The 115343-nt window shown below is 27.4% G+C and carries 107 protein-coding genes and 1 tRNA gene (1 of these 108 running past the window's edge); 49 read left to right on the top strand and 59 right to left on the bottom strand.

Annotation, left to right across the window (positions count from 1 at the left end):
• From nadE to trpS, 3 genes are all read left to right on the top strand, one after another.
• Window positions 1–1466, top strand: partial view of an NAD(+) synthase gene (gene nadE, locus R4I97_RS05885; protein ID WP_335784158.1) — the 3' portion only. Its footprint begins 415 nt before the window's first position; the window shows 1466 of its 1881 coding nt (coding positions 416–1881); its start codon lies beyond the left edge, outside the window; its stop codon occupies window positions 1464–1466.
• An 80-nt stretch (window positions 1467–1546) separates the two neighbouring features.
• Complete coding sequence (locus R4I97_RS05880) at window positions 1547–2500, top strand: regulatory iron-sulfur-containing complex subunit RicT (protein ID WP_335784157.1); 954 nt, start codon at window positions 1547–1549, stop codon at window positions 2498–2500.
• A gap of 33 nt (window positions 2501–2533) precedes the next feature.
• Window positions 2534–3538 (top strand): tryptophan--tRNA ligase, encoded by a 1005-nt coding sequence (gene trpS / locus R4I97_RS05875; protein WP_335768028.1) that lies wholly within the window; start codon window positions 2534–2536, stop codon window positions 3536–3538.
• Window positions 3539–3813: 275 nt separating this feature from the next.
• On the opposite strand, the gene R4I97_RS05870 is transcribed toward trpS, so the two are convergent.
• Window positions 3814–4443: a MotA/TolQ/ExbB proton channel family protein gene (locus R4I97_RS05870; protein WP_335784156.1), complete on the bottom strand. Its 630-nt coding sequence runs from the start codon at window positions 4441–4443 to the stop codon at window positions 3814–3816.
• A 57-nt stretch (window positions 4444–4500) separates the two neighbouring features.
• Complete coding sequence (locus R4I97_RS05865) at window positions 4501–5127, bottom strand: hypothetical protein (protein ID WP_335784155.1); 627 nt, start codon at window positions 5125–5127, stop codon at window positions 4501–4503.
• 140 nt (window positions 5128–5267) lie between these two features.
• Here R4I97_RS05865 and R4I97_RS05860 point away from each other — a divergent pair, with 140 nt between their 5' ends.
• The 9 genes from R4I97_RS05860 to R4I97_RS05820 all read left to right on the top strand — a co-directional run bounded on the left by R4I97_RS05860 (window position 5268) and on the right by R4I97_RS05820 (window position 10859).
• Complete coding sequence (locus R4I97_RS05860) at window positions 5268–5927, top strand: hypothetical protein (RefSeq protein ID WP_420535691.1); 660 nt, start codon at window positions 5268–5270, stop codon at window positions 5925–5927.
• Between the two features lie 28 nt (window positions 5928–5955).
• A complete protein-coding gene (truB, locus tag R4I97_RS05855; protein ID WP_335784153.1) occupies window positions 5956–6816 on the top strand; it encodes a tRNA pseudouridine(55) synthase TruB in 861 nt (286 codons plus the stop codon).
• Between the two features lie 29 nt (window positions 6817–6845).
• Window positions 6846–7526 (top strand): cytidylyltransferase domain-containing protein, encoded by a 681-nt coding sequence (locus R4I97_RS05850; RefSeq protein ID WP_335784152.1) that lies wholly within the window; start codon window positions 6846–6848, stop codon window positions 7524–7526.
• The gene (locus R4I97_RS05845) at window positions 7516–7869 is read left to right on the top strand and encodes a GIY-YIG nuclease family protein (protein WP_335784151.1); all 354 of its coding nucleotides are present in this window, start codon (window positions 7516–7518) and stop codon (window positions 7867–7869) included. The genes R4I97_RS05850 and R4I97_RS05845 overlap by 11 nt, the downstream gene beginning before the upstream one ends.
• Before the next feature lie 176 nt (window positions 7870–8045).
• On the top strand, window positions 8046–8672 hold the full coding sequence (locus tag R4I97_RS05840) for a hypothetical protein (RefSeq protein WP_335784150.1): 627 nt from the start codon (window positions 8046–8048) through the stop codon (window positions 8670–8672).
• 70 nt (window positions 8673–8742) lie between these two features.
• Window positions 8743–9060: a hypothetical protein gene (locus R4I97_RS05835; protein ID WP_335784149.1), complete on the top strand. Its 318-nt coding sequence runs from the start codon at window positions 8743–8745 to the stop codon at window positions 9058–9060.
• Window positions 9061–9064: 4 nt separating this feature from the next.
• Window positions 9065–9496 carry a flavodoxin domain-containing protein gene (locus R4I97_RS05830; RefSeq protein ID WP_335784148.1) on the top strand — a complete coding sequence of 144 codons (432 nt, stop codon included), beginning with the start codon at window positions 9065–9067 and terminating at the stop codon, window positions 9494–9496.
• 21 nt (window positions 9497–9517) lie between these two features.
• The gene (locus R4I97_RS05825; RefSeq protein WP_335784147.1) at window positions 9518–10132 is read left to right on the top strand and encodes a cytidylate kinase-like family protein; all 615 of its coding nucleotides are present in this window, start codon (window positions 9518–9520) and stop codon (window positions 10130–10132) included.
• 13 nt (window positions 10133–10145) lie between these two features.
• Window positions 10146–10859, top strand: a complete 714-nt coding sequence (locus R4I97_RS05820; RefSeq protein ID WP_335784146.1) for a phosphatase — start codon at window positions 10146–10148, stop codon at window positions 10857–10859.
• 16 nt (window positions 10860–10875) lie between these two features.
• On the opposite strand, the gene rlmN is transcribed toward R4I97_RS05820, so the two are convergent.
• From rlmN to R4I97_RS05795, 5 genes are all read right to left on the bottom strand, one after another.
• Window positions 10876–11904 (bottom strand): 23S rRNA (adenine(2503)-C(2))-methyltransferase RlmN, encoded by a 1029-nt coding sequence (gene rlmN, locus R4I97_RS05815; RefSeq protein WP_335784145.1) that lies wholly within the window; start codon window positions 11902–11904, stop codon window positions 10876–10878.
• A gap of 64 nt (window positions 11905–11968) precedes the next feature.
• Window positions 11969–12208 (bottom strand): zinc ribbon domain-containing protein, encoded by a 240-nt coding sequence (locus tag R4I97_RS05810; RefSeq protein ID WP_335784144.1) that lies wholly within the window; start codon window positions 12206–12208, stop codon window positions 11969–11971.
• Between the two features lie 69 nt (window positions 12209–12277).
• Window positions 12278–14278: a S9 family peptidase gene (locus R4I97_RS05805; RefSeq protein ID WP_335784143.1), complete on the bottom strand. Its 2001-nt coding sequence runs from the start codon at window positions 14276–14278 to the stop codon at window positions 12278–12280.
• Between the two features lie 26 nt (window positions 14279–14304).
• Window positions 14305–15231 (bottom strand): pseudouridine-5'-phosphate glycosidase, encoded by a 927-nt coding sequence (locus R4I97_RS05800; RefSeq protein WP_335784142.1) that lies wholly within the window; start codon window positions 15229–15231, stop codon window positions 14305–14307.
• An 11-nt stretch (window positions 15232–15242) separates the two neighbouring features.
• On the bottom strand, window positions 15243–15932 hold the full coding sequence (locus R4I97_RS05795; RefSeq protein WP_335784141.1) for a hypothetical protein: 690 nt from the start codon (window positions 15930–15932) through the stop codon (window positions 15243–15245).
• 1295 nt (window positions 15933–17227) lie between these two features.
• Here R4I97_RS05795 and R4I97_RS05790 point away from each other — a divergent pair.
• The 3 genes from R4I97_RS05790 (at window position 17228) to R4I97_RS05780 (ending at window position 20299) form a co-directional block, all read left to right on the top strand.
• The gene (locus R4I97_RS05790) at window positions 17228–17911 is read left to right on the top strand and encodes a metallophosphoesterase (RefSeq protein ID WP_335784537.1); all 684 of its coding nucleotides are present in this window, start codon (window positions 17228–17230) and stop codon (window positions 17909–17911) included.
• A 70-nt stretch (window positions 17912–17981) separates the two neighbouring features.
• Window positions 17982–19415 (top strand): fibronectin type III domain-containing protein, encoded by a 1434-nt coding sequence (locus tag R4I97_RS05785; protein ID WP_335784140.1) that lies wholly within the window; start codon window positions 17982–17984, stop codon window positions 19413–19415.
• A gap of 23 nt (window positions 19416–19438) precedes the next feature.
• Entirely contained in the window at window positions 19439–20299 is an 861-nt protein-coding gene (locus R4I97_RS05780) for a hypothetical protein (RefSeq protein ID WP_335784139.1), read from the top strand.
• Window positions 20300–20358: 59 nt separating this feature from the next.
• Here the strand turns inward: R4I97_RS05780 and R4I97_RS05775 are convergent, their stop codons facing one another.
• The 7 genes from R4I97_RS05775 to R4I97_RS05745 all read right to left on the bottom strand — a co-directional run bounded on the left by R4I97_RS05775 (window position 20359) and on the right by R4I97_RS05745 (window position 25679).
• Window positions 20359–21309 (bottom strand): DUF2156 domain-containing protein, encoded by a 951-nt coding sequence (locus tag R4I97_RS05775; protein ID WP_335784138.1) that lies wholly within the window; start codon window positions 21307–21309, stop codon window positions 20359–20361.
• 101 nt (window positions 21310–21410) lie between these two features.
• Complete coding sequence (locus tag R4I97_RS05770) at window positions 21411–22040, bottom strand: Crp/Fnr family transcriptional regulator (RefSeq protein ID WP_297286585.1); 630 nt, start codon at window positions 22038–22040, stop codon at window positions 21411–21413.
• Between the two features lie 9 nt (window positions 22041–22049).
• Window positions 22050–23054 (bottom strand): tetratricopeptide repeat protein, encoded by a 1005-nt coding sequence (locus R4I97_RS05765; protein ID WP_335784137.1) that lies wholly within the window; start codon window positions 23052–23054, stop codon window positions 22050–22052.
• Window positions 23055–23292: 238 nt separating this feature from the next.
• On the bottom strand, window positions 23293–23784 hold the full coding sequence (rnhA, locus tag R4I97_RS05760; RefSeq protein ID WP_335784136.1) for a ribonuclease HI: 492 nt from the start codon (window positions 23782–23784) through the stop codon (window positions 23293–23295).
• A gap of 7 nt (window positions 23785–23791) precedes the next feature.
• Window positions 23792–24808, bottom strand: a complete 1017-nt coding sequence (locus tag R4I97_RS05755) for a bifunctional oligoribonuclease/PAP phosphatase NrnA (protein WP_335784135.1) — start codon at window positions 24806–24808, stop codon at window positions 23792–23794.
• A 17-nt stretch (window positions 24809–24825) separates the two neighbouring features.
• Window positions 24826–25194, bottom strand: coding sequence for a 30S ribosome-binding factor RbfA (gene rbfA, locus R4I97_RS05750; protein ID WP_297286581.1), 369 nt, complete (start codon window positions 25192–25194; stop codon window positions 24826–24828).
• Between the two features lie 5 nt (window positions 25195–25199).
• On the bottom strand, window positions 25200–25679 hold the full coding sequence (locus R4I97_RS05745) for a chemotaxis protein CheW (protein ID WP_335784134.1): 480 nt from the start codon (window positions 25677–25679) through the stop codon (window positions 25200–25202).
• A 270-nt stretch (window positions 25680–25949) separates the two neighbouring features.
• On the opposite strand from R4I97_RS05745, the gene R4I97_RS05740 reads away from it, so the two are divergent.
• The 3 genes from R4I97_RS05740 to dnaJ all read left to right on the top strand — a co-directional run bounded on the left by R4I97_RS05740 (window position 25950) and on the right by dnaJ (window position 28178).
• Window positions 25950–26642, top strand: a complete 693-nt coding sequence (locus R4I97_RS05740) for a YoaK family protein (protein ID WP_335784133.1) — start codon at window positions 25950–25952, stop codon at window positions 26640–26642.
• A gap of 58 nt (window positions 26643–26700) precedes the next feature.
• Entirely contained in the window at window positions 26701–26982 is a 282-nt protein-coding gene (locus tag R4I97_RS05735; RefSeq protein ID WP_335784132.1) for a DnaJ domain-containing protein, read from the top strand.
• A 65-nt stretch (window positions 26983–27047) separates the two neighbouring features.
• Window positions 27048–28178 carry a molecular chaperone DnaJ gene (gene dnaJ / locus R4I97_RS05730; protein ID WP_335784131.1) on the top strand — a complete coding sequence of 377 codons (1131 nt, stop codon included), beginning with the start codon at window positions 27048–27050 and terminating at the stop codon, window positions 28176–28178.
• On the opposite strand, the gene R4I97_RS05725 is transcribed toward dnaJ, so the two are convergent.
• A complete protein-coding gene (locus R4I97_RS05725) occupies window positions 28173–29219 on the bottom strand; it encodes a glycosyltransferase (RefSeq protein ID WP_335784130.1) in 1047 nt (348 codons plus the stop codon). The genes dnaJ and R4I97_RS05725 overlap by 6 nt on opposite strands.
• A 79-nt stretch (window positions 29220–29298) precedes the next feature.
• On the opposite strand from R4I97_RS05725, the gene R4I97_RS05720 reads away from it, so the two are divergent.
• Window positions 29299–32049: a tetratricopeptide repeat protein gene (locus R4I97_RS05720; RefSeq protein ID WP_335784129.1), complete on the top strand. Its 2751-nt coding sequence runs from the start codon at window positions 29299–29301 to the stop codon at window positions 32047–32049.
• On the opposite strand, the gene R4I97_RS05715 is transcribed toward R4I97_RS05720, so the two are convergent.
• The 7 genes from R4I97_RS05715 to R4I97_RS05685 form a co-directional block, all read right to left on the bottom strand.
• Window positions 32041–32865, bottom strand: coding sequence for a pyridoxamine kinase (locus tag R4I97_RS05715; RefSeq protein WP_335784128.1), 825 nt, complete (start codon window positions 32863–32865; stop codon window positions 32041–32043). The two genes, R4I97_RS05720 and R4I97_RS05715, sit on opposite strands and share 9 nt — an antisense overlap.
• 36 nt (window positions 32866–32901) lie before the next feature.
• On the bottom strand, window positions 32902–33129 hold the full coding sequence (locus R4I97_RS05710) for a hypothetical protein (protein ID WP_335784127.1): 228 nt from the start codon (window positions 33127–33129) through the stop codon (window positions 32902–32904).
• Window positions 33130–33252: 123 nt separating this feature from the next.
• The gene (gene glmM / locus R4I97_RS05705; protein WP_335784126.1) at window positions 33253–34620 is read right to left on the bottom strand and encodes a phosphoglucosamine mutase; all 1368 of its coding nucleotides are present in this window, start codon (window positions 34618–34620) and stop codon (window positions 33253–33255) included.
• Between the two features lie 219 nt (window positions 34621–34839).
• Complete coding sequence (locus R4I97_RS05700; protein WP_335784536.1) at window positions 34840–35406, bottom strand: hypothetical protein; 567 nt, start codon at window positions 35404–35406, stop codon at window positions 34840–34842.
• A 137-nt stretch (window positions 35407–35543) separates the two neighbouring features.
• Window positions 35544–37487: a heavy metal translocating P-type ATPase gene (locus R4I97_RS05695; RefSeq protein ID WP_335784125.1), complete on the bottom strand. Its 1944-nt coding sequence runs from the start codon at window positions 37485–37487 to the stop codon at window positions 35544–35546.
• Complete coding sequence (locus R4I97_RS05690; protein ID WP_335784124.1) at window positions 37474–37866, bottom strand: metalloregulator ArsR/SmtB family transcription factor; 393 nt, start codon at window positions 37864–37866, stop codon at window positions 37474–37476. Before R4I97_RS05690 ends, R4I97_RS05695 begins: the two co-directional genes overlap by 14 nt.
• A gap of 82 nt (window positions 37867–37948) precedes the next feature.
• Window positions 37949–38110, bottom strand: a complete 162-nt coding sequence (locus R4I97_RS05685; protein WP_335784123.1) for a hypothetical protein — start codon at window positions 38108–38110, stop codon at window positions 37949–37951.
• 401 nt (window positions 38111–38511) lie between these two features.
• Here R4I97_RS05685 and pyrB point away from each other — a divergent pair, with 401 nt between their 5' ends.
• The 8 genes from pyrB (at window position 38512) to R4I97_RS05645 (ending at window position 48081) form a co-directional block, all read left to right on the top strand.
• Complete coding sequence (gene pyrB, locus R4I97_RS05680; RefSeq protein ID WP_335784122.1) at window positions 38512–39591, top strand: aspartate carbamoyltransferase; 1080 nt, start codon at window positions 38512–38514, stop codon at window positions 39589–39591.
• A complete protein-coding gene (locus tag R4I97_RS05675) occupies window positions 39588–40799 on the top strand; it encodes a dihydroorotase family protein (RefSeq protein ID WP_335784121.1) in 1212 nt (403 codons plus the stop codon). The genes pyrB and R4I97_RS05675 overlap by 4 nt, the downstream gene beginning before the upstream one ends.
• A 73-nt stretch (window positions 40800–40872) precedes the next feature.
• Window positions 40873–41454 carry a nicotinate (nicotinamide) nucleotide adenylyltransferase gene (gene nadD, locus R4I97_RS05670; protein ID WP_335784120.1) on the top strand — a complete coding sequence of 194 codons (582 nt, stop codon included), beginning with the start codon at window positions 40873–40875 and terminating at the stop codon, window positions 41452–41454.
• A 7-nt stretch (window positions 41455–41461) separates the two neighbouring features.
• Window positions 41462–42346 carry an ABC transporter substrate-binding protein gene (locus tag R4I97_RS05665; protein WP_335784119.1) on the top strand — a complete coding sequence of 295 codons (885 nt, stop codon included), beginning with the start codon at window positions 41462–41464 and terminating at the stop codon, window positions 42344–42346.
• 162 nt (window positions 42347–42508) lie between these two features.
• Complete coding sequence (locus tag R4I97_RS05660) at window positions 42509–43033, top strand: hypothetical protein (RefSeq protein WP_335784118.1); 525 nt, start codon at window positions 42509–42511, stop codon at window positions 43031–43033.
• A gap of 19 nt (window positions 43034–43052) precedes the next feature.
• Window positions 43053–44714 (top strand): carbon starvation protein A, encoded by a 1662-nt coding sequence (locus tag R4I97_RS05655; protein WP_335784117.1) that lies wholly within the window; start codon window positions 43053–43055, stop codon window positions 44712–44714.
• A 138-nt stretch (window positions 44715–44852) separates the two neighbouring features.
• Window positions 44853–45272, top strand: a complete 420-nt coding sequence (locus R4I97_RS05650; protein ID WP_335784116.1) for a hypothetical protein — start codon at window positions 44853–44855, stop codon at window positions 45270–45272.
• A gap of 52 nt (window positions 45273–45324) precedes the next feature.
• Window positions 45325–48081, top strand: a complete 2757-nt coding sequence (locus R4I97_RS05645) for a tetratricopeptide repeat protein (protein WP_335784115.1) — start codon at window positions 45325–45327, stop codon at window positions 48079–48081.
• Window positions 48082–48251: 170 nt separating this feature from the next.
• Here R4I97_RS05645 and R4I97_RS05640 read toward each other — a convergent pair whose 3' ends face one another.
• The 4 genes from R4I97_RS05640 to R4I97_RS05625 all read right to left on the bottom strand — a co-directional run bounded on the left by R4I97_RS05640 (window position 48252) and on the right by R4I97_RS05625 (window position 51597).
• Window positions 48252–49280: a glycosyltransferase family 9 protein gene (locus R4I97_RS05640; RefSeq protein ID WP_335784114.1), complete on the bottom strand. Its 1029-nt coding sequence runs from the start codon at window positions 49278–49280 to the stop codon at window positions 48252–48254.
• Between the two features lie 18 nt (window positions 49281–49298).
• Entirely contained in the window at window positions 49299–49922 is a 624-nt protein-coding gene (locus R4I97_RS05635) for an SIS domain-containing protein (RefSeq protein WP_335784113.1), read from the bottom strand.
• A 35-nt stretch (window positions 49923–49957) separates the two neighbouring features.
• A complete protein-coding gene (locus R4I97_RS05630; RefSeq protein ID WP_335784112.1) occupies window positions 49958–50887 on the bottom strand; it encodes an alpha/beta fold hydrolase in 930 nt (309 codons plus the stop codon).
• Window positions 50888–50973: 86 nt separating this feature from the next.
• On the bottom strand, window positions 50974–51597 hold the full coding sequence (locus R4I97_RS05625; protein WP_335784111.1) for a flavodoxin family protein: 624 nt from the start codon (window positions 51595–51597) through the stop codon (window positions 50974–50976).
• A gap of 186 nt (window positions 51598–51783) precedes the next feature.
• On the opposite strand from R4I97_RS05625, the gene R4I97_RS05620 reads away from it, so the two are divergent.
• Both R4I97_RS05620 and R4I97_RS05615 read left to right on the top strand, forming a co-directional pair.
• Window positions 51784–53292 (top strand): DUF4836 domain-containing protein, encoded by a 1509-nt coding sequence (locus R4I97_RS05620; protein WP_335784110.1) that lies wholly within the window; start codon window positions 51784–51786, stop codon window positions 53290–53292.
• An 8-nt stretch (window positions 53293–53300) separates the two neighbouring features.
• Window positions 53301–54023, top strand: coding sequence for a TlyA family RNA methyltransferase (locus R4I97_RS05615; protein ID WP_335784109.1), 723 nt, complete (start codon window positions 53301–53303; stop codon window positions 54021–54023).
• A 1-nt stretch (window position 54024) separates the two neighbouring features.
• On the opposite strand, the gene R4I97_RS05610 is transcribed toward R4I97_RS05615, so the two are convergent.
• The 11 genes from R4I97_RS05610 to R4I97_RS05560 form a co-directional block, all read right to left on the bottom strand.
• Window positions 54025–55224, bottom strand: a complete 1200-nt coding sequence (locus tag R4I97_RS05610; RefSeq protein ID WP_335784108.1) for a Crp/Fnr family transcriptional regulator — start codon at window positions 55222–55224, stop codon at window positions 54025–54027.
• A gap of 444 nt (window positions 55225–55668) precedes the next feature.
• Window positions 55669–56946, bottom strand: a complete 1278-nt coding sequence (locus R4I97_RS05605) for an oligosaccharide flippase family protein (RefSeq protein WP_335784107.1) — start codon at window positions 56944–56946, stop codon at window positions 55669–55671.
• Between the two features lie 26 nt (window positions 56947–56972).
• Entirely contained in the window at window positions 56973–58601 is a 1629-nt protein-coding gene (locus R4I97_RS05600; protein WP_335784106.1) for a GldG family protein, read from the bottom strand.
• Between the two features lie 97 nt (window positions 58602–58698).
• Window positions 58699–59803, bottom strand: a protein-coding gene (gene prfB / locus R4I97_RS05595; RefSeq protein WP_335784105.1) for a peptide chain release factor 2 whose coding sequence is annotated in 2 segments (ribosomal slippage) — window positions 58699–59730 and window positions 59732–59803 — 1104 coding nt in all. Because the reading frame shifts where the segments join, the coding sequence is not laid out codon by codon here.
• Between the two features lie 25 nt (window positions 59804–59828).
• The gene (locus R4I97_RS05590) at window positions 59829–61007 is read right to left on the bottom strand and encodes a galactokinase (RefSeq protein ID WP_335784104.1); all 1179 of its coding nucleotides are present in this window, start codon (window positions 61005–61007) and stop codon (window positions 59829–59831) included.
• Between the two features lie 178 nt (window positions 61008–61185).
• Entirely contained in the window at window positions 61186–63834 is a 2649-nt protein-coding gene (locus R4I97_RS05585; protein WP_335784103.1) for a calcium-translocating P-type ATPase, PMCA-type, read from the bottom strand.
• Window positions 63835–64109: 275 nt separating this feature from the next.
• A complete protein-coding gene (locus R4I97_RS05580) occupies window positions 64110–64544 on the bottom strand; it encodes an RbsD/FucU family protein (protein WP_335784102.1) in 435 nt (144 codons plus the stop codon).
• A gap of 90 nt (window positions 64545–64634) precedes the next feature.
• Window positions 64635–66416, bottom strand: coding sequence for an L-fucose isomerase (locus tag R4I97_RS05575; RefSeq protein ID WP_335784101.1), 1782 nt, complete (start codon window positions 66414–66416; stop codon window positions 64635–64637).
• Window positions 66417–66449: 33 nt separating this feature from the next.
• Window positions 66450–67472, bottom strand: coding sequence for an ABC transporter substrate-binding protein (locus tag R4I97_RS05570; protein WP_335784100.1), 1023 nt, complete (start codon window positions 67470–67472; stop codon window positions 66450–66452).
• A gap of 47 nt (window positions 67473–67519) precedes the next feature.
• A complete protein-coding gene (locus tag R4I97_RS05565; protein WP_335784099.1) occupies window positions 67520–68737 on the bottom strand; it encodes an ABC transporter permease in 1218 nt (405 codons plus the stop codon).
• 43 nt (window positions 68738–68780) lie between these two features.
• Window positions 68781–70277 carry a sugar ABC transporter ATP-binding protein gene (locus R4I97_RS05560; protein WP_335784098.1) on the bottom strand — a complete coding sequence of 499 codons (1497 nt, stop codon included), beginning with the start codon at window positions 70275–70277 and terminating at the stop codon, window positions 68781–68783.
• 245 nt (window positions 70278–70522) lie between these two features.
• Here R4I97_RS05560 and R4I97_RS05555 point away from each other — a divergent pair, with 245 nt between their 5' ends.
• From R4I97_RS05555 to fucO, 3 genes are read left to right on the top strand one after another with little or no spacing between them, the layout of a single operon-like run.
• The gene (locus tag R4I97_RS05555; protein ID WP_335784097.1) at window positions 70523–71932 is read left to right on the top strand and encodes a rhamnulokinase family protein; all 1410 of its coding nucleotides are present in this window, start codon (window positions 70523–70525) and stop codon (window positions 71930–71932) included.
• A gap of 35 nt (window positions 71933–71967) precedes the next feature.
• Window positions 71968–72669 carry an L-fuculose-phosphate aldolase gene (locus R4I97_RS05550; RefSeq protein ID WP_335784096.1) on the top strand — a complete coding sequence of 234 codons (702 nt, stop codon included), beginning with the start codon at window positions 71968–71970 and terminating at the stop codon, window positions 72667–72669.
• A 27-nt stretch (window positions 72670–72696) separates the two neighbouring features.
• Entirely contained in the window at window positions 72697–73845 is a 1149-nt protein-coding gene (gene fucO, locus R4I97_RS05545; protein ID WP_335784095.1) for a lactaldehyde reductase, read from the top strand.
• A 64-nt stretch (window positions 73846–73909) separates the two neighbouring features.
• Here fucO and R4I97_RS05540 read toward each other — a convergent pair whose 3' ends face one another.
• Entirely contained in the window at window positions 73910–74887 is a 978-nt protein-coding gene (locus tag R4I97_RS05540) for a LacI family DNA-binding transcriptional regulator (RefSeq protein ID WP_335784094.1), read from the bottom strand.
• Window positions 74888–75132: 245 nt separating this feature from the next.
• Between R4I97_RS05540 and R4I97_RS05535 the strand changes: the two genes are divergently transcribed.
• Window positions 75133–75672, top strand: coding sequence for a GNAT family N-acetyltransferase (locus R4I97_RS05535; RefSeq protein ID WP_335784093.1), 540 nt, complete (start codon window positions 75133–75135; stop codon window positions 75670–75672).
• 67 nt (window positions 75673–75739) lie between these two features.
• Here the strand turns inward: R4I97_RS05535 and R4I97_RS05530 are convergent, their stop codons facing one another.
• From R4I97_RS05530 to R4I97_RS05515, 4 genes are all read right to left on the bottom strand, one after another.
• Window positions 75740–76474, bottom strand: coding sequence for a Bax inhibitor-1/YccA family protein (locus R4I97_RS05530; RefSeq protein ID WP_335784092.1), 735 nt, complete (start codon window positions 76472–76474; stop codon window positions 75740–75742).
• Window positions 76475–77017: 543 nt separating this feature from the next.
• The gene (locus R4I97_RS05525; RefSeq protein WP_335784091.1) at window positions 77018–77620 is read right to left on the bottom strand and encodes a DUF1318 domain-containing protein; all 603 of its coding nucleotides are present in this window, start codon (window positions 77618–77620) and stop codon (window positions 77018–77020) included.
• A gap of 9 nt (window positions 77621–77629) precedes the next feature.
• Window positions 77630–80881, bottom strand: a complete 3252-nt coding sequence (locus R4I97_RS05520; protein ID WP_335784090.1) for an outer membrane assembly protein AsmA — start codon at window positions 80879–80881, stop codon at window positions 77630–77632.
• 2 nt (window positions 80882–80883) lie between these two features.
• Window positions 80884–82389, bottom strand: coding sequence for a peptidase (locus R4I97_RS05515; protein WP_335784089.1), 1506 nt, complete (start codon window positions 82387–82389; stop codon window positions 80884–80886).
• Between the two features lie 244 nt (window positions 82390–82633).
• Between R4I97_RS05515 and R4I97_RS05510 the strand changes: the two genes are divergently transcribed.
• The 7 genes from R4I97_RS05510 to dut all read left to right on the top strand — a co-directional run bounded on the left by R4I97_RS05510 (window position 82634) and on the right by dut (window position 88862).
• Entirely contained in the window at window positions 82634–83398 is a 765-nt protein-coding gene (locus tag R4I97_RS05510; RefSeq protein WP_335784088.1) for a hypothetical protein, read from the top strand.
• Window positions 83399–83412: 14 nt separating this feature from the next.
• Complete coding sequence (locus tag R4I97_RS05505; RefSeq protein ID WP_335784087.1) at window positions 83413–84183, top strand: hypothetical protein; 771 nt, start codon at window positions 83413–83415, stop codon at window positions 84181–84183.
• 27 nt (window positions 84184–84210) lie between these two features.
• The gene (locus R4I97_RS05500; protein WP_335784086.1) at window positions 84211–85014 is read left to right on the top strand and encodes a hypothetical protein; all 804 of its coding nucleotides are present in this window, start codon (window positions 84211–84213) and stop codon (window positions 85012–85014) included.
• A 134-nt stretch (window positions 85015–85148) separates the two neighbouring features.
• Window positions 85149–86267: a hypothetical protein gene (locus R4I97_RS05495; protein WP_335784085.1), complete on the top strand. Its 1119-nt coding sequence runs from the start codon at window positions 85149–85151 to the stop codon at window positions 86265–86267.
• A gap of 404 nt (window positions 86268–86671) precedes the next feature.
• Complete coding sequence (locus tag R4I97_RS05490) at window positions 86672–86983, top strand: HPr family phosphocarrier protein (protein WP_297285360.1); 312 nt, start codon at window positions 86672–86674, stop codon at window positions 86981–86983.
• 38 nt (window positions 86984–87021) lie between these two features.
• On the top strand, window positions 87022–88407 hold the full coding sequence (locus R4I97_RS05485; RefSeq protein WP_335784084.1) for a GntP family permease: 1386 nt from the start codon (window positions 87022–87024) through the stop codon (window positions 88405–88407).
• A gap of 20 nt (window positions 88408–88427) precedes the next feature.
• Window positions 88428–88862, top strand: coding sequence for a dUTP diphosphatase (gene dut / locus R4I97_RS05480; protein ID WP_335784083.1), 435 nt, complete (start codon window positions 88428–88430; stop codon window positions 88860–88862).
• Window positions 88863–88947: 85 nt separating this feature from the next.
• Here dut and R4I97_RS05475 read toward each other — a convergent pair whose 3' ends face one another.
• Entirely contained in the window at window positions 88948–90138 is a 1191-nt protein-coding gene (locus R4I97_RS05475; protein WP_335784082.1) for an acetate kinase, read from the bottom strand.
• A gap of 521 nt (window positions 90139–90659) precedes the next feature.
• Between R4I97_RS05475 and R4I97_RS05470 the strand changes: the two genes are divergently transcribed.
• From R4I97_RS05470 to R4I97_RS05460, 3 genes are all read left to right on the top strand, one after another.
• Window positions 90660–90731, top strand: a tRNA-Cys gene (locus R4I97_RS05470).
• Between the two features lie 73 nt (window positions 90732–90804).
• Complete coding sequence (locus R4I97_RS05465) at window positions 90805–92652, top strand: penicillin-binding protein (protein WP_420535690.1); 1848 nt, start codon at window positions 90805–90807, stop codon at window positions 92650–92652.
• A gap of 20 nt (window positions 92653–92672) precedes the next feature.
• Window positions 92673–93575 (top strand): carbohydrate kinase family protein, encoded by a 903-nt coding sequence (locus R4I97_RS05460; protein ID WP_335784080.1) that lies wholly within the window; start codon window positions 92673–92675, stop codon window positions 93573–93575.
• Here R4I97_RS05460 and R4I97_RS05455 read toward each other — a convergent pair.
• The 5 genes from R4I97_RS05455 to R4I97_RS05435 all read right to left on the bottom strand — a co-directional run bounded on the left by R4I97_RS05455 (window position 93572) and on the right by R4I97_RS05435 (window position 96971).
• Complete coding sequence (locus R4I97_RS05455; protein WP_335784079.1) at window positions 93572–94072, bottom strand: hypothetical protein; 501 nt, start codon at window positions 94070–94072, stop codon at window positions 93572–93574. The two genes, R4I97_RS05460 and R4I97_RS05455, sit on opposite strands and share 4 nt — an antisense overlap.
• Window positions 94073–94077: 5 nt before the next feature.
• Window positions 94078–95241: a hypothetical protein gene (locus R4I97_RS05450; protein WP_335784078.1), complete on the bottom strand. Its 1164-nt coding sequence runs from the start codon at window positions 95239–95241 to the stop codon at window positions 94078–94080.
• Between the two features lie 36 nt (window positions 95242–95277).
• A complete protein-coding gene (locus R4I97_RS05445) occupies window positions 95278–95877 on the bottom strand; it encodes a bifunctional nuclease family protein (RefSeq protein WP_335784077.1) in 600 nt (199 codons plus the stop codon).
• Window positions 95878–95945: 68 nt separating this feature from the next.
• Window positions 95946–96179, bottom strand: a complete 234-nt coding sequence (locus R4I97_RS05440; RefSeq protein WP_335784076.1) for a hypothetical protein — start codon at window positions 96177–96179, stop codon at window positions 95946–95948.
• A 24-nt stretch (window positions 96180–96203) separates the two neighbouring features.
• Entirely contained in the window at window positions 96204–96971 is a 768-nt protein-coding gene (locus tag R4I97_RS05435; protein WP_335784075.1) for a biotin--[acetyl-CoA-carboxylase] ligase, read from the bottom strand.
• A gap of 350 nt (window positions 96972–97321) precedes the next feature.
• On the opposite strand from R4I97_RS05435, the gene treR reads away from it, so the two are divergent.
• Window positions 97322–98032 (top strand): trehalose operon repressor, encoded by a 711-nt coding sequence (gene treR, locus R4I97_RS05430; RefSeq protein ID WP_335784074.1) that lies wholly within the window; start codon window positions 97322–97324, stop codon window positions 98030–98032.
• A gap of 14 nt (window positions 98033–98046) precedes the next feature.
• Here the strand turns inward: treR and R4I97_RS05425 are convergent, their stop codons facing one another.
• Window positions 98047–98766 (bottom strand): NERD domain-containing protein, encoded by a 720-nt coding sequence (locus R4I97_RS05425; RefSeq protein ID WP_335784073.1) that lies wholly within the window; start codon window positions 98764–98766, stop codon window positions 98047–98049.
• 175 nt (window positions 98767–98941) lie between these two features.
• On the opposite strand from R4I97_RS05425, the gene treP reads away from it, so the two are divergent.
• Together treP and treC are read left to right on the top strand one after the other, a co-directional pair.
• Entirely contained in the window at window positions 98942–100855 is a 1914-nt protein-coding gene (gene treP / locus R4I97_RS05420; RefSeq protein ID WP_335784072.1) for a PTS system trehalose-specific EIIBC component, read from the top strand.
• Window positions 100856–101219: 364 nt separating this feature from the next.
• Window positions 101220–102887 (top strand): alpha,alpha-phosphotrehalase, encoded by a 1668-nt coding sequence (treC, locus tag R4I97_RS05415; protein ID WP_335784071.1) that lies wholly within the window; start codon window positions 101220–101222, stop codon window positions 102885–102887.
• Between the two features lie 97 nt (window positions 102888–102984).
• On the opposite strand, the gene R4I97_RS05410 is transcribed toward treC, so the two are convergent.
• A complete protein-coding gene (locus tag R4I97_RS05410; protein WP_335784070.1) occupies window positions 102985–103329 on the bottom strand; it encodes an META domain-containing protein in 345 nt (114 codons plus the stop codon).
• A gap of 50 nt (window positions 103330–103379) precedes the next feature.
• On the bottom strand, window positions 103380–103871 hold the full coding sequence (locus R4I97_RS05405; RefSeq protein ID WP_013243038.1) for a hypothetical protein: 492 nt from the start codon (window positions 103869–103871) through the stop codon (window positions 103380–103382).
• A gap of 131 nt (window positions 103872–104002) precedes the next feature.
• Between R4I97_RS05405 and R4I97_RS05400 the strand changes: the two genes are divergently transcribed.
• Together R4I97_RS05400 and R4I97_RS05395 are read left to right on the top strand one after the other, a co-directional pair.
• Entirely contained in the window at window positions 104003–104683 is a 681-nt protein-coding gene (locus R4I97_RS05400) for a hypothetical protein (RefSeq protein ID WP_335784069.1), read from the top strand.
• A 28-nt stretch (window positions 104684–104711) separates the two neighbouring features.
• Complete coding sequence (locus tag R4I97_RS05395) at window positions 104712–105371, top strand: TenA family protein (RefSeq protein ID WP_335784068.1); 660 nt, start codon at window positions 104712–104714, stop codon at window positions 105369–105371.
• A gap of 115 nt (window positions 105372–105486) precedes the next feature.
• On the opposite strand, the gene R4I97_RS05390 is transcribed toward R4I97_RS05395, so the two are convergent.
• The 8 genes from R4I97_RS05390 to trpB form a co-directional block, all read right to left on the bottom strand.
• Window positions 105487–106062 (bottom strand): ankyrin repeat domain-containing protein, encoded by a 576-nt coding sequence (locus R4I97_RS05390; RefSeq protein ID WP_335784067.1) that lies wholly within the window; start codon window positions 106060–106062, stop codon window positions 105487–105489.
• 15 nt (window positions 106063–106077) lie between these two features.
• Window positions 106078–106785, bottom strand: a complete 708-nt coding sequence (locus R4I97_RS05385) for an ABC transporter permease (RefSeq protein WP_147731293.1) — start codon at window positions 106783–106785, stop codon at window positions 106078–106080.
• A 29-nt stretch (window positions 106786–106814) separates the two neighbouring features.
• A complete protein-coding gene (locus R4I97_RS05380) occupies window positions 106815–107816 on the bottom strand; it encodes an ABC transporter ATP-binding protein (RefSeq protein ID WP_335784066.1) in 1002 nt (333 codons plus the stop codon).
• Window positions 107817–107925: 109 nt separating this feature from the next.
• Entirely contained in the window at window positions 107926–109074 is a 1149-nt protein-coding gene (locus R4I97_RS05375) for a hypothetical protein (protein ID WP_335784065.1), read from the bottom strand.
• Window positions 109075–109167: 93 nt separating this feature from the next.
• Window positions 109168–109434 (bottom strand): co-chaperone GroES, encoded by a 267-nt coding sequence (locus R4I97_RS05370; protein WP_295297086.1) that lies wholly within the window; start codon window positions 109432–109434, stop codon window positions 109168–109170.
• 249 nt (window positions 109435–109683) lie between these two features.
• A complete protein-coding gene (locus R4I97_RS05365; protein ID WP_335784064.1) occupies window positions 109684–110730 on the bottom strand; it encodes an NAD(P)-dependent alcohol dehydrogenase in 1047 nt (348 codons plus the stop codon).
• Between the two features lie 143 nt (window positions 110731–110873).
• Window positions 110874–111989, bottom strand: a complete 1116-nt coding sequence (locus tag R4I97_RS05360) for an ROK family transcriptional regulator (RefSeq protein WP_335784063.1) — start codon at window positions 111987–111989, stop codon at window positions 110874–110876.
• 107 nt (window positions 111990–112096) lie between these two features.
• Entirely contained in the window at window positions 112097–113353 is a 1257-nt protein-coding gene (gene trpB, locus R4I97_RS05355; protein WP_335784062.1) for a tryptophan synthase subunit beta, read from the bottom strand.
• Between the two features lie 163 nt (window positions 113354–113516).
• On the opposite strand from trpB, the gene R4I97_RS05350 reads away from it, so the two are divergent.
• The gene (locus R4I97_RS05350) at window positions 113517–114893 is read left to right on the top strand and encodes an MATE family efflux transporter (RefSeq protein WP_335784061.1); all 1377 of its coding nucleotides are present in this window, start codon (window positions 113517–113519) and stop codon (window positions 114891–114893) included.
• Window positions 114894–115343 lie beyond the last annotated feature (450 nt).

Below are 115343 nucleotides of genomic sequence, written 5' to 3'. Positions count from 1 at the left end.
ATAGCTTAAAAGATTTAGCTTTAGAAAATGATGTTAGCATAAAAAAATATTTAAAACCATTAGAGATAGAAATTAATAAACAAAAAATAAAATTAGGCTTAACTATATGCGAAGATATGTGGGATAAAAATTATAATGTAAACCCTATGGAAATAATGAAAGATGATGTTGATATGTTTATTAATATATCTAGTTCTTTTTATGTTTTAGAAAATGAAACAAAAAAGAATAATATGTTTTCTGATATAGCAAAAAAATATAATAAGCCATTAATATATGCTAATAATGTAGGCATTCAAAACAATGGTAAGAACGTTTTTACTTTTGACGGAAGCAGCAGAGTATATGATGAAAAAGGTAAACTACTTTTGAAGGGTGATAGATATAAAGAAGAAGTATACTATATAGAGTTTGATGATAATAAAAAAGCAAAAGAAGAGATAACAGTAAAAGAAGAAAATGAATACAAGCTAATATACGATACAGTTATTTACGGCATAAGAAAGTTTATGAAATCTATTGGAATGAATAGAGTAGTTATAGGGGTGTCTGGAGGAATAGATTCTGCATTATCATCTGCAATGTATGTTAGTGCTTTAGGTGCTGATAATGTTTTACTTGTGAATATGCCTAGCAAGTTTAATTCTAATACAACAAAAAACCTTGCAAAGAGTTTATCTGATAATTTAGGCTGTGCTTATATGGTAATGCCTATACAAGAGTCTGTTGATTATACTATAAAACAACTTGAAACTTCTCCTATGATTAGAGATGGAAAAGAAAGTTTCTTGAAAGTATCATCATTTGTTACAGAAAACATACAGGCAAGAGACCGCTCTTCAAGAATACTCGCTGCCATAGCTGCAAGTTTTGGAGGAGTGTTTACCTGTAATGCAAACAAAACAGAAACTATTATTGGTTATTCTACTATGTATGGAGATAGTGCTGGTTTTTTTGCTTGTTTAGGTGATTTATGGAAGTATCAAATATATGGACTTGCAAGATATGTTAATGATAAAGTTTATAAAAGAGAAGTTATTCCAGAGGGTACAATAAATATCGTTCCAAGTGCTGAGCTTTCAACTGCACAGGCTGTAGATGAAGGCAAGGGGGACCCTGTAAAATATGATTATCATGATTATTTATTTAAAACTATGTTTGAATCATGGAATAGAGTCATACCTGAAGATGTTTTAGGGTGGTATATTGATGGTGTTTTGGAAGAGAAGATTGGGTGTAAAAAAGGATTATTAAAAAAATATTTTAAAACTGATATTGAGTTTATAGAGGATTTAGAGAAATGGTGGAAGCAATATACTGGAATGGGTGTTTCAAAAAGAATACAGGCTCCTCCTATACTTTCAATTAGTAAGAGGGCTTTTGGAAATGGAAGTAAAGAGGCTCAAAATGGTGTTTATTATACTGCAAGATATTTACAACTAAAGAATGAAATATTAAATAAATAATACTTGCAATTATATTAACTTAAAAATAAAATATTTAATAATTTATTTTTGACTTACAACATAAAAATAGAGGTTTATAGATGATAAAAAATGTAGCTCATGTAAAGTTTAGAGATTCCAATTTTGGCAAGTTTGAACATGCACATATAGAAAACATAAATATAAAAGATGCTTGTATTGTAGAGACTGATGAGGGGATTGAGTTGGGATATATTGTTAATTTTGAAGATATAGATATGGAAGCATTTAATAGTAACAATGTAGAAGATAGCAGTCAAGAAAATATGTCTGAAGACACTACAACTGACGAAGAGATATCTGAAGAGATGAAAGATATGGTGGATGATGAAGCTCATATAGTAAAACCTAAAAAAAATAAAATATTTAATATAGTAAGAAAAGCAACAGAAGATGATTTAAAACAGCATAGTAAAAATAAAGAAGATGCTGTTGAGGCTTTTAAAATCTGCAAAGAAAAAGTTAATAATCATAATTTAGATTTGAAACTTATTAGCTCTTATTATTTTCTTGATAGGGCAAAATTATTATTTGAGTTTATAGCAGAGGAAAGAATTGACTTTAGGGAGCTTGTAAAAGATTTGGCAGCACATTTTAAGACACGCATAGAATTAAGGCAGATTGGAGTTAGAGATGAGGCTAGGGCTATAGGAGGATGCGGAATATGCGGCAGAGAATTATGCTGCAGGGTAAAAAACGGCAAGTTTGAAACTATCACTATAAAAATGGCAAAAGAGCAAAGCATGCTTTTAAATACAATGAAAATATCAGGACAATGCGGAAGACTTATGTGCTGTTTGGCTCATGAATATAAAGCTTATTGTGCTCTTAAAAAGGATTTGCCTAAAGTAGGAACTAAATTAATATTTAATAATACTCCTGCTTCTATAAAAGATTTGAATCCTTTAAATAAAACTTTATTAGTTGAAACAGAAGATAAGAGATTATTTTATATAAATGCTAATGAGTTAGAAAATCAAAATGGTGTTTTGGTTGCTAATATAAAGGCAGAATAATAATATTAATGATTAATATTTGGAGTTATAGTTATGAATAATAATAAAAAAATAATGTTAAGCGGAATACAGCCTACAGGTTCGCTTCATATAGGTAACTATCTTGGAGCTTTGAAAAATTGGGCTGATATACTTGATGAGTATTATGGCTTTTTTTGTATAGTTGATTATCATGCTATTACTATAGAATATGATGTAAAAGAGATGCAAAAAAGAATAATTAATGCTGCTGTAGAATATTTAGCTTCAGGACTTGATCCTAAAAAATGTTCTATATTTGTGCAGTCTGATGTGAGGGCTCATACTGAACTTGCTTGGATATTTAATTCTATTATACCTGTAGCAGAATTAGAAAGAATGACACAGTACAAAGATAAATCAAGAAAGAATGTTGAAAATATTAATGCAGCTTTACTTACATATCCGTCATTAATGGCTGCTGATATTTTACTTTATCACCCTGATATAGTGCCTGTTGGTGAAGACCAAGAACAGCATGTTGAGCTTACAAGAATGATAGTAAGAAAGTTTAATAATAGATTTGGAGAATATTTTAAAGAGCCAGACACTTATCATGGTAAGGTGTTAAGAATATTAGGTCTTGACGGCGTAAACAAAATGAGTAAGTCATTAAATAATCACATAGCATTATCGCTTACAGCAGAAGAAACAGAAAAACTAATAATGCAAAAAGCTATGACAGACACTAATAGAAAATTAAAAACGGATAAAGGTAATCCTGATATTTGTAATGTTTATTCTTATCATAAAATTTTCTCAAGCGAAGAGGAACAAAAAGAAGTTTGCGAAGGCTGTAAAAATGCTTCTATTGGATGCGTACAATGTAAGAGAATGCTCGCAGCAAATATTAATAAAGAATTAGCTCCCATAAGAGAAAATATAAATAAATATTCTAATGATTTAGATTATGTTTATGATGTTCTTAAAGAGGGGGCAAAGAATGCTTCAGAAGTAGCTGAAAAGACACTTTATGAAGTACGCGATTTGATGGGGCTTAATGACCGCAAGAGAAAATAATCTTCAATAGTTTTGTTCAAGTATACAAGAATTTTTAAGTTTGTTAAAAATTCTTGTATGTTTTTTATTTATTGGGCAAAGCCACACTTCTTCTATATTAATAAAAGAAGCAAAAGAACTTCATTTTTAACAAAAATATAAGCATTATCTTATATTTTATATATATTTATAACGTACAAAATTAAATCATTTTGCATTTTTTGCAACTTTTTGCGGCGGGAAAAAGTTGAAGAAAAAAACTATGAGAAAATATAGTTGTTTATGTATATATAAAATTATTTATCTTTCTTGCTTAAATAGTCTGAAATCTCATTAGAAACATTTTCCATAAAACTTATTCTTGAGTTTAGAGCATTTACGAAATAGTTATAAAAAACAACTGTAGGTATTGCTATAACAAGACCAGCTGCTGTTGTAAGAAGTGCATTTGCTATACCGCTTGCAAGAGCTATAGGATTACCGCTTCCAACAGATGCCATCACTCCGAAAGATTCTATCATACCAAGTATTGTGCCGAGAAGTCCTAATAGCGGTGCTACTGTTGATATTGTAGATAGCGTAGAAATAAATCTCTCTAATTTTGGAAGCTCTTTATTTGACTGCATTATCATTGATTCTTTTATTATTTCTATATTTTTTAAACCTTCTAATACTATGTTTGATAATGGAGAATTGCTTGTTTCACATAATGCTATTGCTGTTTTTATATCATTATCTTTTATTAGAGCATGGAGTTTTGGTGCTAATGCATCATCTTGTGCTTTTACTTTATTAAAATAAATAAACCTATCAACTATTGCTGTTAGTGCTATTAGAGAACATAATAATAAAGCTATCCAACATATTATCATAGCAACATTAAGCAAAGAAGTAGCTCCAAAAATTCCATTTATAACATTATTCATTTTATATTCTCCGTTTCTAATAATTATAATTGTATATACATAAAAAATCAATCATTACTAATTTATTTCTGTTTCTATCACAACATTATATTCATTTTCGCTATAGCTCTCTTCTGATATATAAGCATTGTTAGTTAATTCTACAACTTTATTAACATCTATTCCTTCTTTTAATAACATATAATATAAAGATTCGTAAGCTCTTTTTAATGCATTTTGTGTAAGCATTTGCCTTGTATAAGGACTTAGTTTTGCATTTTCTGTTAATTGTATAGAGGCAGTTGCTCTAAAAATATTGCCTTCTATTTTTCCTTCTCTTACTATTTTATTTAAAGCCTGCAGAGAGTTTGTGTATATAGAAGAGTCTTCCACTTTTATATCTGTATAATAATTATCATTTTTTTTGTAATTTTTTATTTTTGTTATTTCTTTATTATTAAAGTCTATTATATTAGAATCTTTTAAAAATACGCCTACAACATTATAGTCGTTTCTATTAATGCTTGGAGCAGTTTTTTCAGCTATATAATAGTACATATTTTCTATTGCTTTTTCTCTGCTTGCTTCATAACTTAAATCGCTATAGCCAGTAGAATATAGTATTCCTTTTTCTATGTTATTCTTTTTGCATGAAACAATTGTTAATAATAATATTATTAAAAAATATATCTTGTTTTTTTCCATAATTTATATTACATTATTTTAATATATTAATCAATAAATAAAAAAAGAATGGGAATATTTAATTGAGAAATAGAGTATATTTAATTGTTTTAGTATTATTAATCTCTTGCGGTAAAAAAGAAAATACTTTACTTGAAGATATGGCATTGCTTGACAAATCTTATATAAGAACATTGCTTTATACTGCGAATATTAATAATCAAAATAGAAAAGAGAGTATAGAGAGATTTATAATAGATTGGAATGCTTTCAAAAAAAAATATTATAATGCTAATAGTGAAGACCCTCAATGGAAAACAGATTTTGATAGTTTGCAAGATATTTTAATACGTTCGCATTATTATATAGCAAGCGGAGAAGATGAGAGTGCGGGCTATTCTATACTTCATGATATTAAATATGTATTATCAGATATGAGAAAAAGAAATAATATTAATTGGTTTGTAGATAATATTAACGCTATATATAAAACAGCAAATAGAATGAATGAGCTTTCAAAGATATATGGACTTAATACCACAGTTCTCACAGAAACAGAAGAAAATAGACTTATAGTAGTTTATCAGCTTTTAGATTCTGCTGTAAAAAATGCATTAACAGAATTCGATAGAAGTAATATTCAATTATTAGATTTATCTGCACAGCAAATAGAAGCCTTAAGACATAATATGAATACCATTTCGGATTTGGTGCTTTCTATAGGAAATAATATATCAAACAAAAGATATAGCGATATTCCAAACATATCTGCTAATATTATTAATATATATTTTAATTCTCTTCAGATAATAGTTACTTAAATTTGTTTGTTGCTGAGTGTAAATGTTTATGAAAGGCTTTCTGATAGTAAATAAACCCAAAGGCATTACTTCTTTTGATGTTATAAGAAAATTAAAACCTATATTAAAAGAAAAAAGAATAGGGCATGTCGGTACGCTTGACCCTTTTGCTTCTGGGGTTTTAATAATAGCTTTGGGAAGATACACTAAATTATTTTTTTTATTTGATGATTTATATAAAGAATATATTGCAAGAGGCGTTTTTGGAGAGAGTAGGGATACTGATGATGTTGATGGTAAAACTTTAGAAATAATACAAAATCAAAATATACTAAGTTTTAATGAATTAGAAACATTGATAAAGGATAATTTTTTAGGCAGTATCTTTCAAAAACCTCCAATATATAGTGCTAAAAAAATTGACGGCAAAAGGGCTTATGATTTAGCAAGAGAAAATAAAGAGTTTCAATTAAATAGCGTGAATGTTTTTATAAATAATATAGAGTTATTAGAATACGATTATCCTTATTTTACGATTAAAACTTCTGTGAGTAAGGGTACTTATATTAGGGCAATAGTAAGAGATATTGGAAAGCTTACTAATAATCTTGCTTACACAAAAGATTTAATAAGAACTTCTATTGGCGATTATAATATTGATAACGCTATTAATTTAGAAAATATAAATACTAATAATATCATTTCTTTTTTTGATATGTTTAAAAACTTTGATAAACTTTTAATAGAAGATGAAAAAGATATAAAGCAAATACTCTCTGGAAACACAAAATTAATAGAAAATATAAATATAAAAAATAAATATTTAGCTTTAGTTGATAGAGATAATAATTTATTAGCTATTATAAGTAATATTAATGATTCTAATAGATACTCTTTTATAGATGTGTGATTATTTAATTTATAATGAGGAATTAAAAAATGAAAAAGATAATTATTATACTTGCTTCGAGGGTTGGCTCTACAAGGCTTCCAAGAAAGGCATTAAAACCTATGGCAGGTTGCAGCACTATGCTTGAGCTTATTATAAAAAGGCTAAGAAGTTCTAAAATGGCTAATGATGTTATAGTTGCTACAGAAGAGAAATCTTATAATGAGTTTAGTAAAATATTTGAAAATCTCAAATGCAATTATTTTGTAGGAAGCGAAGAAGATGTTTTAGATAGATATGTGAAAGCTGCAGAAAAGTTTAATGGAGATATTATAGTGCGTGCTACTGGAGATAATCCATTAGTGAGTATAAAGGCATTGGATTCTATAATAGAACATCATATAAAAACAAATGCAGATTTAAGTCATTATGATTTGCTTCCTTATGGCAGCGGTGTGGAAGTTATTAATTATGAGGCTTTAAAATATGCTAATGATAATTCTAATGATTCTTTTGAGCATGAACATATTACTCAGTATCATTATAGAAATCCTAATAAATTTAAAATAGAAAATCCAGAAGCTGAAGAGAGTTTTAGAATGCCAGAATTGAGAACTACTGTAGATACAATAGAAGATTATAATAATGTATGCAGTATTTTTAAAAAATATAATAATGATATATATGTTGATGTTGATGATATTATAAGAGACATAAAAAATGGAAAATGAGTTTTATTATGTTTATATACTTCTCTGTGAAGATGGGAGTTATTATACTGGAGTGACAAACAATTTAAAAGAGAGGTTTATAAAACATAGTAAAGGCAAAGGGGCAAAATATACTAAGGCACATAAACCTATTAAATTTTTATCAGCTTGGAGAGTTGAAAACATTAATATTGCTTTAAAAATAGAGAACTACATAAAAAAACAAGATAAAAAAATAAAAACTATGTTTATAGAAAATAAAAGATTGTTAAAAAAATATTTTGTAAAAGAATATAATGCATTAAAAACAATTACTATAATAACGGTAAGAAATATAGATGATTATAGCAATATTCAAATATGATGCATTAAAACAGTATTATGTAATTTTGTATAAAATATTTTATTAGTTTCTTAGAAATCAATTTTAACACAAATTTAATTATATAATGGTTGCTTTTTTCTAAAATATTTACATACTTTTAAAGTAGATGCATTATAATTTACTTATAATAAGTATGTAAAGTTATGGAGGGAGCTATGATACGTGTTGCCTTTATTTTATTTATTTTTATGATGTCTATTTCATCGTGTCAACAACAGCGTCCTAATATACTTGCTCCAGAGAATATTATAACTGATCCGGAAACTAATTATATTTATATTACAAATTTTGTTACTAATAATGGAATAATTACTATAACCAGAAATCATATTAATAGCCAAATACCTGCTTTATCTTTTGAGGTTCCACATACACCAAAGGAAGTAAAAGAAGTATTTACTGATTTTATATATAAATCAATTCCTGATCCTTTGCCGGCTGTACCTTTATCTATGTCATTAAAATCAAAATGGAGAACAAGACCAACTTCTCCAATATCCACTAATGATGTTTATACTGCTTTTAAGGTGAAATTTGATGTATTTTTAGCTAATATAGGATGCAGTTTAAAAAACGACCCAGTATTATATCTGTTAGATGCCACTAAAGAAAACAATGTAAAAAATATTGAAGATGGAATTTGGTTCGCAATAGATTTTTACTTGCAAGGAAAAGAAGGTTTTCAATTTGAATCAGAAGAATTAGGTAAATTAATGACTAATGATAAAATAACTATAATGTTTATAGGGGCTTGTCAGACTGGACAGGTTTGGATAGATTAAAAAGTTATATTATCTTGACAAATAGTATATTATTAATATAATTATAATATCTTAGATAAGGACTTTTTATATGAAACGAATATTTTTTGTATTATCCATTATGTCTTTAATCTTTTTTGTTTCTTGTGAGAAAGATAAAAAAAATATAGAAAAACAAGTTGATAAATTACTTGAAAATGTTGATGAAAAAATAGATGAAGGATTAAATACTGCTAATGATGCTATAGACAATAGTTTAGATATGGCAGAGGAAGCTATAGACAATAGCTTGGATAAGGCAGGCGAAACTATAGAAGATGTAAAGAAAAATGCTGAAGATACTTTAAGTAAATCTTTAGAAGAGGCGTCAAAATCTATAGAAGAAGCAAAAGAAAATTTAAAAAAATAAATTTATGAATAAAAAAATAGCTATAGTTTTCTGGAGTAAAACAGGTAATACTAAGCTTATGGCAAATGCTCTTAAAGAATCTATAGAGCTTCAAAAGTATCAAGCAGACATGTTTAAAGCTTATAATTTTGATAAAAATAAAGCTGGGGAGTATTCTATAATAGCTTTAGGCTGTCCTGCTATGGGGGCTGAAACTTTAGAAGAGAGCGAGTTTTTGCCTATGTATAATAATATAAAACCGGTTCTTAAAAATAAAAGAGTATTTTTGTTTGGCTCTTATAGCTGGGGAGATGGAAAATGGATGAGAGATTGGGTTTGTGATGCAAAAAACAATGGTATTATTTTATTTAGAGAACCTATCATAGCAAAAGATAAACCTACTGATGATATATTATTAAAAATAAAAAAAGTAGGAATTGATTTGCTAAGCGATTAAAAATTATTGGAGGAAATCTTTATGGATAAAAAAATCGTTATTACTATTAGCAGAGAGTTTGGAAGCGGAGGAAGATATATAGGAGAAAATGTTGCTAAAAAATTAGGTATAGCTTTTTATGATAAGGCTATTATTGAAATGGCTTCTGATAAAACAGGATTTTCAGAAGATTATATTAAAGAAAATGAACAAAAATTAACCTCGCCTTCTCTTTTTAACTTTGCTATATCTGGTTCTTATGCTGGTAATATGGTATTTGGTAATGGAGAATCTTTACAAGATACTATGTTTTTTGCTCAGAGCAACGTTATTAAGGAGATTGCTAGTAAACATTCTTGCGTAATAGTTGGAAGATGCGCTGATTATGTTTTAGAAAAATTTGAAAATTGCATCAATGTATTTATACATTCAGATATGCAAAATAAAATAAATAGGGCAGTTAATGAATATAAATTAGATAGCAGCAGTGTAGAAAAAATCCTTAAAGATAGAGATAAATTAAGAGCTAAACATTATAATTATTATACTGGAAGAGTATGGGGAGATGCAAGAAATTATCATGCTTGTTTTAATAGCGATTATATAGGACTTCAAAAAGTAGAAGATATTATAGTAGATATGGCTAAAAATATATAAGGATTTACAACAAATGAAAATAATAGCTGATTTGCATACACATACAATAGTAAGCCAGCATGCTTTTAGTACTGTAGATGAAATTATAAATGCCGCCAAAGAAAGAGATTTTTTAGCTATTGCTATTACAGATCATGGGCCTAAATCTAGTGATGGTGCTAAACCCATACATTTTGGTTCTATGCATAATATACCTGAATATGTACGCGGAATTAGAGTACTTAAAGGAGCTGAAGCTAATATTATTGATTATGATGGAAATATTGATTTGAGAAAGAATACGCTTGAATGTTTGGATTTTGTTATAGCTTCTTATCATGAAGATTGTATTACACCTTCAAATATGGAATCACATACTAATGGATATATTGGTTTAATTAAAAATAATTATATTGATTGTCTTGGGCATGTGGGTAATCCCAAATTTGTATTTGATATGGAAAAGATAGTTAAACTTTGTAAAGAATACAATAAGCTGATAGAAATAAATTCTGCCTCTTTTAAAGTAAGAAAAGGAAGCGATAAAAATTGCAGAGAAGTGGCATTATTGTGTAAAAAATATAATTTAAATATTGTAGTGACTTCAGATTCTCATTCAAAGTACAATGTAGGTAATCATGAAGCGGCTTTGAACATGCTTGAAGCTATTAATTTCCCAGAAGATTTAGTTCTAAATGCTGATTTTGACAGGCTAATGAATTATCTAAATAATAGAAATAGAAATTAAGTATTATTTTATAATATTATTGATTTTTTATAGCAAGCTGTCCGCAGCCTGCTAAAATTTCTTGACCTTGTTTGAATCTTTCAACAACTTCTATTCCATTATCTTTTAATATAGATTTAAATCTCAATATAATATCTTTATTTGGTCTTTGAAGCTCTGGGGCATGCTCTACTGGATTCATAGGTATAATGTTTACTTTAAAAGGAAACTCTTTTTTTAAATTTACTAATCTATAAGCATCATTAACAGAATCATTAACATCTTTTATTAAAACCCACTCAAAAGTAATCATTCTTTTACCATTTTTACTGTATCTTTTAAGTATATTTATAAGGTTTTCTATAGGGTATCTTTTATTTATAGGCATTATTTTATCACGAACTTCATTTTTAAGTGAATGCAAGGAAACTGCCAATCTGCAATCTAAATCTCTATCTATTAATTGTTTTATCCCAGCAACTTCTCCTGATGTAGATATTGTGATATGTCTTATTCCTAAATTAAATCCCTTATAGGAGTTAATAGTATCTATTGCTTTAAATAAATTTTTTGTATTAGCCAAAGGTTCGCCCATACCCATAAAAACTATAGAATTAACTTTTTTTGTAACAGCACGCATTAATATAAACTCAGCAAGTATTTCATCAGCAGTGAGATTTCGAGATAATCCCATGCTTCCAGTAGCACAGAATGCACATCCATATCCGCAACCAACCTGCGATGATAAACAAAAAGTTACTCTGTCATTTTTGCCGAGTATTACAGATTCTATTTTTTTCTTATCATATAATGATATAAGTAATTTTCTTGTACCATACTCATCTTCTGTAATAGATTCTATTTTAGAATTATGTATAAAATAATTTTCATCTAATAATGCTCTTAAATCTTTTGGAATATTACTCATCTCATCAAAAGAGATAGCATATTTTTTATATATCCAATTTAGTATTTGAGATGCATGAAACTTAGGAAAATTATTTTCAATACAGAATTTAGATAAATCCTCTTCTGATACATTCATTATAGATATTTTTTTTGGCATACAACTTAATTTTTTATTATATATTTTTATAGCTTATAACCTATAAGCTTATTAATCAAACTCCTCAGCAGCTTGTCTTAGGTTTATTTGAACTGCTTGAAGAAGATGAAGATGTACTATTTTTTCCTTTATAATCATTAACATAAAAGCCAGAACCTTTAAATATTACTCCAGCGTTTAAAGAAATTATTCTTTTAGCACTTCCTTTACATATAGGACATTTAGCCTTAGGTTCAGCAGTAATAGACTGAAACTCTTCAAACTCATGTCCGCATTTTTTGCATTTATATTCATAAGTAGGCATAGTTTTTAATCTCCCAATCAATTTAATAAAACAATATATATCAAAATAAAAATCTGTCAAGTATATAATTTACTTTAAATATTTTTCAAACCAATCAGTAATTTCTTTTAACCTTCTAAGTCTATGTTTTGGTTTTCCGCTTCTTGAAAGTTCATGATTTTCGCCTTTAAATAAGCATAATCTTGAATCAACACCATAATATTTCAAAGCGGTAAACATTTGAAAGGCTTGAGTTTGATAACATCTATAATCTTCTTCGCTATGTATAAATAGGGTAGGAGTCTTAGCATTATTAGCATATTTTAATGGAGACTGTTCCCATAACTTATCAAAACCCTTCCATACATCTCCGCCTAACTCATCAGGATTGAAATAATAACCTATATCAGTAGTGCCGAAATCATCTATCCAGTTTGATATAGAACGCTGAGAAACTGCACATTTAAACCTATCAGTATGACCGATTACCCAATTAACCATAAACCCTCCGTAAGAACCGCCTGTCACTCCAAGTTTATTTTTATCTATATTGGTATATTTATCAAGAACGATATCCGTAAACTTCATCATGTCTTCATAATCTATAGTTCCGTATATTTTTCTTATATCAGCAAATGCATTTCCTTTTCCTTCGCTTCCTCGAGGATTGCAGAAAAATACAAAATAACCCATATTAGCCCAAACCTGCATTTCATTGAAAAATATTTCTCCATAATCTGTTTTTGGCCCGCCATGTATATCAAGTATTGCAGGATATTTTTTATTTTCATCATAATTTATTGGCTTTAATACCCAGCCATCTATTTCAAAATTATTAGGAGTCTTGAATGAAACTTTCTCCGGTATTGATAAACTTTTATCTTTTAAAATATCTTCATTGAAATGAGTTAATTGTTTTTCTGTTTCTTTATTAATACAATATATTTCTTCAAGTTTCAAATCTCTAAAACCTATAAAATATATATTATCATCAGAAACATCAAAGTAATTAACTGCTCCTTGTTTATTAGTGATATTTTTTATATTTCCTTTTAAATCCAAGCATTTAATATGAGCATTTTCATTTTCCGTTCCTACAAAATATATTTGATTTTTATAAACTTTAATATAGTTGCCGCCTCCAAAAGAACAGTCTGTTCCTATCATATTTCCAAATCCATTATCATAATAATATATAAAATTAATATTATTATTTTCATCTATTAAATAGAAACTGCTGTTTTCATTAAGTCCGTATTTTTTCATGTCTGTCATAACAGAGATAATTTTTTCTTTATTATCATTATCAATTATAAAATCAGCAAAGTATATTGCATATTTATTAGAATCTATAATAATTTTTTCTTTTATATTATCAAGGTCATTTATATCATATAAGCGAAGTTCCGAAGTTGTAGGAGCTTTGTCTTTAAAAGAGTTTATAATACATATTACTTTTCCATCTTTATATTTAAAAGAATTAACATTGCTGTATTCATCTGTAATGGCAGTTAATTTGTTTTCTTTTTTATTGTAATGATAAAGCCTCTCTCTTTTTTTATTTGTAATTCCTACATTATTAAACCAAAATGGAATTTCATCAAACACTTCATAATCAACTTCTTCTTTTGCCCATTCTAAATAATTTTCTTCTTTTCTTTTTTTCTCTCTATTAATATCATAAATTGCTTTTATTAAAAAATTGTTTTCATCTATTGAGTATAAATCTACTACTTCAAGCTCAATGTTAAATAAACTCTCTGCTTCTCCTCCATTAATATTTATAGAATAAAACAAAGAATAGTCAATAAACTCTTCATCTTTTTTCATTTTTAATTCTTCATCTCTTAATGATGATTTAAATATTACTGTATCATTATTAAGCCAAGAAACAAGAGAAGCATCTTTTACTGAAGTGAGTTTATATATTTTATTTTTTTCAATATTATAAATAAAAGCATCAGAGATATAGTTGTTTTTCTCATAATCTTGATTGCTTTTTATAAATAATAAATTTTTACTATCTTTTGAAAGTTCTATATTAGATAAAAAAGTAAAATTTAGAAAATCTTTAATATTTAAACTTTCCATATGAATAAAATCCGAAAATATATTTATTATTTTTGTAAGTTTGAATAATTATAAGCTATATTAGCAGCCACACGGCAATTATTATAAACTAACTCTTTATTAGCTTTAAGACTCTTGTTTTCTGTTACACTATGAAGCTTAGCCAATATAAAAGGAGTTACTTTTTTACCAGATATATTTTTATCTTTTGCTTCTTTTACAGTATTTTCTATTACTTTGTCTATATAGCTTTTATCCATTTCGTATTCTTCAGGTATAGGATTGCATACAACAACTCCACCATCTAAACCTAAAGACCATTTTGTGTGAAGAATATTTGCTATATCTTCTATTGAGTCTATTTTATAATCAACATCAAAACCGCTGTCTCTTGTATAAAAATTAGGGAATTTAGAAGTTTTATAACCAAGTACAGGTACCCCAAAAGTTTCAAGATATTCTAAAGTAAGTCCCAAATCTAATATTGATTTAGCACCCGCACATACAACAGCAACATTTGTCTTAGCAAGTTCTTGTAGATCTGCCGATATATCAAAAGTATCCTGTGCATATCTATGAACTCCGCCAATTCCTCCTGTGGCAAATACTTTTATTCCGGCAAGAGAAGAAGCTATCATAGTTGTAGTTACGGTTGTAGCACCATCTTTTTTTAAAGCAAGTATTGCAGGTAAATCTCTCCTGCTTGCCTTAATGATATCTTTGGTGCTTCCCATATATTCAAGCTCATCTTTGTTTAAACCTATTTTTATTTTGCCTTTTATTATTGCAATAGTAGCTGGTACAGCATTATTTTCTCTAATTATTTTTTCACAATTTAAAGCACTTTCTATGTTTTCAGGATAAGGCATACCATGCGATATTATTGTGCTTTCTAATGCAACTACTGCCTTTTTTTCATCTAAGGAAGTTTTTACCTCTTCACTAATATCCAAAAAATTATCTAATTTATTCATTTATTAATATCCTACCTGTTTCCAATAAAATTGAAAAAATATCCAAATTGTAATCCTATATCTAATGAACTTATAGACTTATTTGCAATTCTAATATCGCTTAAATAACCATTGTTGTTGAAATTTAAAGCGAAATCATAATTAACATATAGTCCTATAAGCAGATAATTTAATATATGGAAATCTAAAGAAAATTTCACATACGGTATTAAAGCATTTTCAAAAATATCACTTATATCGCCTCTATCAAGATAATATTTTCTATTATATGCATATTCTAAAGAACTATTTTCTAAACGATAAGTACCGCTAATAGGAATTTTCACTCCGCCGCCTCCAGATAAAGACATAAAAAAGAAATGAAACTTAAATACTCCTCCTATCATAAAACTATCAAATTGATAATTTTCAGTTGCTCTATTTCCATTTATATCATATTTTAAAGCATAAGAATCATGATAATACCCAATATCTGCAAGTATTGATATGGCTGTATTGTCAGTTATATCATTTCTCATTCCAACTAAAAAAGAATAACCCATATCAAAATCTCTAAAACTTGACGGCAGCATCGAAGATGAATCAGCAACAGCACCGCTCATACCAAATTGAGCTATGAATCCTAAGCTTAAACTAACAGCACTAAGATTATAGTAGAATATTGAACTAATTAATAATACAAACAAAAATACCTTTTTCATTGTTCTCTCCCAATTAAATAGTTTAATATAACTATTTTAAAAGTCAAGTAAATAACAAAATAGTAAATAAAATTATATAAATAAAATTGTAATAAAGTAGAAACTCTCTTTTTTTTATTATAGATAAAATTATATTGTATATTGCATTAAATAGTATAATTACTATAAAAAATTTCATGTTAGAAGCATCTTTTATTATTAGAAATAAAGAAAATAGAATAATAAATGCATTTGATATTATATAACAAACATATTCATATTTATCTAATTTTTTATCTGCTCTAAACAAGAAAATTATTTTTATAAATAAAATTAAAAATAAAATATATAAATAAAAAAATAATTTATGAGATAATAATACATTGTTTTTGAAATTTAATATTATCAATGATAGAGAGCTTATTGATATAAATATACTTATAGTTCTTGATATTGTTATTGATAATTTGGTGTTTGTCATTTTATTATATAGTGAATAAGCAAAATATATTATAGAAGAGCTTAATATAATAAATATACTATAAAATATTTTTAAGTTGAGCATATTGTTTTTTAGTAAAAATATAGTTAGTTTCTTTATGTCTAGTTTATTATTAAATTTCATTAAAGAAAATATTGATATAAAAATAGCAAATAATATAAAATATAATAAAAAAGCCCATATAATAATTTCAGCTATCATAGTGTAGAAATCATATAAATTAGATATTTGTTTTATATTATATTTAATATATGAAAGAGACAATGCAAAAATAATAAGCATGTTGGCTGAGAATATATGAATTAATAATCTTATATATTCTTTTGATATACTCATTTTTGTTAATAGTTCATACGGTAAATTATATAAATAAATTGATATTATAAATATTATTATTGCTGTTATAATTATTGATTTTAAGCATATTTTATTGATTGAGAATAAAAAGCTAAATATAAAAAAACTAATCGGTATCAAAAAAGAAAATAATATTTTTAAAAGCAAAACAAATTCACTGTTAAAAAATATTTCCAAATTATATAAATTGTTTGTAAGTTTATAAATATCTATTGTAACAAATGGCACTATATAAATAATGGAAATTATTAGAATAAAACCAATAGCTATTATAAGATTTTTATTTATATTTATTTTATACATTAACATTCCTAATTGATTAGTGATTATAAATCTTTTATTATACTCTGTCAATAAATTATATATGTAATGGTTATATGGAAATATGCTTGATTTTTCATTATTATGTAATTATACTTTAAATATTATTCATTTTTTGGGGGATAACAGATATAATATGAAGGTTGCTGCTATTGGGGATTTACATGGCAAGTCTTGCTGGAAAGATTTATTAAAAGATAATAATTTTGATAAGATAGTTTTTTTAGGTGATTATAGTGATGATAGCTGGGTTAGTTTTACAGATAAAGAGATTCTTGATAATTTAAAAGATGTTATAGAGTTTAAAAGAAATAATAATTCTAAAGTTGAGCTTCTTATAGGAAATCATGATTTTCAGTATATAGTTGGATATCCTACAGCAAGCAGATATAGAAAAAGTTATGCTTGTGAACTTAATAAAATTTTTAATGATAATAAAGATATATTTAATGTAGTTTATGTATTAAAAGATTATATATTTACTCATGCTGGAATTACAAATGGTTGGATTAACTATATAAAGAAAAAATATGATATTAAAGATTTTACTGATATAACAAAAAACATTAATATGGTTTATTCAAATTGCAAAGAAGATTGTAATATTGCCTCTTATAGAAGGGGAGGAATGAATAAGTTTGCTGGCATACTATGGGCAGATATTGGTGATTTGCAAGAAGATGGATGTTTTGATTATAATCAGGTTGTAGGACATAATAGAGTAAAAGTAAATACAGTTATAGAAAAAAATAATCATAAAATCTATATGTGCGATAATTTTGATAGTGATGACAGCCATTTAATTGTATTAGATGTTTAACATAAAAAACATATTTTTTTAATAATGTAAAATTAATTATATCCGAATAGTTATATAGTAATATTTTAATATGGGTTTAAATATGCGATATATAGCTATTTTTATGGCTTTTACACTAAGTTTTGCTTTAAATATTAATGCTGCTCAAAGCATCTATAACATATTTGCAGATACCAACAATATATATTCTAGCAGTCTTAATAATATAACTAATAGTTTTAGTTTAAATAATACAGGAAGTGTATCTTATAATAAAAATATATCGAGTCTGTTTTCAAAAGATATAATGAACAAAGTAAATTATTCTGGTATAACTTATAGTAAAGATATAAAGTTTATGGAAGGAGCGAATGCGGGAATAGGAATTTTATTTCCAAACATAAAATCTTTTGTTAAGATAGAAAATAAAGGTTATTCATTTTTTGATAATTTATTATTAAATAGTTTTACAATAGAGTTTTATTTAAATCCATATAAGATGAGAATGAATTCAAAAGTATTATCTAAGACATCTATATATAAAGATGGTGATACTATCAAATATGCTGGTATTAGAGCTAATATAATAGACGGCCGTTTAGTTTGGCAGTTTAATAATTTATTCATGTATAATGGAAAATATACTAATGTTACTTTATCTGAAGGGGAATATTTAAAAGAAAATGAATGGAGACATCATAGCATTAGTTTCGATTCTAAAACAGGAAAGTTAGTAAAATACATAGATGGGCTTGAAGATCAGGTTATTTATTTAACTAGTACAGGAGATAGAATGGGTTCTCCGTATGTATTGGATACAAGTAATATTGGCGTTGCACCAATATATTTAGGTCAGGGTTTTATAGGCGGTATGGATGGTTTTTATTTTAGTCCTGACTATAAAAGAGATTTTAATTTAGAAAAATATTTGCCAAACGGAGAAGTATTAAGCAAAGTAATGCAATTTAATAATGATAATATTTTTATAGACGAGATAAATTACATAGCTAAAACTAATAATGCTACAGGAGTATATGTTTATTATAGAACTTCTAATGAATATTTCTCTGAAGAAGACAGCAATATAGAATGGACACTTTTAGATTCAACCAATAATATTATAATGAGTCCTAAGATAAAATATATTCAAGTCAAAGCATTATTAGAAAGTGATTCATCTATGGAATATAGTCCTTTATTAAATAAGGTTGAGATAGTTTATCATGAAGGAAGAACTCCTCAGGCACCTACTAATTTGAAGGCTATTGTTGCTAATAATTCTATAGTTTTAAATTGGGAAGGAAGTCATGAAAATGTAAGCGGATATAAAATATATTACGGCACTAAATCTGGAATATATAATGATTATAATCCTATTATAGTTAATGGCAATCAAACTGAGTATGTTATTAATAATTTAGAATATGGTAAGCTTTACTACTTTAGGGTAACAACTATAGGTGGTGAAGGCGGAGATATAGAAAGTGAATTTTCTAGCGAAGTTTATGCTAGACCTTTTCACTAATATATAATTTAAGGAGAAATACTGTGTCTATCAATACTAAAGCTATAAAGTTGAGTAATCTTGCCGAAGAATTATTGAAGAAAGGAATTAATACTGAAGCAGTAGAGGCATTGAAAAGAAGTATTAGATTAAGTAATGGTGAAGATATGAAATCTTATTTAAAAATAGCTATTACTTTATTTAATAATGGAGATTATGAGCATGCTAAGGTTTTCTTAAATACTTTCTTAGAATATTGGATGGCAGCTGAAGCTTATTTTATATTAGGCTCTATTTCCAAAAAAGAATGCAAATTGCAAGAGGCTTTTGAACATTATAAAAAGGGTGTTGCTTTATATAATGGAGATGATCTTGTACCTTATTATGAGTTTTTATCTTTATGTAATATTTTAAAAGAAGAGGATAAGGGAGTAGACACAGCTAAATATATATTAAAAATAGACAATAGAGATAGAATAGCTTTGGTATTTTTGGCTAATTATTTTTTTGCTAACAAGAAGTATAAAGAGGCTATGAAATTTTATGAGGTTTTAGTTGATAATAACTTAGCTGATTATAATGATTATCATTATTATGGAGTTTGTTTGCATGAATTAAAAGATTATAAGAGGGCAGAAAACATGTATTTACAGGCTTTAGAAATGTATCCTGCTGATAGCCCTGAAACTATAGCTTTAAAAAATTTAAGAAACAGAAAATTAGAAGATAATTACCCTAATATAGAAAAAAGCAAAAAAGAATATTTAGATAATATAAAACATTCTCCAAAATCAAGCGATTATTTCCATTTAGGAAACATTGAATTTATTAATGGTAATTATGACAAAGCTTCAGAGTTGTACTCTAAAGCTAAAGAGCTTTATTTAGACAAAGTATGTGTTTGATTTATATATATAAAGCCCTATAGGTTAAAAAATCTATAGGGCTTGTTTATTTATTTTCCTTATTTTCCAGTACAAAATCCAGAATATTTTTCTACAAACTTAACAGGGTTATAAGACAATTTGGCTTTTCTAAGTCCTAAATCACCAACATCCTGCTCTCTATTTACAAACTTATATCCTTCTCTTTTATTGTTTTCTAAAAATAGTCTATTTATAGCCTGATAGCTTCCTTTATAATCTCTGTCTCCTCTCTCAGAATGCACTACTATAGTATCTCTCATAGTAAAATCTGCTATAGTGTATGCTGCTATTTTTTTATTTATATATATAACCCCGCCAGTTATGCCGTCAATTTCTCTCCAATTATTTATAAGACTATTTATCATCATAATATCTGCCTCAGCACGAACTTCATGTGTTAATAATTTATTTTTGTCAAAAGCTTCACATTCTGTTTTTATCTCTTCGTTATTATTATTGCTTTCTATTTCATTTATTTCCCACTTTTTTTCAAACTCAAATATATCTTTAATCATTTCTTCATTTTCTATATCTATATTTTTATATTCAAAATCATTTTTTATAAATTGATTATATAAGTTTTTTTTGTTATGAAATTTTTTGCCGCTTAAATTAATTAATTCATCAACATCATATAAATATTCCCATTCATCTCTCACTTCTTTAACACTTATTTTAGTGTATTTTTCCCAAAATAAAGCTAATTCTTTAGGTATTCTAATTATAGATTCTTTCGATATTTCACAAGGACTCATCTCATTACAAAAATTAGTATTAAACCAATCTCCGACAGGCGCCCAATATATTGTGTACGGCGAGCGCTGTCTAATCCATACTAATTTTTCTGTAAAAGCCCATTCAAGCATATATATATCTTTAAGACCAAATAGGTTCATAAAAGTATAGTCTGCAGACTGTTCTGGAGTAATAGAAAAATATTTATTATATAATTTTTGTTTATCTAAGCTTATAGGTTCAAATTCAAGCATAACTGTATTTCCTTTATTTAAATATAATACAAGAGTAATAATATAGAATTATTATATACTAAAAATCTTTTAGCAATTTATCGAATAGTATAAAAGAAAAATTATTTTTTTCTTTTTAAATCTATTTGTCTTTGTATTTCTTTTAAGTTTCTTACCTTTATTGTATTGGTATATACATCAATTTTACCAGATTTAATTAAATTATTTAATACTTTCTGTACATCATTAATATTTATACCGCACCAATTAGCTATATCAGCTATAGTAGCATTTAATTCTTGAGGGTCATAATAATGGTCTCTTGGTATATTTTGAAGTTCAGCCAATAATAATAAGCAATCATAAACTCTCAAATCAGTTTCTGGTAATTGAAGTATTAATAATCTTCTTTTGGCATCAAATATTCTTTTTGCAAGCATTTTAGATAATTTTAATGCCATAGCTGTGTTGTTTCCTAATATTGTTTGGAAGTTTTCTTTTGTTAATTCAAGCAATGTAGTAGGTTCATTTGCTATAGCAGAAGCACTTCTTGTTGTACCTTCAAGTATAGCCATCTCTCCAAAGAAATCTCCAGGGTAAACTATATCTAATAATTTTTCTACATCTTTTATTACTTTGGTTATTTTTACAGAACCGCTTTGAACCATATAAAATTTATTACCTGTTTCAAATTCCAAAAATATTATATCATCAGCTTCATATTTTTTTGTATGTGAATATATATTATCCATCTTTTATCCTTAATTAAGTTTTTGTATGCTGTCATTAGCCTCTTGTGATAAGCTATCCATAGGAGGTATAGACATAACTTTTTGATAATATGCCTTTGCCTTATCTTTATCTCCAATACTTGCAAAACTTTTTCCCAAATATAATATAGCCTCTTTTACATTTTTTGACTTAGGATAAGTTTTTATTGCTGATAATAAAACCTTATTAGCATTATCATATTTATTAATATAATAATATGCCTTTCCCATATAAAATATTGAGTTTTCTGCCACATCTTTATCTTCATTTTTTATAAGAGCATTGAACGATTTTATAGCATTCACATAATCTCCTCTCTCATAAAACTCTAAGGCTCTGTCATAATCTTTATTGTTAATAGAGTGATTTTCTATAGAGGTATTCGGTTTTATTATTTTTTGTTCTTCTGTTGTGTTGTCTTCTAATGGAGCTATATTACTATCATCTGTGATATTTAATAGATTTTTACATTCCTTTATTCTCTGTTCTACAGTGTGATAAAATACAGAATCTTCATCGGCAGATTGTATGTATCTTTTATAGGCATATAGTGCGTTTTTATATTTTTTAGCTTTGAAATAAAACTCACCGATATTATATAATCCTTCCAATGGTGAAGGACCTTCTTCATCTATTGTATTTTCTACTAATATGCCTACTTTTTTATTTATTCTTCTTAATTGATTTGAAAATACTTTAAGCATTTTTATAATTATTGGCTTATTTTTTGAAACTAAACTTTCAAACTCACTATATGTTAAAATAATGATAACACAATCTGTTAAACATTGAACAGTATCTTCTTGAGGGTAAGTACCTAATATACTCTTTACTCCAAAAAACTCACCTATATTAATTAATTCTCTAGTTTCATGCCCTGTCTCTTCCGACAAAAATATGCTCTGGGCTTGACCCTGCTTTAGAATATAAACTCTATCAGAATTATCTCCAGCAAAATATACTATAGATCCTGCTTTATATACTCTTGTTTGCATTATTGTTTCCTTAAAATATTTTGGATATTTCTTATTACTAAAGTTAATTTTATCACTAATAAACCTTTTTTCAAGTTATTTTTTAGCATTTTTGGTTATACATAAATAGCTATATTTTATAAGTTTTTATTTTATTCCACTTTTTTACGCCTTCACTCTGTGGACTTCGTCAAAATTAAAAAAAATGCAAAATGTAAATATTTTATATATTAGGAATATTTTGACAAACTTAAAATCTTTAGTTTATATCAGTTTTGCTGTAAAACTCAGCTGTACTGCCGTTTTTTATATGTTCATCCATTAATATATTTACTATCTCATCAGCACGATTATTTTCTTTGTTTGATGAATGTCCTTTTACTTTTATAAACTCAATACTATGTTTTTTTGATAGTTCTATTAATTTTAGCCAATAATCTTTATTTTCAACAGGCTTTTTATCGCTTTTAATCCAATTATTTTTTTGCCAAGAATAAATCCAGCTATTCATGCCATTAATTAAATAAGCACTATCACTATATAATTTTATATTATGAGAATGTTTAAGTCTTTCAAGAGCCTTAATTGCCGCTTGCATCTCCATTTTATTATTTGTCGTATGCTCTTCGCTTTCGCCTATTTCGAGTCTTAAATTATGTTTCTCACTCAATAATATGGCTCCCCAAGCTCCTATACCAGGGTTTCCTCTGCATCCGCCGTCTGTGTAGATTATGATATTTTCTTTTTGCATATTTGATTTAAGATTCTAGTAATAAAATTATCTTTTCTTTTATGTCTTTTACCAATTCTTCTTTAGTTTTATATTTTTCTTTTGATACTGTAAATCCTGAAGCTTTAGGGTGACCTCCGCCTCCAAATGATTCTGCTATTTCCCTTATATCTTTTTTACATCTGCTTCTTATACTAACTCTAAAATTATAATCGCTTTCATGTACTATAAAACCTATTAATACATCTTGCATTTGTATGAGAGTGTCAGATGCACTTACACTAATATCTTTTAAATTATGCCCGTTAATCTCTTCTTTTAAGCATAAATAACCAATCTTTTTATCTTCATCTATCACCATTTCATTATACATGTAAACTAATGCTTCTACATCAGTTTTAGAATATCTCTTCCTCACAACATTGCCTAAATCTTCTATATTAACTTTTTTAGACATTATTTTTGAAGCGAAAAGCAATGTTCTCTCTGTAGTGTTGCTGAAAACAAATCCGCCTGTATCTGTTGAAAGTCCGCAGTAGAGTAGGGTAGCTATAGTAGAATCCATGTTTTTAAGATATGATGAAAATATATCAAATATTATCTCGCAGGTAGCAGCAGCTTTAGTATCATCATAAAACATAGTAACGCCATTAATATTTCTTACTTTATGATGGTCTATAAATATTACTTCATTATACTCGCTAGTAATATCAGCAATCCAGCCAATTCTTTCTATATCTCCAGAATCAAGTATTATAAGCACATCCTTTTTAGGTAAATTGTTTTCATTAACTTCAAAAATAACTTTATCTATATTTAATACATTTTTTAATTCTTTTGGCATCTTATCTGTATTAACAACATAAGATTTCTTTTTAAATACTTTTTTTATAAGCAGTGATAAAGCAAGTCCTGAACATATACAGTCCCCATCAGGATTTCTATGACCTGTGATTGTTATGTTTTTAGCATTTGATATTCTTTTTAATATATCTCTTTTTGTAGCTGTTATTTTTTTTCTATCTGTATTGGATTTGATAGGCATTTTTACTCCGATATTTTTTATTCTTCTTCTTGACTATCTTCTTTTATGTCTAAGTTTCTTATGTCGCTTAATACTTTATTGGTTTCCATTAATGTTTTATCATAATAGAAAGTAAGATTAGGAACATATCTTATAGTAAGCTGTTTTCTTAAATAAGAGAATATAACTCCCTTAGCACTATTAAGCCCGTTTAATACTTCGTTTTGTTTGTTAGGGTCTAAGCATACAAAATATACTTTAGCCTCTTTTAAATCTTTAGCTGTATCAATACGAGTTATAGTAACCAGGTTGTTTTTTATACGAGGGTCTTCTATCTCTCTTAAAAGAATAGTTGATAATATTTGTTTTATATTTTCATTAACTCTAAGTATTCTATGTGATGACATATATTTTACTGCACTATTGAATTATTTACTTTATTTGTCAAACTATCAAGTTCATTTTCTAAAAATACTTTATCTATATCTACTAATATAATCATTTGTTCATTAGCTTTTACCAAACCATTAATGTATCTGCTGTCTATTCCAGAATGTATATCTATTTCAGATTGTATATTTTCATTATTGATAGTAAGTACATCAGAAACGGAATCAACTACAAGACCATATTTTTTATTCCCTATAGCAACTACAACTATTACACAATTTTCTGGATCCATTGGTTTATCAAAATGAAATCTGGATCTTAAATCTATTACTAATATGATAGTACCTCTTAAATTTATAATTCCTTTAAAATATTCAGGAGAGTTAGGTATTGGAGTAGGAGCCATAAAACTCAAAATCTCTTGAACTTTAAGAATATCCATACCATATAATTCATTATTTATTTTAAATACAAGTATTTGATTTGATGTAGTGCTGCTCATATTAACTCCTTAAAAATGTACTACAAAATTATAATATATAAATATTATAAGTCAAGTACATTTATTATGTGTTTAAAGCCCCATACATAGTAGTTTCAGAAATTACTATAGATACAATGGTAATACTACAAATAAAAAAATAACTTAAGATAAAAACTATTAAATAAATTATAATGTTTTTTAATTGAGTGATATAATTTCAATATATTTCTAAAAATAATATTTTATGTTATAATATTTGCAATTAAATTTTGTGGGAATATTTTTTATATGAAAAGCAATATCATCTCTTTCATTAAAAGGAAGAATGAATCAATACATACAACACAAACTATTTATGTAGCATCTATATTTAGTATTATAGGTGGTTTTGTTGATTCATATACTTATATTACAAGAGACGGAGTATTCGCTTATGCCCAAACAGGAAATATAATATTTTTTGCTATGAATATAGCTAAAAAAAATTTTTTTGGAGCTATGCATTATTTAATATCTATTTTTGTATTTGTAATTGGGATTTGGTTTGCTTTATATGTAAAAAAAATCCTCAATAGAAAAAAATTGATGGAATTAGAATATTTAGTAATACTTATAAATGCTGTTATACTTTTTATAGTTGGTATTTTACCTAAAAATTTATTTGATACTTTAGTTATTAGTTTTATAGCTTTTATGTCTGCTATTTTAATGATAACTTTTAACAGAGTAGAAGGGCTCGCTTATGTTACGAATATGTGTACAGGTAATTTAAGATCTGCTTCAGAAAATTTTTTTAAGTTCTTATTTAATAAAGATAAAACAGGATTAAAAAATGGTCTTATATATTTAAGCATTTTAATATGTTTTATGTGTGGAGCATTTTTTGGAAGTTTTTTTACCAATGTTTTAGGTACTAAAAGTATATGGATAGCAAGCGGATTATTGCTTATAGTTGAAAGTTTAATGTTTTTTGATAATTAGTTGCAATTTTTTGTATTGATGAAAATTATTTTTATATATATAATTTAAGGATATTTTTATGGATTATTATAAAATACTTAATGTTAATATATTTGCAAGTGAAGAAAAAATAAAAAAGTCTTATAGGGAGTTAGCAAAGTTATATCACCCCGACAGAAATGCTGATATATCTGCTGATAAGTTTAAAGAGATTACTGAGGCTTATAATGTTTTATCTGACAAAAAAAAGAGAATGGAATATAATATTAAGTATTTAGCTAATAATAAATATGTTATTACAGGAATAGCCGCTTTAGGATTAGGCATTAGTATAATAGTTGGAAGCAAGAGAAGAAAATAATTTTTTGATTTTATATATAAGCTTTTATTTTTTATGTATTTTTTATTAATGAGGACGTATTAAAAATGGCAAACAAAAGAGATTATTACGAAGTATTAGGAGTAAATAAAACAGCAAGTGCTGATGAAATTAAAAAGGCATATAGAAAATTAGCTATGCAATATCACCCTGATAGAAATCCAGGAAATAAAGAAGCAGAAGAGAAATTTAAAGAAGCTACCGAAGCTTATGAAATATTATCTGATGAAAAGAAACGTGCCCAGTATGACCAGTTTGGTTTTCAGGGCGTTCATAGTGATTTTGCTGATGCTTATGGAAGAGGCGGATTTGACTTTTCACAAATGTTCGGAGGCTCTGGCGGTTTTGGAGATTTAGATGATATATTTAGTTCTTTTTTTGGAGGCGGATTTTCTTCTAGGAGTTCAAGAGGGCAGAGAAGAGGAAATGATTTAAGACATGATATTACACTTTCTCTTGAAGATGCTGTATTTGGCAGAAAGATGGAGATTAAATTAGATAAAAAAGATATTTGTGATGCTTGTCATGGAAGCGGAGCTGAACCGGGTACAAAAACTCAAACTTGTCCTTCTTGTAATGGTACAGGTGAAGTGAGAATGGCTCAAGGATTTTTTAGTGTGAGAAGAACTTGCAGCAGATGTAATGGTACTGGCTCTATTGTTACTACACCTTGTAAAAAATGTCATGGAAGCGGTACTATTAAAAAACCTAAAACTATATCTGTTAATATACCTAAGGGAATTGATGATAATACTCAGTTAAGAATATCTGGAGAGGGTGAAGCTATTGCTGGAGGCGTAAATGGAGATTTATATCTTTATATACATGTAGCACCACATCAGTATTTTATTAGAGAGGGTATTGATTTAATTACTGAAGTAGGTATTAATATAGTGCAAGCTACTCTCGGTGATGAGATATTTATAGAAACATTAGACAAAAAGAAAGTAAAAATAAAAATTCCTGCTGGTACTAATAGCGGACAAATTTTTAAATTAAAAGGAAATGGTGCTTATCATATTAATAGATCATCTCGAGGAGATTTATTTGTTATAGTGAATATTGATGTTAATAATAAATTATCTTCCGAAGAAAAAAGATTATTTAATGAACTTAAAAAAGTTATACCAAATAATGAAGAGCCAAAATTAAGAAAACCTAATAGAAATAATTTATAATTTCTTTGTTATTATTTCTAATATTTGATTTGCACTATCTTCAATGCTTGGAATATTTTCTATTGAAGATGAAAGACTGTTATAGAATTTTTTATTTTCTATGAGTGCTGTTAATTTATTACATAGAGACACTGGGTTTTGAGAATTATATATTAGAGCATTTTTATTATCTGTACTAATTTCTGCAGATGAGGTTTTAGAGTCTATTATTGGTACTATTTTATTATTCCAAGCAGATATTAGCTCTGTATAAAATGGATCATCTATATTATGTATTAGAATTGTATAGGCATTTGATATTATCTCTTCTATATTAAAATTGTAATCAACTAACTCTACGTAGTCTCTTATTTTTAATTTATTTATATTATCTTCTAAATATTTATTGTATCCAACTATTATTAATTTGTGTATCTTTTTATTATTTTTTATTGAAGTATTTACGTATTCACAATATGCAGATGTACATTTATATATGCTATTCTCTGCATTAAAAAAAGTAAGTATATATTTTTTTTCTTTATTATTATTATTATTTGAAATATATGGAGAATAATATGCCCGTATAATTTCTATAGTTTTGTTATTATAAATATATTCTAACATATTTTTTGTCTTTTCATTTGAACATAATACTATATCTATATTAGAAAGGCTTTTATAATCTTCTTTTAATTTTCTTCTATTATTACTTATATATATTTTTTTTTGAAAGTTTATTGAATACCATATTATTAAAGGGGATTTTATTTTAATTTTATTAAACATATTTTTTATTTTGTATGCTATTATATTCATTGGGTAATCTACAGCTATTATTGCGTATGCATTTTTTGATTGCATTACTATTTCTTTGAAATTTGTAAGTTTTAATGGCAGATGTTTCTTTGTAATATATCCATAGAAAGTCTTTGGAAATTTATTTGAATATAATGTTACTTTTAAGCCTTTTTTATATAATAAATCTATCAAATTTAGTATAAAGATATTTGTTTTATTTTTTATTGTTATATTTGATACTAATATTATTATCTCTTTCATAATTAATTTTTATATTATCTTTATTAAAAATTAATATCATTATTTCCGATATTTTTAGCAGTATTTGTGAGGAAATATTATGAAATTAATAAAGATACTACTTGCTATTTTTATGCTATATATTTCGGCATATTCCAAAGATATTTTACAATATTCACAAAAAACTGTATCTGATAGAAATTTAAATATTAACATAGAAAATGTCAATATTATTACAAATGGTTTTTTTAACAATGCAAATGAAGATGTTAAAATAAATATCATAAACCAATTAAATGAAGCTAAATTATTAATAGATGAGTCTAAATATAACGAAGCTATTAATATTTGTAATTTATTAGAAGAAAGCTATAAGGATTATTATGATATTTATTATACAAGGGGACTTGCTTATTATAGGCGAGGAGATTTATATTATGCTTCTTTAGATTTTAGTAAAATTATAAATTGGTATATTAATGATAGAGAAGTGCATAATAATATAGCAGATTTATTTTATAAAATCAATGAGTATGAATATGCTTTAATAACTTATATATCTGCTTATAAAATATATAATGATAATTATTGGTTATATTTAGCTGGCGATATTGCTTTTAGAAATTTTGATATAAAGAGTGCTGAAAAATATTATAGCTTATGCATTCAAAATGGAAGCGATTATGGATATGAAGGCTTTGGAGATATTAGTATTTTTAAAAAGCAATATGATGATGCTCTAAATAATTACAATGTGGCTGTTAGGGCAAATGCTTCTAATAATAATAATTTAATTAGAATAAACTCTAAAATATCTAATGCTGCTGTTCAAAAAGAACTTTATATTTGGAATAATTTAATAATGTCTAATGATTATAACAATGCTATAAGTAAATTAGATTCTCTTTCTAACTATACAAAAGATTATCCTGAAATAAAACTTGCTTTAGCTAAAACTTATTTTAAAATGAAAAATTATAATGATGCTAAAGCTATACTTAATAGATTCGTAAAAGAGTATAAAGATTTTGATGAGGCTTATGCTATACTTGCTCAGATATTTTTATATGATGGCAAAGAAAGAGATGCCATTAATATATTGGAAGATGGATTAAAATATTCTTATAACAAACCTCGATTATATGAAACGCTTGCTAATATGCTTTATAATTATGGATATTTATATTATCCAAATGAAATAATCTCTCAAATTATTGGAATGTATGATATATCTGATGAAAATAAGATAGAATATGCCCGATATCTAATATTTAAAAGAGAATATAAAAAAGCAAGAGAAATATTAGTTAGTGTTAAAGCTTATAGAAGTACAGTTGGAAATTTAATAAAGTCACTTGAAAACAATGTAGTTCTTGATAGAGTTGATTATTTATACAACAATGGATTATATGTTGATGTTATCAATTTGATTATGAATAGCAGATTTGAGGATTATGATGAGCAAAGAAGATTATGGTATATTGCAAGCAGTTATTCTAAATTGGGTTCTACAGATGAAGCAATTAAAATTTTAAAAAAAGCTTTTGATGATAATGCGATAAGTATTAATAATGTTGTATTACTAAGAGAATTATTAGGTATAAGAGTAAAATCAAATGATATTTCTGATTATCAAAAAGAAATATACCTTACAGATATAAAATCTACTTTATTTTGGGAAGATGATTTAAAGTACAATACTTCTCTAATAACAGATAAAGTATTTGAATATTTAAGATTTGATAGATATGATGATGCTATTAATTATATAGATGGATTTAGGAATATTGATACTAAAGACCCTTATATAAAGAAAATAAACTCTATAATATATGGATATTATGCTTCATATTTGTATAATACAAAAGAATATGATAAATCAAAAAATATTGCCAATTTAGCTATGAGAATTAATAGAGAGAATTATGATGCTATAGCTATAAAAAATAAAATATATATTGATTCTTATTTAGCTTCTATGGGCAATTATAATAATGTTAATGGGTATGTAAAGTTTTCTGATGTTAGAAGAGAGGTTTTAAGAATAGCACCTGCTTATATGAATAATGTTATAGCTTTAGCAGAATCATTGGCGTATGAATATGACAGCAGTGCTTATGATATAACTTACAATATTTTTAAGTATGTTAATGTTGCTGGGGCAAAAGATGCTATTTTAGGAAGGATTTACAGCAAAAGCAGATTATATGGATATTCTATCAATGCTTTTGATAGGGCTTCTAAATACATAGATGTAGATTTACTTTGGAAAGTAGATAGTATTGTTAATGTTTCATCTTATCCTTTATCCTTATTTAATTTAAATAAAGAATATGAGTCTGATAGGGATTTTTATGCATTATCAAAATTAAACGTTAAGCTTGGCAATAATGAAGCCGCTATGAGATATGCTAATAAAGCCGTTTTAATTAATGGCGATAATCTTGACTATTTATACCAAATATCTTATATAAATGAAATTACAGGTAATACTCGTGAAGCATTAGAAGGATATGAGAATATTATTAGAATTAATAAAAATCAAGCCGCTGCTAATTACAGAGCTTCTATTGTGGCATTAAATTATTTTAGAGATTATGCCAAAGCTCAAAAATATGCCCTAAATTATATTTCGCTTCTTCCAGATGATGCAAGTGGATATGCTTTACTTGCAAGAATATATAAATTGAGAGCTGAAAGTTATATAGATAGAAATACAAATACTCTTTTAAAAGAATCTTTGCAATTATATAAAACCGCATTAAATAAATCTGTTTGGGGTAAAGATATGAATGATAAAAAATATATTGAAAAAGAAATAGAGGATATATTAAATAAACTATTAAAATAAGTCTTTTAGCAGATTAAGTCTTTTTTCTATTGATATACCGTATATTCTATTGTCATTTTCTTTTACAGACAGTTCTATTGCTGTATAAATAAATTTGGTTGCTTTTTTTAATGAGTCTTCTATAGAATAGTCATTTAATATATAGCCTAATAATGCTGAAGCAAAAGCATCACCAGTACCAGGCATTGCTATATTTATTTTATTAAAATAGCTTGTTATAATATCATTGTTTTTTTTATTATATACTAAAGAACCAAATTGATTATCTTTCTCTACACTTGTTACAACTACATTTTCTGAAGTTATATTTGATAATTCTTGAGCCATCTTTATTACATTATCTTCTGTATATTTTTTACTTGGGTCCTTATCCAAAAGTAAACATAATTCTGTAATATTAGGTGTTACTATTGTAGCATATTTTAGTATTCTTTTAAGTGATTTTATATGCCTTTCAGTCATAGAAGAATATAATTTACCATTGTCTCCTAATATAGGATCTAATAATATAATTTTTATTTTAAAATATTCTATTATATCTATTACTATATCCACTTGCTCATCGGAGGCAAGCCAACCTATGTATAAAGCATCAAATTTTGCCTCTCTTTTTTTTAACTCATTTACTATTTGTTTTAATTGTGATGTTAAATCAAAAGCACAAAAAGATTCAAAAGCAGTATGGTTTGAAAGTAATACTGTTATTAAAGGAGATACTTTAATACCAAAAGCAGAGAGAACTGGTATATTAACTGTTAGAGAAGCCTTACCATAAGAACATATATCATTTATAAGAAGTACATTAGAATCTTTCATCATTATTTTTTTTATTAACTTTATTTTTACACAATCTTATTCTTTAAATATAATTAAAGTATCATCATCAGATAATACTTTAAAACCAGATACTTGAGCATAATATGCAAACTCTTTTAATGTTAAACCGTATCTATCATCTATCTCATCTTTTGTTATTCTAAATTTTTTACTTCCACGCATAAATGCTGAGAATTCAAAACTATCTTTTCCAAATTTTCTCTCTACTTCAACAAGAAAAGGATTTTTACTTGTTCTTCCCATTAAATATTTCTCCCAAATTATTTTTTACAATAATACCATATTATATATTTTTTATCAATGATAATTTTATAAACATATTATTACATATAAAAAATATAAATAGAGTAGGGTAGCGGAAGCTTTTTATTTATTTTTTTTAGATTTACTATTATCATTTATCATATTAATAGCTATAGAAATTAGCTCTTTAGCTTCTTTTTTGGTTTTTGCCTCAGCAATAATACGAACTATAGGCTCTGTATTTGATGAACGTACATGAAGCCAAGAGTTTTCTAAATCTATTTTTATTCCGTCAATAGTAGTTATTTTAGATTTAGGATATTTTTCTTTTATTTGCTTTAAGAAATTATTTTCATCAATTTTTGAAACTTCCAATTTTTCTTTTACTATCTCATATTTTGGTATTTCATTTACTAATTCCTTTATAGTTTTTCCAGTAGCAGCCATTAATTCTAATATTAAAGCAATACCTAAAAGTGAATCTCTCCCAGGTGTTACAGCAGGAACTATTATTCCTCCGTTTCCTTCTCCTCCAAAATATAATTTATTTTTCACAATATGAGAAGAAACATTTATTTCACCAATCTTTGTGCGGTCAACTGAATATCCTTTTTCTTTAGCCAAATCATCTATCATTCTTGAAGTAGATAAATTCACAGCGGCATTTCCTTTTCCTGATAGCCATAAATATTTAGCACATAAAGCTAAAGTATACTCTTCGCTTATTATAGTACCGTCATCTAATACTAAAGCAAGTCTGTCAGCATCAGGGTCTTGAGTAAATCCTATATTCACTTTGTTTTTCTTTACTAACTCAGATAAACTCTTCATACTTGCTTGAGAAGGTTCAGCAACATGTGCAAACTTGCCAGTATGCTCTTTATTTATAGAAACTTCTTTAACTCCTAATGCTTTAAGTAATGGAGGTGTAGCAAATAAACCCGTTCCATTAACATAATCACAAGCTACTTTGAAATTAGCTTTTTTTATCTTTTCAACGTTTATAAATCTTAAAATGCGTTTTATATGCTCTTCTATAGCATTATCTATTTTTTGATAAGTTCCAGTTTCTAATGCTTTCACAAATCTTTTAGTCTTTTTATCATAAAGCTTCATAAGCTCATTAACCGCTTTCTCATCTAAAAAATGCCCGCCTTTTCCTATAAGTTTTAAAGCATTCCATTCTATAGGATTATGGCTCGCTGATATTATAATTCCGCCATGTATTTTTAGTTTTTCAACCATATATAATGCAGTTGGTGTTGGAGCTATTCCTATATCTATTACATTTATTCCAGATGCCATTAATGTAGCTGCAACAGCATTTAATATAGATTCTCCTGTTATTCTTGTATCTCTTGCTACTAAAATTTTTGCTTTCTTTGGAAAAAGAGATGCAAATGCAGAAGTATAATCTACTATAGTACTTATATCTAAACCATCACCAATAATACCTCTAATTCCTGATATGCTTGTTTTTAAAGTTGGCATTTTATTAAACTCCAATATTTATATTTATTTTTTTATTTTTAATTTAATTTTTAAACATAATAATTTATGAATAATCTTTTGTCAAGGAAAAATATTGCCAAGTGAAATTAATGCTATTTATAATGAATAATTATTATATAAAAAAACAACACATATAAGTTAACATAATATACATTATCGGAATATATATTTTATCTTAAAATAAACTTCCATACGCTTTTAGAACCAATACCTAAAGCCAAAATCACCATAAAACCTAAAGAAGTCATTAAATACCCAACCACTATTTCCTGGATACCAGCCGAATGTAGCAAAACCTCTGCTTCCTATAGATATAACACTTAATGCTGGTGAAAACTGAAAAAATATTTCCCAATCTTTTTCCACTATAAACGATATTCCAACTGGTATTCTAAAATCTGCTTCTATGTTTACATACTTATTTCCAAAATTAAAAATAGCTTCTATTCCAGGGCCCAAATATAGCATTACATCAGAATTACCTAATTGACCCAATCTAGTTGTATATCCCCACCAATCAGCACTAGCACTAAAACCGAACCAAGATGCTCCTTTGCCAGATATGCCAATATTTAGTATTCCTCCAAACATAAAAGGTATTCCTTCAAATTTTCCTGTTACCGATAATGAAGTTTGTAGAGGAAAACTAAACCTTAAAGAAAATCCCAATGCTGAACCTGTTGGAAAATATGAAAACAGATTTTTACTTGAGGCACTATAAACTAAGATAGCAAAAATTAAATATATTGTTATTTTTTTCAACATGATTAAAAATTTCATATCGATTAGTATAATATATTTAATTTTTAAAGCAAATATTATAAAAATTTTGTATATAAAAATATGCCCTATATAAATATTTTAAATTTACACAGAGCATATTTAAAAACTATATAATACTTTTAATGGCTATGATGCCCGCAATTACAGCTTGTTACTTTTATATCTATATTTTTAGCACTTACATTTTCAACATTTGATTTCTCCCCTATAGGATAAAGAAGCCTTAAAGCATTAAGTACAACTATAACAGTAACACCAGTATCAGCAAATATAGCAAGAGCTATAGAAGCAAGTCCAAAAGCTCCAAGTATTATAGCACCAAATTTAATTACTAATGCGAGCAATATATTTTCTAAAACAACAATATGATTCTTTTTAGCAAGCTTAATAATAGCAGCTACTTTAGAAGGCTTATCGTCCATTATAATAACATCAGCATTTTCTATAGCCGCATCAGAACCAAGCCCTCCCATAGCAATACCAATATCCGCACGAGCCAAAGAAGGAGCATCATTTATTCCATCGCCTACAAATATTGAAACTTTACTCTCTTTCATCATGCCTTCTAATACATTTACTTTCTCTTCTGGTAAGCATCCTCCATTAAATGATTGTATATTATTCTCTTTTGCAAATGAAGTAACGCGTTCTATATTATCGCCGCTAATTAAAGCAGTTTCTATATTCATAGAATTTAATAAATCAATAGCCTCTTTAGTATCATCTTTTATAATATCATCAATATAAAAAGCACCAGCATATTCGCCATCTATTGAAATATAAACATTAAACTTATTATTAATATTATCTGGAAGATTTATGTTATTTTGTTTTAATAAATCAAGCTTTCCTATTAAAATATTTTTTCCTTCAATAATTGATGCTGAACCTTTACCTCTAATATCTTTATGTGATGTTATTAAGCTTTCATTTATGTTATGATTTTTTTTATAATGCTCTACTATAGATATTGCTATAGGATGTGAAGAGCCTATTTCTGCCAAAGCTGCATATTTAATTAATGTATCATCATCATATATACCAGCATTTTCTATTTCTCTTATATAAAACTTACCTTTAGTGAGAGTTCCTGTTTTATCGAATATTACTTTTTTAGTTTGAGCAAGCAAATCTAAAAATACTCCGCCTTTAACCATTATACCAAACTTTGAAGCTCGTCCTATAGAAGCAAAATATGTTAATGGAATACCAACCATAAAAGCACAAGGACAAGAAACTACAAGCAATGTAAGTGAACGGGCAAACCAATCATTAAAAAACTCTCTTCCATATACTATTGTAGGTATTATAGTAAGTAAAATAGCTCCAAATACAACTATAGGAGTATATATTCCAGCAAACTTTGTAATGAACTGTTCTATGTTTGCTTTTCTGTTTTGAGATTCTTGAACTAATTTTAATATCTTTGCTATTGATGACTCTGCATACACTCTAATAACTTTTGCTTTTATGCTACTCTCTCCGTTTATAGTGCCAGCTAAAATTTCATCATTAACCTTTACATCTTTTGGCATGCTCTCTCCAGTTAAAGCCTTAGTATCAAGCCAGCTCTCTCCTTCATAAATAACAGCATCTAAAGGCACCTTCTCAAAAGGATTAATCAATATATTGTCATTTATATTAACTTTTGAAATATCAACTTTTTTTATAGTTCCATCTTCTTTTATGATATTAGCAAAATCTGCTCTTATAGACATGAGTGCTGCTATTGTTCTTTTAGATTTATCAACTGCCATATCCTCAAAATATTCACCTATTCTGTAAAAAAGAAGTACAGCCAATGCTTCAGGTAATTGATGAAGTATTATAGCGCCAATAGTAGCAATGCTCATAAGAAAACTCTCTCTCATAAACTTTCCATGCACAAAATCTAAAATAGCATTTTTAAAAACGTCTCTTCCCAAAATAAAATAAGGTATAAAAAATATTATATATTCTATTACACCATGAATCTTATCATGCAAAAAATGCATTAAAATTAAAACAATTAAAGAAATAGTAATTTCTCCAATAAATAAAACTTTTTCTTTATTCTTTAACATGCTCATACCCCCAAGCATAAATTTTTTCTATATGTTCATCATCAAGCCTGTAAAATACATGAAGCCCAATTTTTCTCTTCTTTACCACCCTAGCCTGCCATAACATCTTTAAATGCTGAGATACAGAAGGCTGCTTCATATCAAGCAAAGATACTAATTCATGAACGCATAATTCCTTCTCGCTTAAAACAGATATTATTTTTAATCTGGTTGGGTCAGAAAACACAGAAAAGAAATTAGCTAAAACTGTAAACTCATCATCATTTGGAAGCTTTGGTATATAAGAAGATATATTCTCTTCTTTTGTGTTGGTTTCACAATTGTCTTCATAGCTTTCTATTATATTTTTTTGTTTATTATTTTTTTTATTTTTTTCCATAAGATAGTCCTATTTATATATAACTATATTGTAATATAATGATATAGTTATATATAAATAATGTCAACACCTATCATAAAAATTAACCATATTCATGAACGCATAATTCTTTAGTTAAAACTGTAAACTTACCATCATTTGGAAGCTTTGGTATATAAGAAGATATATTCTCTTCTTTTGTATTTACATTACAAGTACTTTTATAGCTTTTTATAATGTTTTTTTGTTTATTATTCTTTTCCATAAATCTACATCTCTATATAAGTATATTATAATATAATGATATACTTATATAGAGATAATGTCAATACCTAACTATAAAAAAATTAATTTATTTATTGATTTGTAGTATATCTTTCAGATTATTAATGATTTAGTTATAAAAAAACATCTTAGCTTTTAAACAAAAAATATTAAAAATTATCTATTGATTTTTTTTTATTATAATTTATAATCAGTATAATTTATACAGTGTAGGAAATATTATGAATGGTATAATAAAAAATATATTTTACTTATTGCCGCATTTTCTATGTTTGTTTAAATTAACCAATGCAGAATTTTTAAAAGGGAATAAAATCGCTATTTTGTGATTTTATTCCCTTTTTTTATGCTGTAAAATTATAATTATTAAGGGATGTTAAAATGAAAAATTTTATAGGTATTAAAGAAATGTCAAAAGAAGAGATTTTGGAAGTATTGGATGTTGCTAAAAAGTTAGATGATACTCCAAATATGGAAAGAAGAGAAATGATGAATGGAATGATAATGACAAGTATTTTTTTTGAACCTTCAACAAGAACTAGACTTTCTTTTAATTCAGCAGCATACAAAATGGGCTTAGATGTTATAGGTTTTGACAATCCTGATGTTTCCTCTATAAAAAAAGGAGAATCTTTAAGAGATACTATAATAATGGTTTCAGCATATTCTGATGTAATAGTTATGAGACATCCTATAGATGGTGCTGCTAAGTTTGCAGAAGAAGTTACTGACTGCCCTATCATCAATGCTGGTGATGGTTCTAATGAACATCCTAGTCAAACATTACTTGATTTATACACAATAAAAGATGAATTAGGCAGCATTGAAAATAAAAAAATAGCATTTGTTGGAGATACAAAATATGGAAGAACTGTTCACTCGCTTTCAAAAGCATTAAAAATGTTTAATGGAGAGTTTTACTATATTTCTCCAGATATCATTCAGATTCCTGATTATATATTAAAAGAGTTAGACAATGCTAAAATAAAATATCATAAAGGTAATAACTACGAAGAAATACTAAAAGAAATCGACTGTCTATATATGACAAGAATACAAAAAGAACGTTTTGAGAATATAGAAAACTACGAAAAAGTAAAACATGCATTTAACATTTCAAAATCAACAATAGTAGGAAAATGCAAAGAAGATATGATTATAATGCATCCGCTTCCAAGGGTTGATGAAATTAGTATTGATTTAGATGATACAAAATACGCTAAATATTTTATACAGGCTAAAAATGGTATACCTACAAGAATGGCTATGTTAGCTTTAGCTACTGGAGTAATAGAAAGTACTGCTAAGAAAAAAGAAAAAGATTATGAATTAATAGAAAATAAAGAAATTGTTTGTCAAAATAAAAAATGTGTTACTCATTTTGAAGAGACAAAAAATAAAGTAGCAAGAAGAAGCTATGGAGATTTTTGCTATTATTGTAATAAAGAGATAACAAAATGATAATAAAAAATGCTAAATTAGCAGATAATAATGCAGTATCTATAATTATAGAAAATGAGAAGATAAAAAAAATAGACTTTAATAATAATTTTGAAATCTATAAAGATAGTAATATAATAGATGCTAATTACAATTATGTTTTATGTGGTATAATAGACCCACATGCTCATATGAGAGACCCTGGGCTTACACATAAAGAGGACTTTTCTTCTGGAAGTAAAGCTGCTGCAAGAGGCGGTGTTACAACATTCTTGGATATGCCTAACACTATTCCAAACACTATAACAAAAGAAAATTTAGAAGAAAAAAAGAATATGATGATTGGCAAGTCTTATGTTGATTATGGTTTTCATTTTGGAGGAAGCAAGGCTGATAACACCGAAGACATAAAACAAATTATAGACAAAGCTGCCTCTACAAAAATTTTCTTTAATGCCTCTACTGGAAACATGCTTGTTGAAGATGATAAAATTTTATATAAATTATTTGAAGCTTCAAAAATTGTAACAGTACATGCAGAAGAAAAAAAAGTTGATAAAGCAATAGAAATAGCAAAACAAACAAATACTCCATTATATTTATGTCATTTATCATTAGAAAGTGAAATTAATTCTCTAAAAAAAGCAAAAGATTCTGGTATGATAATTTATGGTGAAGCTACCCCACACCACTTATTTTTGAATACTGAAGATGTTAATAAAAATGATAAAAATAAAATGCTTCTTAAAATGAAACCAGAGCTTAGAGAAAAATCAGATAATAAAGCATTATGGAATGCTATTGTAGACGGCACGATAGACACAATAGGAACAGACCATGCACCGCATTTATTAAGTGAGAAATTAGAAAAACTTACTTTTGGCATACCTTCTGTAGAACATTCATTAGAATTGATGTTAAAAAAAGTTAAAGATTCAACTATAGATATAAAACTTCTAACAAAAATTATGAGCGAAAATGCTGCTAAAATATTCGCAATAAAAAACAAAGGTTTACTAAAAGAAGGATTTGATGCTGATTTTGCAGTAGTAGATTTGAATGATGAATCTATTATAGAAGAGAAAGATATAATAACAAAATCTTCTTGGTCGCCTTATATAGGTTTTAAAAGAGGGGGGAAAGTTATAACTACTATAGTGAGAGGCAATGTAGTTTATAATAATGGCAAGTTTTATGAAGGTTTTGGGAAAGAAGTTTTTTATAAATAAAAAATATGCTTGCAAATTATTATTTAACAATTAAACTTTTAACATAATTCTATTTGGCAGTGCAGTAGTGTTTATGAAGATTGCAATATTAGGCGGAAGTTTTGACCCTCCTCATTTGGGGCATTTAATATTGGCTGATACTATATTGCATAATTTTAAATGCGATAAAATATTATTTATTCCAAGCAAAATACCTCCGCATAAAAATATAAGCGGCAAAGTTTCTGATGATGACAGAATAAATATGCTAAAATTATCTATAGAAGATAATAAAAACTTTATATTAGATGATTATGAGATAAAAAATGATTGCGTGTCTTATACTATAAAAACTTTAGAATATATTTATAATAATTACAATTTTGAAGATAAGCCAATTCTTATAATAGGTGCTGATTTGGTGAAAGATTTTGATAAATGGAGAGAGCCAGAAAAAATTTCTAATTTATCTAATATTGTAGCTCTTAATAGAGATGATAATAACAATTTAATTAGCAGCAACATAGAAAAATATAACATAAAAACTATAATAGCTCCAAGAATAGATATATCATCAAGTTTAATTAGAGAAAGAATAAAAAACAATGGTGCTTTTAGGTATTTCTTAAAAGACAAAGTTTATAATTATATAAAAGAAAACAATTTATATTTATAGGAATGTCATGAAAAAAATATTTATAATTTTTTTAATCTCTTTTAATTTGTATGCTTTTGAGATGAGTTTATTAAATGGTCCTAGTGCAATAGGTGCTCTAAAGATGATTAATGATTATAAAAAAATCAATATAAGTATTATAAACTCCCCAAATAATATATTGGCTTCCATAATAAAAGGTGAAGTTGATATTGCTGCTGTTCCTGCAAATATGGCTTCTATAATATATAATAGAGGATTAAATTATAAAGCAGTGGCTGTTGTATCTGAAACCAAAATATTTATAGTTTCAAGTGATAAAAACATAAAAAGCATAGATGATTTAAAAAACAAAACTATTTACTGCGGATTAAAATTATCAACTCCAGATTTAATGCTTCAATATTTAATAAAAACTAAAAATATAAAAGGAGCAAATATAAATTATTCTCTTGGTAATTTAGATTTATCAAAAGCATTAGCATCTAAAAATGTTGATATTGCTATACTTCCAGAACCTTTTTTATCTTCAGCTTTATTAGAAAATAAAGATATAAACATAGTAGTTGATATTTCAAAATATATCCCCCCCTACCCTGTTGCTATGCTTATTGCAAAACAAAGTTTCATAGAAAATAATAATGCTTTATTAGAAGAAATATTAAATGAATACAAAAAATCTACTGAGTATATTTTAAATAACAAAGATAAAATAGAATCTTTAATTAAACAAACTTCTATATTGGTTAATGCTAAGGCTGTTATTTACGGTATAGATAGAATTGGCATTACTTTTTATAATGATGAGACTATGAAAAGAAAATTAAACGACTATTATAATTTTATATACAATTTTGATAAAAATCTTATAGGAAATAAAATTCCAAAAGATGATTTTTATTATATTTTCTAACAAATAATAATATTTTCTAACAAATAATAATATTTTCTAATAAATAATAATTTTTTCTAAAAAAATGATATTTTTTTAGAAAAAATTCTCATTACTTCATACAATAACTTGACAGGTCAATTATTTTTTATATACTTGTAGTTGTAATTTGTGAGTTTGTATATGGCTAGATTAAATATTGATAATGAAGAGGTGAAAAAATATATATTTTCTTTGTCAGAAAAATTAATGAGACATTTTGACTTAGAATATCAAATTAGTAAAGAGAATGAATATTTTGATCTCTATGCCTTTCATAGGAATGATTTTTTTAAATCCTTTATTACTACTTCTACGGTTTATGAAGGATATTCTGTATTTGAGCATATGCTTGTTCGTTTTATAAAAAATTGTACTTTAGATAATATAGAAGAATTTCAAGACATGTTAATTAGATTGACACCAATTCTTTCAAATCCTAACAAATTTCATAAAAGAAGTATAATCACAGGAATCATTATAACTGATATTTCTTTAGAAAAAGAATGGGAAAAAATAGTAAAAAAATTCTTTTATAGAGTAAGTTATAAATTATCATTTCATGGCTGGTCAGAAACTGAATATGCTATAGTATCTATAAAAGATAAAAATGTATATTTACCTAAAATGAGAAAAAAGGAATTAAAAAACCTTCTTTTGAATTTTTAAATAAAATTAAGGAGATTTTATGAATGCTTTTCTATTATTAATCATTGGGATGATAGCCTTTTTTGTAGCTTATATAACATATGGTTCATATTTAGCTAAAAAATGGGGTGTTGATCCTTCAAGACAAACGCCTGCTCATACTTTAAAAGACGGCAGAGACTATGTACCTACTGATGCTAAAGTATTATTAGGTCACCATTTCTCTTCTATAGCTGGTGCTGGTCCTATTACAGGTCCTATTATTGCTACTATGTTTGGTTGGCTTCCTGTTTATTTATGGATTATTTTCGGCTGTATATTCTTTGGAGGTGTGCATGACTATGGTTCTCTAATTGCTTCTTTGAGACATGAAGGTAAATCTATTGGAGAAGTTATTAGACATAATGTTGGTCAAAAGGGTAAAATAATGTTTACTCTTTATGCATTCATTACTATTTGTTTGGTAGTGGCTGCATTCTTAGACATCACTGCAAGTACATTTGCTGTAAATGTTGACACTTACAGAGAATCTGCTGCTGCTGGTACTGCAAGTATGTTATTTATTGCTTTGGCTTTATTATTTGGTTTCTTAGTATATAGAAGAGGAGTTAATGTTGCTCTTTCTACAATAATAGGTGTTGTATTATTAGCTGCTATTATATTTATCTCTGATAGATTCCCATTCCTTGCTTTAGAAAAAACTCCTTGGCAAGTTATATTAACTATATACATTATATTAGCTTCTTTAATGCCCGTTTGGATATTATTGCAGCCTAGGGACTATTTATCTTCTTTCTTGCTTTACGCTATGATTATAGGCGGTGTATTAGGTTTAATTATAATGCGTCCTGCTGTAACTGCACCTGTATTTACAAGCTTTACTCCTAGTGAAGGCAACTATTTATTCCCTATTTTGTTTATCACAGTAGCTTGTGGTGCTATATCTGGTTTCCATTCACTTGTAAGTTCTGGTACTAGCTCTAAACAGCTTAACAGTGAAAAAGATGCTAAATTAGTTGGTTATGGTGCTATGCTTATTGAAGGTATTGTTGCTATAGTTGCTTTAATGAGTGTTGCTGCTATAGAAAGTACTGGTACTCCTGCTGCTAGATTTGCTTTGGGTGTTGCTACTTTCATGACTTCTTTCGGTGTACCTCTTGGTATAGGTCAAACTTTTGTTACTTTGGCTTTTGCTTCTTTTGCTTTAACTTCTTTAGACAGTGCTACTCGTATTGGAAGATATTTGATACAAGAATTAGGTGAATATACTGCTGCTGATGGTAAAGTACATAAAACTATACTTACTAATCCTTATATTGCTACTGCTATTACAGTTATTATATCTTTAGGATTTACTCTTTATGGTTATACTAGAATATGGCCTATATTCGGTAGTGCTAACCAATTATTAGCTGGTTTATCATTACTTGCTGTTGCTGCTTGGATTAAAAATCGTCAGGGCAGAACTTCTTGGGAAAACGTTATACCTTTAATATTCATGTTTGCTGTTACTCTTTCTGCTTTAGCTTTAGTTGTTTACACTAACTTCAAAAAAGCTACATTCGATGGTTATGTATTAGCTGTTATTGCTATTGTAATGATTATATTAGCTGTTATAGAATTATTCATCACCGGTCAATGGGCTAAAAAATTACCTAAAGATGGTGTTGTTAATCCTAATGACCCTATTAAAAACAAATAATAAAAAATCATTTAGTTAATATTAATGCCCGCTTTCTTTAATAGAGGCGGGTTTTTTATTGCATTAAATTTTACTCTAATCTAAATTTTACTCTTGTCGATAATTAAAAAAAATATTTTAATTAAAGAGTACTGTTTTATGTCTAATAAAAAATTTATGATAAAAGAAGAAAAGGCAGTTTTTGCTGATATTCGTTCTGCTATATCTATTAGTTTATTCGATAGTGAGTTAAATAATTTTGATGGAAGCATTGATATGGATGTGAGGAGAGCTGTTATATATAATAAAATTGTGTTTGAAAATTTGAGTAAAAGATTATTTTCATATTATGCAAGCAGAGAAGATAATAGAAACAAAAAAAAGGAGCTTTCTTTAATAAGAGCTCTAAAAAAAGAAAATACTATATCTAAAGAAAAATTATACTATTTAGAAAATCCAGATGAAAACAGTTTTAATTTTTTAGATGATGTTCTTGATAAAAATAAAAATGTTAGAGGATACAGTGAATATATAATTTATTCATTATTTAACCATTATTTTGACTATATTAAAAACTAATAGTTTTAAATATTATTGTCCTTAAAAAAGTAGTAAAAAGGATTATGTTATTATGAAAAAAATAGCTATAGCTTTTTTAGTATTGATTTTTACTTGTGTAAATATATTCTCTCAGAATGCTGCTCCAAATGATGAAAGAAATATAGATAGAGAGTTCTATAATGCAGAAAAACTTTTCTTTCAAAAAAAATATAATTTTGCAAGAGAAGCTTTTTTACTTTATCTTAAAAGAAGACCTCTATCAACAAATGATATGCTTTATTATTATATAGGAGCTTGCTATTTCCAAGATAAGCAATACGAAAACGCTATAAATTATTATAAATTAGCTTTTGATATTAATGATTCTTATTCTTTTTGTAACAATATAGCCAATTCTTATTATCAATTAAAAAATTATGATGAAGCTTTAATTTGGTACAATAGAGCAATAGAGAGGCTTTATTCTCCATATAATGCAAAGTTAAATTATGAAATATTAACTAATTACACAGTATCACAAAATGTTGTAACAAACACTATTTTTATTCTTGATAATAACAACACAGATAATATTACTAATTTATCATTGTCAAACGATGTTATGTCAAATGATTTTTTATTAAACACAAATAATATTACAACTAATGCAATAGCATCTAATAATACAAACACTTTTACTAACACAACAGAAACAATATCTAATGCTATAAATAATTTAAATCAATCAAATGAAAACATAAAAAATCTTATAAACAATACATTTACAAAACTTCCATTATTTACAAATGTTGTTGTAACTAATACATTCACTAATGAATATGAATACACAAACACAACTGTAATTTTTGAAGTAAATACTAATTTTATGTTGGAAGTAGTAGACCCAACAGTGTCAGCAACTACCCTACCTCCAAATTTAGAAGCTACTAATGAAAATGCTACAAATTCTAATTCGCCTATTCTTGCAACGAATTCAACTGCTGCAGGTTCCACCTATGTGATAACAGAAGAAAACCCATATATAGTAACAAATATAATGATAATGACAAATATAACAGATACTAATGGAAATGAAATTTCAATAAAAACTAATGTTGCTTCTGTTGATTTATATAATACTTGGGGATTATACTATAGCGCTTATCTTAATATGGGGCATACTTATTTAACTTTGGGCGACATCACTAATGCAGCAATATCTTATGAAATATTTTTAACTAATGTTGGAAGTGATTATTATCAAAGAGAATCTTTAGAGAGAGTTATATCTCTTATAAGAAGCAATGATACATCTATAAAATTTATTCCTTTTACAAACAATTACAGGGTAACGACAAACAATGACGGAAGCATTACTACAGAAAATGTATTTCCAAATTTTGATTATGAAAGAGAGACAATATATCCTAATGGCGTTAAAATAGTTTATGAGAATGGAAAGATAGAAAAAACAAAAATATATTCTAACAATTATGAAGTATCTGACACTATATATCCTTATGGAAAAAGAGAAATAGAGATAGTTTCAGAAAATGGAGATAAGAGAATAGAAACTTACATGATAGATAATTCAAAATCTATTAATACTAAAACATCTTCAGGCGACATATATGAATATACTTTATATCCAGATGGTTCTTTTATAAATAGAAAAACTTTTGAAAATAATAAAGCATTTGTAGTAGAAAGGTCAGACGGTTCTATTACTACAAATTATAAAGATGAAAACGGAATATTTTTTTACAGCAGAAGTTTAGACGGCACAGAAGTAAAAAGAATAGAAGATAATTCAGGAAATATTACCACAGAAACAAGAAGAGTTGATGGAGCTTTAATAGTAAAAACAGAAAATCCAGACGGAAGCTACACAGTTGTTGCTAATTATGTTGATGGAAGTATAGGCACTACTACGGTTGATACAAATGGAATGAGCAATTTAAAAATAGTTTATCCAGACGGAAGAGTTGAAGAGAGAAATTCTCAAGGAGCAGGCGCCGGCACTTTCTCTTATAATGTAAAAGCTGATGACGGAAGCATTATAACAAAAACATATAATGAAGATGGCTCTTTTACAGTTGTAACTAAAAAAGTTGATGGAACTATAATTACCGACACTGTAGGCACTGACACTATAAGCGAAATAAAAATGCCAAACGGCACTACAATAAAAAGAATAATAAGACAAGACGGCTCAAAAGAAACAACTACGCTTAATAAAGATTCAAGCAGTGTAACAGAAGTTGTAGCTGCAGATTCAAGCAGTGTAACAACAACAATAAAACCAAATGGAAGCAGTATAGTTGTTGTAAAAGATGTTTATGGTAATACAGAAACTACAACCACAGAGCCAGACGGAAGCACATCCACTACAAAAACTACAACAGACGGCAAAACTACTATTAATGAAGTAAGAGCAAATGGCGTTACAATAGATATAGAAAATGACGGTAGAAATAAAACAACAATAGCAAAAGATGCAGAAGGCTATGTGTTAGAAATGAAGCAGTATAGAAATGAGGACCCAGAGATTACATTAGTTGATGCTTTAGGTGAAACTGTTGATATAGAAACTGCCAAAAAAGTAATAAGAAATATGGATTTAAATATTAAGGCAGAAGATATAGACAATTTGAAAGTTGTTCAAGAGGAAGTTGAAAATTTTGCAATAGAAGAAAATATTGCAACAGAAGGAAATACTACTGCTGAAGAAACTACTGCACAAGAGACAGATGCTGCTCAAAACACAGGAGCAAATATAGCTGAAAATAATAATGCAGAAAATGATGATAACACGCAAACAACAGAAAATAATACTCAGCAACAGTAAAAATATTATATACTAAAAATTTTACTCTTTGTTTAATACATATCCCAAAGATATAAAGCTAAATATTTGTATTTTTTGCAACTTTGGCAAAACCCGCAAAGCGAAGGCGGGAAAAAGTTGCAAATATATCTAAAAAATATAAAAATTGATAAAACATTTTTATAGACATATTATAAATACCCTATTTTTTGAAGTATCCTATTTGCCACCAATTTTGCATCTATATCTTCTATACATACATGATTGTTTGGGCAGTTTTTTCTTTTGTAGCATCTTGCACATTCTAAACCCTCTACTCTAATAGTTTCAGAGTTTTCTGCTATAGGACCTACCCTAACCTCACTAGTTGGACCGAATATTGCTATAAGCGGTTTTTTAAAAGCACAGCCTGTATGCATTGGAAAAGAATCAACTGTAATCATTGCCGATGACTCTTTTATTAAATAAGCTAAGTCATTTAAATTAAAATAGTTAGATGTGTTTAATACATTTTCAAAACCATCAGCTATTTCAATACATTTTTCATTATAATCTTTTGTTGCTGATATGACTATTTGTATTTTACTTATTTTTCTTATCTCTTCAATTATCTCTATAGATTTTTTTACAGATAAATCTTTAGTATCCCATCTTGAAAAAGGAGAAAATACTATATAATCTTTATCTAATTTTATATTTAAGCTTTCTATCTTTTTATTAAAAGTATATTCTATATCATTAGGTAAAAAATAATCTAAATCTGTACCGTCACTTGGGCAGTCAATAAAATCTAAAAAAGAAAGAAGTCCAACTATAGCATTAATATCTTTATAATAATTACTTTTAATTCCAAACCATTTTCCTTTGGCAAACTTCTTTTTTGAATGGCACAAATAAAGAAATATAACACTCCTCTCAAGACCTTGTAAATCTATTGCTATATCATAATCTTCTTTTCTCACTTCTTTAATATGAGAAAAAAACTCTTTAATTGTAGAGAAAAATTTAGAAGGCGAAGCAAATATTTCTTTTTCGTATTTATATATATCAAGCACATATAATTTATTGATATATGGATTATTTTCAAGTATACCCAAAGCTCTTTTATCTGTTACTACATCTATAGTGCAGTCACTTTTCCATTTTTTTAATGCCCTAATAACAGGTGTTGCATGAAGCACATCGCCAAGAGAAGTTTGTTTGATTAAAAGTATTTTCATAAACCTTATAAAATATTATTATCTATCTTCTTTAAAGAAATATTCTTCCACTCTTATACAAATTTCATGATAAATCGCTTCATGATATTCCTGAGCAATATGTGTTTCTTTTGCAGGTGCCTTTATAGCAATGTCAGCCATTTCTGCAAGCTTACCTCCATGATTATTTGTAAAAGATATTATTTTTATTCCCATAGCCTTAGCAACTTTAGAAGCATGTATAATATTTTTGGCGTTGCCTGATGTACTTATAGCAATAAAAACATCCCCCTTGTCACCAAAAGCTAATAACTGCTGAGCAAATATTAAATAAGGGTCTTTATCGTTTAAATATGCAGTAGAAAGCCCCATATGAGAAGTTAAAGCAATAGCCCTAAGAGGAGCTTCCAAATTATCAGCAATATATTCTCCATCTTCCATAGATAAAAGTTCTTTTCTAATCTCTTCTTTTATAGGTCTTTTTTTTACAAAGCTTTTTAATAATTCACCCGCAATATGTTCACTGTCGCAAGCACTTCCGCCATTACCAGCTATTAAAACTTTATTTCCATTTTTATAACAATTAATTATAGACTCTATTGCCAAATCTATATTGTTTTTTATAGGTTCTAATTCTCTAAACCTCTCAATTAAATTCGCCATAATACATAACTTCCTTCTTTATTTCTTTCATTAATTCAAATATGAGCATTAAGCCATTCGAGTATTTCATTCATAACATCATGTCTCTGCACATCATTTAATATTTCATGTCTTCCGTCTTTATATAAACTTATATTAATATCATTAAGCCCTAAAGATTTATACATCTCGTATACCCATTTTACACCCTTTCCCATATTTCCAACAGGGTCTTTATCTCCAGAGATTAAAAGTATAGGGAAATCTTTACTCATATTAGAATAATTATCTTTATCTGAAATCTTATCTATCAAATTAAATAATTGTATATAAGTTTCTATACTGGCAGGTTTACTAGCAAAATACTCATCTTCTAATACTTTATTAATCTCTTCTTTATCTGAAGTAAGCCAAGCTAAATCTGATTTATCTTTAGGGAAATATTTTTTTCCATATCCTCCAACAGATAATTTATCTAATAATTTAGCTCTCTTTCTTCCTCCAAAAATAGATTTTTGAACATTTGCTATTAATTTACCTATACTTTCTATTTTATTAGGTTTCCCCTTAGTACCCATTATAATAGCACCATTTAAATCTTTATGATATTTTATTAAAAAGCCTCTTGTTAAAAAAGACCCCATACTATGCCCTAACATAAAATATGGGATATTAGGATAATCAGCTTTTACTGTAACCATAAGATGCTTCATATCTCCTAATATCAAATCAGCACCATTATTATCAGCAATATGTCCAATACCATCTTTACTAACAGTACTTCTTCCAAACCCTCTATGGTCATCGGCACATACTAAAAAACCATTCTCTGCCAATTTACTTGCTAATTCCTTATATCTTCCAGCATGCTCTCCAAGTCCATGAACTATTTGCACTATTGCTTTAGGCTGAGTATCTGGAATAAAAATATAAGTATACATTCTATGTCCATCATCAGATATTAATACTCTATTTTCCATTTTCATAAATATATCCCCAAATAACAATTATTATTATGTAAATTGTATACTATTTTTTTTCTTTATGCAAATATTAACATAATATTAAAAAACTATTTAGATATATCTACTTTGATTTTTTTTATCCAATTATTTATTTTGTCATCTAAATTGGATACATCTTTTCTTTTTATAGATATATAATTTAATACTTTGCTGTCGGGGCATGTTTCTTTTATATAAGAAATGCTTTTATATACCCTTGAGCCGCCATTTAATATAAACGGTGCTATATTCTTACCTTTTAAATCATTTTTTGATAAAAAGCTTTTCATAGGCAAAGCCATATCACCTATCCATATTGGATATCCAATAATAATATTATCATACTTAGATAAATCAACACTGCCGTTTAATTCTGGAAGCTTATCATTATCTATATCATCTTTTACTTGAAGCACCATATCATCATATTCATTTGGATATGGTATTTTTGTAGTAATTTTATATGTATCAGCACCTGTAATCTTTTTAATCTTATTAGCAACTATTTCTGTATTTCCATTCCAAGAATAGTATACTATAATTGTTTTACTACCATTAAATTCTGTATTTACAACAGAGGCATTGTGCTCATTTAATAAAGCAGATTTAGTTACTTTTCTATCATTAATATTTGAATTACATGATACTATAAATAATAGCAATAAGGCAAAAACTTTAGTTATTCTTTTCATTTTATATAATACTCCCATATATATAACTAATTAACTATGCACTTCGAAATATTTTTTCATTATAAATTTGGAATATTTTTTATTTAATAGATTAAAATATTTATTTTATATATACTTGACTTTTAATTTTTAGTCTAATATAATATATTAAGTTGCTTTATAAAATTTAAGGAGAGTTTTACTAAAATGAAAAATTTAATATCTATAGTTGTTTTAATGATAACTCTATTTTCAACTTCAATAATACAAGCAGTAGAAACAAAGTATGTTCCAAATACTTCTCAAGCTGTGTTTTCTATAAAATTAAATGAATTATCGTCAAAAGCTGAAATTAGTTTACAAAAGACTCTTAATAAATTATTTATGCAAAAATTTGCTGATAATTTTGCTGCATATAGAGATGATGTGTATGTAGTAGAAGCCATGACTAATAGATTAGAACAGATATTAGATTTTTCTCAACCTTCAAAAATAGTTTCATTTAATAGTTATCAAGAAATAGCAGTAATGATTGATATATTAGATGTAACTGAATTAAATAGAATAATGATAAAAATAGCAAGCCAAGAGGATAAATTAATATCTTTTAGTGATAATAATGCTTATAGATATTTTTATCTTGATGATACAACTTTAATATCTTGGAATGATGAAGTATTTACAGTAGAAACAAAATTAGATGATGTTTATTGGTATAATGAAGAGCTTAATAAAGAAAATGATATCATAAATATTGCTAATTCTATATTTGATACTACTTCTCCACTTACAAATGAAAAGTTTATGGAATTAGAAAATCAAACTAATGATTTTTATGCTTGGGTAGATTTATCTTTACTTTCTGATGAAACTGATGAGTTTACAAAGTTTTTATTTGGAAGAAGTTATGAAGGAATATCCAAAGAAAGTTATAAAGATGCTGTATTGACTGCTAAAGTTAATTTTAATATTGGAAATGCTGATATAATTATAGATACTTACTCGCCAAATTATCCTTATGATAGTTCATTACTAAAAAAGGAATTAGCTGATAATATATATACTTTTGTTAATGGCGAAAATAATTACGGATTTTTATCATTAGCTTTCAACAGCACTGAACTTTCTAAACATTTAAAAACTATGTTTGGAGAAGAGTTTCCATTTAGTGAAGATTTTGCTGAATTAGAAGAGTATGGAATCGATGTTTATAAACTTATAGAACTTTTGGGCGGTGATATATTTGTATCTGCTTGGGACAGCAATGAAAACGAGGACCCTGATTTACTTATTTCTGCTTCTATTACTGATGAAAACACAATTAAAATTATATTAGATTCTTTAGCTGATGATGTTAATAATGACGTATACACACTTGCTGGTAATACTTGTTATGTTAAAGATTCTATACTTTATATTAGCAGCAATCCTGCTATTATAGAAAAAATAATGAATAATGAAATACCTAATGTTAAGTTAAGTGAAGATAAGGTTAATTTAGCTAAAAACAACACTTTTGTATTTTATTTGGAATTAAATTCTAATTTAGCTTTATACGGCATAGGTGATGAATATACTGAAAATTTTGAATCTGTATATTTAACTTCAAATATATTAGATGCTAACCATACTCAAGTATTAATAAAAGTAAATACAAGAGATAAAGAAAAAAATGCTTTGAGTATCATTAAAACATTTATCGGCGGATTAGAATAATATTATAAATGAGATTAGATGAATACGTACATCATAACGGATATACTAAAAGCAGGTCTAAAGCACAGGATATAATATTAGCTGGATGTGTATTTGTTAATGGTGTTAAAGTAACTTCTAAAGCTCAAAAAATAAAAGATACCGATAAAATAGAAATCATACAAAATAGAAAATATGTATCTAGAGCTGGAGACAAATTAGAGAAGGCTTTATTGGAATTTAATCTTTCTGTAGAAAATAAAATATGTTTAGACATAGGTGCTTCTACAGGAGGATTTACCGATTGTCTGCTCTATTATGGTGCTAAAAAAGTTTATGCTTTAGATGTTGGACATAATCAGCTTGTATACAAACTTAGAAACGATAAAAGAGTAATTTCAATAGAAGATTTTAATGCCAAAGATATAAAGAGAGAAATGTTTGAAGGAGAAACACCTTCTATTGTGGTTAGTGATGTTTCTTTTATATCTGTTTCAAAAATTGCTCCTATTATATTGAAAGAATTATATGATTTAGAATACTGGATAAGTCTTATTAAACCGCAATTTGAAGCAGAAAAGGGTGAAGTTTCAAAGGGCGGAATTATTAAAGATGATATACTGAGAGAAAAAATAGTTAATAATGCAATTAATAGAATTACAGAAATAGGATTTAAAGAAATAAATAGAACCATCTCCCCAATAAAAGGCTCTAAAGGAAATATAGAGTATTTATCATATTTTATTATTTAATTTATTTCTTTATTTTATTTGATGTTCTTTGTTTATATATTTCATACTCTTCATAAAACTCTTCTGTATCTCTTACCATAATATGACCATCATCCGTTATGGAAACAGATTTTATTTTTTTCAATTCAGCTTCTTTATTAGCATCCGCTGTGATACCAACCATAGAACAAAGATCATTAAAATTGTATGGGAATATTATTTGCCTTGAGTTTTTGAATATTAATTCATATTTAATTAAAGCTTCTAATATAATCACAAACTTACTTACATTATTATTAGCATTAAAAGATTTTATTCTTGATATTGTAATATATACACGCATACTCATAACTTTTATAAGATAGAGTCTTATACTATTATCTTTTAATATTAATTCCATAAACTCTTCTTTTTTAGCAAGCTGTATAACAGAATCTTGAAGAACTATTGCTGTAGTAAAGAGAGGCCTAATATCACTTTTAGGGGCATATCCATTAAGTATTTCATTATTTACACACACCCTTCTTGTAACTTGTCTTGAATTAAATATATTATATACTCCAACTTTTCCGTATCTAATAATATAAATATAATCATTATACTGAAACTCTGTATATAAACAATATCCCTTTTTAAATTTATAAACATTATTATCTATATATTCAGGCTCTTCTATTTGTCCTAATTTATCTATTTTATTTCTTACAACTCCAATATCTTCAGCATTAGGATTTAATTCCAAATATTTAGCATATATCTTTGATGCTGCATCAGTATAACCATTCTCTTCATAAATACTAGCCATACTAATCATATCTATTCTATTTTTATCAGTGTAATAATTATAAGTTGTACTAACTTTATTCAAAAAATAATAATATCTATTAATCCATCTCTCCAAATTAAGAAGCAAATACTCATATATTTTATTTATTATATTAGGATTATCTATCTTTTCTATCTCATAAACACTCATTTCTAAAACTTCAACATCTTCTATTGCTTTAACTGTTGATGTGAAAGGTTCATTTATAACGGCATTAAAAAGTCCTATTATTTCACCTTCTTTATATTCTATAGTATAATCATCTGCAAAATAATTATATGCTAAAACTTTACCTTTGATAATTATATAAAATTTATATTTAGGGTCTTGCCCATCTATAAATATTGTTGATGATTTTGGAAATTTAATTGTTTTATTAGTATTAGTATTATTCATAATATAAACCCATTATTAAAACTTGATAGTTTAATTTTAATAAAAATAATAACTATGTCAATAGTATTTATGTATTTTTCTTAAAAATTAATATTTTTTATATTACTTAATTTCTACTAATCATATTTATAAAAAATATAATTAGTATATTATAACTAAAATATTTTTATAAAGATGTTTATATGAATAAAATTGCATTAATGGCAGTATTGTATACTTGATGCACTATATCCAAAAAAAAAGCTCAAAATGAAGCAGAATTCTTATCGTATATAACACATCTGGTGATATTGAAGAAGTTTCAAATTTACAGATGATAAGAAAATTAATATAAATGCCAAAATATAAGATAGTGCAACACCATTAATATTTTCTATTATTTTTAAGCAAGATGAAATATCAAAGATTCTTATAGAAAAAGGTGCTAAATAATAATTTTCTCTTCTACTTTTTTGTATTAGTTTTTAATATTATTCTATGTATTAATATAATTAAAATATTGTATATGAGTAATGCTATAAAAAATATTTTCATTATAAGCATAAAATTTTCAAAAGTTCTAAGACCGTTTCTTAATGAGAAATAGACATAAGCAAATATGGCTAAATATCCATAAAAAGGTGCAAATAGTTTATATGCAAGACCATAATTAAATGCAATAACAGTAAAGCCCAAAGAAAAACCAAATATTGCAGCTTGTGGTATTAATGGAATAATAACCTCATACCTATTTGTAAACTGTATCAATACAACTTGTTTAGCAAATACAATTAAAAATATTGACAGACAAAATGAAGCAAACACAAAAAGTGCTATAGAATAATAAAGTATTTTCTTTTCTTTATTTTTATTATTTTCTTTTTTAGATATCAATATATAAGAAAACATTACTGAAGCTATAGGAGTGCCTATATAGAAAAACATTTTTATTATTAATGATATTGTAGAATAGTAACCTGCACTTGTTTTATCCAAATATCTATTAGCCATTAATACATCGCTTAATGATATCCAATTAAATATAAAATTTATCACAACAATATTTATTATATAACTTAAAAAAACATATAAGTTTTGTTTAGAGAAGTATGTATTTATTTTTTTTATGGAAATAAAATAAGGAAGATTAAGTTTTTTTAACTCCATTAAATTAATAATTAAATATAAAATACAAAACAAAGATACAGATATAATAGCTTTCTCTAATGTAAGTCCTGTTATAATAAAATATGCCAAAAGTAAAATTTTAGCTAAAAATGTTGCTATTAAACTTGCAATATAATCATAAGCTATATAATTATTAATTTTCAATATTGATTGCGATACTATAGTTAAAATAGTAGCAAATATTCCAATAGATATTATAAAAAGAGAAGCATAGCTTTTTATATTGAATAGTATATCTATTAATGGTATAGATAATATATATAATAAAGTTATTACAACTGCAATAATATATCCATAAGCCCAATAGACTTTAGCATCTTCATCATCTTTATAATTATGCATTATATAATAACTAAAACTTAATACTGTTAAAACTATTATAGAATATATATTAATAATACCGTTATAATAAGCAAAATCTGATATTGATAAACTTCTATTTACATAAATTGAAGAAACATAATTTAATACACTTGCAATCCCATTTATAAATACTAATAATGCATAATTAATATAATATGAATATTTTTTATATAATGTTTTTATATTATACATATTATATTAATTACAGCCTTTTAGATTTATCTTCTTCTTAAGAACCATATAAGAATACCTAATATACCAAACAAACAAGGCAACCCAATTTGAGCAACATATCTAATAAAATTAGTTTGTGTTGTTGTAAGAGTAAGATTTTTGATACTTGCCTCTTTTGGCCTTATAGTTATTTTTTGTCTTGCCTCTAATAGATAAGCAATAGTATTCATAAATAAATCTTTATTTCCAGCAAAAGCAACGTCCACAGATTGACCCTGATCAGGATTAATATATGCATTTAGAGCAAAAGTAGCATCTCCAAACACAACAATTCTTGCAGGCACATCTCTTCCCTCTATGTCATAAGTTCCAGCAATAGCCAAAGGTACAGGTCCTGCAATATCAGTTCTTGGGTTAAATCTTGCACGAGATAAATCAAAAGTAGCCTCTTCCTTGCCATAACCCTGAGGAGAAGTGGTGATTATATTCTCAAAACTTCCGCTATATTTACTTTCTCCAGATAAAACACTTCTTGCTACAACCAAACAAGCAAACACATTGCCCTCTTTTAAAGTTTGAGTTATAGGGTGAGATGTATATTGAGGCACAACATTAACAGGTATAACCACACTTGATACTGGATCTATTATATAATCATTTTTAGTTTTAAATCCCCAATCAGATAAAAATACATCTAAATTAGAATTAAAATTACTTCTATCCATAAAGCTGTCATAAAGTACAAGTAATTTACCGCCTGTCTTTATGTAATTATCTAATTTTTCAATTTCAAAATCGCTGAATGTTTCAACAGGAGAAGCTATTACAATTAAAGAAGCATCTGTTGGAATATTTTCTAATATAATGTTTAAATCTCTTACCTTATAATTTTCGTTTTCCAAATAAGTTTTAACATAAGATAATCCCTCGCCTCCTCTGTCTTGTAATTGTCTCTCTCCATGACCAACAGTAAAATAAACAACATAAGACTCTTGTTCTAATAAAGTGTATATAGCTTGAGTAAATTTTTCTTCACCAACAAATAAAGGCTCTGAAGTAACTTTAGATTGAGTAGTTAAATCTTTTCTATATACCCTCACCTGCTTACTTTGACCATAACTAAAAATTATCTCGCCAACCTGAGTCATTTGATATTTGCTTTTAGCAGAAGGTTTTTCTATTGGATTAATATATTCAACTGTAATATGTTTGCTTAACCTTTGGTATTGGTCTAACAATAAATCAGAACGCCAATCAGCAGAAGTTGGGTCTGTACTTGGAGACCTTAAAACAACTATTGAAAGAGGGCTATCTATTCTTGAAATTACATCCATAGTTTGCTGAGAAACTGTGTAAGACTTATTTTGTGTTAAATCAAATCTTATTGGAAAATTTATGCTAATAATATAAAGCCCTACTAATATAGCTAAAATTATAATAAGAGAAAGTATGCCAAAAAAAGCTTTATGAACAAATCTTGTTTTTAATAGAGAAATTATATTATTTTTTTCTATTACAACTGTAATTGTTGTAAGTATTAATGTTATAGCCAATACAACCCAAAAAACAGCAGTAGGTCTTTGTGTAACAGCATAGAAAAATATCCAAGCGAAAAATAATAGTACCCAAGAAGCTATAGTAGCAATTTTTAAATTAAACTTTTTATTAGACATTGATTATAAATTCCATTTTTATTAAGATTTAGTTGAAAATTGTTAATAAATTTCAATACTGTTTTTATAATCGTATAACTACAGAAATACTTTATAATTATTTTTTTATTTGCTGTTTAAGATAAGCAGATATAAACTCGTCAATATTACCATCCATTACAGAGTTCATATTACCAGTTTCATGTCCCGTTCTCAAATCTTTTACCATCTGATAAGGCTGAAAAACATAACTTCTAATCTGATTACCCCAAGCAATATCAGTTTTTTCACCGGCTATTTTTTGCTTTTCTTTATCAAGCTTTTCTTTTTCTAATTGATAAAGTTTAGCCTTAAGCATTTTCATAGCCATATCTTTATTATTATGCTGACTTCTCTCAGCCTGACATTGAACAACTATATTTGTAGGTATATGAGTTATCCTTATAGCAGAAGAAGTTTTATTAACGTGCTGACCGCCTGCTCCAGAAGCCCTATAAGTATCTATTCTCAAATCAGCCTGATTAATTTCAACTTCAATATCTTCGTCTATATCAGGCATTACACTTACAGCAACGAATGAAGTATGCCTCTTAGCATTAGCATCAAAAGGAGATATTCTCACAAGCCTATGAACCCCTATTTCAGAGCGTAAATATCCATAAGCATAAAGCCCTTGTACATAAAAACTTATTTGTTTTATTCCTGCTTCATCACCGGGAAGCTCATCGGTTGTTTCAACCGTAAAGCCATGTCTCTCACAAAAACGCACATACATTCTTGAAAGCATTGAAGCCCAGTCGCAGCTCTCAGTTCCCCCAGCCCCAGCATTTAAAGTTAAATATGCATTCTTACTGTCAAACTCGCCAGAAAATAAATTTTTTGTCTCTAATTCATTAAAAACCTTCTGAAGTTCTATACATTCGCTTTCTAATTCTTTTTCCATCTCTGTATCATTAGACTCTATTGCCATCTCAACAAGTTCATAAATATTATTGGCATTTTTTATTAGATTTTCAATAGGCTCTATCTTATCAAGAAGAAGCATTCTCTCTTTCATAAGTTTTTGAGCAGCAATATTATCATTCCAAAAATCATCTTTAGAAGATATCTCATCAATCTCTTTTACCCTTTTATATATAGTATCAGGGTCAAAGATACCCCCTTAAAACTTCAGTCTGCTCTTTAATTTCTAATACAATATTTTTTATTTCAGATAATGTCATAATATTTTCCAATATATATTAATTGTTATTCAATAGGAAGCATTCTAACGCCATTGGTTGGTTTTACAATATAAACATCTGCATCCCTTCTAGTTTTTTCTTTATAGTTTGCATAGAGTGTCTCTATTACATTTTCTACTTCAGCTTTTTTAAGTACAATCAATACTCCACCGCCAAAACCCGTACCTATCATACGTGCTCCAAGTACTCCATCCATCTTTGAAGCTTCCTCTACTAAAATATCCTGTTCTGCAGTAGAAACTTCATACAATTTACTTAAACCTTCATGAGTTTTTGATATTAATACTGCTAAATCTTTAATAGCACCTTTCTTTATAGCCTTTACAGCCTGATTTACTCTATCTTCCTCAGAAGATACATATAAAGCCCTTCTTTGTTCTTTATTTTGTAAAGTATCCTTAATAAAATCAGCATCTTTCGGCTTTAAATCCGATAAAAATTTTATAGAAGACTTTTTTTCTTTAAGCTTTTTCAAAGCATTATCGCATTCTCTCTTCCTTGCATTATATTCACTATCGCTTGATGTTCTCTTTTTATTACTATTAACTACAGCTATACAATATTCTCCAAAATTTATATCTAAATACTCGTAACTCATTTTGAACATATTAAATAAAAATAAACTATTTTCTTTTCCTAAAAATATAGTAATATGGTCGCTTAATGAAGTCCTATGAGAAGCGTATTTAATCTCTCCTTCATAAGATAACTTAGCTAATTCTATAATATCTGTTTTATCTAAAGAATTTACATCAAAAATAGCATAAGTTAAACAAGCACATAATGAACTAGATGAAGCTAATGAAGTATTAAAAGGCAAATCAGTGTATGCATAAATATCCATACCTGTTATTTTGTATTCTTTTTCTAATAGTACTGAAAAAACTCCTTTAAAATATACTCCCCATTCATCTTCCTTATTTTTTTCTAATTCACTAAAAGTAAATGATTTTTTAGCTTTAAAAGAATGGCCATAAATATTAACTTTACTATCTGGTCTTTTTCTAACTACTAAATAAGTTCCCCTATCTACTGCAGCTGTAATAGTATCGCCGCCTGAATAGTCTATAAGTTCTCCTATAAAAGTCAATCTTCCTGGAGCAAAATATAGTTTTACTTCACCTTTTTGCCCAAAGACATCTCTAAATCTTTCTACTAATCTCAAATGTAATTTTGGTATCATATAACCTTCTCAGTTAAATTATTTGTTATTTATATTATAAATTTCAAAAAAGTCAACTATTTTTAATAGATAATATAATCGATAATATTATAAAAAAGTTAACATATTTTTACATATTTTATGTTGTTAAAAATAACATATAAAAGGTAAAAAGTCAATTATATATAGTATTTATAAACTATCTTTTTCCAAAAAACAATTTAGCACATAGTTTAAAAATCTCAGATGCTATAATCACTATAAAAGATAAAGCAACTATTTTTACCCAAGTATAAAAACTTAAAGGCACAGTATTAAAGAAAGCACCTGCAAACTGTGTAGCTAATATCTGTAATATAAAAGTACCAAGCATACTTAAAAGCACTAACTTATTATCAAGAAAATGTTTGAATACACTATCATAACCTAACTCTCTGCTATTGAAAGAATTAAATATTTGGAACATTACAAACATAGCAAACAATACAGTAGAAGACTCATTATCGTTTACATTTAATATATTAAGTTTACTTTGAAGCATAAATAATATAATCATAACAGTACCAGAATATATAATCTTTCTAAGCATACTTAAAGTAACTATGTTAGCATTTCTTTTAATAGGCATTCTTTTCATTAAATTGCTTCTAATAGGTTCAAGTCCTAAAGCAATAGCAGGAGGTCCGTCCATAATAATATTTATCCATAATAACTGTATAGCTGTAAATGGAGATTTAAATCCTGTTAAAGTAGATAACAACACAACTACAACAGAAGCAAAATTAACAGTAAGCTGAAACTGTATAAATCTTTGGAAATTGTCATATATACCGCGTCCCCATTGTACTGCTTTAACTATTGTAGCAAATGAGTCATCAAGAAGCACTATATCACTAGCCTCTTTTGATACCTCTGTACCTGTTATACCCATAGCAACACCAACATCGGCATTTTTTATAGCAGGAGCATCATTTATACCGTCCCCTGTAACCGCAACCACATTACCCATCTCTTTTATAGCATTAACAACACGCATTTTTACTGTAGGAGTACTTCTTGCTATAACAGAAATCTTACTTAAATTCTGTTTTAATGTGCTATCGTCCATAGCATCTATGTCTTTTGCCTCAAGAACTATGCTATTTTCATCAAGGATTTTTAATTCTCTTGCAATAGCCCTTGCTGTAACTATATTATCACCTGTAAGCATTTTTATGTTTATACCAGCACTTCTGCACTGCTCTACAGCATCATAAACCTCTTTTCTAACAGGGTCAGATATAGCAACAAAACCATCATATATCATATCGCTTTCAAGTTTTTCTCTTATATTCTCTACATTATCATCAACTTTCTTGTGAGCAAATGCAATAACCCTCTTTGCCTCCTCCTGAAACTTCTCTATAGCCTCTTCTATACATTTTTTCTCTTCACCACTTATACTGCACATAGCCATTATTTTTTCAGGACTTCCCTTTGTAAATACAATACTCTCACCATCTATTTTAGCAACAGTAGTCATATTTTTAGTTTCTGATGAGAAAGGATATTCATAGATTATTTTTGCACTTTCTCTTATACTTTTATAATCAAAACCAGATTTTTTAGCCCCAACAAGTAAAGCACATTCTGTAGGGTTGCCTAAAAACTTAATCTGTCCATCTTCTTTATAATCAATATCAGCAGTAGAGTTAATAGCAAAGTTATTAATTATGTTTTTGTCTTTTATATTCTCTGGCTCTACATAAGCGCAATTAACAAATAATTGATTTAATGTCATTTTGTTTTCTGTGAGAGTACCTGTTTTATCAGAACAAATCACATTAACACTTCCTATAGTCTCACAAGCAACCATCTTTTTAACCAATGCATTCTGTCTAGCCATTTTTATAATATTAATAGATAAAGATACAGCTACTATTGTAGGAAGCCCCTCTGGAACAGAAGCAACAATCAATACTATACTAGTAATAAAAGCCTCAGATATAGTTTCAAAATTAGCAGTTCCAAGTCTAATATGATTAACTAATTGAATTATAAATACTATCATAGAAGCAGTAATACCAAGTAAAGCTATTTTTTTACCCAATTCTGCCAATTTCTCTTGAAGAGGTGTTGAAGTTCTTTTTGTTTTAGAAAGCTCTCTCGCTATTTTACCGAACTCTGTAGAATCTCCAACTGCAGTAATAACCATTTTACCATTACCAGTAGTAACAAAAGAACCAGAATAAGCCATATTTATTCTATCTGCAACTGCTGTTTTTTCATCTGTAATCACAGCTTCAGCATCTTTTTCTACAGGAACACTTTCTCCTGTTAAAGCAGATTCATCTATATTAAGCGATACACTTTCAATAAGCCTTCCATCTGCTGGAAGTTTATTTCCTGTTTCTATAAAAGCAATATCTCCAACAAGCAAGTCTTTTTGATTTATTATTTCTATCTTGCCATCTCTTATAACTTTTACTCTAATATCTTCATTTATGCTATTTAAAGCCTCAAATGCCTTAGCACTTTTGCCTTCCATCACTATTGTAATTGTGATAGATAAACTTATAGCGATAAATATTCCCAAACATTCCAAAAAGTCAGCATGCCCGCCATTGAAATATGCTACAGTATTTACACCTATTGCTATTAAGCCTGCAAATATAAGCATAAGTATCATAGGTTCTTTTAATGATTCTAATATTTTTTGAATCAATGTGGCACTTTTTTCTTTGGTAAAACTATTAGCACCATATTTCTCTAAGCTTAATTTTTGAGCTTCTTTTGTAAGACCTATTTTAGTGTCAACATTAAGCTCTTTGAGAATATCTTCTTTGTTTCCTAAAAAGCTACTCATCATAAAATACAACCTCTCATTCATAATAAACTGTAAAAAAAAATGCATAAAAAAAGACTCATGCATAAATAAATCATCAAAGTTTTTTTTACTGTGAAAATTTATTTATACCTGAGTCTCATTAATTAAGGCTAGCCAAACTTCTATTACTTATAGTATTTTTTGATAGAAGTTGCGATTGTTGACTTAGCCACGTAAAAACTTACGTCAACTACTCCCTCTGAGTATAGTATTATAATAAACTATAACATATATAATGTCAAGTAAATTTATATTAATTATTTATTTGGAAAAATTACACCTTTTTTAAGTATAATATTTGCATATATTTCAAGTTCGCTTGTAGCAACAATTGCATAAACATTTTTACATCTTTCATAATAAGCAAATCTTTCTAAATACTCATAATTTACTTTTTGATGTTTAGAAATGATATCTTTATATTGAACCCATACATCAGGCTCTCTTCCAAAATCTGCATTAGGCTGCATTAATACAACAGGGCTTTCTACAAAAGTATCCAAAGGGAATAATGGCATAATTGCTTTTAAAATAGCAGGTATACCCAAACCATCAAGTCTTATCACTTTTTTCACATCGTAGTCATGGGATGAAAAATTACCATCAGCAAATAATATTTCACTTCCATGTCCCATTTCACATAATATTTTTAATAGTTCAGGTGAAACAATAGGGTCTATTCCTTTTAACATATTTAAATCCTTAAATATAATATTTTAGCTTTTTTTTAATAAAAGCCCCATTTAATAAGATTTATTAAATGGGACTTAAAAAACAGTCAATTATTTAGTTACTTTTCCAAATAAAGGTCCAAAATGTTTACAAGCTCTAAAATCAGCACCTTCTAAATCTTTTGTACCAAATGCTTTCCAAGCTTTAGGTCTGAATATTCTCTCTTCACTAACGTTATGCATACTTACAGGTATACGAAGCATAGAAGCTAAAGTAATCAAATCAGCACCAATATGACCATAAGCAGCAGCACAGTGGTTAGCACCCCAATCATTCATTACAGAATAAACATCTTTGAAAGAGTCTTTACCTGTAAGTATAGGAGCAAACCAAGTAGTAGGCCAAGTAGAGTCAGTTCTTTTGTTAATAGGATCAAATATACTATTATCAATATTAACAGCATAACCTTCAGCTACTTGAAGAACAGGACCATAACCTTTAACTAAATTAAGTCTGATTATAGTCATTGGCATTTCACCTTTAGTTAAGAAAGTAGATGAGAATCCGCCTCCTCTGAAATATTCTCTATTTGCAGGAGAAAATTCTGTAGAATCAAGACACTTTTTAGCCTCTTCTTCAGTAATATTCCAATATTCTTTTAAAGCAGGATTTCCATTAACTTTTTGTTCACCAGTCCAGTCTAAAGAAGCAGCACCAGAATTGATTAAGTGAATAATACCGTTTTTAGCTTTTCCAGTAAGCTCTTTACCAGTAACTCTTTTTACAGCTTCAGGACTCCAATAAGTTCTAACATCAGCAAAAAGCTGAGATTTACAAGTTAATAAATGAGCGAATAGCATAGAAAGACCATTCAAAGAGTCATTTTCTGTAGCAACTACATAAGGCTCTCTTATACCATTCCAGTCAAAAGATGAATTAAGAATAGCTTCAGCAAAGTCACCATTAGGCATAAAGTCAGTCCAATGTCTTTGACCTTGGAAACCGCCTGCTATGGCATTATGTCCCTGTGCTTCTTCTATATATCCCATTTCTGCCAACTTAGGGTTACCTACCATTAAATCACGCATAATCATAGCCATTTTAATAGAAGTAGCCCATTCTTTTTCTTTTTCTTCATCTGAAGCTTTTACTTTATTGTTATCAGAACCGAATTTGCATTGTTTAGCCCACTGCCAAGCTTTTTCGAATTCTTTTTTATCGTAGATTTCTAATTCTAATCTTCTTTTAATTTCACTCATATCTACAAATTCAGTTCTCATTCCTAAATAGTCAAGTAGGAATTCAGCGTCTACCATAGAGCCCATAATACCCATAGCAACATATCCCATACTTAAATATGATTGATCTTTCATAGTAGCAACTGCAAGTCCTGCTCTTACAAATCTAAGTATTTTTTCTTTAACATCATCAGGAACATTTTCATCACCTGCATCTTGAACATCTTTACCATAAATAGAGAATACAGGAAGTCCTAATTGAGTATGTCCTGCATCAGCGGCAGCCAAATAAACTGCACCAGGTCTTTCAGTACCATTAAATCCCCAAATTGCTTTAGGTATAGCAGGAGTCATATCAATAGTCTCAGAACCATAACACCAACAAGGTGTAACAGTAAGAGTTAATTTAACATTATTTTCTTCAAATTTTTTCTGACATCTTGCAGCTTCAGCGACGCCTCCAATTGTAGTATCAGATATTACACATTCAACTTTTTCACCGCTTGGATGTTTTATATTTTCTTCTATAAGTTTTGCAGCTATTTTAGCCATATTCATAGTAGTATCTTCAAGAGATTCTCTAACCCCATTCCTTCTACCATCTATAACAGGTCTAATACCTACTTTTGGTAAATTATTTTGCATTCTAAACATAATTGTTTAAATTCCTCCATTAATTAAATAAAATTATTCGTATAATAGCTTAGCAATCTCTGGATCATCAATATTTGTTTTATCATACCATTTAGCACCAGTATCAACATTAGCCACAGGCTCACCTTTAGAAGCTTTATAAGCTAAAGTTACAGCTTGATAACCAATGCTGTAAGGGTCTTGAGTAACAGAACCTTGTATTATACCGCTTCTTATAGCATCTAATTGAGGTTTACCAGAGTCAAATCCCATAACAACTAAATCTCCGCCGTCTTGAGCATCACCAACTATAGTATTAGCAGCACCAGCTTCAGCACTTTTATATACTACTAAAAAACCTCTAGCCATAGCTTCATTAGATAAATATATGCCTAAAACACTTTTTCCTCTTAAAGCATTAACTTCATTAGCTATATCAGCTTCATTTTGAGTAGTAGGAACTATAACTTGTAAAGTGTATTTACCAACAGTTGTAGCATCACCATCAGCTAATTCTGTAAATCTTTTTACAAAACCTTCAGCTCTTCCTATACCAGTATCAGAGTTATCTAATTGAAGTACAGCGATTTTAGCTTTATTAGCAGTAGTGAAAGCAGCTATTCTTGTTTTTAAAGCTTCAAACATCTTATCTGCAACTACAGCAGCAGCAGCTCTGTTATCAGTAGAAGCAGTTGCAAGTACAGCTCCTTGTGCTTGATCAGGTAATATACCAGAGTCAAAACCAATTAAAGGAATATTTTTTTCTTTTATTCTTTTAATTTGTTCAGTAAAATCTCCTGTTACAGCAGCAAATGCTATAGCATCTGGATTTTTATTGATTTCACTATCTAATAAGTCTTGCTGTATTTTTGAATCAGATTCTGTTTCAGGTCCAACAAAGCTAATTTTTACACCGTTTTCTTTAGCAGCATCTTCTGCACCATTTCTAACAGTTACCCAGAACTTATGCTGGAATCCTTTAGATACAACAGCTATATAAGGCTCTTTATTTCCGCAGCTTGCTAACATAACTGTTAATCCTATTAAAGTAGTAGCTAGTAATAAAATCTTTTTCATTTTATTCTCCTTAAAAAATTATATTTTATTTTTAATTAAAGATATTTTCATTTTAATTTTTTCTTTTCTTCTAATAAAGAATTAATTTTTGATTGCACCTCTGCTATCTCTTTAGAATAATCTTTAGTATTGTCTGATATCATATAATCTATTTTTACCCTGAAAGATTCAATTTCTTCTTCAAGCTGCTCACGCTTTTCTTTTTTAACATCAACTTTTTTTACTTTATTAGACATTTTTATTCTATAAACGTCTATAAGTACAGCTATAATAACTACTATACCTATAGTAAAGTATTGGAAGAATTGCTCAACACCAACAGAAGGAAGACCTACTTTAAGTACAGACATTATATATACACCAATTATAGTACCTATAATAGAACCAACACCACCAGAAAGAGAAGTACCTCCTATAACTACAGCAGCAATTGCATCAAATTCATAACCTTGACCAGCTCCAGGGCTTATACTTGAATAGCTGGCAGCAAAAGTTAAACCACCTATACCACAGAAGAATCCTGCTATAGTATAAGCAATTATTTTCCATTTATTAGTTTTTATACCAGAAAGTCTTGCAGCCTCTTCATTGCTTCCTAAAGCAAAAATATATCTTCCTACTATTGTTTTAGTAAGCACAATTACAGATATTATTGTAAATATTGCAAGCATTATAAAACCAGATGGGAAATTAGATTCAGTAGCATTAAATAATACTCTAAACCAACCATAATCAGGATCAGTTATAGTTGGATAATATATAGTTTGAGATTTTGAAACTATACCAGATAAACCTTTTGTAACCATTAACATACCTAAAGTGGCAATAAATGGAGGCAAATGGAAATATGAAATTAAACAACCATTTATAAATCCGCCTAAAGTAGCAACTGCTATTACGATAATAAGCACTGCCCACATAGGTGTTTTGAAATTCGTTATCATTACACCGCCAACCATTGCAGCAAACAGAGAAAGCGAACCAATGGATAAATCAATACCGCCTGTTATTATAACAAATGTTACACCTATAGCTAAAAAACCAATAAAATATGAATTTCTCAATATCAATGAAAATGTATCAAATGTAAAGAAATTTCTTCCTGCTATAACAAAAAATACATATAATATAAGAAGGGCAACTATTGTTAAAAACTTTTGAAGTCCATTATTTTTTAGATATATTAGAGAATTTCTTATTTTTCTCCTCATTTTAGCTTTAAAACATAACTTACCAGTAAAAGTGTTAGTTTCAATATTATACATATATAAACTCCATAATATTTATTATTTTTTATAATTGATGATATTATCTCATAGTAGCATATTTCATAATATCATCTTGAGTAGTTCCTTTTATGTCTAATTCTCCTGTCTTTTTGCCCTCTGACATAACTAATATTCTATCACTCATTCTAAGTATTTCTACCAAGTCTGATGAAATCATTATTATAGATTTTCCCATAGATACCAATTTTTCCATAAGATTGTAAATTTCACTTCTTGCTCCTACATCTATTCCTCTCGTAGGCTCATCAAATATTAATACCTTACACTCTTTTATAAGCCAATTTGCTATTACAACTTTCTGCTGATTTCCTCCTGATAGATTTTTTACTAATTGCTCTACAGATGGAGTCTTTATATTTAATGATTTTACTTCCTCTTCTGCAGCATTCTTTACTTTTAGATTTTGTACCATTAGCATATTTGAAAACTTATCATAATTACCCATCATCATGTTTTCAAAAACAGGAAGCCCCAATGCCAAACCATATCTTTTTCTATCTTCAGAAAGGTAACCTATTCCGCTTTTTATAGCATCTACAGGTGATTTAATTGATACCTCTTCTCCTTCGACAAATATTTTTCCGCTTTCAAATTTATCGGCTCCAAAAATAGCCCTTGCAGTTTCTGTTCTTCCAGCACCCATAAGGCCAGCAAAACCTAATATCTCTCCATGCTTTAAAGAAAAACTTACATCTTTTACAACTCCCGGTACTACTAAATTCTCCACTCTTAACATCTCTTTAGCATCTTTTGCTACTTTACTCTCTGTTTTAGGTGTTTCATATATAACACGTCCAACCATTAAATTAACTATTTCATCTTTATTAGTTTCTTTTGTTATCTTTGTATCTATATATTCACCGTCTCTAATTACTGTTATTCTATCTGATAATACAAACAATTCATCTAATCTATGAGAAATATACACAATTGAAACTCCTGCTACTTGCAAATCTTTAATTATCCTAAAGAGTTCTTTTGTTTCAGATTCTGTTAAAGCGGCTGTTGGTTCATCAAGTATTAATATTTTTGAATTATGTGTCAATGCTTTTGCTATTTCTACTAATTGCTGTTTTCCTACGGTTAAAGAACCTATTTTGGCAGACGGATCTATATCTACATTCATACCTTTAAATATCTTACCGGCACGTCTTATCATTAATTTATCATCTATAAGTCCCAATTTATTTAATGGTTCATGACCTATATAAATATTTTGCGCTACAGTTAAATGATTCATCAAATTTAACTCTTGGTGCACTATTGATATTCCGCGCTCTTCTGCCTCTTTAGGACCTGATACTTCTAAAGGTTTTCCGAAATACTCTATAGTGCCGGAATCTTTCTTATATATACCAGATAAAATCTTCATAAGAGTAGATTTACCGGCACCATTTTCCCCTATTAAAGCTAATATCTCACCTTTAATCAAAGAAAAATTAAAGTTTTTTAAAGCATAAACACCTTTAAATCTCTTTTCTATACCCGTCATTTTTAAAATTATATTATCACTCATAGAATAATTTATCCTTAAGTTGTTTTTTATGTATACTTAATATTTTAGTAAAAAAAACGACAATAATCAATATTTTAGATTATTTTTTTAAAAAAATTATATTTTTTAATATATATATTTTTTTGTTTTAAATTATTGCATTTTTAAACAAAAAAATGTTCTTTTTTTAAAAAATATTAATTTTTTATTGAATAGAAAACAAAAATTTATTATAATTGTATTACATTATAATAACGGTGATTTTTATGAATAGTGAAATTTATTCTATAGCTTGTGATTTTGGCTCATCTGGAGGCAAAATTTTCTTATCAAAATTCCAAAACAATAAAATGACTCTTGAAGAAATACATAGGTTTTCTTTATCTCCTATAAAAATTAATAATTACTATTATACAGATTTTATATATATGTATAATGAATTATTAAAAGGAATTAAAAAGGTTGTAGATATGGGTATTCAGCCTTCGTCTTTAGGTATCAATTCATGGGGGGTTGATTATGCATATTTAGATAAAAATGGAGAATTATTATCAAACCCCATAAATTATAGAGATACCAGAACTATAGATACAATAAAGAAATTAGAAAAAATAGGATTATCTGCTAAAGAATTATATAAAATAACAGGAATATCCTGCATGCCTTTTAACAGTATAATGCAAATATATGAAGATATACAAGGCAGAGAAAACATTGTAAATAATGCTTCAAAGTTATTGTTTACTCCTGATTTATTCGGATATTTTTTGACAGGTAATATTTCCGCTGAATATACTATATCTTCTACTTCTCAGCTTATAGATATAAATAAAAAAAACTGGTCAAAAGAAATTTTAGATAAAATAAATTTTGACATTAATAAACTTCCGTCATTACAAGAAGCAGGAAGTAAAAAAGGTTTATTAAAACAAGAAATAGCAGATTATTTAGGATGTAAGCCATTTGACATTATTGCTGTTGCTTCTCATGATACTGCATCCGCCGTATTATCTGCCCCTATCTTTGATGATAATACTGCTTATTTATCTTCTGGTTCTTGGTCTTTGCTTGGAGTTGAATTAAAAGAAGCAATATTAAGCGATGAAGCGTTTGAGAACGGTTTTACAAATGAAATGGGATATAATAATACTATAAGATTTTTAGAAAACATAAATGGACTTTGGACTATACAGCTTCTTCAAAAAAAATATCAAATCTCATTCAATGATATGGAAAAACTTGCAAGAGACTCTATTAAAGATGAACATAGAATAGATATTAATGATAATAGATTCTACAATCCTAAAGATATAGAAGATGAGATATTAAACTATTATAAAGATACTAATCAAACTAATGTAGAAAAAGATAAAAAAGGTATTATAATAGCTTCTGTTTATAATTCTTTAGCTGAAAGCTATGCTAAATATATTAATAGTCTTAAAAAACTTTTAAATAAAGATATTAATAAACTATGCATTGTAGGCGGAGGAACAAAAGATAAATTAATATGCGAACTTACAAAAGAAAAAACTAATTTAACTGTTTCTATAGGCCCTATAGAATGTACTGCTACTGGTAATATATTAGCACAATTTAAAGCCTTGGGGGTTTTAAAAGATACTAATGAAATGAGAAAATTAGTTGTTAATAGTTTTGATATAAAACAAATATAATGTTTTTATAATAATAATATTTTTAAGGAGAAAAAATGGCTACTGCAAATAGAAAAGATTTAGCTAAAAGCATAATAGAAGCTTGTTTAAACATGAGAAAAGACGGAGTTAATCAAGGTACTGCTGGAAATATAAGTATAAGGTTTAAAGATGGTATGCTTATTACACCTTCTGGTATGCCTTATGAGATTATGACGCCTGATGATATTGTTTTTGTAGATGGAGATGGAAAACCAGAAAAGGATAAAATTCCTTCAAGCGAATGGAGATTTCACTTATCTATTCTTAAAGATAACCCTACTTTTAATGCTGTAATACACAATCATGCTATTTATTCATCTATGGTTTCTATTTTGAATATAGACTATATACCAGCTATTCATTATATGGTGGGCGTTGCTGGAGGAAATAAGATACCTTGCGTTAAATATGCTACTTATGGTACTCAGGAATTATGCGACAATATTTCTAAAACCATGAAAGGATATAAAGCTTGCATACTAAAAAACCATGGTCTTTTAGCTGCTGATGAAACATTACCAAAAGCATATCATGTTATGATGGAAGTTGAAAATTTAGCAAGATTATATATGGGTGTAAGAGGCATTGGAGATTATTCTGTGTTGCCAGACAGTGAAATGGAAATAGTATTAGAAAAATTCAAAAATTATGGTCTTAATGTAAAACATAAAACTAAAAAAACAACTGTTAAATCTTCTAAATCTAAGAAGAAATAAATTTATATAAAATTAAGGAGTATTTTAATGGCTAGATATATTTTAAATGAAACAAGCTATTTTGGAATTGGTATAAGAAGCGAACTTGCTACAGAAGTAAAAGCAAGAGGTTTTAAAAAGGCTCTTTTAGTAAGTGATAAGGTTTTAGATTCTTGCGGGGTTCTAAAAAAAGTAAAAGATGTATTAGATGGTGCTAATATTGCTTATGATACATTTTTAGATATTAAACAAAACCCTACTATTAAAAACTGTAAAGATGGTTTAGCTAAATTTAATGAATCTGGTGCAGATTTTTTAATCGCTGTTGGAGGCGGTTCTGTAATGGATGTTGCTAAGGCTATAGGTATTACTAAAAATAATCCTGATTTTGCTGATGTAAAATCTCTTGAAGGAGTTGCTGCTACAAAAAATAAAAGTGTTCCTATTATGGCACTTCCTACTACTTGCGGTACTGCTGCTGAAGTTACAATCAACTATGTAATTATAGATGAAGCAGAAAATAGAAAGATGGTTTGTGTTGATCCTAAAGATATACCTATAGTTGCTTTAGTAGATGCTGAACTTATGGCTTCTATGCCTAATAGCCTTGTTGCTGCTACAGGTATGGACGCTTTAACTCATGCTATTGAAGGTTATATTACTAAAGGTGCTCATACTATTTCTGATATGTTTGAATATAAAGCTATGGAACTTATATCTAAACATTTAAGAGGAGCTGTTAAAGATAAAAATATGAAAGATATGGATGGAATGAGTATTGCTCAGTATGTTGCTGGTATGGGCTTCAGCAATGTAGGACTTGGTATTGTTCACTCTATGGCGCATCCGCTTGGTGCTATATTTGATATTCCTCATGGTGTTGCTAATGCTGTACTCCTTCCTATAGTTATGGAGTTTAATATGCCTGCTTGTATAGATAAATATGTAGATATAGCTGTAGCAATGGGTGAAAAAGTTGATGGGCTAAGTAAAGAAGAAGCTGCTAAAAAAGCTGTTGAGGCTGTTAAAAAACTTTCTAAAGATGTTAATATACCTGCTAATTTAAGAGAATTAAAAATCAAAGAAGAGGATTTACCAAGATTGGCAAAAGATGCTTTAGCTGATGTATGTACTGGCGGAAATCCGAGAGATGTAACATTAGATGATATATTAGCTTTATATAAAAAAGCTTATTAATTCATATTGCTATAATTGATAAAAGGCTGCTTGAAATATTAGCAGCCTTTATTTTTTATAAATATTATAATTTATTTTCGCTTCCTCTTAAATTAAACTGAGCAGAAAAATGATATATTTGTTTTGACATATTAATATTTTGTTGTTCTAATAAAACTTTAGCAGCGTTAACTCCTATATCAAATGCTGGAAATACAACTTCTGATATATTTTGATTTTCTGAATACAAATTAACTACTTTATCAAATGATATTATTGATACATCTTCTGGTATTGATAATTTTAATTCTTTTAAAGCTTTCAATATACCTATAGCTACTATTTGATTAGCAGCTAATATTGAATCAAATTTCACATTTTCTTCAGCAAGCCTTTTTATTATATGATACCCACTATCACTATTATTAAAATCACCATAATATACTCTTTCCATGCCATTATCTAAATTATGGCTTCTAATACTATCTAAAAAGCCCTCTTTTCTCTCTTGAGCATTGCTTAAATTAAGGCTGCCTGTTATAATTATAGGATTCTTAGCACCGCCCTCTATCAATAAATCCGTTGCTTTTTTGGCGGCACTAAAATTATTGGACAAATTTTTTATATATATATCTTCAAATTCTAAATTTCTATCAACCAATGAAACAATATTACTATTTTTATTATATGGAAGCTTATCTCTTTTAGCAGAAGCTGGAACCCATATAACTCCTATATCTTTGTCATTTTCTATTCTAGAAAATATTCTTATTTCTTCATCAATAGATTCATTAGTTAAATATATTTCAAATGGAATATTAGATTTTTGTACAATAGATATTATGCCATTAAACATATCAATATAAAAAGTATTACTTAAATCAGGAATTATTAATATAATTCTTTTTATAGAGTTTATAGCAAAATTATCTATACCATTATTTTTTAAAATATCATTAATCTTACTTCTTGTAGACGCTTTTACAGAATTAGGATCCTTTAACATTCTAGAAATAGTTGCTGGTGATATTCCGCTTATTCTAGATAATTCTCTTATTTTCAATTTACCCTTCCTATATTTTATCAACATATCTCATTATCGATTGCATGTATTATAATATTAAAATAAAAAAAAGCAAATAATAAAAATATTAATTACATATTAAAAACTATATATAATTATAAAAATATAGAACTTATATTAAATAAAAATATTATGGTAATTATATTGATTTTTTATTACTAAATAGTTTATAAATTATTTTATTTAATACGATAAGAAATACATAATATAATTAGAAGTTATATATGAATAAAATTATAGAAACAAATAGACTAATATTAAGAGAATTAAAAGAAAATAGCGAAGAAGATTATAATAGCTTATGTGAGATACTAAAAGATAAAGAGACTATGTATGCTTATGAGCATGGATTTTCAGAAGAAGAAAGCAGAGAATGGTTTGAAAAGCAAATAAATAGATATAAGACTTATGGTTTTGGACTTTGGGCTGTTATATTAAAAGAAAACAATAAACTCATTGGGCAGGCTGGTTTAACAATACAAAATATTGATATAGAAATAAGCGGCTCTAATGAATTGCTTGAGATAGGTTATTTATTTAATAAGAATTATTGGCATAGAGGTTTAGCTATAGAGAGTGCCATTTCTTGCAAACAATATGCTTTTGATAAATTAAATGCTGATAGGGTTTATTCTATAATAAGAGATAATAATATAGCCTCTCAAAAAGTTGCTATAAAAAACCAAATGAAAATAATAGCTAAAATAACAAAGCATTATTACAACATGGATATGCCTCATTATGTTTTTTGTTGTGAAAAATAAAATAATATAAAAAAACAAAAGGCATGCAATTTATGCACACCTTTTATAATAAATTATTTAATAATTATTAATCTCTGCTTCTTATCTTTGATAAAAGTTTTAATATCTCTAAATATAACCAAACTAAAGTAACAAGTAAACCAAAAGCAGCATACCATTCAAAATATTTAGGCATATTATAAGCTTCACCCTTCTCCATAAAGTCAAAATCTAAAAGCAAATTAAATGAAGCTACTAAAACTATAACAACGCTAATACCAATGCTTAAAGGACTTGAACCATATAAGAAAGGAATTTTAGTACCAAAAAATGACATCACAAAATTAACTAAATACACAATAGCTATACATAAAGTTGCAGCCACTATTACACTTCTCAATTTTTCTGTTACTCTTATAATTCTAAATCTATAAAGTAAAAGCATAATAAATAAATCAGCAAAAGTAAAAAACACCGCCTGAACAACTATACCATCATAAGCAGCATTAAAGACATAAGAAATCGCCCCAATAGCAACACCCTCAAGTATGGCATAAAGTATAGATAAAACCTTTGCCAACTCTTTTTTGAAAGTCATTATTAAAGCTAAAACAAAAGCCCCTATAGATGAACCTAAAGCAGCAGGATAAAGCATCTCTGGACTATTTGCTAAAACAAAAAATACGCTCACCATTGCAGAAAGCATTAAAACTAATGTTAAAATAATAGATTTGTTTATAGCACCATTAATAGTCATAGTGCCTTCATTTGCATTCCTTAATTCATAATCAAAAGCTTTTTCTGATAAAACTGGATTAGCCATTTTATAATTAAACCTCCTAATAAAATTAATAATATAAAAAAACTAAAACATTATTTAATACATTATATAGGTATGAATAAAAAACTCAAGCCCCTTCAGCGAACTTCCTAAACACAGTAACAGTATGCACCAAGCCGTACCAAAACAATACCTTTCCTAAAAATAAACTAAAACGCCAAATATTTTTAATAATAAATTTAATTTTAGATAAACATTTTATAAAAATAGTTTTATATTTATTGCATGGTTTTGCCTCGCACCCCGCTTCTTTTGCGACCGTAGGGAGTCCTTTAGGGCGACCGAAGGAAGTGCCTATGGTATTGCCAAAAAGAAGCCAAAAGGCTGTATTTTATTTAATCTAAGCTTAGCAATTTATTTTATACATAAAAATATAATTAATTATGATTTAATATTATTTTTTTATTTGCACTTTCGCGAAGCGTGCCCGAAGGGCGAAAACTTTGATGAAATCCGCATGGCGAAGGCGGGAAAAAGTTGAACAAAAAACATATTTTAATTATAAACTTAATTTTTTAGCTAATATTAATTAGAGTTTGTGTATAAAGTCCAGCTATCATCTGGAAGTTGATAATAACTGTTATTTACAAGACGCTCTATATTTCTCTTATAAAGTGCCGCCTCTACTTCTTTTATATTAGACATTGTAAGTTTTGGGTCTGATAATATTAAATATTCAGCTATAATCTTTCTGTCAGCGTTTTCTTTTTCCATTATCTCTTTTATATATTCTATTCTAGTCTCTCCATACTGAACTTCAGGCTCTGTAACATCAAATGCTATATATGATAAATATCCGCTATTATTCTCTCCAATATAGGCATTAGTTTTATAAAGGTTAATCTCATCTTGATTAAACATACTTCTAATTAAAGCTTCTTTATATTCTGAAGCAACCTCATCAGAAACATTTGTACTCACCATTATTAGGCTTAAATCTTTATCTGTTGAAAGAGTAGAAATCTGATAAGCACTCTCATCAATTTGTCTATATCTTCCCAAAACCTGTGCTTCTATTAAAGTCTTTCCTCCCAAAACTCTCATCTCAGGCTCTTGAACTAATATTAGTTTAGAACAGCTAGTAAAAATAATTGATATAAAAATACAAAATACTAAATACTTCTTCATAAAATCTCCTTAATTTCCGCCTTCTAAGTAAGATATAACATCAGAGAAAGGCATAGGTTCAAGACCGAACTTATCACCTTCAAATGCTATTAATTGCTGCTTTTGCTGATTAGGCTTGTCTAAGTTTTGGTCTCTAAAGTAGAATGTAGTAAATACTTTATTAGCAGATATACTAAACTCCACAGAATTAGGGTCATAACCAAATTGAACAATGTTTTCAACAGTAGATATACCAGGGTTAATAGGACGTATCATCTCTATTAAGAACTTAGAAAACTCTGTAGACATTTTACTAATACCCACAAAGAATGTAGTAGGTCTTATATTATTAAGAGGGCTAATACCAACACCAGCAATATCTGCTGTTAAATTAACCAATAATTTTTCATCATTAATTTTATCTCTATTTTCAGGAGGAAGCAAATATTTAAAGTTAATATCACTTGCAAGCATTCTCATATCATATTTTATAGTGCTGGTATCAAAGCTTCCCAAATCAACATTAAGCCAAGGCAAGTGTATAGCTCCCCTTCTTGGTGCAGTGTTGTTTGATATTGATGCTAAAAATAAATTATCATCAAACTTCTCTCCGCCAATATACAAAGATGATTTTAAGTCTTGTATTGTAAGCCCGTGTCCTTGCACTCTTACAGAAGAAGAAAAATCCATTATCCTAATACTGTCATCTATAAAAGGAGGTATTTTTAAATATACTCTAAGCTGGTCAATAAATAAATTTGGCACTTGACTTGTTAGAGGATTGTATCTTGCCGCAGTTGAAACCACCTGATTTTTATTAGGAGTTAAATCAAAATGATAATCTATATTAGAATCTAAACCCTTTAATAATATAGACATCTTATCTGGAGAATCCATATTAGCAAAGAAATTATCAGCAATCAAATCACCATCAGCAATATTATTTTTTAAATTTCCTATTATACTTAAAAGCCCGCCAATCTCAATTCCAAATGGCAAATATAAACTATCAGTATCTAAACCAACCTCATAGTTCAAATCAGCATTTTTTATCACAGGCGTAAAATAACCATCAACTCTCACTTTCAAATTGTTAGTAGGACTATCTATATCAAACTTTCTTATATTAGCGTATAAGTTCTCGCCAAAATTAACATCAGCATCAACTTTCATAGTAACATCTTGAAGTTTATACTGCTTTTCTGTTACATAAACAGTTGTATAATTAGTAACGCTTGCAAATGTATCTTCCAAAGACAAATTATAAGCAATAGCACTAGTTAGCTTAACATCATCTTCAAAAGGAAGCCCATCTACTAACTCAGCAAACTTTGTAGAAAGCCAATTTTTCATGGCATAAGGGGCAATTCTTAAAGTATGCACATTAACAAAACCGCTTTTTAACCCCATACCCTGTAAATTTAAATAAGACTTAAAATTAAAGAAATTACCCAAATCAATATTAAACTCAGAAACATTAATATCCTGTGAAATAATGTTGGCATTAGCAAGCATATTAATATTAGCCTTTGTAGTAGAAGAAACCTCACCATTTAAATTGTAAGAGAAATTATTTATTATTCCTTTCAAATTAAGGTCTATATCGCTTAATAGCTTACCAAAAACATTAGCATCTAAGTTTAATGAACCTCTTGCCAAACCTCCGCTAAAATCTGCCACTGGAAGTGATGAAACATTCAATTTTAAATCTGTAGGCTCATCAAAACGTACAAGTCCTTTAAGTAAAATGCTGGCATTTCCATATTTAGCTGAAATATTATCTATATAAACAATAGCATCGCTTTTTTTATTAGGGTCATTTATTACAGTAGCTATAGAAGTAAGTCCGTTTAATGAAGAATCAACCCTCAATGCCACATTAGCATTATTAAATCTATACCTTCTTAAAGCAGTTGCTCTCTCTATTGTAAGTTTATTATCAACAGCAACTTCTATTTCTGGATTAATAGTTAAATCAACTACAGTTGTAGAATTAAGATTCTTTATAGATATAGTTTTTTGCATATCAAAATTGATATTCTTCATAGCTATAGTAAGTTTATTATTGAGATTATTAATAGTGCCTGTAGTTTTATCAGCATCAATATTCAAAAGCCCATTCATATTTATACCTAATGCTGGCATAAACATAGATGTTAAACTATTTACCTTTCCTAAATCAAGTCTTGCATAAAAAGTATTTAAATCAATTCCTATATTATTATTAAATATATTTGTGGCAGATGCTATTACTTTTAAAATCTCATCATTCAAAAGCTCTGATGAAATATTATCTATATACATACTTTGAGTTTTTATGTTATATCTCGCAAGTAAATTAAATGCTAATTGCATATCATCTTTTTTCATTCCATTATATTTTAAATTTGGTTCACTCACTTCAAAATCAAATACAATTTTTATCTCATCTTCATTAGGATAAGATATATCCAAATTAAATAATGGCTCATCTTTGAAATTTAACGCAGAATTATTATAAACTAAATCATTGCTTATAAAACTCTTTATATTAAGCTTCTTCAAAACCTCAGGAGCAGAAACTCCCATTACTTTAGATAAAGCAAATCTTTTAGTATTTAAATCTAAATGCAAATTAAAATTACTTAAACTTGCAAAAAGTCCGCTATTATTTGTAACATAAGATAAACTATCAGCACTAAATGATAAATTATTAATTCTAATATTTTCTATATCAGCTTTTAGTTTTAGAAAATCTAATTTGGTAAAGTCAAAAGGCTCTTTGTTTGTATCTTCTATTTTTGGCTCTGAAGGCGGCATATCAGGAAGATTCCAATTTCCTGCCTCATCTGTAAACATATTCACATACAAATTATCAATACTTAATTCTTTTATATGAAGCCTTAAAAAAAGTAATTGAAATAATGAAAACCTTAATCTTAAATTATCTAAACTTATATTTTCTGCTTCATTAAAGTTTGTAGAATTATAAAGAGTTATATTACTTGCTTCTATTTTAGGGAAAAGTAAACCATAACTAAATTTTTCTATTACTAATTTTCTATTTAAAGAAGAATATACAACATTCTCTACTATAGTTTTTACTCTATCATTATTTAAATATATTCTAACACCAATTACAGCTATAATTAAAACACAAATTATTATTAAAGGAATATATCTCTTTTTAAATCTTCTTTTTTTAGAATTATTTTCTTTAGTATTATTTTCTAAAGAAGATTCTTTATTTTCAGATGAATCTTTTTTAATATTTTTTTTCTTAAAAATATCCTTTATGCCCATAATTAATATTCACCATAATTAGTATATTCTTGATTATTTATCATATTACTGTCTTCACTATTATAATGATAATATTCTGCATTATAATCTTCATCTTTTAGTATTATATAAGTATTAGTCTCTTCATTATTACTATATTCTGTTTGATTATCATTATTAACACTGTCGCTATATCCATTATTGTAAAAGCCGTCACTATAATTATTATTATAAAAACTATCATCATAATCATTGCTATAGTAATCATTAAGATAATTTAAATCCTCATAATATCCGCTAATTTCATTAGATATGGCTATACTAAACTCATAATTTCTAATCTTAGAACTGCCCTTCACCCATTTCTCTTTAGTTGTATCTCTTTCAAAAATCAAATAGTATTTTCCTTGCTTTAAGCTAGTAATATACTCATCATCATTTTGAGGCATAGTAGCTATTATTCCTTCATTTTCATTAGATATTCTCAAATTAATAGCTTGGGAATCTATCAAAAAATAAGATAGTTTTATGCTTGATTGTATCGGCACATTAAATGTATAATAATCTCTGTCATAAGAATAATCTATAGCACCCTTATAAGTTTTATTAAACTCTATATTTTGTGCTTGAGTATATTTATTATTAGGTTCATCTTCAGTATATTTATCATAAGGCTTAGCCAACACACTCACCCTATATGGTATATTTAATACAGCCCTTTCAGACACCAAAACAAAATAATATGACATATAAGGATAAAGCACTAACTTTTCAACAATCTCACCGTCACCAGCATTATTAAGGTCATAATCAGCAATAAAGTTTCCAGCATTATCATATAATCTTATACTAGCATCTACAGAAGGAACTCCAGAAAGCTCTATGGATATAGAATAAGTATTAAAAGAACTATTTGTAACTTTATAAGAATCTATCTCCATGTTTTTTAAATCCCCAGAATACAACTTAGGATTAAAAACTTGGCTATAATATCCATCTATAGTATAAACTCTATTTTCGCTATTAACATCTATTATCTGTGATTGAGATATTATATCATTAGGTTCTTTTTCATCAGTTTCATTATATTCTCTTTTCTTAAGAACAAAGCTATATTCAGTGTCATCATTTTTGGATTCTATAACTATATAATATTTATTTTCTTCAGTATTTTCTGATGGTCTAAAATAAATACCTTTCATAACCTGAGAAGAATACACTTCACCTTTATCATTGGTTTGAATAGTATAAACTCTCGTATTCTCATTTGTATTTTCAAACTCACTTATCACTTTAATAACATTAGTTTTATAGTTATATAAAGTCATAGTTATAGGCTTATCTCCTAAGTTAGATATATCAAAATCAATAAGCTCTTCTTTATTAATATTAAAATAATAATAATCCTTTTGACCTTTAACAATACTTCCTTTTATGCCGTCTTTAGATATAAGTTGTGAGTTTTCAAAAGTATTATTATTACCATTTTTATCTTCCAAGCGATAGCTATTCTTATTGCATGAGAGCATGCTTAACAAAATAATAAAAAAATAAATAAACCTAAACATCTATACCTTTTTTATATAATTGTATATATTAATTATATATTATTTAAAATAAAAAGATATAGCCAAATATCTAATAATTACACATATTAAAAAAAATCATATTTATAAAAATCATTGTTTTTTAGTTAAAAAAAATTGCAATTACAAAAAAAATTGTTATATTAAAATAAATATTTTAAAATCATATACAACAATAAAGGAAATAATGAAAAATATACTAAAAGTCTTAATAACAATTCTAATATTAAGTTCCACATTATTTGCAAAAAGCGGTCTTGAAATAGGCATATTTGTCCCTATTGGTATGAGTATTGGTATAAATACACACCCAGAACGCCCAACAAATATGAATCAAAATACATACGACAGCTATATATCAAATAACACAAGAAATACGTTTGTTGGTTTTGAAACAGGTGCTTTGGTGCAAATTGGCTACAAGTTAGATATTAATAGAACTTCTGGTTTTAGTTTTTTAGCGGAATTGGGCTACAGCAGAGATACATTTAATTACAAATTAAAAGATACAGAAACTAATTCGCAGGCACTAAAAATGGAAAATTACAGAAATTATACTTTTGATAGTTTTCTAATTGGAGTGCTTCCTAAATTCAATTATAAAAGATTTTCAATAGGTATAGGTGCTGGTGCAAAAATTGCTTTGACTGGAACTATAAATAATTCAAGCTATAATCCTCTTCTTGGATATTCTACAGAAAAACTTCAAATAATAAATACTAAAAACTACAAAGATTATTTTAACTCAAATATAATACCATATATTAAATTAGTAGTGGATTATAGTATTTATTCTTCGCAGAAATTTGACTTTGTACTTGGAGGATATATTGCTTATGATTTTCCTCTCACATATACACCAAAAAATGCTGACTTAACAAAAATAGTGCCTGATAAAATATCTAGTTTTGATATAGGATTTAATGTTGGCGTAAAAATAAGACCTTTATAATAAAGAGAGATTAAATGAGATTTTTTAAGATATTAATAATAACGTTGGCTTTATCATCTATAAATGCATTTGCTAAAAACAGTCTTGAAATTGGAATATTTGTACCGTTAGGAATTGGAGTTGGAATAAATCAATATTCTCTTACAAATGAAAACCCAACTCAGCAGCAAGAAACTAATTTTAACAACATTGTAAAAAAAGAAAATAGAAAATCTGGAGTTGGTTTTGATTCTGGAGTTTTATTAAATATAGGATATAGATTTAATATTAATAAAAATATGAGTTTTAGTTTATTGGGTGAAATAGGCTATTCTCATGATGAGTTTTCTTTTTTTAGAGGAGATGATAATAACAAAAATACTTCAGTTTATATGTTTGAAAGTATTGTTTTTGGAATATATCCAAAATTAAATTGGAAAAAATTCTCTTTTGGTTTGGCAGGCGGAGTAAAAGTGCCTTTATATGTTAGGTCTGTTTCTTCATATTATAATTATACAAAAAATGAAATTGACAGAAACATTGAAAATTATAATGCTTCTCAAGTAAAAAATATATTTAATATTCCAGTAATACCATATATAAAATTTTCAGTAGACTACACTATTTATACAGATAAAAAAATCAATTTTGTTTTAGGAGGATATGTTGGATATGATTTTGGACTTTCTCTTAAAACCCCTCTTTTAAATAATCAAAATCCAAATCTAACAAAATTAATGAAACAAAATATATCAAGCTTTGACATAGGTTTTCAAGTTGGCATAAAAATATTGCCTAATTATTAATTAATATTTAAGTTTTAAGGAGTAAAAATGAAAAAAACACTATTTATAACATTAAGCTTATTTGCAATTATATCATTTCTATTAAGCTGTAATAATAATTCCTTGAAACCAGATACCTATACAAAAGAAGAAATAAATAAAAAATATCCTTATTGGGATGTTGGAGTTGCTGAGTTTAAGATAGCAGAAGATTTGACTAATTATGCCACTATAACAGTAGAAGAAAAACGTTTTATATTAAGATGTATGGCACTTATGAGAACTGCCGTAAACACTACAGAATTTCCTACAAAAGTAAATGAGAAGAAAAATGAATTAGGCTCTTCAGTTGATGCAAGTTATGGAAATTTCTCTATAAAAAAAGGGGATATGTATGACCCTAATATAATGGTTGAAGTTATAAGAACTGTAAAACATGACTTTATATATGAAAAATTAAAAACAGGCGGTGCTGGTTTAGGAGTTGTAGGGCAATCAAGATATGTACGTTATGTTGGAGGACAGCCTGTAGACCAAATTCCTACTGCAGATTGGGTTGGTTTTGAAAATGCTAATTGGATTCAATGGTCTGGAAATAGTCTATATGGTTATGCCAGCTTTTCTGGTTTGATGTTTCATGAGCATATGCATAATATAGGCTTTAGTCATGTAGGGGCTTATGCTGTACCTTATGCTCTTCAAGATGTTATACAAAAGTTAATAGAGAGAATATTATACGGTGATTTAAAAAGTAAATATGCTAAAGCTTTAGATGAGCTTACTGCCTACTACTATACTGAATATAAAGATTTACTTTTAGAAGACAGCGTTTTTGACCCAAGTAAGAAATAACATTTTTTAATTATCCTAAATTTTAATTATTTTTATATAACACTTTAAGCATTCATATAATCAAAAAATGCTTAAAGTAAGTTATCATAATTCCGAAAAGTTATGTAAACTATACACAAGGACTATCATCAAAAATGAAAGACAATATAGCTTCTAGTGCTTACAGCCTCATAAGAAGAAAAAAATATAAGAAAGCTAAAGATTTGCTTTTATCTAATAGAACTGCATTAAATCGTGATCCTAATGCTCTTGCTATGCTTGCTTTTGCCAATATATTTTTAAAAGATTTTTATGCTGCTGAAGAAGTATCAAGAAAGGCACTTAGAGAAGATAGTTTTTGTGTGAATGCTATGCTTGCAAAAGGATATATCAGCTTACACAATGGGCATAGAGAAAATGCTTTAAGAGAGTATTTTAGAATATTAGAACTTGACCCTCAAAACAAAATAGCCAAAGATAATATTGAAAGAGTGAGATTCTTAACTAATAATGCTAAAGGCAATGAAATTAATCCAAAAGCGTATATTTTAGGAAAAAGAGAAATATCTATATTAAAACTTCTTATATTTATACCTATAATTTTTGTTATATCTTTTTTATCATATTTGGCAATAGACAGAGGATATCCTGCTATAAAATATATATTATTAGATAAAGAGCAAAAAGAACTTAGAGAGAAATTAGAAAATGTGTATTTATTTGAGGGACTTGAAGACGGAAAGATTCCAGAGAGTGCCAAAAGTCCTACCTACTCTCCTAAAGAAGTAGCAGATATGTTTGATAAGGCAAAAAAGAATATGAGAAGTGCATCAGTTAATGAAGCAGTTATGATAATAAACGGTGCATTAAAAAGCGACATTAACGAATATTTAAAAGAGAGATTCAGAGTTTTAAAAGATTTTGTAATAGCACCAGATTATAATATATTTAGAGAAAGTCCAGATTATCTTACAGTGGTAGGCAACTATGAATTATACAACGGCGGATATGTAAAATGGAAAGCAGATGTAAACAGCATATCAAAAACTAATATAGACGGAGTGCCAAAAAATAAAGCAAGAATATTAGTATATGACCACAACGCTGAAAACATAGTTGGTGTTGCTGACTTAATATATAATGTAACATTAAATCTAGAGCCAAAGAATTACATAGAAGTTTACGGCAAAGTATTGGGCTACAATAACAGACAAAAATCTATAGAGTTAGAAGCACAAGTAATAAAGCATTTGCCTAAAAAAAGTAAAAATTAGTATTTTATAATTAAATAAAAATAAATACTGCTTAACCCGCCTCTACGCATATCATCAAAGCTATATTCCATCACCGCTTTCTAAACAAAAAATAATTATATATTATCATTTAGGAGTGATAGATATTACAGACTTTTTAATTAAAAAATATCTATTTCTTATAATTTGAATAATCAAAAGTAAATACAAAAGGATGCATACAAATATAATGCAAATTTAAAAAATATATGCAAAAATAATTCTACTATATTGAGTTTTTATTTATTTACTCTTTCGAAATTATTTAATATACAAATTGCAGTATATATTACGTTATGTTTTTATATTAGTATAACTTAGAAAAATATTGAAAATTATTAAATATATGTTATCATAATAAAAAATAAATATAGTGAGTTTATTGAATGACATTAACTAATGTAGTAACAATTAAAAGCAAAAATGGTATGCATTTAAGACCAGCTGGAGTATTATCACAAATAGCAAGCAAAATAGAATATTCCGATTTAGGCATATTTTTGCTTTATAATGGTGTAAGAGCAGATGCAAAAAGTGTATTTAACATTATGGGGCTTGGTGCTTTTTGTGATGCTAAATTAATACTTGAAATTGAATATGAAGAAGGAATGGAAGAAGCGGCCAAAAATGCTGAAAAAGAACTTCTATACTTTTTTGAAGAAGGATATATTAACGCTGAAGTTCCTGAGGAAGAATAATAAAATAAATATTCATAAATACTTTTAGGTTGTAAACTATGATTAGCTATTCTATAATAACTATGCTCCTAGTTTCTATAATAATAGTGATGATACTTACTATTAAGTTTAAAGTACATCCTTTCATAGCAATGTTAATGGTAGCTATATTCTTATCATTTACTTTACATGTACCTTCTAACAGAAATCCGCATTATATAAATGAAATAGCTTCTCTAATAGGTAAAGGTTTTGGAAATGCTTTAGGAAGTGTTGGAATTATAATAATTTTGGGCAGTATTATCGGTAATATACTTGAAATGTCTGGAGCTACATACAAGCTTGGGGAAATAATCTTAAAGATAGTTGGAAAATCCCACCCTGCTCTTGCAATGAATATATTAGGATTTATTGTTTCTATACCTGTGTTTTGTGATTCTGGATATTTAATATTAACACCATTAAGAAAAGCATTAGCAAAAAAAAGCGGGGCTTCACCTGTAGCACTATCTGTGGCATTGTCAACAGGTTTATATGCTTCTCATGCCCTAATACCACCTACTCCAGGGCCTGCTGCTGTTATTAATCTTTTTAACTTACAAGAACATCTATTTACTGTTATAGCAATAGGACTTATTGTAGCTATACCTACTTCTTTATCTGGTGCTATATACGGAATGTTTATATCAAAATATGTTAAGAAAAAAGATTATAAAAAAAATAACTATAGCTATGAAAGCGTTATTGATGATATGGAAAAACTTCCTTCTGCATTCAAATCATTTGCGCCTATATTAATACCAATTATACTTATGGCTATAGGCTCTATAGTAAGGTTTAATTCTTTGCATTTAGATGAAGATAGCCTCATAAAGAATATGTTTATATTTCTTGGCGAGCCTACTATGGCATTATTTATAGGCTTTTTATTTTCACTCTTACTTATGCATAATTTTAATAGAGATGAGATGTATATGTGGATTGGTGATGGGGTAAGAGATTCTGGAAATATATTAGTTTTAGTTGGGGCAAGCGGAGCTTTTGCAGAAGTTTTAAAATCAACTGAGCTTACAAACATTATATTTGAACTTGGAGATGTATTTGCTTCTGTAAATTTAGGATTAGTGCTTCCTTTTTTGCTTGCTTCTCTTTTAAAAATTTCTTTAGGCTCTTCAACTATATCTGTTGTTACTGTTGCGAGTTTATTTGCACCGCTGCTTGATACATTAGGATACACTACTCCAATATCGCAAGTTTTAGTATTAATGTCTATAGGTGCTGGTTCTATGGTATTTTCTCATATTAATGACAGCTATTTCTGGGTGGTAGTAGAATTATCTGGTTTAACTGTTCAAGATGCATATAAAGCAAGAACCTTAGCCACAATAGTACAAGGAGCTACTGCTTTAGTTATTATTATGATGTTATCGTTTTTATTAAAATAAATATGAAAAAGAAGGTTAAAATGTTAAAAATAAAAGTAATTAATAAGTCAAAAAATCCTCTTCCTAAATATCAAACACTTGGAGCTTCAGGTTTAGATTTGCATGCTAATATAGATGAGCCTATTACATTAAACAAAAATGACATAGTTTTAGTGCCTACTGGATTATACATAGAAATACCTGATGGTTATGAAGCTCAGATTAGAAGCAGAAGTTCATTAGCTTTAAAAAATGGAATATTTTGTTTGAACTCTCCTGCTACTATTGATAGCGATTATAGAGGTGAATTAAAAATTATATTAGCAGCTTTAACTGATAAACCTTTTACTATTAATGTGGGAGATAGAATTGCTCAGATGGTATTTGCAAAGGTAGAAAAAGCAGAGTTTGAAGAGGTGGAAGAGCTTTCTGATTCTATTAGAGGCGAAGGCGGTTTTGGAAGTACAAATATATAATTAATATTATTTTTTAATTATTCTAATTTAAAATAAAAAATAGGATGTTATTTAAACACCCTATTTTTTACTTTTTTATTTACTATTATTTTAAAGCAATATTATAGGTATCTATTGCTATAGCTTTTTCTTCATCTGTAGCTATAACATAAAGCTTAATAGGAGCACCATCTTTTTCAAAATTAGCACAACCTCTAGCCTTAGCATTTTTATCAGCATCGCATTTAATACCAAGCTCATCTAAACCTTCAAGTATTCTAGCTCTTATAGGAGCGCTGTTTTCACCAATACCTCCAGTAAATACTATTCCATCAAGATGTCCAAGTGCTGCCATATAAGAACCTATATATTTTTTTACTCTATAACAGAACATCTTTATAGCAAGTTCAGCTTTGTGGTTAGTTTTAGAAGCCTCTTCTAAGTTTCTCATATCATTACTAACACCAGAAACACCTAAAAGTCCGCTTTTTTTATTTATAATATTATCAATTTCTTTAGCAGATAAGTTTTCTTTACCCATCATAAAAGTAATAACAGCAGGGTCCATATCGCCAGATCTAGTACCCATTACTAAACCTTCTAATGGAGTTAAACCCATACTAGTATCAACAGATTCTCCATTTTTTACAGCAGTAACACTAGCACCATTACCCAAATGGCAAACTATAACATTAGCATTAGGCTTATTAGTAACCTTACAGAACTCTCCATATACATATTTATGTGAAGTACCATGGAAACCATAACGGCGAACTTTATATTTATCATACCATTCATGAGGAACAGCATACATATAAGCATGCTCAGGTATAGTTTGATGGAAGCTTGTATCAAATACAGCAACCATTTTCACATCTTTTAATATTTCTTGACAAGCTCTTATACCTTGTAAACCTGCTGGGTTATGTAAAGGAGCTATGTCGCAGCAAGCTTCTATGGCTTTTATAGCTTCATCTGTTATTAAAGTACTTTTACTGAATGCTTCTCCTCCATGTACTACTCTATGGCCTACTCCAGATATTTCACTCATATTAGATATTACACCTACTTCTTTATCTGTTAAAAGAGAAAAAATCAAACTCATACCTGCTTTATGGTCAGGAACTTTCTGCTCTATCTTTTTTTCTTTGCCTTTTTCAACTGCTGTATGTTTCAAAGCACTTGTCTCTTCACCTATTTTTTCTAATAGACCTTTTGCAAGTACTTTTGCTTCAGGCATAGAAAATAATTGATATTTGATACTAGAACTTCCAGAATTTATCACTAATACATTCATAAAATAACTCCATTATTATTTATAATTTAATTATTATAACATACTAATCATATTTATCAATAATTTTAATTTATTTTAATCCCCCGCCCTATTATCTTTTTTGTTCTAATTAAAATTCTTACTTTAATTTTTCTGTAACAAAAAATAAAAAAAAGCATTCCCACCCAAGCTTTAATTAAGCTAAGAGTCTTTTTCCCGCACGGTAAGAAAAACTTTCAATATAATAAAAATTATAGTATAAATTTATTAATATATTTTTGTTTAGTTTAACGTGCGGTAAAAAGTTTTTGCAATTTTAAAAAAATCAGGGTGGGAAATTATAATTTCTTATTATGCAGCAAAATACATTTAAACCATAGGTTCAAAACAGATACAAAAAATAAAGGGTGGGATTTATAAATAATTTCTTTAAGTAAAAATTAAATAAAACTTAAAAATATTTATAGTTGTATAATAAGATTTTTATATACTCTATTGACTTTTTAATTTATTTATTATATACTATACTAATCAAAATATATGGCGGTGTAGCCAAGTGGTAAGGCAGGAGTCTGCAAAACTCTTATTCATCGGTTCGAATCCGTTCGCCGCCTCATTTTTCTAATTTTTATAAATATAATGAAAAAAATATATATTTTTGCAATATTCTTCTTCGTTATCGTCCTTATGCTTACCCAAAAGCTTTATGTCTTAACTATCAAAGATAGAAAATCTACTCAAGTACTTGATGAGCTATATCAACCAAGAGGAACTATTTATGACTCAAAAATGAGACCGCTCACTATAAATATACCGGCCTACACTATATATATAGACACTCATTCTGTAGCAGAGTTAGATGGAAAAGAAGGAGTTAATGTAAATGAAGGATATGATGAAATATTAAGATTACTTGGCATCACAAAAGAAAAGTTTGCTGAAATGCTAAAAAATAAAAGAAGAACTATAAGATTAGCACAAAACATTAGTTTAGATGTTTATAATAAAATAAAAGAAGTAAAAAATAAATATAACATTAGAAGTATTTATGGAGATGAAAGCTACAAACGATTTTACCCTTATGGAGATATATTTGCCCATGTTATAGGCTATATGAATAAATCTGAAACAGAAGGCTATGCTGGATTAGAAGCTACTTATCAAAATGTATTATCTTCTGTAAATGACAAACCAAAAGATTTAGTATTAACTCTCGACAGAGATATACAAACGATAGTAAGAAATGAGGTATTAAAAACTGTGGCAGAAAAATCTCCTCAATCTGTTACTTTTATAGTTTCTGATGTAAATACTGGCGCCATTATAGCAAACTACTCTTATCCATCCTTTGACCCTAATAATCCATTCATATATGTTAATAATGAAAGATTAGATAGAAGTATAATGAGCACTATTTACCCGGGTTCTACAATGAAAATATTTGTAGAACTTGCCGCTTTAGAAGAGGGAGTTGCTAATACTGATGAGATTTTTTATTGTAATGGATACTATGATTACAGCAAACAAACTCGCATACATTGTGATTATCCTCATGGTAAAGTTGCTTTTAATGATATATTAAAATACAGCTGCAACTATGCAATTGTTACTGTTGCTGAGAGAGTAGATAAAAAATTCTTATATGAATATTTAAAAAGATTCGGATTTGGTGATGCCACAGATGTAATGGGAAGATATAAAAATGAATGGACAGGAATATATCATGATTTAAAAGATTGGCATAGATTCTCACGTGGTTATTTAGCAATAGGATATGATTTAAGCGTAACTCCTATGCAAATAGCCTCTTCATATTTGCCGCTTTTAAATGGCGGATATAAAGTTCAAATGCATGTTGTAGATTCTGTTTATGATGGAGAAAAGAAATTAATATTAACAAACAACTTAAAAAAAGAAAGAATAATAGATGAACAATACTCACAAATAGCAAGACTTTTACTTAGAAAAGGTGTTGAATCAGGTTCTACAGGAAGCAGAGCTAATCTGCTTAATATAGATGTTGTAGGTAAAACTGGTACTGCTATTACTGAAGTATATAGGGCTGGTTCCACAGATAGAGCGGAAAAATACTACCAATCTATATTTATAGGCGGATTTCCTTTGGAAGACCCAAAGGTTTCTATATTGGTTTTATTAGATGACCCTAAAGGTTCTGGAGGACTTGCGGCTGGAAGAGTAGCTGCTCCGCTTTTTGCCCAGGTTGCTAATCAAATAATTCCATATTTAGGACTCGTTGACGGAGAAATACATACTATAAATACAAACGAATTCTTATCTTTAATACCAAAAGATAATATTATTTATACTAATAACATTATGCCTAATATATATGGTCTTTCACTTAGAGATGCTTTAAACAATATATCTTACATAGTTTCTAATAATAATGCAAAAATAGTAGTTCAAGGGGAAGGATATATTTATGATTATAGCCCGCAAACTGGAACTGTAATATCAAATGAAGAGATAATACGGCTTAATCTTAAAGCTCCTAACAGAGATACTAATAAATAATTTTTTAAGGAGATAATAAAATGTTTAATATACTTACATTCGGCGAACTTTTATATGATGTATACAATGATGTATCTGTAATAGGAGGTGCTCCATTTAATTATTCTGTTCAATTATCTAGGCTTTTAAATAATGATGATAAATTAAAGTTTATAACAGCGTTAGGAGATGATGAATTAGGTAAAGATGCTATCAATTTTATAAAAAAAGAAAATATTGACTCTTCTCTAATACAAATAAATAATAATTACAATACAGGAAAAGCTACTGTATTTCTTAATGAAAATAAAGTGCCTGATTATATAATCCATGAAAATGCTGCTTGGGATAATATTGAATATAATGAATTGATAGAAAATGCATTAAATGAAAAATATGATTTATTTTATTTTAATATTTTATCACAAAGAAATGAATGTTCATATAACACTATAAAAAAAATATACAATAATATTAATTCTAAATATAAAATATGCGATGTAACTTTTAGGAAGAATTATTTTACTAAAGAAAAAATAAAAGAGGCATTAGAGTTTATTAATATATTAAAAATAAATGATGATGAGCTTTCTACTATAAAAGATATACTCTATCCATCATTAGAAAATGATAATGAGAAATTATTAAAAGTATTAAGTAAAGATTTTAATATTGAATATATATTTTTAACTCTTGGTGCTGATGGAGCTTCTGTATTTTATAATAATGAATATATATTTAAGCCTTCAAATAAAGTAAAAGTAGTTGACACTGTTGGTGCTGGAGATTCATTTGCTGCTGCATTAAGTTATGCTATTTTAAATAATTTGAATATAAACAAAGTTATTGATTTTGCTTCAACTGTATCTGAACAAATGGTGCAATTAAAAGGCGGCACTGCAAAATATAATACTATAGAAGTAAAAAAGTTATTTAATCTTTAATCTTTGCCTGTATAGTATTTATATTTTGTTTTAGTTAAAAACCTTATATACTTAAAATTACCTGTATATACTTCTTCTTTAAAAATATACTTCCTTATATCATCATAAAATACTTGTAAATTAGTTTGCATCAATTTATCTATATAGTTAGATTTATTTTTTGATACATAATCATATAGTCTCTTATGAAGAAGCAAATAAACATAATTCTCAGGCGGCGTGCTGGATTTTATTACTCCATTATAAACCATATCATTAGAATTATTTTCTAAAAACTTTTGAGCCATATAAATATTATTGCTATATATTAATTTACCTTCAGGAGAAAAGACATAAGAAGCATCTATATAAAAAATGTATTCTTTATTATCTGATGAAAGCAAGTTGTCAAATTTTTTTATTATTCTAAATGTTTTATTTAGATTGTAACTTTTGAAACTTTCAGCATAAAGAAAATTGATGTTGAAAAAAATAAAAAAAACAATAATTAATCTCATAATAATTATTTAGGTATAGATCTAAGAAGTCTTGTAAAATCAGCATCTTTTGGAAATATTTTCAAAGCTTCTTCTATTATAGTATTAGCATTATTATATCTCTTGCTATTATATTCTGTAACAGCATAATTATAATATGACACTTTAAGATTTCTTTTTAAAACTGTAGTATTTTCTCCCAAATCTTCTATTCCTTGTTTGTATACGTTAATTGCTGAAGGGAAATCTTTCATACTTAAATAATTTGCCCCTATAGTGTTATAATAATGCTCTGTATTTTTTTTAGTCATAGTATTATTAGGATTGAAATTATAAGCCTCTTTAAGATATGTGTATGACTTTTCATAATCACGTTTTTTTAATGCTTCTAATGCTGCTCTATTAAAAGCATTAACTAAATTATCATTATACATTTCAGTATACGGAGATAAATAATAGGCCTTTTTAGCCATAGTTAATTGCTTATCTAAGTCATTTTCTATTTTTCTTAGAGAAATTGAATTGGGATATAATGTTGCTATTAAAGTGAGAATATCTGCTTCATTTCTATTATTATAATTTTGTTTAGGAACAAATGTAACTATTGTAGAGCTTCCTGTATTTCTTATCTCTTTAGTACCAGGATTAAAACCTCTAGCCAAAGTAGTCTCTACATCAATAGGACCTTTTTCTGTATAAACAGTACAAAATGCATGGCTTGAAGTTAATACTCCTTTAACCTCATAACCAAACTCACTATAAAGAAGATAGTAAAGTATAGAAGAACTTAAACAATTATACTCACCCTTAGAAATCATATCCTGAAATAATGTAGAAGCCTCAAAATATTTTTTTAATATGCCTTTATCATATATCCATAGTAAAAGCCTATTTCCAAAATCATAAGCTCCTTCATCCACATATTGAGAAAGCTCATCTTTCGCCATATTTCTGATATCATCTAATTTAGCTCTATAAAAATTAAACTCATCCTCATCAGTAATTCCAGATGCTATAATAAAACCATCATAATATAGCTCTATATCATTTGTGTCACCATTATCTATTTTAGTGAAAAAATCTTTTTCTAACGGTGTTAATTCATCTGCATCAAACTTTATCTTATCAGAAGGTTTAGAATATAGTATTATAGAAATACTCAATAAAAATATTATTACATATTTTTTCATTTTTTATAAACCCTAATATTGTAGATAACAAATAAGTCAGTTAAGTTTATCCAACTCATCTCTATATTTAGCAGCATCCTCATATCTTTCTTCTTTTATAGCCTGCTCCAATAATCTTTGTATCTCTTCTTTAGTTTTTACATTATTATTCACTGCATTATTATTATCCAACTCAGAAACTTCTTCTTCATTATTATCAAATCTCTGATACATAAAAGGAACAGCGGAAGTCTCTTCACCATTTTCTAATATAATACCAGCCTTTTCTATAACATGCTCTTCTACATAAATAGGACACTTAAACTCTAAAGCTAATGCTATAGCATCAGAAGGTCTCGAATCTATAAAAACATTATTTTTATCATATTCAATAACAAGTTTAGCAAAATAAGTATCCATATGTATGTTATCTATAACTACATTAACTAATTTAATATTACAAGTATTAAATATTTTATTAATAAGATCATGAGTTAGAGGTCTTTCTTTTTTATACCCTATTAGACTAGTCATAATAGATTGAGCTTCTAAGGTAGCTATAGATATAGGAATAACTTTTTCAGTATTTTCTGGCTTTAACATTACAACAAAATATTTATCTGTTATAGCCAAATTAAGTATTTTTGCTTCAATCACTTTTAAATACCTCTTATTATAATATTAATATATATGTTTTATTTGTCAAGGATATTTTTACATACTATCTACTTACTTTTTAATAAAAATTCTTTAGATATAAAAATAGTAAATAAAATAAGTATCAATGCACTAATTGCTGCACTTATATAAGGAGTAATACTAAATAATAACGAAATAATAGCAGTAGTTACAATAGCAAGTATTATTATTATAATCTCAAATAATATAAACAATATGATATTTTTTTTATTTATTTTCTTTTTTTCTTCTGGTTTTTTATATGGTATCGGTTTTCTCATAATTACTATCCATTAGTTAATTTTTTAATAATTTGTATCTATATCTAAAGAAGCCCTTGATATCCAAGTTTCTTCTTTTTTATTAACTTCAACTATTAAATATCCCTCTTCAGTAATATCTTTAACTAAAGCATTAATTTCTTTATCATCTTTTTTTGCCTTTATAACTCTGCCTATCATATTACTATATTCTCTGAAATATTCTGATAATTTTTTTTCACTTGTATATACTTCTTCAAAGTATGTAATGAGTTCTTTATAAAACTCAGATAATTCTATTTTTAGATTAGTTTCCATATAAAGAGATGTTGCCTTATGCTGTATATCTGATGGAAAATCTTCTTTTGTATGGTATAAATTAACTCCTGTTCCTATAATACATGCATTTCTATTTTCCATAGGAATAACTTGAATAAGCGTTCCAGATATTTTTCTATTTTTTACTAAAACATCATTGGGCCATTTCACATGAGCATTTATATTAAATTTTTCTCTTAAACATTTACTTAAAGCAATACCGGGAAGAAAACTTAATGCCTCTTTCTTAAACGGAGTATATATTAATACACTAAACCATAAACCTAAATTATTATTAGATACCCAGTTATTTCCATGTGTGCCTTTACCTGCGGTTTGTTTTAAAGCAATATATACACTGCCCTCTTCTAAATTAATACCATTATTTAAATCTTCTATCATTTTCGTATTTGTACTTTCTAAAGATTCGAATACTTTTAAGTTTCTGCCGTATAATTTTGTTTTTAAATTTTCTAAAAATATGTTAACTTCCATATTTTTATTATACATTTTTAATGTAATATAATCAATATCTTTTGTATAAAAAATCTAAATTCCATTCACCGCACGCTTAGTTAAACAAAAATATATAAATAATAAAAAATAAAATTTTTATTTATACTGATAATTTTTATTTAACGTGCGGCAAACAGATTAAGAATCTAATTAAAGTTTTTGGAAGTGTTTTTTTACACTTAGCATCATAAAATATAAAAACAAAAATTTTGTATAAAAATAAAAAAGTTAATAAATAACATAAGCAATAATATTATAGTTTTTAATATATATCCTTTACAAGTATGTTTTTTTATATTATAATGCCTTAATTGAAAATAGAGGTTGTTATGTCAGCAAAATATGAAGAGATATATAACTGTTTACTCGATAAAATAAAGTTCGGACATTACAAAAAAGGAGATATACTTCCAAGCGAAAATAACTTAATGAAAGAATACGATGCTTCAAGGGATACCATAAGAAAATCATTGCAGCTTTTATCTAATAACGGATGCATTCAAAAACATAAAGGCAAAGGTTCTATAGTTATTAATTCTAATATATACAATTTTGAATTCGGCGGGATATTTAGCTTCAAAGAAGTAGCTTCTAAAATGTATGGTAAAAAAGTAGAAACCATAGTACATAGATGCGAATGTATAAAACCTAATTCATTAATAAAAAAAGAATTGAAGCTAAATGATGATGATAAGGTATGGGCTATAGAGAGAATAAGAAATATAGACGGTGAAAATATTATACTTGATATAGATTTTATTAATGCATCTATTATACCTTTCATAGATGAAAATATTTTAAAAGACTCTTTATATGAACATATAGAAAATAATTTACAATTAAAAATCTCTTATGCTGAAAGAGAAATATCATGCGAAAAAATAAATAGTAATGATAAAAAACTTCTTGATTTAAAAGATTATAATATGATAATAAATGTAGAATCTAAAACATTTTTATCAGATACAAGAGTTTTTCAAATAACTTCAGCCAGACATAGACCAGATAAATTTAAATTCAGAGATTTTGCAAGAAGATAATTAATTTACTGGTATTATTTTTTTATTGTAAATCTACAATTTGGATAATTACTACACCCATAAAATTGTCCATATTTTCCTTCTCTTAAAATTAATTTTCCCTTACATCTTGGGCAGATATTATTACTTATCTCTTGTTTTGTGTAATTTATATTTTTTATATGTTCCAAATTTGAAATATTATTATGATTTGATATTAGCTTATCATAAATGTAATTCATTTCATCAATGGTATAATTATTTCCTTCATCAAAATTATTTAAATAATTTTTTAAATCGCACAAATTAATTACATTATTTATATTTATTTTATCCGCATTGTTTTGAGTAAATACAATTAATGAATAAATATTATATTTATTATCCAATAATTTTTTTAAATGAAATATATGAGATTTATTTTGTTTTATTGGATTATAAAAATAATTCCTTTCACCATATCTTAAACACTGAGTCCATTTTTTATCTTTTTCACTACCAAATATAAGCCCACTATAATTTTTTGTTTCTATGCAAAATATTCCGTTTGTTCTTATTTCTATATGATCTATTTGATGAGTCTTTCCATTACTATCAATTATTACTAAATTATTTATCTGTCTATGCTCTGCTTTACCAAAAAATAATGGATTTAAAGCAGAATCAACTTCAAATTCTCCAACTTGTCCTTTAAGTGAATCAGTGTATAAAAAATTAGGAATAAGTTTTTTGGTAAAATAATTTAATAATCCCATAATTACTATAACCTTATCATGTAAATATGAAATTATTATAATATTATATAATTATTTATCAATACTAAAAATTTATAAAAAAATGAATTATATAATTGACAAACTTGTACGTATATGTTAATATGTACGTACAAGTTGATGATAATAGAAATATATAAAGCTATGGAGGCATATCATGGGAAAATTCACTGAAGACGCCACTCTTCTACTAAAATATGTAGGCGGAAAAGAAAATATTAAGGCAATAACTCATTGTGTTACAAGAATGCGTTTTGTTTTAATAGACCCTAAAAAAGCAGATATTAAAGCAATAGAAAATTTAAAATCTACTAAAGGCACTTTCACTCAATCAGGACAATTTCAGGTAATAATAGGCAATGAAGTTTCAGAGTATTATAATGAATTTGTTAAAATTTCAGGCATAGAAGGTGTAAGCAAAGATGCTGTAAAAGAATCTGCAAAAGGCAATCAAACATTCTTGCAGCGTTTAATGTCTAACATAGCAGAAATATTTTCACCTCTTATTCCAGCTATTATATGCGGAGGTTTTATATTAGGTTTTAGAAGTATAATATCAGATATAAAATTTTTTGAAGAAGGCACAAAAAGTTTAACTCAAATATCTCAGTTCTGCTCTGGAACAAATGATTTTTTATGGTTAATAGGTGAAGCAATTTTCCATTTTCTTCCTGTAGGTATTACTTGGTCTATTACTAGAAAAATGGGTACTACTCAAATATTAGGTATTGTTTTAGGTATAACATTAGTTTCTCCTCAGCTTGTTAATGCTTATTTAGTTGGAAGTGTTGATCCTAAGTTTTATGATTTTGGAATATTTCAAATGCCTATGGTTGGTTATCAGGCACAGGTTATACCAGCTATAATGGCAGGATTTATATTAGTGTACTTAGAAAAGTTTTGGAGAAAGGTGGTGCCTGAATATATTTCTATGGTTGTAATACCATTTGCATCATTAATACCAACTGTTATTATATCACATGCAATAGTTGGGCCTATAGGCTGGAAAATAGGTGAAGCTGTTTCTTATGTTGTATACACTGGACTAACATCAAAATTTGGAGTTTTATTTGCTGGAGTATTCGGATTCTTCTATGCCCCTTTAGTTATAACTGGTCTTCATCACATGTCTAATGCTATTGACTTACAGCTTATGAGTCAATTCGGAGGAACAATGTTATGGCCTATGATAGCTTTATCAAATATAGCACAAGGTTCTGCCGTTGTTGCTATGTCTATACTTCAGAAAAGAAATAACAAAGCTAAACAAATAAATATACCTGCATTTATATCATGTTATTTAGGAGTTACAGAACCTGCATTATTCGGTGTAAATTTAAAATATTGTTTCCCATTTATATGTGCTTTAATAGGTTCTTGTATAGCGGCAATTATATCTGTTGGTTCTAAGGTTATGGCTACATCTATTGGTATTGGCGGTATACCGGGAATACTTTCAATACAGCCTCAGCATATGTTGATGTTTGCTGTTGCTATGGTTTTTGCTATAGCTATACCATTAGTATTAACTTTTATAGTTGGAAAGAAAAAATTAAAACCAGAAGATTTAGTTGATAATGCAGAAAATTTAGAAACTAATACATCAATTACAATAACTTTAGATGATGATAATTTTGTTTCTCCTATGAATGGAAAAGTTTATAAATTATCAGATATAGCAGATGAAGCTTTTTCAAGCGGTGCTATGGGAGAAGGTTTTGCAATAGAATTAGCTGACAGTTTAGTTATATCTCCTTGCGATGGAGAAATAATAGCAGCATTTCCTACAAAACATGCTTATGGCATAGAAACCGCAGACGGAAAAGAGATACTTATTCATATAGGTATGGATACAGTTGAACTTAATGGAGAGGGTTTTGAATCTTTTGTAAAAGTGGGAGATAAAGTAAAAAAAGGAGACAAGTTAGCTAAAGTTGATTTAGAGTATATAAAAAGTAAGGAAAAGTCTTTAGTATCTCCTGTTGTATTTACAGACGGCACTAAGATTAATTTATTAAAAGAAAGTATTATCATAAAAAACGGAGAAGGAAAAATTATAGAGATAAAATAATAAAAAAGATATGACGGCAGTTAAATATTATGTTACTTAGCTGCCGTTATAATCTAAACAATTATATTTTGTTAATTTTTATATTTTGTAAATATATTATCAACTTTTTTGTCGCTCAAAAAAGTTGCTGCCGCAGGCACGCTTCGCGAAAACGCATATACTACAGCTTAATATTTTAAGAATATGTATTAAATATAATACTATGACTTTATGTAAAAAATGTAGTCTTTCGCCGAAGGCGGGCTTAGCCTGTGGTGGCTAGTCCCCACAAATAATGAAAATAAGAAAATAATTTTTGATAAAATGTAGTTGTTTAGGTATAACTCAAAAATTTATTATAAATCTAATTAAATAGGAATCGTTTATGAATTTTAAAAATAAAGTTGTTTATCAAATATATCCAAAATCTTTTATGGACAGCAATAATGATGGATTTGGAGATATAAAAGGAATAATATCAAAATTAGACTATTTACAAAATTTAGGTATAGATATTATTTGGAGCACTCCTTTCTTTGTTTCTCCTCAAAAAGATAATGGATATGATGTTGCTGATTATTATAATGTTGATCCTTCTTATGGCACTATGGAAGATGTTGAAGAGCTCATAAAAGAAGCTAAAAAAAGAAATATAGATATAATGTTTGATATGGTATTCAATCACACTTCTACAGAGCATGAATGGTTTAAGAGGGGTATGAATGGAGAGGAGAAATACAAAAATTATTATATATTCAAAAAAGGCAGAATAGTTAACGGTAAAAAAGAGCCTCCTACAAATTGGGTATCTAAATTTGGAGGCAATGCTTGGCAGTATGTAGAGAAATTTGATGAGTATTATTTGCATTTATTTGATGTGAGTCAGGCTGATTTGAATTGGGATAATGAAGAGGTAAGAAAAGAGATTTTTGATATAGTTAATTTCTGGATAAAAAAAGGAGTTTATGGATTTAGATTTGATGTAATAAACCTTATATCAAAACCAGAAGTTTTTGAAGATGATTTTCAAGGAGACGGAAGGAGATTTTATACTGACGGAATAAATATACATAAATATTTAAAAGAGTTAAATAAAAACACATTTGGAAAATATGATAATGCAATCACTGTAGGAGAGATGTCATCAACAAGTATAGATAACTGCATTAAATATTCTGGTGAAAAAGAAAATGAACTTAGCATGGTATTTAGTTTTCATCATCTTAAAGTTGACTATAAAAATAATGATAAATGGCAGCTCATGGATTTTGATTTTCAAGAATTAAAAAAACTTTTATTTACTTGGCAAGAAGGAATGCAAAACAATGATGCATGGTCAGCTTTGTTTTGGTGCAACCATGATCAGCCTAGAATAGTGTCAAGATTTGGTGATGACAAAAAATATCATAAAGAGTCGTCTAAAATGCTTGCTACAGTTATACATTGTTTGAGGGGTACTCCTTATATTTATCAAGGCGAAGAGATAGGCATGACCAATGCTTATTTTGACAATATTAATAGTTATAAAGATGTTGAGTCAATAAACTATTTCAATATACTTAAAAATAATGGCATAGAAGAAAAAGAAATATATAAAATACTTCAAGCAAGGTCAAGAGATAATTCAAGAACTCCTATGCAATGGAATGATAAAGAAAATGCGGGCTTTTCAAATGCTAAGCCTTGGATAGAGGTTATTTATAATTATAAAGAGATAAACGTAGAGAACAATCTTAAAGATGAAAACTCTATATTTAATCATTATAAAAAATTAATAAAACTAAGAAAAGATTATAAAGTTATTTCAGAAGGTAAAACTATACCTATACTAAAAGACGATAAAAATGTATTTGCTTTTATAAGAGAATACGAGGCTGAAAAACTTTTAGTAATAAATAATTTTTATGCTAATGAATACACTATAGATTTAAGCAGTATTAATTTTAACATAAAAAGTTCAAAGTGTCTTATTTCAAATTATGATACAGCAGTATTTGACAACATTATAAAATTAAAACCTTATGAGTCTATAGTGTTATATAATAATAAATAATTTGCAGATTCATCCTTCATATAAATTTTTATTATCATTAAAAAAGCCTTGTATATAATATATGCAAGGCTAATTTTTTATCATATTTAAATAAACTTTATTTTATCTCTTCATATATTAAAGGCTCATCTCTAAATGTTGTATATATTGTTAATATATTGTCTGTTATATTAAATGAATAAGCTGCTTGAAGTATAGATAAATATTCACCCTCTGCATTTCTCCTTTTGGCATCAGCAGTTTTTCTTGTGGTATTTATCATGGATATCGAAATTTTATCATTTTCTATTTTGCAATCTGCCCAATAGTCATTAACAGAAGACTGACCGTATATTTTATTCTTATCAATACTTATAGTAATGTTCATATAACTATACATATTGACAAGTTTATATACTTTTATCTTTTCAATTTTTTTAGAATCTTCCTGCACAAAAACCATACTATGTTTGCAAGAGATAAAAATTATAGAAAATAATATTATAATCTTTTTTAAAATAATGTAAGCTCCCCTTCTTTGCTTGAACCAGAATCATCAAAAGATTCCATACTGTTTGCAGCATCCAATGAAGATATATTGCCTTTAAGTGCATCTTCAAATAATGGCGAACTTATAAGCCTATTATAACCCTGATTTGTTCCTTTATCGAATGTTATATCTGGGTGAAGCTTTATAGCATGTAAAAGAAGAAGCTTACCAAATCCGCCCCTTCTATATGGAAAACTTATATATATATATTTAAGCATGTTATCTTTATCAACGTAATAATAACCTTCTATTCTTCCGTCTATTGTTAAGAGCCCTACATTTTGATTATTATTATTAATTATCTTATAGAAAAAATTATCAGTGTATACAACTTCTTTATTATCTTTTATCTTAATATTTTTTATAAAATTAATTAACTCATTTTTGTATAAACTATTATATTCAATAACAATTACTGAAGGATATTCTTCATGATCTATTGTTAAAACAGGCATATAAAATTCTCCCAAAGTATAAAAATATCTATTACAATATCGGAAAATATTGTTAATATATATACTAATTAATTGACTTAAAAAATTAATAGCTATATATTATTAATATAATAAATATTTAGGATTAATTTATGAAAAAAACTATAATTTTATTATTTTTATTTTCAATGAGCAATTTATTTGCAGCACCTGGTTTTTTTAGTTTAGGATATGTTATAACATTAGCAGGAAGTTTGCCTGAATACAAAATAGAAAATAATGGCGGAACTCTAAATAAAAATGACTATCAAAGTCAATCATATTTTGAAGGCGGTATAATACTACAAACAGCTTATAATTTCATAGTAAGCTCAAGAACTCCATCAGCTATAACACTTGGTATTGATTTTGGATATCATAGAGATGCTTTTAGTTTTATAGATTATAACATTAAGAGAAAATATGCTAATTTATTTGACAGCATACTTGTAGGCGGATATTTAGAATCTACTATATCTGGTTTCATGCTTGGAGTTGGCGGCGGAGTCAAAATAGCTTTGGGGGGAAACTATAGATACGATAATATAATAGAGCTTCTTAATTATAGCAGATTAAAAGATAGGTTTGATGATTTATATATACCATATATAAAATTTGTAGTTGGCTATAAATTCTATAAATATTATTCAAGCAGCAGTTTGAGTTTTTATTTTAATTATGATTTTCCTAATGTTAAAGTAAAAGGAGTTGCTCCAGATGTACAAAAATTAGCGGCAATAGATTTAGGTGTTCAAATAGCTGCACATTTTAATTTTATAGAAGATTATTATTAATTAATAAAATTAATCGAAGGAATTGAGAATGGATTTTTCTAAAAAAGTATGGAATAAAAATATAAAAAACTATCAAAAAATAAAAGATATGCCATTCAATAAAGAATTGATGGACGGCTCTTTAGGTAAAAATAAATTTGCTTATTATATAGAACAAGATGCCCATTATTTAAAATATTATTCAAAAGTTTTGGCAATAATATCTTCAAAAATAGATGATACTAATAATGCAATTGCATTTTTAAAATCTTCTATTAATTCATATATAGTTGAAGAGGAAGTGGTGCATAAATATTTTAGAGAGTTATTTAATTTTAAAAATACAAATAAAATAACAACTGCCAATTTAGGATACACGAGCTTTTTAATAAATACATCACATACAGAATCAGTAGAAGTGGCAGCATCTGCTATACTTCCATGCTTTTGGATATACAATGAAATAGGCAAATACATAAAAGAAAATGCCATCACAAAAAATAACCCATACAAAAAATGGATAGAAACCTATGCAGATGAAGAGTTCTCTAAATCCACTCACAATATGATTAATATTATAGATAATATGTATTTAAAAGCTTCTAAAATAAATAAAGAAAAAATGATTAAAGCTTTTGATACTGCTTTTATTTGGGAATATAGATTTTGGAATGATGCTTATAATTTAGAAGTATTTAATAAAATATAATTATTTTTTTATTTTTATTGGAAGCAGTCTTTCTAATTCTTTTTAAGAAACTCGGTAAATATTAGGAAAAATAAATAGTATATTTAAAAAATCGTTTAAATATACTATTTAAAAATTATTTAGAAATAGTTTTTAAATATTCTGCTGCTTCTTTTTGCTCTTTTCGAATGGCAAACTCTAATGCACGCTCTCCGTCTTTATTTTTATGTTCTATATCAGCTCCAGCATCTATTAAAAGTTTCATTGTCTCTATATCGTTTATACCAGAAGCAAACATTAAAGGAGTTACTAATTTGAAATTCTTAGCATTCACATCGGCACCTGCTTCTATTAATGCTTTTATAATATCATGTTCTTTCGTAAGTGAAGCATAAAGTAAAGCAGAAAATAATGGCTTATCTCTTAAGTTAACATCAGCACCAGAATCTATTAAATATTTTGCAACATCTGCTTGTTTCTCAGCACAGGCAAACATTAAAGCAGTTATACCTGTTTTGCTTCTTAAGTTTAAATTAGCCCCCTCTTCTACTAAAAGTTTTGCTATATTAATAAATCCTTTTTTAGCACAAAGCATTAGAAGTGTGAATCTTGTCTCTTCATCTCTTGCATCAACTAATGAATTATTAGCTTCTATCAATTTTTTTACATTATCAAAATCATTATTTTTGACATATTCAACTATTTCAGACATATATTCAAGCCTTTTTTATTGCCATTTATATGACTCTACAAGCATAGTAGATATTGATATACAAGCAATAGCCCAAATAAGAAAGAATATCACGTTTTGTATATCTATTAATCCCTTAGTAAAATCAGAAAAATATGTAGTTATAGAAATAGCATTTAATAATTTACTTGCACCAGTAAACATCTCGCTAAGCCAATTTATAATGTAGGCAAATACACCCATTGATACACCCAAAATAGCAGCTACTAATTGACTTTTTGATATGCTTGTTGCAATAAGTCCTAATCCAAGTATAGCAGTACCAAGTAAAAATAATCCCAAATATCCGCTGAATATTACACCCATATCTGGCTTTCCGAATACCATTAAAAGTATAGGATAAACAAAAGTCATAATTAAAAGCGAAGCATAAACAACCAATACAGACAAATATTTACCAATTACATATTGAAGTGAAGTGATGGGAGATGTCATAATAAGTTCAAATGTACCAGATGCTCTCTCTTCAGCTATTAATTTCATGCATAAAATTGATAAAAATAATATTGTAAAAAAACCAATGTTATACATAGTGTTTTCCATTACTGCCAATCTACTATAATAAACTTCTATAGTGAAAAAATATCCTGTTAAAGCTAAATAAATAAATCCTAATATATAATATAAAGGAGACACATAAAAAGATTGAATCTCCCTTGCAAATACAACATATATGTTTCTCATTTTTTACCTCTTTTATCTCTTTTTTAATATTATTCTTCTTCTGAAATATCAGTTTTTATACCTTCATCTTTTATATATTTACTCTTATCAAAATCCTGATTTTTCTTTTTATCTGTAAAGTAAATAAATACCTCTTCCAAACTTCTCTCTTTAGGCTTTATCTCTAACACATCAAAATTATTATTAACCAAATGTTTTACTATTTCAGCACGTGAATCATTTCCTCTTTCGCATTCTATAATAATAGTGCCAAAATTATCAGTTTCAGCCTGTACAACGCCATTAATCTCTCTCACACATAAAAGAGCATCATTCTGTCTGTCAGCCACTTTAAGTTCAATGTTTCCTCCAAGTATCTCTCTGTCCATAGCCATTTTTAAGCCTTCTATTGTATCCTCAGCAATAAGCTCTCCGCTATCTATAATTAAAGCCCTCTCGCAAGTGTCTTCCACTTCGCTTAATATATGTGTAGAAAGTATAACAGTCCTGCTTCCTCCTAAACTTTTTATTAAAGCTCTTACTTCTATTAATTGATTAGGGTCAAGTCCGCTTGTAGGTTCATCAAGTATCAAAACTTCAGGGTCATGTATTATTGCCTGCGCTATACCTGTTCTTTGTCTATATCCTTTAGATAAATGTCCTATTATTCTGTCTCTGTATTTTGTTAAGCCTGTAATTTCTATTGTATTTTCTACAGCAGATTTAACTTTTTTGCTTGGAACTCCTTTTAGCTTAGCACAAAATTTAAGATAATCTATTACAGTCATCTCTGTGTATAATGAAACATTTTCAGGCATATATCCTATTCTTTTTTTTAATTCTATAGGATTATCATAAACCTCATAATCATCTAAATAAACATATCCGCTTGTAGCAGGAAGATACCCTGTAATAATACGCATCATAGTAGACTTTCCAGCACCATTAGGTCCTAAAAATCCAACTATTTCACCTTTATTTATAGTATATGAAACACCCTTTAGAGCTAAATGTTCTCCATAGTATTTTACTACATTATCAACTTTTATCATTAATAATCCTTAATTAAAAATATTAAATTTATTTTTTAGAAATTTAGTTATTATATAACAGTATCGTATTTGATAAAAAAATATTTATAAAATTTCGTAATTTATATTATTAGTAATTGTCCCTAATCTTTAATAAATCTAATTCATAGAGGAAAGGTATATCTTTTTTTACTTTTATAATATAGAGTAAAGAAGAGATAAATATTCCTATTAAAGCAATTATTAAACCAGTATTTCCTAAATTAAATACTGTTTTATATAATATTAATATTGAAGAAGGTATATATATTCCTCCAGATAATGCTGTTAGAAGAAGAAATATGAAAAATACTAAGAATGGATTTGTCATAAATGATGATTGAATTATAGATTCTATCGCAAAATAATTTAAAAATACTTTGAGATACAAGTCTATCATAGATATAGAAGCTAATATAAAAAATCCTATAGAATATAATTTTTTGTTTTTTACAATAAATCCAGCTATAAAAAATGATAAGAATGTTATAGGAAGAACGTAGCTGCTGATAATAAGAGAAACTCCTATTAAAATTAATTCTATAAAAATAACTATAATTAGATATACAAATTTCTTTTGAACTGTACTAAATCCAAAAAATGAATACATTATTATCTTTGATTTTGAAGCTCTGTATTCATAATATATATGTCTAAAATAGCTAATAAATATTAATGCTATTGATATTAGAAAAAGTGCTGGATATAGTGTTAATTCTAAAAATATTGAAGTTTTGGCATTTAAGTTTTCATCTTGATTGTTAAAAATGATTGAGGGTATAGATGGAGTATTTTTTACATTGACATTAGCAAACTCTTCATAAGATATATTTGTATTTCCAGTAGAACCAACATATAATATATGCATAATTACAACAGCTTTTCCTGCTTTATTCAAATTAACATTTGCACTTGCTATACCATTTTCATCTGTAGGCACTACAAAAATATTTGTGTATGTTGTTTCTGCTTCTTCAAAACCATTGTTTGTGTTTATTATTTCTGTTTCAAAATTAAATATTTCAGGGTCTGTAGAGATAAATCTAACAAGTCTATTAACTAATGGCAGTCCTCTTCTTTCTATCATAATTGATATTTCATTTATATTATTAGTTTCTTCCAAATCAAAAGAAATTTCTTTTTCATATATAAAATTATATTCAGGGACCTTATTTGTTGTTTCCTCGGCAAATATTGAAATTTGAAATATAATAAAAACTAAACACAAATATTTAAACATACTGCTAATCTACCCAAATAATTAATCAAAAAAGAACACTAAGTTTATAAAACTTAAGTGTTCTTATAATTTGTTTTAGCCATTAATTTATTATTATTTAATAATAGCAACGATTTCTTCGTTTTTTACTATTAAATATTCTTTATTATCTTCTTTTATTTGTATACCGGAATATTTGTCGTATATAACTATATCACCTTTTTTTACTTGTATATCTTTACTAGAACCTATTTCAATTACTTTTGCTTTTTGAGTTTTTTCTTTAGCTGTATCTGGAAGCAATATTCCGCTTGAAGTTTTTTCTTCTTGTTCTAAAACTTGTAAAAGAACTCTATCTGCTAATGGTTTAATAGATGACATATAATATTCTCCTTCTTAAATAATATTTATAATAAATTGTTTTCTTTATAAAAATTTTTACTAATTTTATAATATAAATATTAAAAAGTCAATATAAAAAAGAAACAGCTTTTATAATTAGTAGCTTTTTAAAGAAACTATTAATTAATAAAACACTAAAAAGAAAACCGATTAAAAATTTATATTCACTTTATAATTAATATAAAATTCTAATAACAAAAATTGTATTTTATAAATTTTAAACTTTCTTTATTTAATTTTTATAACAGTTTTTACAATACTCGCTTTATCTTCTACACTATCATCTAAAGCTTTTTGTAAATCATTAAAATTATAACTATTAGTAACTATATTTTTTATATCAATAGCTCCGCTTTCTATAGCATCTATGCATAATGGGAAAATATGTCTATATCTAAATACAGTTTTAAATGTTAATTCTTTATCTAAAGACATACCAACATTCATATTAATTTTTCCAGTTTTGCTATATCCAACTAAAACTATAGTAGACCCCTTCTTTGCAAACTCAATAGCCTGATTTGTTGTAATTTCACTGCCGGCAGTTTCTATAGTAATATTACTTCCTTTACCGTCTGTCAATTCTAATACTTTTTCTACAACATTTTCTTTAGAAGCATCAATAATACCGTTAGCTCCCAATTCTAATGCTTTATCCAAACGTTTTTTTATTACATCTATAACATAAACCTTAGATACCCCGCAAGCCTTTAAAGCTAACATAGAGCACAACCCTATACATCCAGCCCCCGTTACAAATGCCACATCTCCTATTTTAGCATCTCCCTGCCTTGCAGCATGCATTCCAACTGCTAAAGGTTCTATCAAAGCTCCTTCCATTGTTGATATATTATCAGGAAGTTTGAAAGATAAACTTTCAGGGTGAGCAACATATTCTTGAAATACCCCATCAACAGGAGGCGTAGCAAAAAATATTACATCAGGACATAAATTATACCTTCCTGTTTTACAAAACTCACACTCACCGCAAGTTTTGCCAGGCTCTAAAGCTACTTTATCGCCAACTTTTAAATGCTTAACCTTATCCCCTATTTCTACAACAGTTCCGCTGCATTCATGCCCCAAAACAAATGGATATTCTACAATAAAATTACCAATAGCCCCATGTTCGTAATAATGCAAATCAGAACCGCATACTCCTACATATTCCAATTTAACTAACACCTCATCACCCTTTGGTTTTGGTATATCTCTATCTGTAAATTCTATTTTTCTTAAATTAGTCATTATTGCAACTTTCATTTTACCATTCATAATCTCATACTCCATGATATAATATTTATTAAATACTTTTATTAAATAATTTTATTAAAGTATCTAACAAATTAAGTATACCCATAAAAAATTACATTGTCAAGTAAAAAACACAAAAATATTTTTATTAGAATATATATTCATTAAACAGATTTTATAAACGAGTCAATATGCACTAAAGCCGCCCCTAAAGCCGCCCCCTCAAAATGATGTTTACAAACTCTTATATAATTGGCATTATTTTCAAAAGTATTTAACTTTGAAACTTTATCTTTAAAATCATTAAGATAATCTAAAAAATAAGCTCCAACATATCCGCCTATAACTACATCACAATCAAAATTCATTCTCAAATTATTAACCGCTATTGATAAATAATATAAATACTTATCCCAAACCTCTATAATTTTCTTATCGCCCTTATTTAACTTATCAAAAAAAATATTTAATTTACCATTAGTTAAATCAGATAATAAACTAGCCTTACAATAGCAATCTAAACATCCTCTTTTGCCGCAATAACACTTTTCCCCATCAGGAATAATCGCAGCATGACCAAACTCTCCAGCCCTTACATTATCACCAGTATACAGCTTCTTTGATAATATTATAGCCCCGCCAACACTATTACTTAATGATAAGTAAATAGCATTATTTTCTATATACTTGGATTCAGCAAATCCAGCAGCATTAGCATCATTCATAAATATGCAATTAAAAGGTATATATTCACTAAAACTATTGCATGGTACATCTTTAAGTTTTAATACATGAGATGAAGTTATATAACTTCCAGATTTATCTATAATTGCGGGTATTGATATACCAACTCCCAAAATTGAATTCATATCAATACCAAGAATAAAATCTTTGATAGATTTCTCGAACCATAAAAAATATCCTTTAGTATAGCTAAATGTTTTTTTTAATCTTATGTTTTTTACTACATCTCCAACTAAATTAACTAAAACTATACTTACATGGTTTTTTGTTATATCAACTCCTATGGCAAATTTAGCATTTTCTACAATTGAAATAGCCTTAGCCTTTCGTCCTCCGCTTGATTCAAATTCCCCAACTTCTTGTATCAAATTACAATCCAATAATTCCTTTAAATTTTGCCAAACAGTAGGCATACTAATATTTAATGATATTGAAATATTATTTTTAGATACTTTTTTATTTTCTAATATATATTTATATATTATATTTTTATTAATTTTTTTTACATCTATGTTATTACTTTTTTTATACACCATAATGACAATAAAACCTATTTTAAAACCAGTATATATTAAAAAAATAAATTTGGAAGTTTATTATTATATATTATATTTTAACATATATAAAAGTTATAAAAATATTTTTATTTAAAATTATGTATATCAATATTATTTTCTAATCTGTTTAACTCATCTTGTAAAAACTCTTTCCATCTATTAGCTCTAAATATAGGAGAAGTTATAAAAATATCTTTATCCCCTCTTCCAGACATATTAACTATTATAACATCATCTTTTGAGCATTTTTTGGCATATTCTATAGCCTTAGCCCCCGCATGAGCACTCTCTAAAGCAAATATAACCCCCTCATGCTTAGCAAATTCTCTAACTGCATTAATAGCCTCCATATCTGTAGCACTTAAAAATTTAATCCTTCCAATATCTCCCAAATATGCTAATTGCGGCCCAATCCCCGGATAATCAAGTCCAGCCGATATAGACATAGTATCAGATATCTCACCATTTTCTTTTAATATAAACTTACTTTTATACCCCTGAGCAACATGGTCTTTGGCATATTCATTATTCATTCTTACAGCATTCTCTCCAATATTTGTACCTATTCCTCCAGCCTCAACTGCTACCAATTCTATATTAGCTTTTTCTATAAATGGCTCAAAAAAACCTATTGCATTAGAACCGCCTCCAACACATGCAAACATAGATTTTACTTTTAACTTCTTTTCTTCTATCTGTTTCTCTAATTCTCTTCCTATTATAGATTGAAAAGTTCTCACTATATCCGGATAAGGGCTAGGTCCCACAGCACTTCCAAGTAAATAATGCGTATCATCTAAATCTTTTATCCATTCTTCTAAAGCCGCATCAACTGCATCTTTTAATCCTCTAGAGCCTCTTTTAACAGATACAACATTAGCCCCATATAATTCCATAGATGCCACATTAGGCTGCTGCCTGCGTACATCTATATCCCCCATATATATAGAGCATTCCAATCCCAACTTAGCACAAGCTGCCGCTGTAGCAATACCATGCTGACCTGCTCCTGTTTCTGCTATTATTTTTTTCTTTCCCATTCTCTTTGCTAATAATGCCTGCCCTATTGAATTATTAATTTTATGTGCACCAGTATGAGCAAATCCTTCTAATTTTACATATATCTTAGCTCCTCCTATACTTTCAGATATATTTTTGGCATACATTAATGGCGTAGGTCTTCCCAAAAAATCGCTTCTAAGTTCTTCTAATTCATTTAAAAAATCTTTATCTTTTATATAAAAATTAAAAGCATCTTCTAATTCTATTAATTTATTTTCAAGTTTCTCATCTACAAATCTTCCGCCAAACTTACCGAAAAAACCATTTTCACTTTTTATCATTTTTAGCCCCTTTATTAATTACTATATATAGTATTTTACCATTTATAACATTTTTGTCAATAGTATTGAAATAAATTTATATAAAAATTAATTATTTAAATAATTAAAAAATATAATATAATAAATGCAATAAATAAAAAATATTTAATTGTTTGGATATTATATGCACAATAACGTTAATTCTAACCCATTATATTATGAGAAAGTATATAAACTTCTTTTGAAATTTGCCACTCCAAGTATAATATCAATGTTAGTTGGAGCATTATATAATATAGTAGATCAAATGTTTATAGGTCAGGGAGTGGGCATAAAAGGTAATGCTGCTACAAATGTTGCATTCCCTCTAACAACAATATGTGTGTCAATATCTTTATTTTTAGGACTTGGCGGAGCTTCTTCTTATAGTTTACTGCTTGGAAGGGGCGAAAAAGAAAAAGCATCAAATATTATAGGAAATACAATATCTTTAGCATTCATTTTCAGTATTATATTAACTATAATAGTGAAGATGTTTGTAGAAAAAATAATGTATATGTTTGGTTCTACAGAAGATGTATTAAACTATGCTATAAAATATAGTTCAATAACTTCCACTGGTTTTTTGCCTTTTATATTTTCAAGCATGATGAGTCATATAATAAGAGCAGACGGAAGTCCAAGATATTCAATGATATCAGTATTAAGCGGAGCTATTGCTAACACTATATTGGACCCTATATTTATATTTTATTTAAAAATGGGAATATCAGGGGCTGCTTTAGCTACTATAATAGGACAGTTTATATCATTTGTTTTAACTTTTAAATATATATTTAAAATGAAAAATGTTACACTTAACAAAAAAAGCTTTATTCTAAATATCAGTAATGTTATTAAAATTTTTACTTTAGGTTTATCCGGAGGCTTCAATCAGTTAGCTATGATGGCTGTTCAAATTACAATGAATAATGTATTAAGCTATTATGGTAACCAATCTATATATGGAGGTAATATTCCTCTTGCTGTATCTGGGATTATAGCAAAGATAAATATGATTGTTATGGCCTTTATAATAGGTACAGGGCAAGGTTCTCAGCCTATAGTTGGATTTAATTATGGGGCAAGAAATTATAAAAGGGTAATAGATACATACAAGTTAAGCGTATTTATAACAACTATAATGGCTATAACAGCATCTTTGCTTTTTCAATTATTCCCAAGACAAATAGTTTCTATGTTTGGAGATGGAAGCGAATTATATTTTTCTTTTGCTGAAGAATATATGAGGATATATATGCTATTTATGGTAGTTAATGGAGTTCAGCCTGTTACAGGGTCTTTTTTCACTTCTATAGGGAAAGCATTTAAAGGAGCATTTATTGCTATGACAAGACAGATAATTTTTTTGCTTCCTCTTATAATAATACTCCCTAAAATATTTGGTATAGACGGTATAATGTATGCTGGTCCAATAGCAGATGCAATGGCTTTAATAGTTACTATTTTATTCATAAAAAGAGAGATTAAGAACATAAAAAAATTAGAAGAAACGATATAATAATTTTAAACATTATATAATATAAAAAGAATATCATATTTATACTACATAAATACAATATTCAATAAATAAACACAAAGCCTCTAAATCATAGAGATATAGTAAAATAATATAAAAAATACCAATATAAATATTTAGCTATATTTAGATAATTTTAAATGTAAATCAAAAAAAATAATATATTTACACATAATATATAAATATGTATAAATATATTATTAATATAAAATAGCCATATTTATATTCTAAAATTTACATACTATAAAAGACAACAAATATATTTAAATAAAATAATAACTTTATAATAATAGCATGAATTTCATTTATTTAAAAATTATTTAATTTTTTTATTATTCTGCTAAAATATTTTTTTCAGTATTTTTATCAAATATATGAAGTTTGCTTAAATCAAAATGCATAAATGCATGCTGATCTCTGGTGTAATCATCA

Origin of the sequence: Brachyspira pilosicoli, assembly GCF_036997485.1 — a bacterium.
In the GTDB taxonomy this organism is placed as follows: domain Bacteria; phylum Spirochaetota; class Brachyspiria; order Brachyspirales; family Brachyspiraceae; genus Brachyspira; species Brachyspira pilosicoli_C.
Note: the sequence above shows the minus strand (reverse complement) of the source record. Positions and strands in the feature narration are given on the sequence as shown.

Bases quoted from the DNA above. Each gene is read 5' to 3' on its own strand.
- R4I97_RS05800 (WP_335784142.1), bottom strand. From the start codon at position 15,231: ATGAATAAATTAGATAATTTTTTGGATATTAGTGAAGAGGTAAAAACT.
- R4I97_RS05650 (WP_335784116.1), top strand. From the start codon at position 44,853: ATGTCTAATAAAAAATTTATGATAAAAGAAGAAAAGGCAGTTTTTGCT.
- R4I97_RS05640 (WP_335784114.1), bottom strand. From the start codon at position 49,280: ATGAAAATACTTTTAATCAAACAAACTTCTCTTGGCGATGTGCTTCAT.
- R4I97_RS05735 (WP_335784132.1), top strand. From the start codon at position 26,701: ATGGATTATTATAAAATACTTAATGTTAATATATTTGCAAGTGAAGAA.
- R4I97_RS05565 (WP_335784099.1), bottom strand. From the start codon at position 68,737: ATGTATAATATTGAAACTAACACTTTTACTGGTAAGTTATGTTTTAAA.
- R4I97_RS05350 (WP_335784061.1), top strand. From the start codon at position 113,517: ATGCACAATAACGTTAATTCTAACCCATTATATTATGAGAAAGTATAT.
- truB (WP_335784153.1), top strand. From the start codon at position 5,956: ATGAAAGGCTTTCTGATAGTAAATAAACCCAAAGGCATTACTTCTTTT.
- rlmN (WP_335784145.1), bottom strand. From the start codon at position 11,904: ATGCCAAAAAAAATATCTATAATGAATGTATCAGAAGAGGATTTATCT.
- pyrB (WP_335784122.1), top strand. From the start codon at position 38,512: ATGAAAAATTTTATAGGTATTAAAGAAATGTCAAAAGAAGAGATTTTG.
- R4I97_RS05725 (WP_335784130.1), bottom strand. From the start codon at position 29,219: ATGAAAGAGATAATAATATTAGTATCAAATATAACAATAAAAAATAAA.
- R4I97_RS05840 (WP_335784150.1), top strand. From the start codon at position 8,046: ATGATACGTGTTGCCTTTATTTTATTTATTTTTATGATGTCTATTTCA.
- R4I97_RS05810 (WP_335784144.1), bottom strand. From the start codon at position 12,208: ATGCCTACTTATGAATATAAATGCAAAAAATGCGGACATGAGTTTGAA.
- R4I97_RS05605 (WP_335784107.1), bottom strand. From the start codon at position 56,946: ATGTATAATATAAAAACATTATATAAAAAATATTCATATTATATTAAT.
- rbfA (WP_297286581.1), bottom strand. From the start codon at position 25,194: ATGTCATCACATAGAATACTTAGAGTTAATGAAAATATAAAACAAATA.
- R4I97_RS05660 (WP_335784118.1), top strand. From the start codon at position 42,509: ATGGCTAGATTAAATATTGATAATGAAGAGGTGAAAAAATATATATTT.
- glmM (WP_335784126.1), bottom strand. From the start codon at position 34,620: ATGCCAACTTTAAAAACAAGCATATCAGGAATTAGAGGTATTATTGGT.
- R4I97_RS05550 (WP_335784096.1), top strand. From the start codon at position 71,968: ATGGCTACTGCAAATAGAAAAGATTTAGCTAAAAGCATAATAGAAGCT.
- treC (WP_335784071.1), top strand. From the start codon at position 101,220: ATGAATTTTAAAAATAAAGTTGTTTATCAAATATATCCAAAATCTTTT.
- R4I97_RS05675 (WP_335784121.1), top strand. From the start codon at position 39,588: ATGATAATAAAAAATGCTAAATTAGCAGATAATAATGCAGTATCTATA.
- R4I97_RS05615 (WP_335784109.1), top strand. From the start codon at position 53,301: ATGAGATTAGATGAATACGTACATCATAACGGATATACTAAAAGCAGG.
- R4I97_RS05475 (WP_335784082.1), bottom strand. From the start codon at position 90,138: ATGAATGTATTAGTGATAAATTCTGGAAGTTCTAGTATCAAATATCAA.
- rnhA (WP_335784136.1), bottom strand. From the start codon at position 23,784: ATGCAAAAAGAAAATATCATAATCTACACAGACGGCGGATGCAGAGGA.
- R4I97_RS05495 (WP_335784085.1), top strand. From the start codon at position 85,149: ATGAAAGACAATATAGCTTCTAGTGCTTACAGCCTCATAAGAAGAAAA.
- R4I97_RS05560 (WP_335784098.1), bottom strand. From the start codon at position 70,277: ATGAGTGATAATATAATTTTAAAAATGACGGGTATAGAAAAGAGATTT.
- R4I97_RS05685 (WP_335784123.1), bottom strand. From the start codon at position 38,110: ATGGAAAAGAATAATAAACAAAAAAACATTATAAAAAGCTATAAAAGT.
- R4I97_RS05720 (WP_335784129.1), top strand. From the start codon at position 29,299: ATGAAATTAATAAAGATACTACTTGCTATTTTTATGCTATATATTTCG.
- R4I97_RS05390 (WP_335784067.1), bottom strand. From the start codon at position 106,062: ATGTCTGAAATAGTTGAATATGTCAAAAATAATGATTTTGATAATGTA.
- R4I97_RS05520 (WP_335784090.1), bottom strand. From the start codon at position 80,881: ATGGGCATAAAGGATATTTTTAAGAAAAAAAATATTAAAAAAGATTCA.
- R4I97_RS05795 (WP_335784141.1), bottom strand. From the start codon at position 15,932: ATGAAAAAGGTATTTTTGTTTGTATTATTAATTAGTTCAATATTCTAC.
- R4I97_RS05805 (WP_335784143.1), bottom strand. From the start codon at position 14,278: ATGGAAAGTTTAAATATTAAAGATTTTCTAAATTTTACTTTTTTATCT.
- R4I97_RS05620 (WP_335784110.1), top strand. From the start codon at position 51,784: ATGAAAAATTTAATATCTATAGTTGTTTTAATGATAACTCTATTTTCA.
- R4I97_RS05625 (WP_335784111.1), bottom strand. From the start codon at position 51,597: ATGAAAAGAATAACTAAAGTTTTTGCCTTATTGCTATTATTTATAGTA.
- R4I97_RS05690 (WP_335784124.1), bottom strand. From the start codon at position 37,866: ATGGAAAAAAATAAAAAAAATAATAAACAAAAAAATATAATAGAAAGC.
- R4I97_RS05580 (WP_335784102.1), bottom strand. From the start codon at position 64,544: ATGTTAAAAGGAATAGACCCTATTGTTTCACCTGAACTATTAAAAATA.
- R4I97_RS05485 (WP_335784084.1), top strand. From the start codon at position 87,022: ATGATTAGCTATTCTATAATAACTATGCTCCTAGTTTCTATAATAATA.
- R4I97_RS05825 (WP_335784147.1), top strand. From the start codon at position 9,518: ATGGATAAAAAAATCGTTATTACTATTAGCAGAGAGTTTGGAAGCGGA.
- R4I97_RS05585 (WP_335784103.1), bottom strand. From the start codon at position 63,834: ATGATGAGTAGCTTTTTAGGAAACAAAGAAGATATTCTCAAAGAGCTT.
- R4I97_RS05570 (WP_335784100.1), bottom strand. From the start codon at position 67,472: ATGAAAAAGATTTTATTACTAGCTACTACTTTAATAGGATTAACAGTT.
- R4I97_RS05845 (WP_335784151.1), top strand. From the start codon at position 7,516: ATGGAAAATGAGTTTTATTATGTTTATATACTTCTCTGTGAAGATGGG.
- R4I97_RS05455 (WP_335784079.1), bottom strand. From the start codon at position 94,072: ATGAGATTAATTATTGTTTTTTTTATTTTTTTCAACATCAATTTTCTT.
- R4I97_RS05555 (WP_335784097.1), top strand. From the start codon at position 70,523: ATGAATAGTGAAATTTATTCTATAGCTTGTGATTTTGGCTCATCTGGA.
- R4I97_RS05865 (WP_335784155.1), bottom strand. From the start codon at position 5,127: ATGGAAAAAAACAAGATATATTTTTTAATAATATTATTATTAACAATT.
- R4I97_RS05715 (WP_335784128.1), bottom strand. From the start codon at position 32,865: ATGAAAGATTCTAATGTACTTCTTATAAATGATATATGTTCTTATGGT.
- R4I97_RS05755 (WP_335784135.1), bottom strand. From the start codon at position 24,808: ATGCCTATCAAATCCAATACAGATAGAAAAAAAATAACAGCTACAAAA.
- R4I97_RS05870 (WP_335784156.1), bottom strand. From the start codon at position 4,443: ATGAATAATGTTATAAATGGAATTTTTGGAGCTACTTCTTTGCTTAAT.
- R4I97_RS05525 (WP_335784091.1), bottom strand. From the start codon at position 77,620: ATGAAGAAGTATTTAGTATTTTGTATTTTTATATCAATTATTTTTACT.
- R4I97_RS05500 (WP_335784086.1), top strand. From the start codon at position 84,211: ATGAAAAAAACACTATTTATAACATTAAGCTTATTTGCAATTATATCA.
- R4I97_RS05450 (WP_335784078.1), bottom strand. From the start codon at position 95,241: ATGAAAAAATATGTAATAATATTTTTATTGAGTATTTCTATAATACTA.
- R4I97_RS05740 (WP_335784133.1), top strand. From the start codon at position 25,950: ATGAAAAGCAATATCATCTCTTTCATTAAAAGGAAGAATGAATCAATA.
- R4I97_RS05830 (WP_335784148.1), top strand. From the start codon at position 9,065: ATGAATAAAAAAATAGCTATAGTTTTCTGGAGTAAAACAGGTAATACT.
- R4I97_RS05440 (WP_335784076.1), bottom strand. From the start codon at position 96,179: ATGAGAAAACCGATACCATATAAAAAACCAGAAGAAAAAAAGAAAATA.
- R4I97_RS05460 (WP_335784080.1), top strand. From the start codon at position 92,673: ATGTTTAATATACTTACATTCGGCGAACTTTTATATGATGTATACAAT.
- R4I97_RS05745 (WP_335784134.1), bottom strand. From the start codon at position 25,679: ATGAGCAGCACTACATCAAATCAAATACTTGTATTTAAAATAAATAAT.
- R4I97_RS05835 (WP_335784149.1), top strand. From the start codon at position 8,743: ATGAAACGAATATTTTTTGTATTATCCATTATGTCTTTAATCTTTTTT.
- R4I97_RS05630 (WP_335784112.1), bottom strand. From the start codon at position 50,887: ATGAAAATGGAAAATAGAGTATTAATATCTGATGATGGACATAGAATG.
- R4I97_RS05575 (WP_335784101.1), bottom strand. From the start codon at position 66,416: ATGTTTAGAATGCAAAATAATTTACCAAAAGTAGGTATTAGACCTGTT.
- R4I97_RS05820 (WP_335784146.1), top strand. From the start codon at position 10,146: ATGAAAATAATAGCTGATTTGCATACACATACAATAGTAAGCCAGCAT.
- R4I97_RS05510 (WP_335784088.1), top strand. From the start codon at position 82,634: ATGAAAAATATACTAAAAGTCTTAATAACAATTCTAATATTAAGTTCC.
- R4I97_RS05860 (WP_420535691.1), top strand. From the start codon at position 5,268: ATGGCATTGCTTGACAAATCTTATATAAGAACATTGCTTTATACTGCG.
- R4I97_RS05400 (WP_335784069.1), top strand. From the start codon at position 104,003: ATGAAAAAAACTATAATTTTATTATTTTTATTTTCAATGAGCAATTTA.
- R4I97_RS05490 (WP_297285360.1), top strand. From the start codon at position 86,672: ATGACATTAACTAATGTAGTAACAATTAAAAGCAAAAATGGTATGCAT.
- R4I97_RS05380 (WP_335784066.1), bottom strand. From the start codon at position 107,816: ATGATAAAAGTTGATAATGTAGTAAAATACTATGGAGAACATTTAGCT.
- R4I97_RS05600 (WP_335784106.1), bottom strand. From the start codon at position 58,601: ATGTCTAATAAAAAGTTTAATTTAAAAATTGCTACTATAGCTTCTTGG.
- R4I97_RS05385 (WP_147731293.1), bottom strand. From the start codon at position 106,785: ATGAGAAACATATATGTTGTATTTGCAAGGGAGATTCAATCTTTTTAT.
- dut (WP_335784083.1), top strand. From the start codon at position 88,428: ATGTTAAAAATAAAAGTAATTAATAAGTCAAAAAATCCTCTTCCTAAA.
- R4I97_RS05710 (WP_335784127.1), bottom strand. From the start codon at position 33,129: ATGGGAAGAACAAGTAAAAATCCTTTTCTTGTTGAAGTAGAGAGAAAA.
- R4I97_RS05515 (WP_335784089.1), bottom strand. From the start codon at position 82,389: ATGCTCTCATGCAATAAGAATAGCTATCGCTTGGAAGATAAAAATGGT.
- R4I97_RS05635 (WP_335784113.1), bottom strand. From the start codon at position 49,922: ATGGCGAATTTAATTGAGAGGTTTAGAGAATTAGAACCTATAAAAAAC.
- R4I97_RS05590 (WP_335784104.1), bottom strand. From the start codon at position 61,007: ATGATACCAAAATTACATTTGAGATTAGTAGAAAGATTTAGAGATGTC.
- dnaJ (WP_335784131.1), top strand. From the start codon at position 27,048: ATGGCAAACAAAAGAGATTATTACGAAGTATTAGGAGTAAATAAAACA.
- trpB (WP_335784062.1), bottom strand. From the start codon at position 113,353: ATGATAAAAAGTGAAAATGGTTTTTTCGGTAAGTTTGGCGGAAGATTT.
- R4I97_RS05465 (WP_420535690.1), top strand. From the start codon at position 90,805: ATGCTTACCCAAAAGCTTTATGTCTTAACTATCAAAGATAGAAAATCT.
- R4I97_RS05695 (WP_335784125.1), bottom strand. From the start codon at position 37,487: ATGTTAAAGAATAAAGAAAAAGTTTTATTTATTGGAGAAATTACTATT.
- R4I97_RS05700 (WP_335784536.1), bottom strand. From the start codon at position 35,406: ATGTTGAAAAAAATAACAATATATTTAATTTTTGCTATCTTAGTTTAT.
- R4I97_RS05395 (WP_335784068.1), top strand. From the start codon at position 104,712: ATGGATTTTTCTAAAAAAGTATGGAATAAAAATATAAAAAACTATCAA.
- R4I97_RS05765 (WP_335784137.1), bottom strand. From the start codon at position 23,054: ATGCAAACAAGAGTATATAAAGCAGGATCTATAGTATATTTTGCTGGA.
- R4I97_RS05665 (WP_335784119.1), top strand. From the start codon at position 41,462: ATGAAAAAAATATTTATAATTTTTTTAATCTCTTTTAATTTGTATGCT.
- treR (WP_335784074.1), top strand. From the start codon at position 97,322: ATGTCAGCAAAATATGAAGAGATATATAACTGTTTACTCGATAAAATA.
- R4I97_RS05410 (WP_335784070.1), bottom strand. From the start codon at position 103,329: ATGGTTTTTGTGCAGGAAGATTCTAAAAAAATTGAAAAGATAAAAGTA.
- R4I97_RS05425 (WP_335784073.1), bottom strand. From the start codon at position 98,766: ATGGGATTATTAAATTATTTTACCAAAAAACTTATTCCTAATTTTTTA.
- R4I97_RS05790 (WP_335784537.1), top strand. From the start codon at position 17,228: ATGAAGGTTGCTGCTATTGGGGATTTACATGGCAAGTCTTGCTGGAAA.
- trpS (WP_335768028.1), top strand. From the start codon at position 2,534: ATGAATAATAATAAAAAAATAATGTTAAGCGGAATACAGCCTACAGGT.
- R4I97_RS05655 (WP_335784117.1), top strand. From the start codon at position 43,053: ATGAATGCTTTTCTATTATTAATCATTGGGATGATAGCCTTTTTTGTA.
- R4I97_RS05375 (WP_335784065.1), bottom strand. From the start codon at position 109,074: ATGTTTAAATATTTGTGTTTAGTTTTTATTATATTTCAAATTTCAATA.
- treP (WP_335784072.1), top strand. From the start codon at position 98,942: ATGGGAAAATTCACTGAAGACGCCACTCTTCTACTAAAATATGTAGGC.
- R4I97_RS05530 (WP_335784092.1), bottom strand. From the start codon at position 76,474: ATGGCTAATCCAGTTTTATCAGAAAAAGCTTTTGATTATGAATTAAGG.
- fucO (WP_335784095.1), top strand. From the start codon at position 72,697: ATGGCTAGATATATTTTAAATGAAACAAGCTATTTTGGAATTGGTATA.
- R4I97_RS05435 (WP_335784075.1), bottom strand. From the start codon at position 96,971: ATGGAAGTTAACATATTTTTAGAAAATTTAAAAACAAAATTATACGGC.
- R4I97_RS05360 (WP_335784063.1), bottom strand. From the start codon at position 111,989: ATGGTGTATAAAAAAAGTAATAACATAGATGTAAAAAAAATTAATAAA.
- R4I97_RS05405 (WP_013243038.1), bottom strand. From the start codon at position 103,871: ATGCCTGTTTTAACAATAGATCATGAAGAATATCCTTCAGTAATTGTT.
- R4I97_RS05505 (WP_335784087.1), top strand. From the start codon at position 83,413: ATGAGATTTTTTAAGATATTAATAATAACGTTGGCTTTATCATCTATA.
- R4I97_RS05785 (WP_335784140.1), top strand. From the start codon at position 17,982: ATGGGTTTAAATATGCGATATATAGCTATTTTTATGGCTTTTACACTA.
- R4I97_RS05370 (WP_295297086.1), bottom strand. From the start codon at position 109,434: ATGTCATCTATTAAACCATTAGCAGATAGAGTTCTTTTACAAGTTTTA.
- R4I97_RS05645 (WP_335784115.1), top strand. From the start codon at position 45,325: ATGAAAAAAATAGCTATAGCTTTTTTAGTATTGATTTTTACTTGTGTA.
- R4I97_RS05770 (WP_297286585.1), bottom strand. From the start codon at position 22,040: ATGGATAATATATATTCACATACAAAAAAATATGAAGCTGATGATATA.
- R4I97_RS05365 (WP_335784064.1), bottom strand. From the start codon at position 110,730: ATGAATGGTAAAATGAAAGTTGCAATAATGACTAATTTAAGAAAAATA.
- R4I97_RS05850 (WP_335784152.1), top strand. From the start codon at position 6,846: ATGAAAAAGATAATTATTATACTTGCTTCGAGGGTTGGCTCTACAAGG.
- R4I97_RS05610 (WP_335784108.1), bottom strand. From the start codon at position 55,224: ATGAATAATACTAATACTAATAAAACAATTAAATTTCCAAAATCATCA.
- nadD (WP_335784120.1), top strand. From the start codon at position 40,873: ATGAAGATTGCAATATTAGGCGGAAGTTTTGACCCTCCTCATTTGGGG.
- R4I97_RS05535 (WP_335784093.1), top strand. From the start codon at position 75,133: ATGAATAAAATTATAGAAACAAATAGACTAATATTAAGAGAATTAAAA.
- R4I97_RS05880 (WP_335784157.1), top strand. From the start codon at position 1,547: ATGATAAAAAATGTAGCTCATGTAAAGTTTAGAGATTCCAATTTTGGC.
- R4I97_RS05775 (WP_335784138.1), bottom strand. From the start codon at position 21,309: ATGCTTGAATTTGAACCTATAAGCTTAGATAAACAAAAATTATATAAT.